This window comes from Micromonospora sp. Llam0 (assembly GCF_003751085.1).
GTDB lineage: Bacteria > Actinomycetota > Actinomycetes > Mycobacteriales > Micromonosporaceae > Micromonospora_E.
Genome location: NZ_RJJY01000001.1, coordinates 4,717,449 through 4,832,791 on the forward strand (window position 1 = coordinate 4,717,449; position 115,343 = coordinate 4,832,791).

Consider the following 115,343-nt stretch of genomic DNA (forward strand, 5'->3'; position numbering starts at 1 on the left):
GCGGTCACGAAGGTCACGTCGGCGTAGTAGTTGGTCGAACCCCACGAGTTGTTCGGGAAGCCGGGCTCGTCCTCCCGGTAGACACCGTTGCCCACGGTGCCTTCGGTGGCGGGCGCCAGCAGCGGTCCCGAGACGTGATCGGTCAGGAAGTAGCCGCCGTCGCTGGCGTAGCGCCCTTCCGGCGCGAAGTAGGAGACCACGTAGCTGGTGCCGGCGGAGACCGGGACCGGGGTCGGCAGGCTTACCTGCTGCCAGCCGGTCTCGGTCTCGTCGGTGAACACGGCCGTGGCCAGCACCGAACCGCCGTTGGTCCAGAGCGTGCCGCGGTGCTCGCCACCGTTGCCCTCGCCCTTGTAGAAGCGCAGGCCGGTGACCAGACCGTCGATCTGGGGGGTGAACCGCACGCCGACCTCGACCGCCGGCTGGGGGACCAGCGGCTCGCCGTCCGGTTTGCCGTTGTCGGTCTCGACGAACGCCGGGGTGTCCGGCACCGCCTGGCCGAACAGCGAGTACGGCCCGGAGACCGACAGGGCGACCGGGTCGGACGGGGCACCGAGGTTGCCGCTGTCGTCGACCGCCCGCGCCAGCACCACCTGGGTGGCAATGTCGGTGGGCAGGAACTCGTACGTCCAGGAATGCGTACCGGTGGTGGCCGGGTGCCAGGTGTCGCCGCCGTTGGTGGAGACCTCGACGCCGGCGACCAGCCCGCCACCGGCGTCGGACGCGGTGCCGGTGACCGTGACCGGCGCGCCGTGGGCCACCGCGCTGCCGTCGGCCGGTCCGGTGATCGTCGCGGTGGGCGCCAGGACGTCGGCGGACTCGCTGGTCACCACGATGCCGTCCATCGGGGTGGTCGGCGCCGCGCCCATGTCAGCGAAGAGGTTGACCGTGGCCTGCTGAATCGCGTCGTCGGCGGGCGCACCCGAGCCACCGTCGTGGTAGGCGTCGAGCCCCCACGACCACTGGATGGTGCCGGCGCCGAAGACCAGCGCACCGCTCGACGCCCGGTACATGGTCATGTGGTGGGTGGTCTCCCCCGGCTTGTTGTCCGGGCCATAGCCGACCAGGTACTCGGGGGTGTGGCCGGTGGTGGTGGAGAGCCGGAAGGTGCCGGACGGCCGGAAGCCGTTGTCGAGATCCTCGTTGGACTCGTAGCCGACGGTGTGCGGCGCCAGAGTGGCGGTCTGGCCCGCAGCCAGCTCGGCCACGCCGGTGTGCCGCCAGAACCGCAGCCTGCCCTGCTCGGCGGGGACCTGCATGGCCAGGTCGGTGTTGTTCGCCATGTAGAGGTTGCCGACCAGCGCGTTCTCCGGCTCGCGCACCTCGCCGGTCGGGAAGCGTGGGTCACGCCACACGCCGGTCCACTCGTCCGACGGGTCGATCCGCGCGTTGTCCCAGGTTTCCTTGTAGCAGACCAGGGTGCGGTACGGCGTACCGTTGCCGTCGACGCTGTCCTCCCAGCGGACCTTCCAGTAGACCTCGTTGCCGGTGAAGAACGCCAGGTGCACCCCGGCGTCGCGGGCCGCCTCGACGTTGGCCCGCTGCTGCGGGGACCAGTACTCGTCGTGCCCGACGGAGACGTACACCTCGTGGTTGAGCAGCGACTCACCACGGACGTCCGCGTCGAGTCCACTGATGTAGCTGACGTCGTATCCGTTGCGCTCCAGGAACCGGATCATCGGATACTCGTTGGAGAAGAGGAAGTCGCGCCCCTGCTGAGCACCCCGGGTGGCGAACGGCCGGTTGTAGCTCAGCTGGTAGGCGCGGTACGCCGGACCCTCGCCCCAGTAGAAGTCCGCGCCGCCGTAGCGGTTGTACGCCTGCCAGGTGGTGTCGGAGGTCTGGAACACCAGCTGCGAGGTGCTGGTGTCGTCCCGCACGATGAACGGGATGTGGCTGTCACCACCGGTGTCCGAGCGGATGAGCCGGGCGATGTAGACCCCGGAGACGGCGTCGACCGGTACGTCCCAGGTCGCGCCGACCTGCCAGGTGCCGCAGTCGAAGATCTGGGTGTCGGTGGCGTGCACACAGTCGGCGTCGGTGTTGGCCGCCAACGGCAGACTCGGGGTCAGGGTCGCCCACTCCCGTGCGCCGTCGCCGCCGTACCAGCCGAGCCGGTAGACCTTGATCGTGTACGCGGACGCCTCGGTCCGTACCTTGAAACCGACTTGTTCCCCGACGTTCACGCTTGTCGAGGTCGCAAAGCCCTGGATCGTGGGGTCGCCGACCCCGGAAATGTCCCACACCGAACTCGGCGTTCCCGACTTGCTGTTCTCACAGGCGATCGTGTTGACCGGAGCCACACACGGATCGGTGGACGCGGATGCCGCCGGCATCGCGATCATCAGGGTCGCCATCATGACGACGGCGGTCGCGACGGCGACGATGTGCCGACTACCGCGATCAACAAATCGAAATACGCCCGCTCTCACCGAATGTCCCTTCAGGAGCCAGCCCGACGCGATACCGCGTGCCTCCCCTGGCTACGCAGCGCCGACGCTACCAGCGTGAGTCAAGCTCACAACCGGGCATGCATCTGGCCCTCGGCGCGACCCGGACAGCCCACCCATCACCCATTCGGACAACCGGGCCCAGGCGACGCGTAATGATCTGCATTCACACGGTTAATTGATAGACAATCTTTGAGATGTCGGATCGACGACCGGCGGCGAATGGACCCACCCCACCGACACCGGCCTCTCGGTCACCGGCCCCTCGGTCACCGGCCCCTCGGTCACCGGTACCCACGGCGTCGTTACGAACCGAACCACCGGGGCGTCGACGTCCGCACCTTCAGCGCCGGGTGACTGAGCCGCCACACAGCGCCACACATACCCACCATGAGCGACATCGCCACGGCGTAGGTGCTGAAGCTCAGCGAGTCGAAGGTGAAGCCCGCCGCGATCGCGACCAGCTGCACCGCGATGAGGATCGAACAGAGGTGCCGGTCACGCTCCGATGTCGACCTGCGCCGGGCGAGCAGTGCGACGACGATCGCGGTGACGTGCAGTGCGGCAAGCACCGCGACCCCGACCACGCCGTTGGTCAGGGCGAAGGCGAGCCACTGGTTGTCGAGGTACTGGTACTGCGGGGACACCCAGGTCCCGGTCCCCCGGCCGAACCACGGTCGCTGGGTGAAGTAGTAGCCGACCATCTCGTACCGCTCGGTCCGCGAGGTGATGCTCGGGTCCGTGCTCGCCCCAAGGAACATGTTGGTGATCGTGGTGACGAGTGACGGCTTCACCACCGCCATCCCGGCGAACATGACAAGACCCAGCGCCATCATGTTGTAGCGCATCCGCCACGCCCAGGTGGGCATCAGGACGAGCAGCACGATCGCCAACGCCACGAATCCGGTCCGGGACATCGTCGCCGGGATCGCCGCAGCGATGAGCAACGCCAGGAATGCGAACATCTGCCGATGTCGGGAAGTGGCCGAAAAACGCGCAAAGTGGATCGCGAACGGCAGCGCCATCGCCATCAACAGACTGAACTCGATGTAGTGAAAGGTCGTGCTGGGCACCCGTACGCCTCCGCCGCGGACTTCCAGGCCGACGACCCACCCTTTCATCTGCAGACCGGGCACCCGCATGTACTGAGTCAGATCAAAGTACAAAAACGCCTGAATCAGCCCGACCACGGCGACAAAAGCACAGCAGTAGACAAACACCCGCAGTACGCCGTCGAGACGGTCCCAGTTGGGCATGCCGTCGGCGGTCAACAGGATCACGCCGGAGACCGCCGCAGCGGTCAGCATCCAGCGGTCCGCCGCGTTCGCCTCCATCACGGTCAGCCCACGGAGGAAGCCGATGGCGTACGACAGCAGCATCGACAGCAGGAAGGCCAGGATCGCCCAGCGCAGCGGTTGCGGGCCAGTGAGCACCAACCTGGAGTTGAGCCGGGCCGTCATCCACCAGAACCACATCAGGATCGCCACGATCAGCGCCGGACGCCCCAGATCGGTCATTCCGGGCAGGATGAGGTGCGACGGGATCAGCGTCAGCAGGCAGACCATGAGCGACAACATGACCGGCGCGTCGATCCTGGTCAGCCGGCGGCGAGTCACATAGGTGCGCTCGCTGATCCACGCCGGTTCGAGGTCTGCCGGGTGCACCCCGGATGACATCACCGGGCCCTGCCCTCGGTCATCGTGCCTGGCTGCCGTTCTTGGACGTCTCCGACGGCGTCCACTGCTCACGGCCGGCACCGGTCTTGGGCAGGATTATCGTCGCGTCGTCGCGGACCGCGCGGATCACCGCGGTGTCGTCGTTGGCCGACGGCGTGGCCGGCTGCTGGGGGGCCGACTGCTGCTGCGTGGGCTGCGGCGCGGCCGGCTGCGATCCGGGGGTCTCCCCGTCAGCGCTGTCGGCCCGGTCGTCGACCGCCCGGAAGGTCAGCGAGCCGTTGCCGACCAGCCCGCCGATCGGCACCGGACCGCCGACCATCCCGCTACCGGCCGCCGGTGCCTCACCCGGCGACGGCTCGGCACCCCGACGCTCATCCGGACCGCTCGCCGGACGACTTTCCTGGCGGCCCTGGGAGGCGTTGCCGGAGCTGTAGACGCCGCCGGATTTGCTCGCCGCCGCGCCGTCGCGGTCACTCGCCCGGGGGCGCGGGACCGGCTGCGGGTGCGACACCGACCGTGTCTGATCGGTCCGCCCGGCCATCGGCGGGATGGTGATCGTCTCGTCGGTGCCGGCGGTGACCGGCACGCCGGTCGCGGGTCGGGGCCTGCGGCGCCGCAGCAGGCCGTCGATCCCGATGGTGAGCGCCGCGCTGAGGAGCACGCCGACTCCGGCGACCGCGATCATCGCCCGGTTGACCTTGGAGTTGGCCTCCTGGATGTTGTCGCCCCGGTCGAGACGGCGAGCGGTGATGAAGCTCTCCTCGCTCGCGCCGTAGTCGGCCTGCAGCCCGACCACGCTCGCCTCCAACCGGCGCACGACCTCCTCGGTCGTCTCGGTGGCCTGCTCCTCGGACTCGCCGACCACCTCGATGGTCATGATCGGCTGCTGGTTGTCGAGGGTGATCGCGACGCTCTCACTGAGGCCGGCGGCGTCCAGTTGCTTGAGCACGGCCTGGTCCTGCACCGTGAGGGCGGCGGCCCGGCTCAGCGACCCCAGCCCCAGTTCCAACCAGGGGTTACGGGGAGTCGTCGGGGCGTCCTCGTCCGGGGTGGTGTTGGCCGCGGTGGGCGGGATCAGCTGAACGTATGATGTCGCGATATAGTCCGGTTCGACGCTCATTCGGGTCCAACCGGCAGCCGCGACCGAGATGAGCAGTAGCGGTACCGCGACGTACCACCGCCGGAACAGCAGTTTGGTGAGATCCCAAAAGTCCACTGCTGTCCTTCCATTGGGTGGCGAGGTCGGGGCGCTCGTCTTCCATCGTATGGCCAGCCGAGAAGCATGAAGGTACGGCGTGGGACGTCGAGGACCCCGCCGGGGTTCAGTGTCCGGCCGGGCGGGCACCTCCGCAAGCCTCCGGTCGCCGCCCCATCCCGGACATATGTCCCATTACGCCGCACCAAACGACCGAGCGGTACCGAGAGTCGCCAACGCGACAGCTCCGGCGCCGACCGTCAGGGGGACATACCAGTGGGCCGGGTAGACGCCCACAGCGTCCACCCGGCCCGTCGGATCGAACCTTACGGCGTGATCTTGTAGATGTGGTAGGTGTACTCCTCGGCGAAGGTGTCCCGGATCGCTCCACCGCTGATCGACACCGAGCGGTTCTCGAACAGCACCTCGGCGGTGTCACCGGTCACGCCGGGCGGCAGGGCCAGCGAGTGGTCACCGGTCGGGGTGTCCTTGCCGACCATCGCGAAGACGTAGAACGAGCCGTCGTGGGCCTTGAGCATCGTGTCCAGTCCGTTGTTGAACTCCCACTCGTAGGACTGGGTGTTCAGCACCGGAGCCAGGCTGGTGACGCGCTTGTTCACCTCGGCGACGGCCGGGCGGACCGCGTCACCACACCGCTCCCGCAGCACGTGCTGCGAGATACACGGCCCGCCGAAGTTGTGGTTGAAGTACTGGATGCCCCGAGCCTCGTTGATCACCGAGTTCATCACCGCACCGGTGATCTGCTCACCGGTGATGGTCGGCGCCCAGTCCTCGGTGAACGGGTGCCCCACCTCGACGAAGGCCCAGACCGGCTGCCGCTTGCCGTCCATCGCGTCGACCTCACGCATCCGCTGCATGGTGAGCCCGTAGTTGGCCGCGCGCCGGCAGTTGTCCTTGTTCACGCCGTACGTCGGGCCTTCCGCCGGGGCGGCGCAGACGTGCGGGTCGGTGTACCAGTAGATGTCGTTGGAGACCACCGAGCTGAAGCCGTTGACGAACTTGCTGGCGTCGGGGTCGGACTGCCAGAACATCACGCCCTTGCCGTAGTTGGCGTAGCGCAGCCCACGGTCACCGGACGGGACGGTGGCCGACTCCTTCTTCATCACGTCCAGTCCGCAGCCCTCCCGGCTGGAGGTGCAGATCGGGCCCTGGCCGGGGTAGTTTCCGGTCCAGGTGCCGTTGCCCGGCCCGCCCCACATGTCCGCTTCATCGCCGATCACCCAGCCGACGCTCTCGTTGCCCCGGTCGCTGAACGGTTGCGGGATGAAGGCGTACATGTCGTTGCGCCTGATCAGTGCGACATCCGACTGATCGGTCAGCATGACGTAGGTGTTCAGGCCGGCCGCCTTGTCCCGGTCGATGTCCTGCTGGGTGTACACACCCTCGTACCAGACGCCGATCGGGAAGAACGACGGGTCGGTCCAGCCGGACGCCCGCGCCTGCGGGAAGTTCGCGTAGTACGCGGGGCCACCCTCCCAGGGCACCCGGGGCAGGTCGAGCACGGCCGGCGTACCGCCGGTCGGCGAGGCCGACGGGCTGGCCGTCGGCGGAGCGGTCGGGCTGGCCGTCGGAGACGGCGTCGGCGACGGCTCGGCGGAGGCCGTCGGGGACGGCGTCGGTTCCGGCTGTTGCGACCCGGTCGGCTCGAAGGCGAGGTCGACCCAGTAGTTGCTGGCCTTCCAGGTCTGTCGGGGGAAACCACCCGATCCGTACGCGTAGACGCCGGCGGTGCCGTCGGCCCGCAGCGGACCGGCGGACACCGGCCGCTCGAAGTAGCGCTGGGTGGCCCGGTACCGACTGGTGTGGTACGAGGCGACGTACACCTCGCCCGCCTCAACCTCGACCGGTTCGGGCAGCGCGACATGCTGCCACCCGGAGCGGGATTCCCGCTTCGGTACGGCGGTCGCCAGTCGCTCGCCGTCCGCGTTCCACAGGTTGACCCGGTGTCGACCGCGGTCACCCTTGGCCTTGAGGAAACGCACCGCGGTGACCACCCCGTCGCGGTCGGCGGTGAACCGCACGCCGAGTTCCACCGGCCGGGTGTCCGGGTCGACCGGCACCCGCGACACGTCCGTCTCGGCGAACAGGGTGAAGCCGTCGACCTGCTCCCCGGCGACCGAGGCGGTGACCACCGTCGCGGTGGCGAGGAAGCTGACCACCACCGCGCCGATCATCACCAACCGACCGCGACGGCCGGTGGGGCGCCGCAGCATCCGCCGCCGGCCGCGACCCGACCCGGCCGTGCTCGCGTGCCGGCCGGTCGCGTCCGGTCCGGGTTCGGCGGTGGGACGCGGCGACGGGCGACCGGCCCGCCGGGCGCGTGGCGACCCGGGTAAACCGGGCGAACTGGCCGTGAACGATCCCGGGACCGACTCGTCCCGCCCCCCGTCCGGCTCGAAAGAATCCTTGCTCACCACGAGATGTACACCTCTCGGGACATGGTCCGTTGTCGGTATTACGTTCGGTGGATCTCCCCCAGGCACTCCCCGACCCGACGGTACGCAGCGAGCTACGCCGCCCGATCGGTGCCGAGGCTGACGTTAACCCAGGCCACGGACCTTCCCAAGGAACTTAATGCTCTCTTATGGCAAGCCGGCACGACCCTGAGCACACTCGCAGCCGACATGAATGGTGAAATTCACTCACCTCGAACATCGACAGATCGAGATCATTTACCTGCCGCTCGGGCCGGCTCCGGAGGCGTCGACCGCCGAATGTGGATCAGCGGCACCACCGGTCGGCGCACCGGCGGCGGTCCGCCCCCAACCGGAGCGCACGCTCCATCCAGGAGAACGCCGCCTTAACTCCGCAGCAACAGTGATCGCCACATAACAGAACGCTGCCGGAACAAGATGTGGCGCCGTGAGTACGACCCGCCGCAACCAGGACCACGGACGGGAACCGGGCACCGGATCGAGCGCCAACTCGGCGCCCTGCGGATCCGTTCGGACGAACTCCCAGAACTCGGCGTTACCGGCACGAGATCTGGCCACTCGCCGGACCAACTCACCCGTGCGCCGCGGTGCCACCACCCGTACGGGCAGGTCGACGTCCCGCTTTTCCTCGGCTCTGACCACCGCGTCGAGAAACATGTCGTCGGCGATAATGTCCGGAAAATTGGTGAATCGCGCCCGCGCGGCGGCGGAGATCGCGATCAGCCCACGACCGAAGAGTCGGCCGCTGAATATCGGCAACCGCGCGTTGATCGCGTAGTAGGCACGCACCGGCCAGGTACTCGCCGAGGTGTCGATCACCGGTCGCGGCGCCGCCGCCTCCACGCCGGGTTCGGCGATCGCGGCGGCCAGCGCGCGTAGAAGTTCCACCGATACCGCGATGTCCGCGTCCAGATAGATCCGGACGTCTCCCTCGGCGATCTCGTCGGCGGCGTTGAGCGCGGCGATTTTCGACGGCGTGGCGATCTCCAGCACCCGGGCGCCGCAGGACCGGGCGACCGCCGCCGTCCGGTCGGTGCAGCCGTTGGCGGCCACGATGATCTCGACGTCCGGTCCGAAGGACGGCGATTCGGTCATTGCACGCAAGACCGGGCCGATCCCTTCTTCCTCGTTGAAGGCCGGCATGATGACGGTAATCTGCACAACCACGATGCTTCCATTCACGGACGATGGGACAACCAGTCGAATGGGCAACCTCACTATCGCCTAGCTGACACCGATTGGACCATCCGGTGGACCACCACGCCGAGTACGGTGCAGCTTGTGCCTCGTGACCAGTACCCCGTTACCGCAAATAGGCATCGGATCACTCTGAGCAATGTCGCTTTTGATCCCGTTCGGGAAGAAGACGTCATCCGCCACGTCGTCGCCGCACTGAACGCCGGCACCGGCGGCCAGATCATCACCCCGAATGTGGACATTCTGCGCCGCGCCAATCGCGAAGAGGAGTGCCACAGACACATAGAGTCGTCAACTCTGGTGGTCGCGGACGGTGCGCCACTGATCTGGGCCAGCCGGATCAGCGGCGACCCGCTGCCGGCCCGGGTCCCCGGATCAGACCTGATCTGGAGCCTGTCCCGGGCGCTCGGCGAGCAGGGCCGGTCGGTCTACCTGCTCGGTGGCGAGCCGGGCACGGCGGTGCAGGCCGCCGCCGTACTCCGCCGCGAATTCCCCCAGCTCACCATCGCCGGCCAGCTCAGCCCGCCGTTCGGGTTCGACCGGTCCGAGGAGCAGCTCACCCGGATCTGCACCGAGGTGGCCGCCGCCCGACCGGACCTGATCTTCGTCGGACTCGGCTTCCCCAAACAGGAACGACTCATCGCCCGGCTTCGGCCGATGCTGCCGAACACCTGGTTCATGGGCTGCGGAGCGGCGATCGGTTTCGTCGCCGGGGTACACCGTCGGGCCCCCCGGTGGATGCAGCGCACCGGGTTGGAGTGGATGCACCGGCTGCTCCGCGAGCCACACCGGCTCACCCGCCGCTACCTGCTGCACGACGTACCGTTCGCGCTGCAGTTGCTCGGCGGCAGCGTCCGGACCCGGTTGCGGCGCGGCGACCAGGCGACGAACAACGGCGGCGTACCGGCGCTCCCGCCGACCCGGCACATCCCGGCCCCCCGTGACAACCGGGACAACCGGGACGACCGGGACGCCAACCGTCCCGACCCGGTCGGCTCCGGGAAGCGCCCGTGAGCCGCCCAGACGTCTCGGTCGTCATCGTCTCGTACAACACGAGTCAGCTGATCGTGCGCTGCCTGACCGAGCTGTACGCGAGTCTGACCCCGGACGTCACAGCAGAGGTGGTAGTGGTCGACAACGCCTCCACCGACGGCTCCGCCGACACCATCGCCGACCGGTTCCCGCAGGTCCGCCTGGTACGGCTGACGGACAACGTCGGGTTCGGCCGGGGCATCAACCGTGGGGCGGCGGTCAGCACCGGGCGCTACCTGCTCTGCCTGAACCCGGACACGGTTCCGGTCGGCCATCCGGTCACCGAGCTGGTCACCTTCGCCGACCGGCATCCCGGACACGGCCTGTACACCGGGCGCACCCTGCACCCCGACGGCACCGACGACAACTACTCCTGCTGGGGCATGCCCACGGTGTGGAGCATCTTCGGCTTCGCCAGCGGGCTGTCGACGGCATTCCGCGGCCGGGCCTGGGCGGATCCGGAGGCGCTGCCCGGCTACGACCGCAAATCGGTACGCGAGGTGCCGGCGCTGTCCGGCTGCATGCTGCTCGTCGAGCGGGACCTGTTCGGCCGGCTCGGCGGCTTCGACCCGCAGTACTTCCTCTACAGCGAGGACATCGACCTCAGCACCCGGGCCCGAGCGTTGGGCGCCCGCCCGGTGCTGACCCCGACCGCTCAGGTGGTGCACCTGGTCGGTGCCTCGTCCAGCTCCGAGGGGCAACGGATCCGGATCCTGCGCGGCAAGGCCACCTACGTCCGACGGCACTGGTCGCCGCTGCGGGCCTGGACCGGCGTCCGGCTGCTGGTCGCCGGGGTCGGTCTACGGGCGGTGGGCAAGACGCTGCTCGGCCGGGACCGGTCCCGGGGCGTCGACTGGATCGAGGTCTGGCGTTCCCGCCGCGACTGGGCGGCCGGCTACCCGCCGGTCGAGGAGGATCGGCCGACCACCGAACGACTCGAACCCGCCGGCTGACCGCCCCGGACATCGCATCCCACGGTCACGTCGTGGGTGGGCCACACCCGTGCGGTCACCCTTCGTCGGCCTGCCGCTGCGGCGGCCCGGCGACCGGGACGTCGGCGAACGCCGCCACCGTACGGTCGGCGTACGCGTTGGCGTCGCCGTACTCCATCGGGCCGTCCCAGCTGGTCGGCAGCGGCACCGTGACCTGCGGCGCGACCCGGCGGACCACCTCGTCGAGCACCCGCTCCACCTGGCCGACCCAGAGATGGCGGGCGCCTGCGACCCCGACCACCTCCGCCTGCCCGACCACGGCGAACCGCCGGGTCGCCTCGTCCGGCCGCAGGTAGTCGTCCAGCTCCGGGACCAGCGCGGTGAGTGGCTTGCCGGACGCCGACCAGGTGGCCAGGTCGGCGTCGGTGGCGAAGCGCAGCGGCGGCGACAGCAGGATCGCGCCCTCGACCGCCGGGTCGCAGCCGTAGCGCAGTGCCAGGTCGGTGCCGAACGACCAGCCGAGCAGCCAGATCCTGGGCAGCTCGGCGAACTCGGCGTACTCGATTGCCGCCGCGACGTCGAACCGCTCCCCCTCGGCCGAGTCGAAACTGCCGCCGCTGGTGCCACGCTCGCTGCTGGTACCCCGGGTGTTGAACCGGAGCACGGCCACGTCGGCCAACGCCGGCAGCCGCCAGGCGGCCTTGCGGAACACGTGGCTGTCCATCATTCCGCCGTGGGTGGGCAGCGGATGCAGGCAGACCAGCGTGGCAACCGGCGGACGATCGGCTGGTAACGCCAGCTCACCGACGAGGGTGAGCCCGTCGGCGGTGTGCAGCTCGATGTCGCGGCGCTCGGCGGGCAGGATCGACATGGACCGGATCGGCTCGCTCACCCGGCCAGTCTCGCACTGCCCTGACCAGCCGGCCCGTCGGGGATCAGCCGTACCCGTCGGGGATCAGCCGTAGCGGGGCGCGGAGCGGGACCGCTCGACCGCCGGCCGCCGCTGCTCGCGGGCCCGCCAGCAGCCGGAGTGCCAGTGCCGCCGGTCGGTCAGGTCGCCCCGGCCGTCCGCCGGCCAGGCGACCACGTGCGGTACGCCCGGCCGGATCTCCTGCACGCAGCCCGGACAACGGTAGGTCTTGGTCGCCGCCGGACCGGGCACCGACCGCACCATCCAGTCGCCGTCGCTGAACGACTGCACGGCGGCGACGCCCCGGCGCACCCGCTCCGGGTCGACCGGCTCGGGCTGCCCGGGGTCGCCGTGGCCGCCGCGACCGGCGGACCGGCGGGTCGGGCGGTTGCGGCGCGGACTCATGATCGCAAGGGTACGTCGCCGCTGCGGCGCCCTGCTCAGCCGGCGTGGTCGCGGAAACCGCCCCCGGTGCGCTGGCCGAGCCGACCGGCGGTCACCAGGTTGCGCAGCAGCGGGGCGGGTGCCAGCCCGGGCTCGGGCAGCTCCCGGTGGATGGCGGTCTGGACGGCCAGCGCCACGTCCAGGCCGACGGTGTCGAGCAGTTCGAACGGCCCGGCGGGGTAGCCACAGCCGAGTTTCATCGCCGCGTCGATGTCGTCCGCCGTCGAATAGCTGCTCTCCAGCATCCGGACCGCGTCGTTGAGGTACGGCAACAGCAACGCGTCGGCGATGAAGCCGGCGCGGTCGCCACAGGTCACCGCGGTCCTGCCGAGTGCCGCGCAGAGTTGGTGCGCGGCCCGCACCGCGGTCGGCGAGGTCCGGACGGTACGCACCACCTCGACCAGTCGGGCCTGCGCCGCCGTACCGCCCACGAAGTGCAGTCCGACCACGTCCGCCGGCCGGCCGGTGGCCATCGCCACGTCGATCACCGGTGCCGTCGACGGGCCGACCACCACCACCAGGTCAACGGCGGCCAGGTCACGCCCGGCCCGGTCGACGGGGTCGGCCGCCGGGACGGCACCGGGGCCGGCGACCGTGACGACGTCGACTCCGGCGGCGGTGAGGACCTCGGCGACGTCGGTCGCCACGCTGCCCGACCCGACCACCCCGACGGTACGCGGTGCCGGGTCACCGGCCTCGGCACCGGCCACCGGAGTGAGTTCGTCCGGGGCAAGCCGCGACGAGCCCGGTGCCTGGTAGGTGTAGAACCCCCGGCCGGACTTGCGGCCGAGCAGCCCGGCGGTGACCATCTGCCGCAGCAGCGGCGCGGCCGCGTGCCGGCGGTCGTGGCCGCCACGCTGGTACATCGTCTCCAGCACCTGGTACGCGGTGTCCAGGCCGATCAGGTCGAGCAGCGTCAACGGGCCCATCGGCAGGCCGTGGCCCTGCTGCATGGCCGCGTCGATGTCCTCCCGGCTGGCGTATCCGGCCTCGTACATGCCGATCGCCTGGTTGAGGTACCCGAACAGCAGCGCGTTGGCGATGAAGCCGGCGCGGTCGGTGACGCTCACCCCGACCTTGCCGAGCCGGGCGCAGAGCGCCTGGACGTCGCGGGCCACCTCCGGCGCGGTCACCACGGTGCTGATCACCTCGACCAGCCGCATCACCGGCGCCGGGTTGAAGAAATGCAGCCCGATCACCTGGCCGGGACGTTCGGTGGCGACAGCGATCTCGGTGACGCTCAACGACGAGGTGTTGGTCGCCAGGACGGCCCCCGGTGGGCACACCCGGTCGAGCTCGGCCAGCAGGCGTCGCTTGAGATCGAGCCGCTCCGGGACCGCCTCGACGGCCAGATCGACGTCGCGGAGTGCGTCGAGTCCGACCGCGAAGGTCACCCGGGCGTGCAGTGCGTCCCGGTCGGCCGGGTCGAGTTTGCCGCGGGCGACGGCCCGGTCGGTGGAGGCCGTCAGGTTGGCCCGCCCCTTGTCCAGCGCCGCCCCGTCCACCTCGGCGGCGACCACGTCGACGCCGTTGCGGGCGAAGACCTCGACGATCCCGGCACCCATCGTGCCGAGCCCGACCACTCCCACGGTCTTGAACTCGCGCGCCATCTGCCCTCCGTCCGTCACCCGCGCCGGCCCCGGTGCAGGGCGAGTCTGTCACGAATCGCCGCACCGTCGCTCAGCGGAGCACCACGGCCAGATTCGTCAGGAGAGCACCACGACCGCCGTCGCTCAGGAGAGCACCACGACCATCCAGGTCAACCAGCCGACCAGGAAGACCCCGGCCAGCCCGGCCATCAGCAGTGTGCTGGGCCGGCGGCGGGGACGCATCGGCTGGGTGGGCTCGCCGAGCACGGTATGCAGCGGGGAACCCGGTCCGGTGGTCGGCCGCACCGGTGCGCCGGGCAGCGCAGCCGTGGCCGGCCGGGGAATCCGGGTGCCGACCGGGTCGGTGAGCGCCGAAGCCGGATCGTAGAAGCGCAGTTCCACGCCGCCGATCCGGATCCGGTCGCCGTCGCGCAACTCGGTCGGCTGCCGGATCCGCAGGTCGTTGACCCAGGTCCCGTTCGTCGATTCCTGGTCGGTCAGCACGGTACGGCCGCCGCCGGCCGCTATCACCGCGTGGCACCGGCTGACCTTGATGTCGTCGATGGTGATGTCCAGGCCGGCATCCCGGCCGATCACCCGGTTGCCGGGCGACAGCCGGTAACTGGCCCCGGGAGTCGGGCCGGTGATCACCTGCAGGAGAGGTAGCAGCGACTGGTGTTCGGACATCAGCTGGTGAAGTGCCTTCCCCCCTCGACAGCGACGCACATCGCGCCACCCGTTGCAGCCTGCCAGCTCGCGCCGAACCAGGACATGGTCCCTTGTCCGGTGTTCGTCGCCGGCCGGGTCAGGTCCGCGCCACCGGTTCGACGGTGGTCCGCGACAACCGGACACCCGCCCTGACGCCAGGTGGCCAAGGCTGTCATTACATCGCCAAGAATCGAAGTCTCGCTACCCGCGAGTACCCTTCACGGCTAACCTCGGACAATACTGCGCAGCGGGCAGCCGGAGCGATCCGGGGCCGGCGCGCAGCCGCAGCTGGCGAAGGAGGCCATGGTGACAGCGGTACGGATCCCAGGCCGACCGGTGGTCGACGACGGGCATCTCCTCTCCTCCCACCCGGCGACCGGCGCCCAGGTGGGCCGGGTCCCGATCGCCGACCGCGATCAGGTCGCGGCGGCGGTGGCCGCGGCCCGGACCGCAGCCGGCTGGTGGGTCGGGATCGGCCACCCGCAACGCCGCCGCCGGCTGCTGCGCTGGCGGTCGCTGCTGGCCACCCGGATCACCGAGCTCGCCGACCTGATCAACCGGGAGTGCGGCAAGCCGGTGGCCGAGGCGGTCGTCGAGATCGCCGCCGCGATCGAACACATCGACTGGGCGGCCCAGCACGCCAAGCGGGTGCTCGGGGTCCGGCGGACCCACACCCGGCTGATCACCGCCGAGTTCAGCGGGCACCTGGAGTACCAGCCGCTCGGCGTGGTCGGGGTGATCGGCGCGTGGAACTACCCGGTGCTCATTCCGATCGGCCCGATCGCGTACGCGCTGGCCGCCGGCAACACGGTGGTCTTCAAGCCCAGCGAGTACACCCCGGTGACCGGACAGTGGCTGGTCGACACGCTCACCGAGGCGGTCGGCGCGGAGTCGGTCCTGACCGCCGTGCACGGGCTCGGCGACGTCGGCGACGCGTTGTGCCGGTCCGGCGTGGACAAGCTCTCGTTCACCGGCTCACCACGGACCGGCCGCCTGGTCATGGCGGCCTGCGCCGAGACGCTCACCCCGGTGGTGATCGAGGCCGGCGGCAAGGACGCGATGATCGTCGACGACGATGCCGACATCGACGCGGCGGCCGAGGCCTGCGTCTGGGGGGCGATGACCAACGCCGGGCAGAGCTGCATCGGCATCGAGCGGGTGTACGCGCTGGCCCCGGTGTACGACGCGTTCGTCACCGCGGTGGTGGACCGGGCCGGCCGGCTGACTGTCGGTAGCGGACCGGACGACCAGGTCGGACCGATCGCCATGCCCGGGCAGCTCGACGTCATCCGACGGCACATCGACGACGCGCTGGCCGCCGGTGGGCGGGCGGTGCTCGGCGGTGCCGCGGCGGTACAGCCGCCGTACGTGCATCCGACCGTCCTGGTCGACGTGCCGCCCGACTGCACCGCCGTCCGCGAGGAGACCTTCGGTCCGACCGTCACGATCCACCGGGTCGAGACCATCGACGAGGCGATCGCGGCGGCCAACGACACCCGCTACGGGTTGGGCGGCGCGGTCTTCGGCAAGCGGCGGGGGATCGCCGTCGCCCGCCGGATCCGCAGTGGAATGGTGTCGATCAACTCGGTACTCACCTTCGTCGGGTTCAGTGAGCTGCCGTTCGGCGGAGTCGGCGAATCGGGTTTCGGCCGGGTGCACGGTGAAGACGGGCTGCGGGAGTTCTCCCGGTCCAAGGCGATCACCCGCCGCCGGGCACCGTCGGTGCTGCCGACGATGACGTTCGAGCGGACCCCGACCGACGTGGCCCGCATCGTCAAGGTGATCAAGCTGCGGTACGGCCGCGACTGATCGCGGGTCAGCCGGCGATCGGCTGGTGGGCGCCGAGGCTGGCCTGGTCGGCGGCGGTGGTGCCGGCGATCCACCCGGCCCGGTTGTGGCCGGCGATCGACCGGCTGGTCACCGTCGGGAAGAGCCGCTCGGTGGCCCGGTCCACCTGCTCGTCGCGGGCCGCCAGCACCGGCACCAGCGCGGCGCCGGTCCGCGCGGCCGCCTCCCGGCCGACGTCGTCGGCGGCGGTACGCAACCGCTGCCCGATCCGCACCGCGTACGCCTCCAGGAAGGACTGGCGGAACGACCGGGTGGTCGACTGCCCGCCCCGGCCACGCTGCGGGCCGTTGCGCAGCATCGCCGCAGTGGCCTGCACCAGCAGCGAGGTGTGCAGCAACTCGACCGACTCGCAGTCGGCGACGAACCCGACGACGGTGGCGAAGCCGAGATTGTTGGACCACACCGACCGGCAGCCGTTCGCCTCGGCGACCTGCTGCAGCAGCAACGCCTTGGCCTGCTCGTACGGTGCTTCCAGACCGATCCGTACGGCCACCGGGTCGGCCTGCGGCCCGCCGGCACCGGTCTGCTGCGCGGCGAGCAGCGCATGGTCGATGCGGTGCCGGGTCATCAGCTCCTGGGCCTTGGCCGACAGCGCTTCGGCCTCCTCCGCGAACTCGGTCGACTCGGCCTTGGCCAGCAGCGCCCGGATCCGGCCGAGCTGGCGCTCGTCCACATCGTCCGTCCCGGCCGCCCCGGAGGGTGCGGCCGGGGTCGGCCGCCGACGCTGCTGCGTCCCGTCGTCACCGGGGCGGACCGTGCCGGGCAGCGGGGCCACCAGCTCCAGCCTCGGCAGGCCGATCAGCAGCCCGGCCACCCGCACCGCGAGCAGTACGGCGGCGGCCCGGTCCAGCTTGGACCCGGCCGCCCAGGCGGTGAGCCGGTGGTCGGGTGGGTCGGTGCCCCACACGTCGAGGTCGAGATCACGCAGTTGGCGGTGCCAGCGGTCGGCGACCGTCGCCGACGCGTACCCGCGCAGCTGCGCCGCGACGTACCCGGCGGTCAGGCTCACCGCCCGCTTGCCGAGCTCGCGGCCGGCCACCCGCAGCACGTCGGCCGGCATCCAGCCGTGGCCCCACAGCCCGGCGGCCACCTGCCGCAACGCCTCGTCCACCGCCTGGTCCACCAGCCGGTCGTCGGCTGCGACCAGCGCGGCCACGCACTCGTCGAGGTCGTCCGGTCGGTCGGCCGTCGCCATCCGGGCCGCCCGGCGCAGCAGCTCGTCGACCCGCTGCGCCTCGGTCGGTGGCGGGTAGAAACCGAACCCGTCGGGGTACGCAGCGTCGGCGGTCTGTGCCCGTTGGCGTTGCCGCTGTTCCCTGGCCTTCTTCTTGGCGGCTCGACGTTGCTGGTTACGCACACCCATTAGCGGACTCCAGAAACTCGGTGCCAGAGCTGGTCAAAGTTCGGTGCTGGTCAGAACAGGGTGAGTTCGTCCCGTTCGATGCCCCGTAGCTTGTCGTAGTCGACCACCACGCACCGGATGCCACGGTCCTCGGCCAGCACCCGGGCCTGCGGTTTGATTTCCTGTGCAGCGAAGATGCCGGTCACCGGCGCCAGCAGCGGGTCCCGGTTGAGCAGTTCGAGGTAGCGGGTCAGCTGCTCGACGCCGTCGATCTCGCCCCGACGCTTCACCTCGACCGCGACGCTCGCTCCGCCGTCACGACAGAGCAGGTCCACCGGGCCGATCGCGGTCATGTACTCCCGCCGTACCAAGGTGAAATCGTCACCGAAGGTAGTCGGGTTGGCGGCGAGCAGCTCCTGCAGATGCGCCTCCACCCCGTCCTTGCGTAGACCGGGGTCGACACCCAGGTCGTACGACATCTCCTGGAGGATCTCCTCCAGGGTGATCCGCAGCTCCTCGCCGGCCTTGTTGACCACCCGCCACATGCCCGGCGTCTCCTCCAGCCGGCACGGCGGGCTCATCCAGTTCAGCGGCTTGTACGCCCGGTCGTCGGCGTGAATCGAGACCGATCCGTCCGCTTTGACCATCAACAGCCGGGTCGCCGGCGGCAGATGTGCCGAGAGTCGACCGACGTAGTCCACCGAGCATCGAGCAATCACCAGCCGCACCCGAAGAGGGTAGCGCCAGCGGCGGCCGCGTACCGCGCAGGGCTGGCGCGGCGGTGCGATCCTGGTGACGTGTTCGAACTGCTGACCGGGACCGGGCTGGCCGCGTCCGCTGGGCTCAACGCCTACATCCCGCTGCTGACCGTCGGTGTGCTCGCCCGCTACACCAGCCTGATCACGCTGCCGGACGGCTGGCAGTGGATGTCCGACGAATGGGTGCTGGGCATCCTCGCCGTCCTGCTGGTCGTCGAGGTGGTCGCCGACAAGGTGCCGGTCGTCGATCACGTCAACGACGTGGTGCAGACGGTCGTCCGGCCGACCGCTGGCGGGCTGGCGTTCGGAGCGGGGTCGGCGTCGGAGACGGTGACGGTCAGCGACCCCGGGGAGTTCTTCGCGTCGGACCAGTGGATTCCGGTGCTGGTCGGCGTGCTGATCGCGCTTGGCATACATCTACTCAAAGCGACGGCCCGACCGGTGATCAACACCGCCACCGCCGGGATCGGCGCACCGGTGGCGAGCACCGCCGAGGACGCCACCAGCGTGGTGATGTCGGTCGTCGCGATCCTGCTGCCCATCCTGGTGCTGGTCTTCCTGGTGGCACTGCTGATCGGCGGGCCGCTGCTGGTCCGCCGGGCCTGGCAGCGCCGCCGGGAGCGACGGGCGGCCCGGGCCGCCGGATACCGGGTCTGACCGGACACCCCGCGCCGGTCTGATCGCGTCGACCTGGGGCCCGAACGGTCGGGATCCTGTGGGCGGCCCGACACCGGTCCGGGGCACCTGCGACGATCTGCGCCGTGCGTTCACGTTCGACCACTTCGGAATCGCGTCCGGTCGCCCTGGCGGTGGCGACCGCGCTCGCCCTGGTCGGGATCACCGTACCCGTCGTCACCGGCTGCGGCACGACCGCCGAACCGCCCGCCGTCAGCAGCACCGGCACCGCCAGCCCGGCGACGGCACCGACCGGTCCGGCCTCCGCCGGCGGCGACCGACCCACTGGACCGCCGCCGGCCGACCCGACCAGGCCGGCGGCAGACCCCGCCGGGCCGCCGCAGACCCCGCCCGGCGCGACCCGACCGGGCACCCGACCGCCGGTGGTCGGCCACGGACCGCGCGTCGGCAACCTGGTCGCGTTGACCTTCGACGCCGACATGACCGAGGCGATGCGGTACGAGCTGCGCAGCGGCGCGGTCCGCTCGTACGCCAACCTGGCCATCGTCGAGCTGCTGGAACGCGAGCAGGTCCCGGCGACGTTCTTCCTCACCGGCATGTGGGTCGAGGAGTATCCGGAGCTGACCCGCCGGCTCGCCGGGAATCCGCGGTTCGAGCTGGCCAACCACACGTACGACCATGCCGCGTTCACCGCCGACTGCTACGGCCTGCCCCGGCTGCCGGCGACCGCGATGACCGCCGACGTGGCGAGGACCTTCGACGTGATCGAGCCGTACGGTGGCCGTCAGACCCGCTACTTCCGGTTTCCGGGGCTGTGCCACGACGGGGCCGCGCTGGCCGCGCTGGCGCCGCTCGGGTTGACCGTGGTCGACGGCGACGTGATCAGCGGCGACCCGTTCGCCACCGCCTGGGAACCGATCGTCGACGCCGTCCTGTCCGGCGTCCGGCCCGGCTCGGTGGTGGTGCTGCACGTCACCGAGGCCAACGCCGCGCTGACCGACGAGGCGTTGCCACACATCCTGACCGGCCTGCGCGACCGTGGCCTGACCCCGGCGACGCTGTCCGAGGTGCTCGCCGAACGGTGAGCGCCGGTCCCGCCCACGGCCGCGCCCGTCCCGCCCCGCGCGGCGGTTCACCGCCAGCGGAACAAGCGGGCCGCCAGGGCACCGACCACCGTCAGGTAGCCGACCATCACCAGCAGGTGCAGCGGACGGACCGCGTCCCCGGCCCAGCTGGCCTGCATGGCCTGGCTCAGCGCGCCGAGCGGGGTGAGGTCGCTCAATCGGCGGATCGTCCCGGGCATCATCGGCCCGGGGGTCCACACCCCGGCGAAGAACAGCATCGGGAAGTAGACCAGCATGCCGATGGCGTTCGCCGCCCGTCCGGTCGACGCCAGCGCCGCGATCAGCAACCCGACCGCGAAGGTAGCCGCCGCGCCAAGCAGAAACACGCCCAGGAAGCGCACCGGGTGCTCGGGCAGCGGCACCCGGAACGCGACCGCCGCCGCAGCGACGGCCAGACCGACCGCAAGCGTCGTGGCGGCCACCGAGACCAGCAGCTGGGCACCGAGCAGCTTCGCCGGGCGTACCGGCGTGGTGGCCATCCGGCGCAGCACCCCGCGTTCCCGGTATCCGGCCACCGTCGTGGGCAGGGTGGTGATCGCGACGGTGGCGACCGCCATCGCGACCACCACTGGCAGGTAGATGTCGATCGGCCGCAGACCGGCGAGCTCCGCCACGGGGGTACGGAAACCCGGCATCACCCCGCCCAGCACGACGATCAGCAGCATCGGGAAGGCCAGCGCCATCACCAGCGCCGCCGGGTCCCGCAGGAACAGTTTGGCCTCCATCACGGTGAGCCGGCGCAGCGCGGTCATCGGTCGCCCCCGGTGAGGGCGAGGAACGCGTCGTCCAGAGTGGCCTGCTGCAGGCGCAGCTCACGTGGCGTGACACCGTGTCGGGACAGCGCCGCCGCGACGGCGAAGAACAGCTCCGCACCGCCGTCGACGACGACCTCTCGACCGTCGATGGTCGCGGAGGCGACCTGCGGCAACTCGGTCAGCAGGGCGAGGTCGAGCGGTCGGTCCGGGACGAACCGGATCCGCTGCCCGCTGTCGACGCTGGCGGCCAGCCCGGCCGGGGTGTCGACGGCGACCACCCGGCCGGCGTCGATCACCGCGACCCGGTCACAGAGCCGCTCCGCCTCCTCCATCAGGTGAGTGACCAGCACCAGGGTGACGCCCCGGTTGCGGACCGATTCGACAAGTCCCCAGGTGTCCCGGCGGGCCGCCGGGTCCAGCCCGGTGGTCAACTCGTCGAGGAACGCCACCTTCGGGTCACCGACCAGGGCCAGGGCCACGGACAGGCGCTGCTTCTGCCCGCCGGAAAGCTGGCCGAAGCGGGCGTCGTGCCGGGACGACAGGCCGAGCAGGTCAAGCAGCTCCCGCCAGTCGGCCGGCCGCCGGTAGAAGGAGCTGTAGAGCTCCAGCGCCTCCCACACCTTGATCCGCTCCGGCAGTTGGCTCTCCTGCAGCTGCGCCCCGAGTTGCTGGCGTAGCCGTGCTCCGTCGCGCTGCGGGTCCAGGCCGAGCACCCGTACGGTGCCCCGGTCCGGTCGGCGCAGCCCGAGCGCGCACTCCACAGTGGTGGTCTTGCCGGCACCGTTGCGGCCGAGAATTCCGAAGATCTCCCCCTCTGCGACGGTGAACGACACGTCGTCCACCGCGACCAGGTCGCCGTACCGTTTGTGCAGCTGCTCGATCTCGATGACGGACATGGCGTCGCTCCTCAGCCGGAGATCTTCTTCAGTGGCAGCCGACGAACCAGCAGCCAGGTGACGGCGCCGACGACCAGCAGGGTCAGCAGGGCGATCACCGTCCCGGTGCCAGGGTGTGCCTCGTCGTCAAGCCCGAGCATCCGGGCGAAGCCGAACCCGGTCCACTCGGTACGGAATGCGGTCTCGACCACGAACGCCGGCAGCAGCGCCAGCGGCAGCAGCGATGTCCCCCACCACGGATTGAGCAGGTGGTAGACGATCGCGGTCAGCACTCCGGCCGCCATGTAGCCGAGATTGACCAGGCTGTACTCCAGCCAGATGGCGGCGGCGTCGCCCGCCGAACCGACCAGGTACGGCTCGGTCAGCCCGTCGAGCAGGCCGAAGACGTCGAAGGCCAGGTATTCGATGCCGAATCCGACCGTCGTCAGGGTGGAGAACCCGAGGGCGTACGGCACGAGGAAGCCCCAGGAGCCGATCAGCGCGTCCCGCCGGGTGACGCCTTGAGCGACGAACATCGGCAGGTACGTGCCCATGGCGACGATGCCGAAGACGAAGGTGAACCAGCGTGGCGCCTGCAGCCCCATGTTCTGCCACATGCTCGCCTCGACCGTGCCGAACCGGGCGATCAGGCTGACGACCACGGCCCATACCAGGTAGATGATCGTCCAGTACCACCCGGCCAGCGGCAGGGACCGGCGCAGCAGCGTACGGGTGACTTTCCAGGTGGTGGCGTTCATCGCCGCATCTCCTTGTTGTCCGCCTTGTCGTCCGCGGATTCCGCCGTGAGGTGTACGAACAGGTCCTGCAGCCCGATCGGGCCGAGCTCCAGGCCGGCGGCGCGGGCGGCGGCCCGGTCGCCGTCGTCGATGGCCCCGAAAACGGTGGTGGACCGGGTGCCGCCGAGCTGCTGGCTGCCGAGTACGGTGCGGCCGGCGACGAACGTGTCGACGGCGGCGGCCGGGCCGGTCACCGCCGTCCCCCGGGCGCGCAGCGTCTCGGTCTCCTCGTGGGCGACCAGCCGCCCCCGGTGCAGCACCACCACCTCCTCGAACAGCGACCCGACCTCTTCGATCAGGTGGGTGGAGAGCACGATGGTGCGCGGGTGGGCGAGGTAGTCGTTCAACACTTCCTCGTAGAAGGCGTACCGGCTGGGCGCGTCGAGGCCGAGGTAGGCCTCGTCGAAGATGGTCAGCGGCGCCCGGGCGGCCAGCCCGAGGGTGACGCTGAGCGCCGACTTCATACCCCGGCTCAGCCCATTGAGCCGCTTGCGCATCGGCAGGTCGAACCGCTCGACCAGACGCGCGGCGTAGTCGGCGTCCCAGTTCGGACGCAGCGTCGCGGCAAGGTCCAGGATGCAGCTGACCCGGTCGGTGTCCTGGGCGTCGACCCGGTCCCGGACGAACGCGATCTGCGACATGATCGCCGCGTTCTCGAACGGGTCGGCGCCGCCGATGCGCACCGTGCCGCTGGTGGCGGCCCGGAAGGCGGACAGTACGGCGAGCAGGCTGGTCTTGCCGGAGCCGTTGCGGCCGAGCAGTCCGTAGATCTTGCCCGGGGCGAGGGTGAGGTCGAGCGAGTCGACGGCGAGCGTGTCGCCGTAGCGGACGGTGAGGTTGCGGGTCTCGATCCCCAGGCCGGTCACTGGTGTTCCCCTTCTGCTGCATGGTGAATGCGGGCGACGACCTCGGTCAACGGGATGCCGATGATCCGGGCCTCGGTGACCATCGGGTCGACGACCTCGGTGAAGAACCGGTCGCGGCGTTGGCCGCGCAGCGTCTCGCGGGCGTTGGGGCTGACGAACATCCCGATGCCCCGCTTCTTGAACAGCACGCCCTCGTCGATGAGCTGGTGGAAGCCCTTGGCGGCGGTGGCGGGGTTGATCCGGTAGTAGCTGGCGTACTGGTTGGTGGACATGACCTGCTCGCCCTCCTGCAGCGCCCCGCTCAGGATGTCGTTTTTGATCTTGTCGGCTATCTGCTGATAGATCGGACTTCGATCATCGAACACGGGAGCACCTCTGGTTCACTGGTTCGTTACTCGTGTAATGAACCGTAGCACCGATGAACCAGGCCGGTCCAGCCCGCCAGCGGTGTCCGTCACCACCACGACACCCCAGCGCGGACGCTCGCCCGGCAGGGGGATAGTTGAGGCCATGAGCGACGAGGCGGCGGACCAGCCGGCCATCGAGGTACGCGGGCTGCGCAAGGCGTACGCCGGGACACCGGCGGTGGACGGGGTCGACCTGACCGTGCGGCGCGGCGAGGTGTTCGCCCTGCTCGGCCCGAACGGTGCCGGCAAGACCACCACCGTGGAAATCATGGAGGGCTACCGGCGCCGCGACGCCGGCGAGGTGCGGGTGCTCGGCGTCGACCCCGACCCGGGTACGCCGCAGTGGCGCTCCCGGATCGGCATCGTGCTGCAGGGCACCGGCGAGTTCGACGAACTGACCGTCGGCGAAGTCGTCGCACACTTCGCCGCCTTCTACCCGGCACCGGACGACCCGGCGACGGTGATCGACCGGGTCGGCCTGTCCGCCAAGGCGAAGGCCCGCACCCACACCCTCTCCGGCGGGCAGAAACGCCGCCTCGACGTGGCACTGGGCATCGTCGGCCGCCCCGAGCTGCTCTTCCTCGACGAACCGACCACCGGCTTCGACCCGGAGGCCCGCCGCGAGTTCTGGGAACTGATCCGGTCACTCGCCGGTGCCGGCACCACCATCCTGCTGACCACCCACTACCTGGACGAGGCGGAGGCCCTCGCCGACCGGGTCGGCGTGATCGCCGCCGGCCGGCTCGTCGAGGTCGCCGCCCCGGCCGAACTGGGCGGCCGGCGCGACGCCCTGGCCACCGTCGCCTGGCGTACCGCCGACGGGACGGCGCACCGCGAGGAGAGCGCGACGCCGACCAAGCTGGTCGCCGAGCTGGCCACGCGCTTCGACGGTGAGGTGCCCGGCCTGACCGTCACCCGCCCCACCCTGGAAGACGTCTACCTGCGGATGATTGGACACAAGTGAACGCGACCACCGGCGGCACCGCCGGCACCGTGACCTCGCCGTCGGCGGGCGCTTCCAGCAGTTCGCCGGCCGTCACCCGGGTCGGCCCGGCGCGGCTGGGGCTGCGGCAGGGCAAGCTGGAGATCCGGCAGTTCATGCGCAGCCGCGAGTCGGTCGTCTTCACGATGGCCTTCCCGGTCATCATGATCCTGATCTTCGCGTCGATCTTCACCGGGGAGATCACCGACGGCGTACGGTTCACCCAGTACTTCATCACCGGCATGATCGCCACCGGGCTGATGACCGTCGGCTTCCAGAGCCTGGCCATCCAGATCCCGATCGAGCGCGACCGGGGCGTGCTCAAGCGGTTGCGCGGCACCCCGATGCCGAAATGGGTCTACTTCGCCGGCAAGGTCATCATGGTGGCGGTGATCGGGTTCGCCGAAACGGTGCTCCTGCTGGCCGTCGCGACCCTGCTGTTCGATCTGCAGCTACCGGATACGGCGGTCAAGTGGTTCACCCTGGGGTGGGTGTCGGTGCTCGGCATCACCGCCTGCACGCTGTGCGGCATCGCGTTCTCGTCGCTGGCCCGCAGCGGTCGCAGCGCCTCGGCGGTGGCCACCCCGGTGTCGCTGGTGCTGCAGTTCACTTCCGGCGTCTTCTTCGTCTTCACCGCGCTGCCCGGCTGGATGCAGCAGATCGCCGCGCTGTTCCCGCTCAAGTGGATGTGCCAGGGGCTGCGGTCGGTCTTCCTGCCGGAGTCCTTCGGCACCCAGGAGCCGGGTGGCTCGTTCGAGCTGGGCATGGTCGCGCTGGTGCTCGCCATCTGGTGCGTCATCGGCCTGGTGCTCTGCCTGACCACGTTCCGCTGGACCACCAAACGCGACGGCTGACTCCCGGGACCCCAAGCTGCCGCCGAAAGCTTGATGCCTCAGGTGCATCTTGATGCACCTGAGGCATCAAGCTCTCTTGATCTCGTAGGCGCCCCAGGCACCCGGATGGCACGGGCACGGTGAACATGACTCTCGTGGGTCCAGGTCAACCCCGGTGGCGCGGATCATCCTCCTCGCCTTGCCGAACCGCTATCGAGGTGAGGCCTACGCACGTTATTTTCGCGTTTTAACGTGCGTAGGCCTCACCTCGATGGGCCAGCGGAGTCGCTGACATAGACGCCGCGTCCCTGCTGGCCGTACACGAGGCGTTCCGCCTTGAGCTGGATCATCACAAAACGGATGACCGTCTCGCTCACGTCATAGTGCGCCATGAGTTGACGGGTGGTCGGCAACCTGTCGCCAGGCTTGAGGACTCCGCTGCGGATCTACTCGGCGATGTCGGTGGCGATCTGCTGGTACAGCGGCGTAGCCATCGGCGCTCCCTCGGTCGGCAGCCACAAGACACCACACGCCGGGGGAAAGATGCGTTACGGGGTAGCGTTACGTTACCCAGTAACGTAAGTTGTGGACGGAGCTGCTCGGTCGGCACTGAGCGGTTTCACCCGGTCGGGGCGTGTAGCGAGTCACGCCGTTGGGCGTCCCGGCCCCGAAGGTTCGCCCTGGTCGCCGTACTGCCAAGGAGGGCTGCGGCGATCGGGGTGGGGTGGCCCTGCCGGCATCGGCAAGCTGCAGGGCCACCCGTCCACCCATCAACAACACCCGGATGAGCGGAACCAGCAGCAACACCAGCGGAAGCAGCGAGCAATGGGGAGGAAGACGAGATGCGTGAACTGTGGCGCCGGTGGCAGGTCCGCAGCCACCGCTTCCCGACGGTCCCCCGGCGCGGCGGCGGTCGGGGCCTCGACCCCGGCGAGGTCAGTCCTCGCGCTGGCTTGGCCGGTTAGCGGTGATCCAGGCCGCCACCTCATCGCGGCTCCAGATGCGCATCCGGCCGTTGCCCACCACGTCGATCGGCTCGGGGAAGCCTGGCCGGCGAACGATCTCCACAGCCCTCGTCCTCGACACGCCGCCGAGCATCGTGGCGATGTCTGCCAGGGCGACGAGCTTCACGACCTGAACGTAGGTCGGCAAGGTGTTACTACTTCAGCACTTACCGACTTGACACTGTCGAAGTGATAAGTGAGGCTGTTTGGGCACACAGATGAGCCCGTGAGTGACAGCGGTTGGGGCGGGTAGCGGGTCACGCCGTTGGGCGTCCCGGCCCCGAAGGTTCGCCCTGGTCGCCGTACTGCCAAGGAGGGCTGCGGTGATTGGGGTGGGGGTGGCCCCGCCGGCATCGGCAAGCGGCAGGGCCACCCCGTCCACCCGTCGACGACACCCGAACAAGCAGCACCAGCAGCGAGCAATGGGGAGGAAGACGAGATGCGTGAACTGTGGCGCCGGTGGCAGGTCCGCTGGCAACGACGCGTCATGGCGACCACACCGCCGGCCAGCTGGCCCGCCGGCAGCGCCACCGGCGTCTACCGGGCACCCGGCAACCCCGCCGGCCACAATCAGCGCGGGTCGGCGTACCGGCCGATCCGGCCCTGGCAGGTCCGCAGCCACCGCTTCCCGACGGTCCCCCGGCGCGGTGGCGGCCGGGGCCTGGACCCCGGCGAGGTCGCCGCGTTCCTCGACCGCGTCGCCCACGATCTTGGCATCGTGTACGCCGAGCTCGAACGCACGTGGGAGCAGAACGACCGGATCAAGGACGCGTTGCGCCGCTGGCAGTCCGCCCAGGCGACGCCCAGTCGGCACGGCGTCTACCAGGCCGGTGCGCGCCGGTGACCGGGTCGACGTCAGTCGCCGGCAGCAATGGCGGTCCGGCGCTGACCGTACGGACCGCCACCGCCGCCGACGTCGAACCCCTGGCGGAGTTGTTGGCGCAGGCGTGTGTGCTGGACCCGGTGGTGTCCTGGCTGATCAATGACCACGCGTTGCGCTATCTGACGATGCACCGGTTCTTCACCGCCGAGCTGGAGTTCGCCGTACGGCACGGAATCGTCGACGTCGTCGGCCACTGCGACGGGATGGCGATCTGGTACCCGCACCCGGCAGACCGGCTCCTGGCGGCGGAACATCAGCGGCGCAGGCTGCGGGCCTGCGGTGACCGGCACGGCCCGTACGCGCACTACACGTTCACCGCCGGCCGCCTCGAACCGACCGGTCGGCACCACCACCTGGCGTTCCTGGCCGCCGCGCCCTGGCTGAGACGCCAGGGCATCGGGTCGGCGCTGCTCGCGGCGCATCATGCCCGGCTGGACCGGATCGGCATGCCGGCGGTGGTCGAGGCGAGCAGCAAGCGGCAGCGGGCGTTCCATGAACGCCACGGCTACCGCGTCGTACGGGTCGCGCACCTGCCGGCCGACGGACCACCGCTGTGGGCGATGCGCCGGGGCGGCGCACCACCCGACCAACCACCGACGGCCGCAGCACTCCGCGTCAGCTGAACCGATGCGATCGTTACGGGCGGTAGACATCCGCTCGGTGGTCGATGCGGGTGACATGAACCGTTCGGTTGTCCTCGTCGATTCGGTAGACCACCCGGTAGGTGCCGCGTCGTGCCGAGTGATAGCCGGTCAACTCGCGGGTCAACGGCTTGCCGACCACATGGGGCCTTTCCGGTAACGGGCCGGTAAGGAACTCACCGACGGCCGTCGCGACGGCCAGCGGCAAGCCGACAGGTCGTCCCTCTGTTAGGGCTCGCCGGGCAGCGGGCGCTACGGAGAGTCGGTACGCCTCGTCGCTCACTGCTGTTCGCGCTCCGCGCGGGCAGCAAGCTGGCGCAGCAGTTCGTCAGCACCGACGCCGTGGCCGGCGGCGATGTCAGCCTCAGCGTGCCGGATCTCGTCCAGCGCGCCGGGCGTGGACAACAGGTCGAGGGTCTCTTCGAGGGCTTCGAGGTCAGACACCGACATGATGACCGCTTCAGGTCGTCCGTTTCGGGTGATTACCACCCGCTCATGGGTATCACGGACCTCATCAAGAACAGCGGACAGCCTTGCCTTGGCGTCCGCGAGCGGAATAGTAGTCATGACTACTATTCTAGTCACGAGCCTCGGTCAGGTGGCCGTGTCAGTAGCTGGCGGCGAGGTCAGTAGCTGTAGAAGCCCTGGCCGGTCTTGCGGCCCAGGTCGCCGGCGGTGACCATGCGCTGCAGCAGCTCCGGCGGGAAGAACTTCTCGTCGGCGGTGTCGGCGTAGATGTTCTTCGCCGCGTGCAGCAACACGTCCGCGCCGGTCAGGTCGGTGGTGGCCAGCGGCCCCATCGCGTGACCGAAGCCCAGCTTGCAGGCGGTGTCGAGGTCCTCGGCGGAGACCACGCCGGACTCGACGAGCTTGACCGCCTCGACGACCAGCGCGGCGATCAGCCGGGTGGTGACGAAGCCTGCGATGTCCCGGTTGACCACTACGCAGGTCTTGCCGATCTCCTCGGCGAACGCCTTCGCGGTGGCCAGGGTCGCGTCCGAGGTCTTGTAGCCGCGGACCAGCTCGCACAGCTTCATCATCGGCACCGGGGAGAAGAAGTGCGTACCGACCACCGATTCGGGGCGTTCGGTGACCGCGGCGATCTGGGTCACCGGGATCGCCGACGTGTTGGTGGCCAGCACCGCGTCCGCCTTGCAGATCTTGTCCAGCGCCCGGAACACCTCGTGCTTGATCTCGATGCGCTCGAAGACGGCCTCGACGACGACGTCCGCGTCGGCCGCCGCCTCCAGCTCGGTGGTGGTGGTGATCCGGCCCATCGCCGACTCGACGTCGGCGACGCTGATCGCGCCCTTGCCGGCGAACTTCTCCAGCGACCGGCGAATGCCGGCGACACCCCGGGAGGTCGCCGCGTCGTCCAGGTCGCGCAGGATGACCTGCCAGCCCGCCTGGGCGGCAACCTGGGCGATGCCCGAGCCCATCAACCCCGCGCCGATCACTGCCAGCTGACCTGCCATCTCTGCATCTCCTCGTCCACGCGCCTCGACCGGATGTGCCAGCTGGCAGCTTATCCGGCGCACCTGAACGATCGCTAACCCGGGAGGGTGGTCGGACGGCGCACCCAGCGGTCAGCCGGCCGGTGCCCCGGACAGCCGCTGCACCTGGACGCCGAGCGAGCACAGGTCGGCCACGTAATTCGGGTAGCCGCGGTCGATGTGGTGCACGTCGGCGATCTCGGTGACCCCCTCGGCGCAGAGCCCGGCGATCACCAGCCCGGCTCCGGCCCGGATGTCGGTCGCCCGTACCCGGCCGCCGACCAGCCGTTCCCGGCCGCGTACCACCGCGTGGTGGCCGTCGGTCCTGATGTCCGCGCCCAGCCGCAGCAGTTCGTCGACGAACTGGAACCGGCCGTCGAAGATGTTCTCGGTGACCAGTGACGCCCCTTCGCTGACCGAGGCCAGGCCGATCGCCATCGGCAGCAGGTCGGTGGCGAAGCCGGGAAACGGCAGGGTGACCACGTCCACCGCCCTCGGCCGACGCTCCATGCGTACCCGGAAACCGTCGCCGACGGTGTCGACGGTGGCCCCGGAGGCCGCCACCTTGTCGAGGGCGACCGCCAGGAACGCCGGGTCGACGCCGCGTACGGTGACGTCGCCACGGGTCATCGCGGCGGCGAACGCCCAGGTGCCGGCGACGATCCGGTCGCCGATCGTGGAGTGGCGGACCGGCCGCAGCTCCGGCACGCCCTCGATCCGCAGGGTGGCGGTGCCGGCACCGTCGATCTGGGCGCCCATCTCGGTGAGCATCGCGCAGATGTCGACGATCTCCGGCTCGCGGGCCGCGTTGTCGATCTCGGTGATTCCGTCGGCCAGTACCGCCGCCATCACCAGGTTCTCGGTGGCGCCGACGCTCGGGAAGTCCAGCCAGATCGTCGCGCCGTGCAGGCCCCGGGCGGCCGAGGCGACGACCAGTCCGTCGGCGGCGGAGATCTCGGCGCCCATCCGGGCCAGGCCGGCCACGTGCATGTCGAGCCCGCGCGAACCGATCGCGTCCCCGCCCGGTTGGGCGACGGTGACGCGTCCACACCGGGCCAGCAGCGGGCCGAGTACGCAGATCGACGCCCGCAGCCGGCGGACCAGATCGACGTCGGGCTGACAGCTGGGTGCCGGCGGCACGTCGATGACCACGGTGTCGGCGCGCGGCGAGCCGGTAGCCGACCGCGAGCCGGCGGCCAACGACGGTCCGGCAACCGACAGCGGCTCGGCCTCGCCCATGGTGACCTCGCAGCCGAGTCCGCGCAGCACGTCGGCCATGATGGCGATGTCGGTGATCCGCGGCACGTTGCCGATCACCGTCCGGCCCGGTGCCAGCAACGCCGCCGCCATCAGTTTCAACGCCGAGTTCTTCGCACCCTCCACCGGGACCGTCCCGGCGAGCCGGCTGCCGCCGCCGACCCGGATGACGTCCCCGGACGCCGCCGGCAGCAGAGGAGGCTCGACGGTGGTGCTACCGGCGCGGCTGAGAATCCGTACCCTGTCGCTCATGGCCGTCCACCTCACCCGCATCTACACCAAGGCCGGGGACACCGGCACGACCAGGTTGAGCAACAACGAACAGGTCGCCAAGACCGACCCGCGCATCTGCGCGTACGCCGACGTCGACGAATGCAACGCCGCGCTCGGTGTCGCCCTCGCCCTCGGCGATCTCGACGAGACGCTGCGCGGGATGCTCGGGCAGATCCAGAACGACCTGTTCGACGTCGGCGCCGACCTGGCCACCCCGGTCGATCCGGAACCGGCGTACCCGCCGCTGCGGGTGACCGAGGCGTACGTCACCCGGCTGGAGGGGTGGTGCGACGAGCACAACTCACGGCTGGCCAAGCTCGACTCCTTCGTCCTGCCAGGCGGTACCCCCGGTGCCGCGCTGCTCCACGTGGCCCGCACCGTCGCCCGGCGGGCCGAGCGTTCGGCATGGGCGCTGATCACCCACGAACCGGAACGAACTAGTGCTCTTCCGGCAAAGTATCTCAATCGTCTCTCGGATCTGCTGTTCATCTTGTCCAGAACCGCAAACCCGGACGGCGACGTGCTGTGGAAACCGGGCGGCGGGCGCTGATCACGACAAGATCGCGAATCAGCAGATGGCCGGACTGCACCACGTGGAGCTGTGGGTACCCGATCTGTCCGGGGCTGAACCGGGCTGGTCCTGGCTGCTGGGTGAACTTGGCTGGCAGCCGTACCAGCGCTGGCCGGCCGGCCGCTCCTGGCGGTACGGCACGACGTACCTGGTGTTGGAGGAGTCCTCAGCGCTCACCACCCGGCGGCACGACCGGTGCGCGCCGGGGCTGAACCACGTGGCGTTCCACGCCGGGCCCAGGCAGCGGGTGGACCAGCTGGTCGCGGCGGCGCCGGCCCACGGGTGGTCACTGCTGTTCGCCGACCGGCATCCGTACGCGGGCGGGCCGGACACCTACGCCGGGTACCTGGCCGACCGGTACGGCTACGAGGTGGAACTCGTCGCCGACGGGTAACGCCGGATGCGCCTTGAGCGGTCAGGCGGCGAGGCTGCGCGAACTCCCGCCCGGCAGGCTCGCCTCGAGCCAGGAGCTGAAGCCGGTGACCGTCGACTCCGCCATGGCGATCTCGACCGGTGCGTGGTGGCTGGTGCACCGCAGGATCACCCAGTCGTGCGGCAACGCGAGCCGCTCCTGCCCGCGCGGGCTGCGCCGGCTCTCCACGGCCAGGCCGTGCCGGGACAGCACCCGTTTGGGCCGCAGCGCGAAACTGAACATCCGGTACCAGCGCAGCTCATCACCGGCGAACCGGCCGAATCCGGACGACCAGCCCCGGCCGTCAACCATGGTGGAGACCCGGAAACTCAACTTGATGGTGCCGCGTACCCGGACGACCAGCGCTCGCCGGACGAACAGCACCAGGATCGCGGCGAACAGGATCAGTACGCCGATCCCGAACCATTGGATGGTCGACATCGACGCAGCCCGCTCAGTGTCCGGATGCGGTGGCGGGGGCGGCCGGAGTGGCTTCCTCCGCGAGAATCGTCACTCCGTTGGTGGTCACCGAGAGGAACCCGCCGGCGACGTCATAGGCCAGCTGCTCCCGCCCCGGCAGCGTGATCCGTACCTGGCCGGGCTCGGCGAGCTGACCGAGCATCGGGGCGTGGCCGGGCAGTACGCCGAGCTCGCCCTCGGTGGTGCGGGCGATCACCATCTCGGCCTCACCGGACCAGACCATCTCCTCGACGGCGACGAGTTCGACGTGCAGTTGCTTGGCCAACGCGGACTCCTTTGATGGCGAGGACCACCCGAGTTTAATCGGGGCGATGCGCGGACTCCCAGCCGGGTGCCCGCCGGACCACCCGTTACTTTTCGCGATTGACCAGTTCAGGACGGGTCAACACGAACTGGTCAAGAGTGCCGGCCCGCAACGCGGCAAGGCATTCGTCGGCGTCCTCGGTGAACCGCTCCCCCTGATACCCGCCGCCCGGGTCGGTGACGGCCACACCCGGCAGGTCCAGCATGACGATGTCGTCGGCCCGCAGTTGGCGCAGCGCCAACGCGAAGTCGACCAGCGACCGGCCCCGGGTGCCCACCACCACCGCTTCACCGGCGGCCTCCAGCACTGCGGTCAACCGGCCCGGTTCGGTGATCAGGTCCCGGCTGATCACCTGCTCGGCCAACGCCCGGACGAGCTGCCGTTGGTGCCGCTGCCGGCCGTAGTCACCGTCCGGCAGGCTGTCCCGCTGCCGGACGTAGTCCAACGCCTGCCAGCCGTTGAGCCGCTGCTCCCCCTGCTTGTACTCGGCCTGCGGACCGACGTACCCGGTGCCGTCGGGATTGCCCGGGCGCGGCCGGCCGTCCGGTTGACGGTGCGCCGAACGCACATCGGCGTCGATGGTCATCCGGACCCCGCCGACCGCGTCGACCAGACGTTCCAGGCCGGCGAAGTTGACGATCACACCGGCGTCGAACCGGTCGATCCCGGTGCGGGCCGAGACCGTCGCCGCGAGCAACTGGAAGCCGGTCACCGGGTCCGGGTACTCGGCACCGGGCACCCGGCTGCCGTACGCCATCGCGGAGTTGATCCGGTCGACGCCGCCCGGGTGGCCGCTGACACCGAACGCCGGGACGTCCACCAGCAGGTCCCGGGGCAGGGAGATCAGGTACGCCCGGGACAGCCCGCTCGGCACGTGCATCAGCAGCACGGTGTCCGCTCGGGGCACCTTCTCCGGCTGGTCGGTCGGCCGGTCGATACCGGCCACCAGCAGATTGACCGGGCCGGTGAGCCGGTCGTCCGGACCGGTGTCCACACCGGTGCCGACGCCGACGTCGCCGAACAGGTCCGCGGTGGGTACGGCGGCCGCGTACCGGTCGGCAACGGTGCGGCTCAGCACCACCACGGCCCCACCGGCGAGAAGCAACCCGACGAGTACGGCGAGCAGCGCCAGCCGTTCCGGCCGACTCAGCCTCGCTGGGCGTGCCCGGGTCCGATCTGGCTGCGTCATGCTCCGACCCCCGTCCGCCGCAGAGCCGGTCGGGTACCCCGGCCGGTTGCCGGCAAACGCGGGCCGATGGTGAGCGTCGGGTGAAACGCCACGGGCGTCGGGTGAAACGCGACGAGCGCCCCGCCGCGATGGCGGGGCGCTCGTCAGGCGCAGAGCGGGTCAGGCGCAGAGCGGGTCAGCCCTTCATTAGCTCCTGGGCGTTGCGCTCCAGGTCGTCGAGCCCACCGCACATGAAGAAGGCCTGCTCGGGGAAGTGGTCGTACTCCCCTTCACTGATCTTGCGGAAGGCTTCGATGGTGTCCTTCACCGGCACGTATGAACCCTTGATGCCGGTGAAGACCTCGGCCGCGTAGGTGTTCTGCGACAGGAACCGCTCGATCCGGCGCGCCCGGGAGACGGTGATCTTGTCTTCCTCGGAGAGCTCCTCCATACCGAGGATGGCGATGATGTCCTGCAGGTCCTTGTACTTCTGCAGGATCCGCTTCACCTCGGAGGCCACCGCGTAGTGCTCCTGGCCGACGAACTCCGGGGCGAGAATCCGCGACGAGGACGCCAGCGGGTCCACCGCCGGGTAGATGCCCTTGTCGGAGATGGACCGCTCCAGGTTGGTGGTGGCGTCCAGGTGGGCGAAGGTGGTGGCCGGCGCCGGGTCGGTGTAGTCGTCGGCGGGCACGTAGATCGCCTGCATCGAGGTGATCGCCTGGCCCCGGACCGAGGTGATCCGCTCCTGCAGCTCGCCCATCTCGTCGGCCAGGGTGGGCTGGTAACCCACCGCGGACGGCATCCGGCCGAGCAGCGTGGAGACCTCGGAACCGGCCTGGGTGAACCGGAAGATGTTGTCGATGAACAGCAGCACTTCCTGCTTCTGCACGTCCCGGAAGTACTCGGCCATGGTCAGCGCGGCGAGCGCGACCCGCAACCGGGTGCCCGGCGGCTCGTCCATCTGGCCGTAGACCAGCGCGGTCTTGTCGATGACACCGGACTCGGTCATCTCGTGGATCAGGTCGTTACCCTCACGGGTCCGCTCCCCGACGCCGGCGAATACCGACGTACCACCGAAGTTGTTCGCGACCCGGATGATCATCTCCTGGATGAGCACCGTCTTGCCCACGCCGGCCCCGCCGAACAGGCCGATCTTGCCGCCCTTGACGTACGGGGCGAGCAGGTCGAGCACCTTGATGCCGGTCTCCAGCATCTCGGTCTTCGGCTCCAGGTCGGCGAACGCCGGCGCCTTCTGGTGGATCGACCGACGCTCGGTGACCTGCAGCGTCTCGCCCTCGGGAAGGTTGAGGCACTCGCCGATGGTGTTGAACACCCGGCCCTTGATGCCGTCACCGACCGGCACCATGATCGGTGACCCGGTGTCGCGGACCTCCGCGCCCCGGACCATGCCGTCGGTCGGCTGCATCGAGATGGCCCGGATCACGTTGTCGCCGAGGTGCTGGGCGACCTCGAGGGTCAGGGTCCGCTCACCGCCGGCGAGCGCGACGTCCACGTGCAGGGCGTTGAAGATCTCGGGCATCGCGTCGCGCGGGAACTCGGCGTCGACGACCGGGCCGATGACCCGGACCACGCGGCCGGTAGCCGATGCGGTCGCTCCGGTTGCCTGGGTTTCTACAGAGGCAGTCATCACACTTCACTTCCCGCCGCCGCGAGCGCGTTGGCGCCGCCGACGATCTCGCTGATCTCCTGAGTGATCCCGGCCTGACGCGCCGAGTTCATTAGCCGCGTGTACTTCTCGATCATTTCCTCGGCGTTGTCGGTGGCGCTCTTCATCGCCCGCCGCCGGGCCGCCGATTCGCTCGCCGCCGATTCGACCAGTGCCGCGTAGATCCGGGTGTTGATGTACTTCGGCAGCAACGCGTCGAGCAGCGCCTCGGCGTTCGGCTCGAACTCGTACGCCGGCAGGACTTCCGTACCCTCCCTCGGCTTGTCCTTGACCTCCATCGGGCCGAGGATCCGGGGCACCGGGGTCTGCGTCATCAGCGACTTGAACTCGGTGGAGACGATGTGCAGCTCGTCCACCCCGAGCACCTGGTCGGCCCCGCCGCCGTCGGTGTCGTCCGCGCCGCGCTGGAACGCCGCGATCAGCGTCTGGCCGACCTCGCGGGCGTCGGCGAAGCCGGGCTGCTCGGAGAAGCCGGTCCAGCTCGCTTCGATCGGCCGGTTACGGAACCGGTAGTACGAGACGCCCTTGCGGCCGATCACGTACAGCACCGGTTCCTTGCCGTCGGCCTTGAGCCGCGCGATCAGCGACTCGGCGGTCTTGATCGCGTTGGTGCTGTATCCGCCGGCCAGGCCCCGGTCACTGGTGATCACCAGCACGCCGGCCCGGCGCACCGTCGGGCGCGCGGTCAGCAGCGGGTGGTCGACCGAGGCATTGGAGGCCAGCGCGGTGAGCACACCGGTGATCGCGTTGGCGTACGGCAGCGAGGCCGCCACCCGCGCCTGGGCCTTGGCGACCCGACTCGTCGCGACGAGCTCCATCGCCTTGGTGATCTTCTTCATCGACTTCGCCGAGCGGATCCGCTGGCGGAGTACCCGAACCTGCGCTGGCATCCGGAACCGCCCTATTCCTTCTCGGCGTCAGCGTCGGCGACGTACCGGGTGACGCTCTCGCGTTCCTGCTCGCCCTCCAGGGCCTCGGCCGGCGCCTCGTTGACCACCCGCGCCGGGTCCTTGGACAGGAACATCTGCTTGAACTTCTCGATCGCGTCGGACAGCGTCGCGATGATCTCGTCGTCCCAGTTGTGCGCGGCGATCGAGTCCAGCGTGCCGGAGTGGGAGTGCCGCAGGTACTCCAGGAACTCCGACTCGAACCGCCGGACGTCACCGACCGGGATGTCGTCGAGCTTGCCCTCGGTGCCGGACCAGACCGAGACGACCTGCTCCTGCACCGGGAACGGCGAGTAGTTCGGCTGCTTGAGCAGCTCGACCAGGCGGCCACCGCGCTCCAGCTGGTTGCGCGACGCCTTGTCCAGGTCGGAGGCGAGCGCGGAGAACGCCTCCAGCTCCCGGTACTGGGCCAGGTCCAGCCGCAGCCGGCCGGCGACCTTCTTCATCGGCTTGACCTGCGCGGCGCCACCGACCCGGGAGACCGACGTACCGACGTTGATCGCCGGCCGCTGGCCCTGGTTGAACAGGTCGGTCTCCAGGAAGATCTGCCCGTCGGTGATCGAGATGACGTTGGTCGGGATGAAGGCCGAGATGTCGTTGGCCTTGGTCTCGATGATCGGCAGACCGGTCAGCGAGCCGCCGCCCAACTCGTCGGAGAGCTTCGCGCACCGCTCGAGCAGCCGGGAGTGCAGGTAGAAGACGTCACCCGGGTACGCCTCACGGCCCGGCGGACGGCGCAGCAGCAGCGACACGGCGCGGTACGCCTCGGCCTGCTTGCTCAGGTCGTCGAAGACGATCAGCACGTGCTTGCCGGCGTACATCCAGTGCTGGCCGATCGACGACCCGGTGTACGGGGCGATGTACTTGAAGCCGGCCGGGTCGGAGGCGGGCGAGGCGACGATGGTGGTGTACTCCATCGCGCCGTGCTCCTCCAGCACGCCCTTGATCGAGGCGATGGTGGAGGCCTTCTGCCCGATCGCCACGTAGATGCAGCGAACCTGCTTGGCCGGGTCGCCGGACTCCCAGTTGGCCCGCTGGTTGAGGATCGTGTCCAGCGCGACGGTGGTCTTACCGGTCTTGCGGTCGCCGATGATCAGCTGCCGCTGGCCGCGACCGATCGGGGTCATCGCGTCGATCGCCTTGATACCGGTCTGCAGCGGCTCGGACACCGACTGGCGGGCCATCACGTTCGGCGCCTGCAGCTCCAGCTCACGGAAGCCGTCGTTGGCGATGTCCCCGAGGCCGTCGATCGGCTCACCGAGCGCGCTGACCACCCGGCCCAGGAAGGCGTCGCCGACCGGGACGGAGAGCACCCGGCCGGTGCGCTTGACGCGCTGGCCCTCCTCGATGCCGGCGTAGTCACCCAGGACGACCACACCGATGTCACGTACGTCGAGGTTCAACGCCACGCCCAGCGTGCCGTCCTCGAATTCCAGCAGTTCGTTTGCCATCGCCGAGGGCAGGCCCTCGACGTGTGCGATGCCGTCCCCGGCGTCCGACACGGTGCCGACCTCTTCACGAGACAGCTCCGGCGTGTAGGAGGAGACGTAGCGTTCTAGGGCACCACGGATCTCGTCCGACGAGATGGTCAGCTCGGCCATCCTCTGCTTCCTCTATGTCTAGTGGCCCGGATGAACCCGGAACGGCATGGACTGAATCAGCGCCCGGCGAGCGCCTTGCGAGTGTCGATGAGGCGGCGCCGAACGGTGCCGTCGTACAGGTCGGAACCGATCCGTACGCTCATCCCGCCGAGTACGGCGGGGTCGACCGTCAACTTGACGGACACCTCCCGACCGTACATTCCGGCCAACGTGGCGCCCAGCCGCTGCTCCTCGGGCTGGGTCAGTGGTGCGGCGACCGTGACGTACGCGACCTGCCGGTCCCGCCGGGCGGCGGCCAGCTCGACCAGCCGGCCCAGCCCGGCGCCGACGGATCGCCCGCCGAAGCCCCGGACCGCCTGCTCGGCGAGGCGCACCGTGGCCGGCAGCGCCTTTCCGGTGAGCAGCGTGCGGACCAGTTCGACCCGCCGGTCGGCCGGCACGGTGACGTCACCGACCACGGCACCCAACTGCGGGTCGCCGTCGATGATCTTGCCGAACCGGAACAGCTCGTCCTCCACCTCGGCCAGCTCGCCGGCCGACTCGGCACCGGCCAGTGCCGCGTCGACGCCGAGTCGCTCGACGGCGTCGAGCAGCTCCGACGGCGCCGACCAGCGCGCCGCGACGACCGCGCCGAGCAGGTCGAGGCTGTCCGCGCCGATCTTCCCTTCGAGCAGGCCGCGCAGCAGCCCGGTCCGGTCGTCGGCGGGCCGGGCCGGGTCGGCCAGCGCCCGCCGCAGCCGGGGCTGACGGCGCAGCAGGTCGGCCGCCGAGAGGATCTCGTCGGCCGTGGTCGCGACCGCCGTCGGAGCGGCACCGGCGACGTAGCCGACCAGTCGCTCGGTCACCGCGGCGTAGGACTCCCGGCTGGTGGCGGACTGCATCAGCGGGCCCCCGCGTTCTCCAGGTCGGCCATGAACCGCTCGACGGTGCCCTTGCGGCGGGCCTCGTCGGCGAGCGCGTCCCCGACGATCCGGCCGGCCAGGTCGACCGCGAGCGTGCCGACCTCGGCACGCAGCTCCCGGATGATGGTCTGCCGCTCGGCGGCGAGCTGCTCCTTGCCGGCCGCGATGATCCGGTCGGACTCCTCCCGCGCCTTGGCGAGGATGTCCTGCCGGATCCCTTCGGCGTCGGCCCGGGCGTCGTCGCGGATGCGGGCCGCGTCGGTGCGCGCCTCGGCCAGCTGGGCCTTGTACTGCTCCAGCAGCTGGTTCGCCTCGGCCTGGGCGGCCTCGGCCCGCTTGATGCCGCCCTCGATCGCCTCGACCCGCGCCTGGTACATCGCTTCCATCCGTGGGAACACGAACTTCAGCAGGACGGCGACGAGCAGACCGAAGGCGATCAGGCCGACGATGATCTCGGACAGCGGCGGGAGCAGGATGTTCCCGCCCTCTTCCGCAGCTATGTACGTGGAATCTTCGTACATGGACACTTCCCTTCGCCCGGACCGGCGCTCGCGCTGCCGGTCACCGAGTCAGACGCGGTGAGCCCGTCGGCTCACCGGATGCCGGCCGGGTCAGTTGAGCGCGAACGCGAGCACCAGACCGAGCAGGGCGAGCGCCTCGATCACGGCGAAGCCCATGAACATGTAGACCCGGGTCAGGCCGGCGCTCTCCGGCTGGCGGGCGGTCGCCTGAATGTAGGCGGCGAACACCAGACCAACGCCGATACCGGGGCCGAGGGCGGCGATGCCGTAGCCGATGGCGTTCAGGCTGCCGGTGATCTCCATGGTTGTTTTCCTCCTGCGTTGAACGCGTGTCCGTCACGCGCACGTTTAGGTGAATGTTCAGTTGTCGTCCACGCAACTGACCCGCGGACGTGTATCGGTCAAACGAGGGCTTGATCAGTGCGACTCGGCCAGCGAGTGCTGCAGATAGGTCGCGCTGAGCAGGGTGAAGACGTACGCCTGCAGAATCATGATGCCGAACTCGAAGAAGGTCATCACGATCGCCATGCCCCAGCTCAGGACCGCGATGGGCTTGATGAACAGGCTGTCGGCCTGGAACAGCGCCACGCCACCGAGGATGAACACCAGCAGGATCATGTGGCCGGCGAACATGTTCGCGAAGAGTCGGACGGACAGCGTGACGGGCCGCAGGATCAGGTTCGAGACGAACTCGATCGGCACCAGGATCGGCTGGACCCACAGCGGCGCGCCGGACACCCAGCAGACGTGCTTGACGTAGCCGAGGAAGCCCCACTTGGCGATGCCGTGGCCGATGTAGAGCAGCCAGCTGACCACCGCCAGCACCATCGGGAAGGCGATGTGCGACATCGGCGAGATCTGGGCGAACGGAACGATGCCCCAGAGGTTGTTCAGCAGGATGAAGCAGAACAGCACCGTCAGGTAGGGCGCGAACCGCACCCCGTCCCGGCCGATCACGTCCCGGGCGATGTTGTCGCGCACCATGCCGTACACCGACTCGGCCAGCCACTGGCCCTTGGTCGGCACCAGCTTCGGGCTGCGGTAGGTGACCAGGAAGAAGATCATCACCAGCGCGGCGGCGATCCAGAGCAGCAGCGTGATCTTGGTGAAGGCGGCCGCCCAGGCGGTGCCGTCCAGCCCGGGGATCAGACTGCGGAAGTCGAAGGCATCCACGCCGGGAGGGAACTCCGCGGCGAGAACGGTCGGCTGCTCAATCAACGCGCATCCTCCGTTGGTCGGGCCTGGTTCACGCGCCCAGCTTCTTAACGGTCAGGTAGACCCCGGCCGCCGTCCCGCCGATCAGCCCGATCAGCAGCCCGACGTTGGGCAGGTCCAGCCAACGGTCGACGAGCCACCCCGCGCCGCCCCACACGGCCATCCCGCCGAGCAGGTAGCCGATCGCGGCGAACCCGGTGTCGGCCCCCGAGGGACCTGCGGGTTCGGAAGGTGGTTCACCGGCCATGACGCCGGAAACATATCAGGGCAACGATGGAGGCTGTGCGTCACCCCCCGCACAACCCTCGTTGTGTGGGCGACCCGGTGGCACGTCAGATGGGTGCACACGCTACTCCTCTTCCGCCCCGGTCGGTATCCACTCCCCACACCACCGGCGATCCCGGCCTCAGCGTAGGTCAAATCCGACAAATCTTCGCGAAAATCGATGCTTCTCGCCGCCGGCCCACCGGCCGGCACACACCCTGGGTCACCGGAGGGTCAGCGCGGGTCGATCTCCACGTACGGGATCCGGGCCCGGAAGGTCCACCACACCTGGGCCGTGATCCATCCCACTGTGGCCACGACGATCGCCACCGCCAGCATCCGCTGCCCCGGCCAGTCCGACGCGGCCACCGCGAACACCGCCACCCCGAGCAGCGCGAACTTCAAGCTGTAGGTGAGCAGGCCCACACTGAGCACCATCCGCGGATGCACCGAGTCCGCCCAGGCCAGCGCCAGGCTGGAGGCCACATAGCCGGCCGCCACCAGGGCGACACCGACGGCGGCGCCGACCGCCCCCGGGACTCCGTCCAGCCAGCCGCCCACCCCGGCGAGCACCACCAGCAGCACCGCCGACACCATCGACGGCACCGGCAGGTGCCGCAGCCGACTGCGCATCATCGGACGACCTCCGCCTGCATCCTCTGCCCGCCCCGCCGATCTCAGGGCAGCAGCGCCACGCCGAGCGCCCCCACCGTCTCCTCGATCTCGTCGGCCACCCGGGCGAAGGTGTGGTCGCCGCGCCCCCACGGATCGTCCAGATCGTCCCCCGGCTGGGGACCGGCGCCGGCCCGGACCGCGGCGACCGCAGCGACCAGCGCCGCGCCCCGGGCGTGCACCGCCTCCGGGGTCACCGCCGCGTCCGGACCCGACCGGACACCAGGCAGCCCGTCCGGGTCCACCGCCGGCAGCAACCGGCCGAACTCGCCGAGCACGAAGGTGCGTTCGGCGGCGTCCGGGCGCAACGCGAGCACGTACTCGAGCTGGTCGGCGGTGGCGGTGAGCACCAGATCGGCGGCGTCGATCTGATCGGACCGCAGCTTACGGGCGGCGAAGCCGTCGACCTGCCCGCCCCGGGCGAGCACCTGGCGGGCCGCCGGTGGGTTCATCTCCTCGCCGGCGTGCCAGCCGCCGGTGCCGGCGCTGTGGCTGTGCAACAGCTCCTCGACCGGCGGCGCGACGGCCGGACCGAGCCGGTCCAGCCGCTGCTCGAGCGCCAGCACCAACAGCCGCTCGGCCATCGGCGAACGGCAGATGTTGCCCATGCAGACATGAAGGACGGTGAACGGCGGCACTAGGACTCCGTACCGATGATGTCCGGGACCACGTCGCGCAGCTTCTCGATCGGGATCGCGCCGTCACGGACCACCCGGGGCACATCGCCGGTCAGGTCGACGATGGTGCTGGGCACCGGGTCCGGACACGGGCCGGCCTCCAGGTACGCGCGCACCGAGTAGCCGAGCTGGTCCCGGGCCTCGGCAGCGGTCACCGCCGGCGGCCGGCCGGTCTTGTTCGCCGACGAGACCGCCATCGGGCCGGTCTCCCGCAGCACCTCCAACGCCACCGGATGCAGCGGCATCCGGACCGCGACGGTGCCGTCGGTGTCCCCCAGATCCCAGTTCAGGCTGGGCGCGTGCTCGACGATCATGGTGAGCGCCCCCGGCCAGAAGGCGTCGGCCAGGTCGCGGGCGGGCTGCGGCAGGATCAGCACCAGCCCGTCGAGGGTGTGCCGGGAACCGACCAGCACCGGCGGCGGCATCTGCCGGTCCCGACCCTTGGCGTTGAGCAACGCGGTGACCGCGTACGAGGTGAAGGCGTCGGCACCCACGCCGTACACGGTGTCGGTCGGCAGCACGACCAGCTCACCGTTCTTGACCGCCTCGATCGCCGCGGCGATGCCTTTGTCACGGTCGGCGGCGGACCGGCAGTCATAGAGCATCACGGTGTGCCAGTCTGCCACGTGCCCGCCCGCTGATCCGCACCGATCACCTCCAGCTGCCGTCAGCCCGTCCGGCGGGCGGTCACGAAACGCGGCCGGCCGGCCAGGTCGCGATGGCTGGTGACCGCGTCGAACCGGCCGGCGGCGGCGACCAACGCGACGACGGCGGCGGCATGGCCGTCGTCGTGCTCCACGCCGAACAGCCCGCCGGGGCGCAGCAGGGTCACCGCGCGGTGCACCACCGGTCGGATGACCGCCAGGCCGTCCGGCCCGCCGAAGACCGCCTCGGCCGGGTCGTGCCCGGCGACCTCCGGCGGCACCGGGGTGCCGTCCGGCACGTACGGCGGGTTGCACAGCAGCACGTCCACCCGGCCGGTGAGCTCGCCGAGCAGGCCCGGATCCCGGACGTCGCCGGCCCGCACCTCGATCGGCCGGTCCCCGGCGGCGGCCTGTCGCCGGGCGTTGCGGCGCAGCCAGCGCAGGCTGTCCGTCGAGCGTTCGACCGCGACCACCCGCGCCGTCGGAACCTCGTGCGCGACCGCCAGCGCCACCGCGCCACTGCCGCTGCACAGGTCGACGACGACCGCCTCGCCGGGCTGGTCACGCAGCGCGTCGACGCCCGCCCCGGCGAGCAGTTCGGTCTCCGGCCGGGGCACGAAGACCCCCGGCCCCACCGCGAGCTCCAGATAACGAAACGGTGCCGATCCGGTGAGGTGCTGCACCGGTTCCCCGGCCGCCCGGCGGGTCACCAGACTGTGGAACCTGCCGATGTCGGCCTCGTCGAAGTCGCCACTCAATGCCAGCCGGCCACGCGGAATGTCCAGCACCGAGGCGGCAATCAGCTCCGCGTCGACCCGGGCGGCGGCGACACCGGCGGCCGCCAGCCGGGCGGCCGCGGCGGCCACCGCGGCTCGGACCGGCGTCCGATCCGGCAATCCGGAGGTGTTCTCTGGCAAGCGGTTCACGACATAATCATGGTGCGTCCACCCGGGCGTCCGTGGAACAGGTCGCGGATCGGGTCGGGTGTGTGCTCCGCCAGATTCCAGCGGGCTCCAGGGGAGGTTGCGCGTGGGTTGGCTCGACCGGCTCACCGACCAGGCCGAGGCGCTGATGCAGGCCCGGTCGCTGATGGAGAGCAGCCGCTCGGCTGAAGCCTGCGTCGCCTTCGAGCAGGTGATCCGGAACACCAGCAACCGGTACGTACGGGCCGACGCGCTGGTGCAGCGGCTCTCCGCGCTGCTCAACCTCGGCCGGTCCGCCGAGTACACGGTGGCCGTCGACCGGGCGTTCGAGGCCGCCCGCGACGTCAGCGAACCGTACCTGCACGGCCACCTGCACGCGCTGGCCGCGCTCGCCGCCCACCAGCAGGGCGCGTTCGACCGGTGCGTCACCCATCTGGTGCACAGCGCCCGGGCGCTCGGCGCCGCCACCGACGTGGACCGGGAAACCGCCTGGGGCTGGCACGACCTGGCGATGGCCTACTCCTACCTCAGTTTCCACGGGTACGCGTTGAGCGCCATCGAGCACGCCCGGCAGCTCGCCAACGCCACCGGCATTCCAGAGGAGACCTTCGCCGCGCCCGGCATCCGGCTGCGCAACGCTGTCGCGTTGGACCATCATGGAGACACCGACGGCTGCCTGCGGGTGCTCCGCGACATCGGCAGCGACCTGGCGAAGTTCGTGCACGCCGACCGGGCCGGGCTACTGCGCCCGAGCAGCCGGGTGGCCTACGGGTACGCCCTGGCCCGGCTGGCCGCACTCGGTGAGCCGGCCCGGCTGCCCGCTGGCGCCCCGGAGGCGACCCGGCTGATGATCGACGGCGGCGACAGCGCCCGCGCCCGCGACCTACGCCAGCTCGGGGTGGTCTGCCTGACCATCGCGGCGGACCGGCCGGCGGAGGCGTTGACCCGCCTGTCCACGGCGGTGGTCTCCGCCGAGACGCTCGGTGCCGCCGAGACGGCCCGGCTGCGTAGCGTCGCGCACACCCGGGCCGGCGACCACGCCGCCGCGCACGACGCCGACCGGTACGCGTTCCGGCTGGCCACCCGGCGCAACGACCGGCTGCGTGACATGTACGTCGACGGCATCGCCGCCCGGCTGGACCAGGAGGAGATGCGTCGCTCCGCCGCGCAGTACACCCAGGAGGCGTTGACCGACCCGCTGACCGGGCTGGCCAGCCGCCGGCACCTCGACCTCTACGTCACCGACATGGCCGGCCGGGGCGACCGGGCCGTGGTGATGGTCTGTGACCTGGACGGTTTCAAGTCGGTCAACACCGTGCACGGCCACCACTCCGGTGACCTGGTGCTGCAACGGGTCGCCGGGGTGATCAACCGGGTGATGCGCCGGGGTGACTTCGTGGCCCGGTACGGCGGCGACGAGTTCGTGGTGGTGCTGCCGGGCGCCGGCCCGGCCGAGGCGGCCGACGTGGCCCGCCGGATCACCGCTGCGGTGGCCGGTGAGGAGTGGGAGTCGCTGGTGCCCGGCACTCCGGTCGGGGTCAGCGTCGGCTACGCCGAGATCAGCGGTTCCGGTCCGGGGTTGCGCGAAGCGCTCAGCCGAGCCTTCGAGGTGGCCGCCCGGCAGATGCGTGAGGCCCGGCAACGGCCCCATCCGGTGCGCTGACCCACCGGGCCGGCACCGACGGAAAGCCGGTCAGCGGCGGGTCATCTCGGCGTCACCGGCGGGTCAGCTCAGTGTCACCGGCGAGCCGGGCGGCCCGGTCCGCCTCGGCGAGCGCGTCGAGGACGCCGTCGAGCTCCCCGCCGATCGCCAGGTCCAGATTGTACGCCGTGTAGCCGATCCGGTGGTCGGTGATCCGGTTCTGCGGGTAGTTGTAGGTGCGGACCCGCTCGGACCGGTCGACCGTGCGCACCTGGGAACGGCGGGCGTCGGAGGCCGCCGCGTCGGCCTGTTCCTGGGCGGCGGCGAGCAACCGGGCCCGCAGGATCCGCATCGCCTGCTCCCGGTTCTGCAGCTGGCTCTTCTCGTTCTGGCAGGAGACGACGATGCCGGTCGGCAGGTGGGTGATCCGTACCGCCGAGTCGGTGGTGTTGACCGACTGCCCACCGGGGCCGGAGGAGCGGAAGACGTCGATACGCAGCTCGTTCGGGTCGATGTTGACCTCGACGTCCTCGGCTTCCGGCAGCACCAGCACCCCGGCGGCACTGGTGTGGATCCGGCCCTGTGACTCGGTGACCGGCACCCGCTGCACCCGGTGCACGCCGCCCTCCCACTTGAGCCGGGACCAGACGCCGTTGCCGCCCTCGGGCATCCCTCGCGACTTGACTGCGAGCGACACGTCCTTGACGCCGCCGAGGTCGGAATCCTGCGAGTCGAGCACCTCCACCTGCCAGCCGCGCCGTTCGGCGTACCGCAGGTACATCCGCAGCAGGTCGCCGGCGAACAGCGCCGACTCCTCGCCGCCCTCACCCGCCTTGATCTCGACGATGACGTCCTTGGCGTCGTGCGGGTCCCGGGGGATGAGCAGTTCCGCGAGGCGGGCCTCCAGGTCGGGCAGGCTGGCGGCGATCGCCTCCGCCTCGACGGTGAACGCCGGATCCTCGCCGGCCAACTCACGGGCGGCAGCCAGGTCGGCCCGGGCCTGGGCGAGCTCGCCGGCGGCCTTGTGCAGCGGGGCCAGCTCGGCGAACCGGCGGCCGACCCGGCGGGCGGTGGCCTGATCGGCGTGGATCGCCGGATCGGCCAGCTGCTTCTCCAGCTCGGCGTACTCGTCGAGGAGCCCGGCCAAGCGCTCGCTGCTCATCAGATGCCTTCCGTGGATACTCCGGCCTTCCGGCCAGGGAGGAAACGGTCCGCCGGGTTGAAGAGACCAGGACAGTCCAGACACTGCGGCGCCCGCCCCCGACATCGGTCGGAGGCGGGCGCCGCGCGCACAGCTACTTGGCCTTGTTGGCCTTCGCCTTGGCGTACTTCTGCTGGAACTTGGCCACCCGGCCGGCGGTGTCGAGGACGCGCTGCTTGCCGGTGTAGAACGGGTGGCAGGCGCTGCAGGTCTCAGCGTGGATCTTGCCGCCGGGTGCGGTGCTGCGGGTGGTGAACGATGCGCCGCAGGAGCAGGTGACCTCGGTGGTCACGTACTCCGGGTGGATGTCCTTCTTCACGGGTGGTCCTCTCTTCGTCGGTCGCCGGGTCGCCGTCGACGTCGGCCGCGCCGTTGCGCGGGCCGACTCGGGCGTGAACCGGAACCTGGCCTGTTGTCAGTCTGCCACGGGCCGTGGCAGCGGGTCGCGGTGGGCGGAGCGAACCGCCCACCGCGACCGTCACGAACACCGCCGGACGCAACGCCCGGCGAGCCCGACGGATTCCCGACCGCGCGGGGCCCGGTGCCGGGGTCACTCCCCCGGCGTCGACTTCGCGATCTGCATCAGGAACTCGATGTTGGTCCGGCTCTGCTTGAGCCGGTCCAGCAGCAGGTCCAGTGCCGCCTGGGAGTCCAGCGAGTGAAGCACCTTGCGCAGCTTGTGGGTGATCGCCAGCTCCTCCGGCGCGAGCAGGATCTCCTCCTTACGGGTGCCGGACGGGTGGATGTCGATCGACGGGAACACCCGCTTGTCGGCGATCTTGCGGTCCAGCTTGAGCTCGGCGTTGCCGGTCCCCTTGAACTCCTCGAAGATCACCGTGTCCATCATGGATCCGGTCTCCACCAGTGCGGTGGCGAGGATGGTCAACGAACCGCCGTTCTCGATGTTGCGGGCCGCGCCGAGGAACCGCTTCGGCGGGTACAGCGCCGTCGAGTCGATACCGCCGGACATGATCCGCCCGCTGGCCGGCGCGGCCAGGTTGTACGAGCGGCCCAGCCGGGTCACCGAGTCGAGCAGCACGACGACGTCGTGGCCCAGCTCGACCAGCCGCTTGGCCCGTTCGATGGCCAGCTCGGCGACCGTGGTGTGGTCCTGCGGCGGCCGGTCGAACGTGGCCGCGACGACCTCGCCCTTCACCGACCGCTGCATGTCGGTGACCTCTTCCGGACGCTCGTCGACCAGCACCACCATCAGGTGGCACTCGGGGTTGTTGTGCGTGATGGCGTTGGCGATCGCCTGCAGCACCATCGTCTTGCCCGCCTTGGGCGGGGAGACGATCAGCGCCCGCTGGCCTTTGCCGATCGGCATCACCAGGTCGATGACCCGGGTGGTGAGGATGTGCGGCTCGGTCTCCAGCCGCAGCCGGTCCTGCGGGTACAGCGGGGTGAGCTTGTAGAACTCGGGCCGCCGCCGGGCCTCCTCCGGCTCCATGCCGTTGATGGTGTCCAGCCGGACCAGCGGGTTGTACTTGTCACGGCGCTGCTCGCCCTCGCGGGTGGCCCGCACCGCACCGGTGACCGCGTCACCACGCCGCAGACCGTGCTTCTTGACCTGCGACATGGAGACGTAGACGTCGTTGGGCCCGGAGAGGTAGCCGGTGGTACGCACGAACGCGTAGTTGTCCAGCACGTCGAGGATGCCGGCGACCGGGACGAGTACGTCGTCCTCGGTCACCTGCGGCTCCCGGCCGCCGCCACCGTCGCCGTCACCGCGGTCCCCCCGCCGCCGACGGTCGCGGAACCGGCTGCGTCGGCTGCGCCGACCGCCGCCATCGTTGTCGTCGTCGTCGTTGTTGTCCCGCTGGTTCCGCTCGCCACGGTCACCCCGGTCGTTACGGTCACCCCGGTCGTTACGGTCGCGACCACCACGGCCGTCACCGCCCCGCTCGGCCCGCTCGCCACGGTTGTCCCGCTCGCCACGGCCATCCCGGCCGTCACGGTTGTCCCGCTCGCCACGGTTGTCCCGGCCGTCACCGCCCCGCTCGACCCGCTCGCCCGACTCGGTCGGCGCGGTCGCGGTCTCGTCGGTACGCGACTCGGCTGCCGATCGACGGCCCCGGCGGGTGCTGCGCTCGCGAGCCGGCTCGTCGACGATGGCGAGCTGCTCGCCGTCGCCGCCGTCGCGCCGCTCGGACCCGCCGTCGCCGCGCCGCTCGGCCTCAGGACGGACCTCGGCGCGGACCTCCTCCCGAGGGGGTGCGGTCGCCGCCGCGACCTCGGCGCGCGGCCGTGGGGCACCCCCGCCGGCCTGGCGCTCGGTGATCGCGGTGATCAGCTCACTCTTGCGCATCCGGGCGGTGCCGGAGATGCCGAGCGACGCGGCGAGGCTCTGCAACTCCGGCAGCAGCATCGCGGACAGCCCGGTGCCGGACCGCCGACGGCGGGCAGGAGCAGCGGTGGTGTCGTCAGCGACGTTGGAGACATCCGACGTCACGTCGGTGGTGTCGCTCAATGGATTCCTTCCCTCGATAGGCCGGGCAACCCGGGTCAAGACGCTAGGTGGCCGGGTGGCCTCGGTGCACCCGCCTCGCATGACACGTCGCGGGAGTCTTCGCGCAGCTCTGCCGAACCCGCTTCACCAGCCTCGGTGGGCAGCTCTCGACATCTGCAGCGATCCGTGGAGACTGCGGTTTGGCGGTGGCCTAGGCAGGGGTGAGACGGGCTTACCGCCGATAGCTTCGGGGGTGCGCCGCCCCGCAGGAGATCGCGTGCTTCGCGGCTGTGCTTGGCCTAGAGCGTAGTCAACTCTTCCGACCTGCGGCAACAGGGTCCCGCTCGGCGTGTCCTACTATAGCGCCTTCGATCCGCGCTCCGGCAACGTCTACCGGAAACAAGTGAGTCTGCCAGTCCATTCCCGGACAGAAGTCCGCCGGGACTTTGGTCAACGCCAGGACGCTCGGCCCTGCCCCACTGATCACCGCAGCCACACCGGTCGCCCGCAGTCGGCGGACCAGTTCCGCACTGGCCGGCATCGATGGACCCCGGTAGTCCTGGTGCAACCGGTCCTCGGTCGCGGCCAGCAACAGCGCCGGATCGGCGGTGATCGCGTGGCTCAACAGTGCGGCCCGGCCGGCGGTGAACGCGGCGTCCGCGTGCGGGACCTGGGCGGGCAGCGCCGCCCGCGCCGCTTCGGTCAGACCCCGGTTACTGGGTACGTAGACGGTCGGCGACACCGCCGGATGCGCTGGCACCGACACCGCGCGCGACCCGGACGCCTCGGTCCAGGCGATGGTGAACCCGCCGAGCAGGCAGGGTGCCACGTTGTCCGGGTGGCCCTCCAGCCGGGCGGCGACCCGCAGCGCGGCGGCGGTGTCCAGCAGCTGCGTCCCGCCGACGGTGAGCCCTCGGGCCAGTTGCACGCCAGCCACGATCGCCGCCGACGACGAACCCAGGCCGCGTGCCTGGGGGATGCGGTTCACGCAGCTCAGCGCCAGGCCAGCCGGCCGGCCGCCGAGCTCGTCGAAGGTGGCGTGCATGGCGCGGACGACGAGATGGCCGTCGTCGAGCGGCAACTCACCGGCGCCTTCGCCGGAGATCTCGACCTGGCAACCGACGGGCACCACCCGGGCGGTCACCTCATCGTGGTGACCGAGCGCCAACCCGAGCGCGTCGAACCCGGGGCCGAGGTTGGCGCTGGTGGCCGGGACCCGCACGGTCACCGGCCCGGGAACGAAGCTGATACCCATCGCCCCATGCTAGATCCTGGCCGGTTGCCCGGTGTCAGGGCGCCGACGGCCGGTCCGGGCCGTCGGCCGTCGGGCCCGATCCAGGTGCCCGATCGGACTCAGGTGCCCGATCGGATCCAGCTGGCCGATTCGATCCGGGTGTGCGGCCGGCGGCGCGCAGCGCGAACCGCAGCGCGTACTCGATCTGGGCGTTGACGCTGCGCAGGTCGTCGGCGGCCCACTTGGCAATCGCCTCATGGACCGCCGGATCGAGCCGCAACAGCAGCTTCTTGCGTTCGGCCATCAGCCGTGGACCGCCTCAGCTGTAGAGAGAACCGGTGTTCACCACCGGCTGCACCGCCCGGTCGCCGCAGAGCACCACCAGCAGGTTGGCGACCATCTGGGCCTTGCGTTCCTCATCGAGGTCGACCACGTGCTCGTCGGCCAACCGTTCCAACGCGTTGGAGACCATACCGACGGCGCCCTCGACGATCCGGAACCGGGCCGCGACGACGGCGGCGGCCTGCTGCCGGGCGAGCATCGCGTGGGCGATCTCGGGAGCGTACGCAAGGTGGGTGACCCGGGACTCCAGCACCTCGACGCCGGCCAGCTCGACCCGCTCCCGCAACTCCTCGGTCAGCTCGGCGGCGACCACCGTACTGTCCCGCAGGCTGGCCCGCTCAGCGTCGTGCGCCTCGTACGGGTAGCTGGTGGCCAGGTGCCGGACGGCGGCTTCGGCCTGGACGGCCACGTACTCGACGTGGTCGTCGACGGCGAAGACGGCGCTCGCCGAGTCGACCACCCGCCACACCACGACGGCGGCGATCTCGACCGGGTTGCCGTCGGCGTCGGCGACCTTGAGCCGGTCGGTCTCGAAGTTGCGCACCCGCAGGGTGACCTTGCGCCGGGCGGTCAGCGGCCAGGTCCAGTGCAGGCCGGCGACCCGGATCGAGCCGAGGTAGCGGCCAAAGAACTGCACCACCTGCGCCTCGTTGGGGTCGACCACGGTGAACCCGGTGGCGGCCAGCGCGACGACCGCGGCGTAGACCGCGGCAGCGACGGCCATCCACACGTCCACGTCGGCCACCGAATTGATGCCGGGCGCCACCACCGCCAGGCCGAGCAGACCTGGCACCGCCAGGCCGCTGACCGCTACGAATCCGGACATCCGGAACACGGCTCGTTCCATGCTCTGCTCCCTTGCCAACCAGCTCGCTATCAAAGTGATATCACGATGCTAGCGGCTGGCCGCAACCACCGATCCCAGCCGGCGGGTCGCCAACCGCCAGCCGATCGCATAGGTGACGGTCACCAGCCCGCACGTCGCCAGGATGATCCGGGTGTCCAGAGTGTCGATCACACTGGCCACGATCAACTGACTCACCGAGATCGACAAGGTGGCGAGCATCAGATCGGTGGCGAAGACCCGGCCGCGCAGCCGGTCCGGCACCACCGCCTGCAGGGCGTAGTTGGACAGCACCCAGTTGCTGCCACCGCCCAGGTGAGCCAGGAAGACCAGGGCGAGCACCAGCGGGAACCAGGTGACCAGCGAGATGCTGGCGTAGGACAGCCCGTACACCGACATCGACGCGGCCAACCCGGTCAGCAGCCAGGACCGTCGGTTCAGCACCGGGCGGGTCAGCAACGGCCCGATCACCGCCCCGGCGCCCCGCACGGCGAACAGCAGGCCGGTGCCGATCGCGCCGACCCCGTACACCCCGGCCAGCAGCGGAAACAGCGTGAGTACGCCGTTGCCGAGGCCGACCGCGCTCTTCGCCGTCACCAGGGCGAGCACCTGCGGACGGCCACCGATGTAGGCCAGCGCCTCGCGGATCGCGGTCAACGTCCGGGGTGCCGGCAGCGTGACGTCGCGCGGGGCCTGCATCGGCCGGCGGATCGACATGGTGACCACCGCCGCGAGCAGCAGCGCCGCGGCGGCGATCCAGAAGCACGCGTACGGGCCCAGGGCCGCGCTGAGCAGCCCGCCGAGCGACGCGCCGACGATCGCCATCGTGCCCCACGCGGAGCCGGCGAACACGTTGGCGGCGGGCAACTCCGCCGCTGAGACCACGTTCGGCAGCGCGGCCTGCGCGGCCGGCGAATAGCAGGACTTGGCCACCGCGAGCGACGCGATGGCGAACAACGCCAGCCAGGCGGTGCCCGGGGTGCGTACGGCCAGCAGCAACAGCACCGCGACGACGGCGGCCAGGTTCGCGGCGATCAGGATCCGACGGCGGTCGAAGCGGTCGGCGAGCGTACCGGTGAACGGCAGCATCAGGGCGTGGATGCCGGTGTCCACGGCGAGCACCAGAGCGCCCCAGACGCCGCTGCCGGTCAACTCCGGCAGCAGCACCACCAGCGGCACCATGACGAACCAGTCCGCCCCGAAGACGACCAACTCGGCGAGGAGCAGCCGGCGGAAATCCCGGTTGCCGGTAAGGACCGCTAACGGTGAGGACACGTACCGACACCTTACCGACCGGAAACCGGACAGTGGACGAAGTGTGATCTGTGCGACGGGTCGTCGCGGGGGTCCCCGGGGCCGGCGCCCCGGGGACCCGCACGGTCACTTCTCCGTCGGCGGATCCGTCGGCGGCAGCGGCGAGGTGCGGCTCTTCGGCAGTTTCAGCACCTCGAACTGGTCGGTGCCGTCGACCAGCGCCGCCGACGGGCGGGCCGGCGGCGCGGCCACCGGCGACGTACGGCCGGCGGAGTCGGAGCCGTTGCGGCCATCCGCCGCGTCGCCGCCGGCGCCTCGTGCGACATCGGTGCCGGTGCCGGTGCCCGACGGCCCGTCCGGTGCCGCGGCGCCGTCACCTGCGGCGCCGGCCGACCGGCGGGCGGCCCGGCGCTGCCGCAGCCGCTCCTTGGTGCCCTCGACCATGGTGTAGAGCGTCGGCACCAGGACCAGGGTGAGCAGCGTCGAGCTGAACAGGCCACCGATCACCACGATCGCCAACGGCTGACCGATGAAGCCGGCCACCCCGGTCAGGCCGAGCGCCATCGGCGTCAGCGCGCAGATGGTGGCGATCGCGGTCATCAGGATCGGCCGCAGCCGGCGCCGGCCACCCTCCACCACCGCCTGGGACACGCTCATCCCCTGCTCGCGGTACTGGTTGATCAGATCCATCAGCACGATCGCGTTGGTCACCACGATGCCGACCAGCATCAACGCGCCGATCAGCGCCGGCACACCCATCGGCGTACCGGTGACGACCAGCAGACCGATCGCGCCGGTCGCCGCGAACGGCACCGACACCAGCAGGATCAGCGGTTGGATCAGGCTGCGGAACGTCGCCACCATGATCACGAAGACGATGGCGATCGCGGCGAGCAGGGCCAGCCCGAGGTCGGCGAACGCCTCCGCCTGATCGGCGCTGACACCGCCGATGGTGTACGTCGCACCGGCCGGCAGGCGCAGGTCGTCCAGTCGCTGTGACAGCTCGGCGCTGGTCTGCCCGACGTTCGAGCCGGTCGCGGTGCCGGTCACGGTGGCGCTGCGCTCACCGTCCACCCGGTTGATCTGCACCGGCCCGCTGACCTCGACGATCTCACCGATCTCGGCCAGCGTCACCGACCCGACCGGCAACGCCTGCAGTTCCTCGACGGAGGTCGGCCGGGCGGTCGGGCTGAGCTGCACGTTCATCCGCTCACCGTCGATGGTGAGCTGGCCCAGCGGGCTGCCCCGGAAGGCCTGCGCGACGAGCCGGCCGACGGCGGCCTCGGTGAGCCCGTATTCGGCGGCGGCCTCACGGTCGACGCGCACCTCGATCCGGGTGGCGTCGGCCGCCAGCGTGGTGGTCACGTCGGCGACGTCCGGGGTCTGCTCCATCGCCGAACGCACCCGCTCGGTCGCCGTCGCCAGGTCATCCGGGTCGTTGGCCTGGACCACGACCTGCAGCTGGTTGGTGCTGGCACCGCCCGGGCCGCCACCGGCGGCCCCGACGGTGATCTCGCCGAGGGAGTCGCGGCCGTCGAACGCGTCGCGCAACCGCTGCTGTACGGCGAGGTTGTCGGTCCCCTCCGCCAAGGTGATCGAGTAGCTCGCGCTGGTAGCGCCACCGCCACCGCCCGCGAACGGGTTGGCGCTGCTGCCGATCGACACCTGGTAGGACTCGATCCCGTCGGTCCGGGCCAGCTCCCGCTCGACCTGGCGGACGGCCCGGTCGACCGCCGCCAGGCTGGTGCCCACCGGCAGCTCCTGCTGCATGCTCAGGGTGTCCTGGCCGGCGTCGTCGATGAAGTTGGTCTCCAGCCGGGTGCTCAGCGCGAACGTGCCGAGCAGCACCGCCAGCCCGATGCCGACGGTGGCCCACCGCCGGGTGGTGGCGAACCGGATCACCGGCAGGTAGCCGCGCTGCAACGGGCTGCGCAGCTCCTTGGCTTCGGCCTCCTGCCGTACCTGTTCCACGTCGGTGCCGGCGGCGGCCGGCTTGAGGAACCAGTAGGCGAGCACCGGGATGATGGTCAGCGAGACCAGCAGGGAGGCGAGCAGCGCGACGGTCACCGTGATGGCGAACGGCGCGAACAGCTGGCCGACGAAACCACCGACGATGGCGATCGGGGCGAAGACGGCGACGGTCGCCAGGGTCGACGAGGTGACCGCGCCGGCCACCTCCCGGACCCCGGTGAGGATCGCGGTACGCCGGTCCTCGCCGTACTCCAGATGTCGTTTGATGTTCTCCAGCACCACGATCGAGTCGTCCACCACCCGGCCGACCGAGATGGTCAGCGCGCCGAGGGTGAGCAGGTTGAGCGAGTAGTCGCCGACCCACAGGGCGATCAGCGCGATCAGCACCGACAGCGGGATGGAGACCGCGGTGACCACGGTGGATCGGATCGACAGCAGGAAGACCAGGATGACCAGGACCGCCATCACCAGGCCGAGCAGACCTTCGGTGGTCAGCGCCTCGATCGAGCGCTCCACGAACGGTGCCTGGTCGAAGACCACGACCAGCTCGGTGTCGGCCGCCTCGCCGAGCTCGGCCAGCCGGTCACGGATCTCGTGCGAGATGCCGACCGCGTCGCCGTCCGGGCCGGCGGTGACCGCGATGCCCAGGCTGTCGGACCCGTTGGTACGGGTGATCGACGTCGCCGGGGTGGTCTGTTCGCTGATCTCGGCAACCTCGTCGAGCCGTACCGGCGTCCGGCCGGCGGCGGTCAGGTAGATCGCGCCGAGTTCGTCGATGGACTCGATCCGGCTGCCGACCTGGACGGTCAGCGTCTGACCGACGTCGGTGATCGCACCGGCCGGGATGGTGACCCCGTTGGCCTGCAGCGCGCTGGCGATCGCGGACGGGTCGTAGCCGGCGGCGGTGAGCGCCGGGTAGTCCGGGGTGATGCTCACCACCTGCTCGCTGCCGCCGGTGACGTCCACCGCACGGACCCCGTCCATCCCCTCCAGTTCGGGCACCACGGTTTCGCTGAGCCGCTGGGCGAGCGCCTGCTGCCCGCCGGAGCCGGAGGTGGCGGCGAGCACCACCGCCGGAAGGTCGTCGGTGCTGCCGGCGAAGACGGCCGGGTCGACGTCGTCGGGCAGTTGCCCGCTGATCCGGTTGAGGGATGTCTCCAGGTCGTTGACGGCACTGTCGAGGTCGGTGCCGAACGCGAACTCGACCTGGATGGTGGCGAACCCTTCGCTGGAAGTGGAGGAGATGCTCTCCACGTCCGCCACCGCCGAGATCGCGTTCTCGATCGGCTCGGTGACCTGCGCTTCGACGATCTCCGGTGCGGCACCGGGGAAGCCGGCGCTGACGAACGCGGCCGGGAACTCCAACGAAGGCAGAAGCTGCTGTTTGAGCGTCGGGATGGTGACGGCGCCGAAGATCGTGATCACGACCGCGACGAGCGCCACGAGCCCCCGGTTGGCGAGGCTGAGTCTGGCGAGCAACGACATGTGCGGGCTCACTCCTGGAAGAGTCCGGCGGCGGGACGACGGGATTACTGACGACGGGAATTACTTTGGCCAAGGCTAACAGTTAGCGTCACGCGGAGTTGTTGGGATAACGTCTGCGCACGGCGGGCAGCCGGCCCGCCGCCGTTCCGAACCAGCCGGACCAGAGGGAGCACAGGTGGCCCAGCGGGACGAACTGATCGACCAGATCATGGCGACCCATCGCCGGCTGCAGCTCCTGTTCGCCTCCGACCGCTCCGACCCGCTGTTCGACTCGCAGCTCACCGTGCCGCAGCTGAAGATACTGCTCCTGCTCTACCTGCACGGCAGCGCCTCCGGGCAGGAGCTGAGCCAGGTGCTCGGGGTACGGATGGCCACCGTCACCGGGATCGTGGACCGGCTCGCGGCCCACCGGCTGGTCGGCCGCCGGGAAGATCCCCGGGACCGGCGGGTCCGCCGGATCGAGTTGACCGACGACGGGCGGCAGCTGATGGACCGGATCGTCACCGCCGGCACCGACCGGCAGGCCCGGCTGCTGGCCCGGCTGGACACCGACGAGTTGCGTACCGTCGCCGTCGCGGCCCGGCTACTGGTCGACGCCGCGGAAGCCGACCTGACGGAAGCCGGCACAGCTCAGACCGGCACGGCTCAGACCGGGCCGGGCGGCACCCGACCGACGCCGTCGTCAGGCCAGGTCGAGGGCGCGGGCCGCGAGTAGCGGATCGTTGCCGATGGTCGTCGGCGCCGGAGCGGTGGAGATCGCCCACTCCGGGTCCTTCAGACCGTGCCCGGTGACCGTGCAGACCACGGTGGCACCGGCCGGCACCTTGCCGGCGGCGGCGGCCTGCAGCAGCCCGGCGACGCTGGCCGCGCTGGCCAGCTCGACGAAGACCCCGACCTCCCGGGCCAGCAGCCGGTACGCCGCCAGGATGTCCCGGTCGGTGACCGCGTCGATCAGGCCTCCCGAGGCGTCCCGGGCGTCGAGGGCCTTGGTCCAGCTCGCCGGGTTACCGATCCGGATCGCAGTGGCGATGGTCGACGGCTGGCGGACCACCTCACCGGCGACGATCGGGGCGGCACCCGACGCCTGGAAGCCGTACATCTTCGGGGCACGGGTCGCGTTGCCGGCCTCGACGTCCTCCAGGTAGCCCATCCAGTAGGCGCTGATGTTGCCGGCGTTGCCGACCGGCAGGCAGTGGATGTCCGGGGCGTCGCCGAGCCCGGCGACGATCTCGAACGCGGCGGTCTTCTGCCCGTGCAGCCGGAAGATGTTCACCGAGTTGACCAGCGCCACCGGGTAGTCCTGGGCCAGCTTGGCCGCCATCGACAGACAGTCGTCGAAGTTGCCGTCGACCTGCAGCAGCCGGGCCCCGTGCACCAGCGCCTGGGCCAGCTTGCCGAGCGCGATCTTGCCCTGCGGCACGAGCACCGCGCAGGTCAGGCCGGCGCGGGCGGCGTACGCGGCAGCCGACGCGCTGGTATTGCCGGTGGAGGCGCAGATGATCGCCTTGTTGCCCTCCTCGACCGCCTTGGAGACCGCCATCGTCATGCCCCGGTCCTTGAACGACCCGGTCGGGTTGGCCCCCTCGACCTTCAGGTAGACGTCGGCACCGACCCGGGCGGAGAGCACCGGCGCCGGCAGCAACGGCGTGTTGCCCTCGTAGAGGGTGATCACCGGCGTGGCGTCGGTGACCGGCAACCGGTCCCGGTACGCCTCGATCAGGCCCCGCCACATGACAACCTCCTCGGTTCGCGCCGGCACAGCGTACCGGCGGCTACTGGCCGCCCTCGACCCGCAGCACGCTGGCGATGGACCGGACGACGTCCAGGCCGCGCAGCTCCTCGACGGTGGCAGCGAGGGCGGCGTCCGGCGCCCGGTGGGTGACGATCACCAGGCTGGCGTCGGCGTGCCGGCCGGACTGGCGCACGGTGGCGATCGACACGTCGTGCCGGGCGAACACCCCGGCGACGGCGGCCAGCACCCCGGCCCGGTCGGCCACGTCGAGGCTGATGTGGTAGCGGGTGACCGCCTCCCCCATCGGCCGGATCGGCAGGTCGGCGTAGGCGGACTCGCTGGCCGTGTGCACCCCGGCGAGCCGGTTGCGGGCCACCGCGACGATGTCGCCGAGCACCGCGCTGGCGGTCGGCGCCCCACCGGCGCCCCGGCCGTAGAACATCAACTGCCCGGCCGCCACCGCCTCGACGAAGACCGCGTTGAACGCGTCGCCGACGCTGGCCAGCGGATGGCTGCGCGGGATCATCGCCGGGTGCACCCGGACGCTGACCGACTCGGCGCCGTCGGCACCCGGGCCCCGCTCGGCGATGCAGAGCAGCTTGATGGTGCAGCCCATCGCCTTGGCGCTGGCCATGTCGGCGGCGCTGACCTCGGTGATCCCCTCGCGGTGCACGTCGTCGGCGCCGACCCGGGTGTGGAAGGCCAGCGAGGCCAGGATGGCGGCCTTGGCGGCGGCGTCGAACCCCTCCACGTCGGCGGTCGGGTCGGCCTCGGCGTACCCGAGCGCGGTCGCCTCCTCCAGTGCCTCGGTGAACCCGGCCCCGGTGGCGTCCATCGCGGAGAGAATGAAATTGGTGGTGCCGTTGACGATGCCGGTGACCCGGGTGATCGAGTCGCCGTGCAGCGAGTCGCGCAGCGGGCGCAGCAGCGGGATGGCGCCGGCCACCGACGCCTCGTAGAACAGGTCGGCACCGCCCTCGGCGGCGGCGTCGTGCAGGGTGCCGCCGTCCTCGGCGAGCAGCGCCTTGTTGGCGGTGACCGCGCTCTTGCCGCTGCGCAGCGCCTCGACCAGCCAGGTCCGGGCCGGTTCGATGCCGCCGACCACCTCGACCACCACGTCGACGTCGTCCCGTTTGACCAGGCCCAGCGCGTCGGTGGTGAACAACGCCGGGTCGACCGGCAGCTCACCACGGGCCCGGTTGGGCCGGCGGACGGCGATCCCGGCGATCTCGATCGGTGCCCCGACCCGGGCGGCGAGGTCGGCGGCCTGCTCGTGCAGCAGCCGCACCACCTCGGAGCCCACCGTGCCGCAGCCCAGCAACGCCAGCCGTACCGGCTTACCCATGCTCACCCCATACCTCGCGACCGCGCAGCAAGCGCGCTACCCACGTCGTCCCGGCGCCTACGGCGCTATCCCACGTCCAGTGCCAGCAGATCGGCCTCGGTCTCCCGACGGACGATCACCCGGGCCGCTCCGTCGCGGACCGCGATAACCGGCGGCCGGGGCACATGGTTGTAGTTGCTCGCCATGCTCCGGCAGTACGCCCCCGTGCCCGGCACCGCGAGAAGATCTCCCGGCTGCACGTCGGCGGGCAGAAATTCATCCTTCACCACGATGTCCCCGGACTCACAATGCTTTCCCACGACGCGGGCGAGGATCGGCGCCGCGGTCGACGCCCGGGAGGCGACCGTCGCCGAGTAGGAGGCGTCGTAGAGGGCGGTCCGGATGTTGTCGCTCATCCCGCCGTCGACGCTGACGTAGCTGCGGATGCCGTCGACGTCCTTGACCGTGCCGACCTGGTAGAGGGTGAACACCGCCGGGCCGACGATCGCCCGGCCCGGCTCGACCGACAGGTGCGGCACGGCCAGCCGCAACGCCTCACACTCGCTGTCCACGATCTTGTTCATCCGCTTGGCCAGGTCGTGGGCCGGCGCCGGATCGTCCTGCGTGGTGTAGGCGATGCCGAACCCGCCGCCGAGGTCCAGCTCGGGCAGCTCGACGCCGCGCGCGTCGCGGATCTGCGCCTGCAGCGCCAGCACCCGCCGGGCGGACACCTCGAACCCACTGGTGTCGAAGATCTGCGAGCCGATGTGCGAGTGCAGCCCGCGCAGCTCCAGCACGCCCTCGTCGAGGATCCGCGCGGCCGCCTCGAACGCCGCCCCGCCGGCCAGGGAGAAGCCGAACTTCTGGTCCTCGTGGGCGGTGGCGATGAACTCGTGGGTGTGCGCCTCGACCCCGACGGTGACCCGGACCAGCACCTTGGGCCGGACGCCCCGGTCCCGGGCCAGCGCGGTCAGCCGGTCGATCTCGTCGAACGAGTCGACGATGATCCGACCCACCCCGGCGTCCAACGCCCGGGTCAGCTCGGCGACGCTCTTGTTGTTGCCGTGCAGGCCGATCCGCTCCGGCGGCATCCCGGCCGACAGCGCCACGGCCAGCTCACCGCCGGTGCAGACATCCAGGTGCAGGCCTTCCTCGGCGACGATCCGCACCACCGCCCGGCACAGGAACGCCTTACCGGCGTAGTAGACGTCCTGACCGGCGAAGGCGGCCCGGAAGTCGCGGCAGCGGGCCCGCAGGTCGTCCTCGTCGAGCAGGTACGCCGGGGTGCCGTACTCGGCGGCCAGGTCCCGCACGTCCCGGCCGCCGACGGTGATCGACCCGGCGTCCGCCCGGGTCACCGTCCGCGGCCACAGCTGCGGCAGCAGGATGTTGACGTCATCCGGGGTACGCAGCCAGCCCGGCCCCCGGCTACCGAGGTCACCGTGCAGGGCCCCGGCCTCGTGTGCGCGCACGGCTCTACCGTCCTTCGTCGTTCATGGGTCGTGTCGGCCGATTCACATCCGCTCGGGCGCCGAGACGCCGAGCAGGTCCAGGCCGTTGGCGATCACCGTACGGGTGGCGTCGTTGAGCCACAGCCGGGCCCGGTGCCGGTCGGTGATCTTCTCGTCGCCGAGCGGCATGATCCGGCACTTGTCGTAGAACCGGTGGTACGCCCCGGCCAGCTCCTCAAGGTAGCGGGCGATCCGGTGCGGCTCGCGCAGCTCTGCGGCGGAGGCGACCACTCCCGGGAACTCGCCGATCGCCTTGAGTAGCTCGTTCTCCTTCTCATGATCGAGCAGCTCGGGCCGGAATTCGTCCGCTTCGCCCCGGGTCAGTCCCACCTCAGCGGCGTTGCGGGCCACGCTGGCGGTCCGGGCGGCGACGTACTGCACGTAGAAGACCGGGTTGTCGTTCTTGGCCCGGGTCCACCGCTCCACGTCGATGTCGATCGGTGAGTCGGACGAGTAGCGGGCCAAGGCGTACCGGGCGGCGTCGACGCCGATCGCCTCGACCAGGTCCTCCAGGGTGACCACGGTGCCGGCCCGCTTGGACATCCGCACCGGCTTGCCCTCTCGCACCAAATTCACCATCTGCCCGATCAGGATCTCCAGGGTCTGATCAGGGTCGTCACCGAAGCAGGCAGCCATCGCCCGCAACCGGCCGATGTAGCCGTGGTGGTCGGCACCGAGCATGATCACGACCTGGTCGAAGCCGCGCTCCCGCTTGTCCAGGTAGTAGGCGCAGTCGGCGGCGAAATAGGTCCACTCGCCGTTGGACTTGCGCAGCACCCGGTCCTTGTCGTCGCCGAAGTCGGTACTGCGCAGCCAGGTCGCACCGTCGCGCTGGTAGGTGCGACCCTGCTCGCCCAGCCGGGTCAACGCCAGCTCCAGCTCGCCCCGGGCGTGCAGGTCCTTCTCGTTGAAGTACGTGTCGAAGTGCACCCCGAACCCGGCCAGCGACGCCTTGATCTCGTCGAACATCAACGCCACGCCCTCGACCCGGAACAGCTCCCGGGCGGCGTCGTCGTCGAGGTCACGGACCTGCGGGTGTTTGGCGGCCACGGCACCGGCGATGTCGGCGATGTACGCCCCGCCGTAGCCGTCCTCGGGCGCCGCCTCGCCCCGCGCGGCGGCCAGCAGCGAGTTGGCGAACCGGTCGATCTGCGAGCCGGCGTCGTTGAAGTAGTACTCGGTGCCGACGTCGGCCCCGGTGGCCTGCAGGATCCGGGCGAGCGCGTCCCCGACGGCAGCCCAGCGGGTGCCACCGAGGTGCACCGGGCCGGTCGGGTTGGCCGAGACGAACTCCAGGTTGAGCCGACGGCCGGCGAGGTGGGTGCTGTGGCCGTACTCGCGACCGGCGAGGACCACGGTGCGGGCCAGCGCCCCGGCGGCGGCCGAGTCGAGTCGGATGTTCAGGAAGCCCGGCCCGGCGATCTCCACTGAGGCGATCCCGTCGACCTCGCTGAGCGCTGCGGCCAGCGCGGCGGCCAGCTCACGGGGGGCGGTGCCGACTCGCTTCGCCAGTTGCAACGCCAGGTTCGAGGCGTAGTCGCCGTGGTCGGGGTTGCGCGGGCGCTCGACGGTGACCACGTCGGGAAGTAAAGATAGATCGAGGTCACGGTCGATGAAGACCGACCGGGCCGTGGCGCGGACGAGCTCAGCGAGATTGGCGGGAGTCACCAAAGCATGTTACCGGGGGTAGACTCGTGGCCTTGGCGGCGACCCTCACCTGCTGTGTCCCCGCTGAATGCCCCTTGACCGACCGACCTGACGAGGCACCACACCATGAGCATCAGCACCCAGGGTGGCGACAACCGCAACCCCTCCGTGGTCAGCACCGGCAAGCCGGCGGCCGGCGGCAAGCCCCGAACCGACGATAAGGCCGCAGGCAAGCCGGCGAAGGGCAAACCGGCGAGCGGCCGGGCCGGTGGTGCCACGGCCGCCCGGACGGCCGGCGGCAAGACCAGCGGCAAGCCCGGCGGCAAGGCCGGCAAGGGCGGCAAGGGCGGCCGCAAGCCGGTCAAACCGGTCAAGGTCACCCAGGAGCGCAACTGGGGTCCGATTGCGCTGATGGTCGGCGTCGGGGTGCTGGCGACCGCGATCATCGGGTACGGGGCCTACGCGGTCTCCCAGGAGGCCCGGTCGTGGCAGGACCGCGCCTCGGACATCACCGACCTGGTCAACTACCGGGAGGCCAACCCGGCGGCGCTGGACCCGATGGCCGGCAAGCAGTCGCACGAGTGGGGCCCGCTGGAGTACGAGATCCAGCCGCCGGTCGGCAGCAGCCACAACCCGAACTGGCAGAACTGCATGGGTGACGTCTACGACGCGCCGATCGCCAGTGAGCACGCCGTGCACAGCATGGAGCACGGCGCGGTCTGGCTCACGTACCAGGAGGGTCTGCCCGCCGACCAGATCGAGACGCTGGCCAGCAAGATCCAGGGCAACGAGTACACCCTGATGAGCCCGTTCGAGGGCCTGGAGTCGACGGTCTCGCTGCAGGCGTGGGGCTACCAGCTCGCCATCGACGACGTCGACGACCCGCGGATCGACGAGTTCATCCGGGCGCTGCGACAGAACGCCACCGTCGAGCCGGGTGCCACCTGCTCGGGTGGGATCACCGCCACCGGCACCACCCCGCGTGACATCGGCGCCCAGGAGCAGCAGATGGACGGCGCCGGGTCGTGACCACCAGGACGGAGACGGACGCGATGGCCGACACCGAGCGGGGCCCCGTCGACGGGCCGGCCGCGCAGGACCGGCCGGCGGACCCGGCCGGCGGGGAGCCGACCGATCCGCCGACGCCCGGTGCGGCCGAGACCGGCCGGGGCGGCCGGTTCGGCACCGCGTGGCTGGCCGCGGCCGTCGTGGTCGGTCTTCTGCTCGGGTACGCCGCCGGCCTGCTCACCCCCGGGCTGCTGCGCCCCGGCGACGCCTCGCCGGAGGCCGGGTTCGCCCGGGACATGTCGACCCATCACGCGCAGGCCGTGGAGATGTCGATGATCGTGCTGGAGCGCAGCGAGAACCCGGCGGTACGGACCCTCGCCAGCGACATCGCGCTGACCCAGCAGAGCCAGATCGGCATGATGCAGACCTGGCTACGTGAGTGGGGCCTGGAGCCGACCGGCACCCAGCCCCGGATGGACTGGATGGAGACCACCGGCGAGTGGGCGGTGGTCGACGGTCTGATGCCGGGGATGGCCACCGACGCGCAGCGCGCCGAGCTGCGGGCAGCGACCGGCGTGGAAGTGGACCGGCTGTACCTGTCGCTGATGCTCACCCACCATCTGGGCGGCATCCACATGGCAGACGGGGTGCTGGAGCTCTCCGACGACGAGGATGTCCGCTGGCTGGCCGAATCGATGGTGAGCGGCCAGCAGAAGGAGATCGAGCTGATCCGTACCCTGCAGTCCCAGGTCGGCGGCTGACGCCACACCGTCCGACGGCGGCCCTAATGGTTGCCAGCACCGCTCCGCCCGCCCCGGTCTCCGCCGGGGCGGGCGCGTCGTACCCCCCATCTCCCGAGGTACCCCGCCACCTTCAGCGTTGTCCGTTCCATGCCGCTATACCATGACTTCGCATACTTTGCCGGACTCTACCGTCTCAGACGTTTTCTAGGCACATATCGCTACCGTCCTGATACAGCCTCGTTGGTCCTGACGTGGGGGCACTTCTTAGCGATACTCGGAGATCGATCACGAGCTGGTGCCGACGGCACACGCTCGGCGGTGACGGCGCGGTGGCGGCCCGCCGTCGCGGATCACCCACCGGTGACGCTGGCGGGCTGACACCGGAGCAGGAACTCGACCTGATCGACCTGTTGCGGGGCCGATGGCCGGAGGACCACGCACTGGACGACGAGCTGTGGAGCCGGCGTACCGTCGCGACGCTGATCGAGCGACGGTTCGGGCTGACCCTGAGCCCGACCGACGTCGGCCACTACCTCGACGCATGGGGGCTGGCGCCCCGGCGGCCGGAGGAACGCGCGTGCGGGCTCTGCGTCGACGCGGTCAACGAGTGGGTGGAGCGGGTCTACCCGACGGTGCTGCGGGCGGCCCGGGAGCACCGGACCGACCTGTGGTGGCTCGGTCGGACCCGGTTGCACGGCACCACCCCGGCCGCCGACGTGCTGTCGGCCGCGTCGGTACGCGGCCAGACCCGGTTCATGGTCCTGACCCCGTCGGTCGACCCGCCGCTGCCGCGCGAGTTCCTGCTGCGGCTGTGCGGACCGGACCGGCGCGGGGTGCATCTCGTGGTGGACGGCTCCTGGGCCAGCTCCGAGCTGCCCCGCCGACTGCCTCGGACCATCGTCACGCACCTGCTGCCCAGCTGCGCCCGCCCGGCCCGGTCGGCCTGAGCAACTCCGCGTCCCGGCCGGCGACCGGACCACCGCGCCGGCCGGGACCGGACACGGCGGATACCGATTCGGCGACCCGGTGCTCGGTTTGCTAATCTTCCTGGGTCGCTGAGCCCCCGTAGCTCAGGGGATAGAGCACCGCCCTCCGGAGGCGGGAGCGCAGGTTCGAATCCTGCCGGGGGCACATCACAAAGCTGCGCGGTGCCGGTCAGTAGCTGTATCGATACCGGGCCTTGATGATCTTCACTTCCTTGTCGTCGGCCCGGTACACCAGGCGGGGTTCGTCATCGATCCGCCGCGACCAGTAGCCGGACAGGATCGACGTTGGCCTCCCTCACTCTTCGACCTCGGCCAACTCCCGTAACTCATCCGTGTTTCTTAATGATCGAGGGGCCGCCCGCTCGGTCCCGGGCGACGGCTTCCATGAGCCGCCTCGCGTTCGCGGGAGACCGAAGCAGGTGCACGGTTTCTTACCAGGCGTCGTAGTCCTCCGCCGACATGAGCACCACGTCCCCGCTGCGCGAGCTGATGCGTATCGGGTCGTGGTCGACGTTGACCCGCTCGATGAGGGAAAACAGGCGCTGCCGCGCTTCGCGTGCACTGATGGACATGGTTGCGCTCCTTCCAGCAGGTACAGACCCGACTCGCCTGGGCCCGGGCGCCGGACGGCCGCCCAACCCGCAGCCGGAACTCCCTTGGGCGGCGTCGCCTGCCCTACGGCGGCGGATAGAACATGCCCTGGGCGGTCACCGACGGACTGGCCGCCGACTCGTTGCCGGCGGCGTCGACGGCGACCACCGTGTACGTGTGCCACGTCGCCCCGCCCACCGCCAGCGTCAGCTGGGTCCCGTCGGTCGCGCCGACGACGGTCGCACCCTCGTACACCCGGTAACTCACGGCAGGCTCGCCTCCGGTGGAGGCAGACCACGCCAGGGTGAGCCGAGCGTCGGTGGGCCAGTTGCCGGGGGCGTTGCCAATCACCTCGAGCGACGCCGGTGCCGCCGGCCGGGCGGCGGGACCGGGTGCGGTGGTGACCCGCGCTCGGGCGGAGCGGGGGGTCTCGCCGCAGGACTGAGGGAGGGTCGCGCTGACCCGGTAGACATGCCGGGACGCGGACGGCAGACCGGAGACGACCGTCTCCGGGTAGCGGGAGGTGGCGACGGCCGTGTCACCGTCCCAGACGGTGTACGAGACGGCGGTGGCGTCGAAGGTCCAGCCCAGCCGCACCGACGACGGGGAGAGCGCGATCGCCGTCAGCTCGACCGGCTTGGGCGGGCTGCTCAGGCAGGTCTCGGTCCCGGCCGACACCGCTGGGCTGTGCGTCGACTCGTTGCCGGCGGAATCGAGCGCGGCGATGGTGAAGCGGTGCCAGGTGGCGTGGAAGAGCCGCTGGACGGTGACTGCGGTGCCGACGCTGACGGCGACCCGGGTGCCGCCCTCGTAGACCGCGTACCGGTCCGGCGGCGTTCCGGCCGGCGCGGTCCAGGCCAGGCCGATTGTGGTGTCGGTGCGCCCGGTGACGGTGAGGCCGGTAGGCGCGGCGGGCCGCGCGGGATCGCCGGCGGCGGTCGTGGCGCTGGTTGAGCCGACCAGTTCGTCGGATCCGGGACCGCACCGGTTGAGCCGGTAGAGCCGGATCTGGTGATCGGTGGCGGGCGCCAGACCGCCGACCCGGGCGCTGGTCAACGACGTCCAGCCCAGGCTGACGCCGTCCACCCGCAGTTCCAGCTCGCCGCCGAGCGGGTGCCGGGGCCAGGAGAGCGAGACCGCCGACGCGGTGGCGGCGGTGACGGTGATCGGCAGGGTCGGGGTCGGCAGACACTCCGGGTTGACCCCGGAGAGCCAGGAGCGGCCGGTTACCGGGTCGGTCGGCGCCGACTCCCGCCCGTGCCGGTCGACGGCGGTGACGGTGTACACGTGCGACGAGCCGAAGGGCACGTTCATCGTCGTCGACGTGGTGCTGGTGCGGGCGACCACTTCTCCGCCCTCGTACACCCGGAAGGAGTGGACCCGTGGCCCGGTGGGCGGCTGCTGCCAGGTCAGGCTGATCGAGGTGCCGTTGGTGCTGGCCCAGAGCGCGGTCGGGGTCGTCGGGCCGGCCGGTCCGCCGTACCGCGCGGCGGCGGGGGATGCGCCGAGCAGGACGACGGCGATGAGTGCGGCGCTGGTCAGCGCGGCGGCACCGCCGCGCCAGTGGGATGGGGTACGCACAGCTGTCCCTCCAATGACACCGACCAGTTATCGACCTCAATCGATAACACCTAGGAAACTGGTGTGTCGACGCCATGTCAAGCGCGGGTGGACCACACTGGCAGACATTGGACAGAGGGTCCGGTCCACCAAAAAGACCCTTATGTCATGATAAAAAAGAACCAGTTCTTGCTCGAGTTGCAGGTTTGGGATATTCAGATGGTGCTAGACAGCTACCGATCTTGACGTCTATTTGGATTACTGACTGAGGACCGGTAATACAGAGCGAAAGATGATCTGGCACCACTCAGACATGAACCGGTTCTCACGGAAGACGTTCACGCATGACCGACGCCCGACGGACCGCAGCAAGATTCAGGTCTGCACCAAGGGACCGCACCCTTCGTCGATCAAGGCACATTTTCGGTAAAGACCAGGCCACCCTGCAAGGCTAGCTGTTTCATTCGCCGGAAAGTGCGCCTCCACCGCACTCCCTGTGTCCAACGCGATTGGCCGCCCACTCGGCGGTGACCAGCGGAAAGACCTGCGATGGAGAGAACGTGAACATTTCCCACGAGTACGACAGCACCCTGTCCCCGCCTGCGCCAGAGCCCCGCTCCATCGCCATGGCGCGCGCCGCCGCACGGATCGTAACGTATCCGATCCTGGTCGTCGCCATGATCGTAGTCAGCGTGATCGCGCTGCGGCACGGGTGGAACCTAGGTGCCGTCAACTTCGTCTTTCTGATCGGCACGCTCGCCTATCTCGCGATCCTTGAGCGTCTGATCCCGTACGAACCGACCTGGCACCCGAGCTTGCGTGAGTGGCGCTGGTACGGGATCTACTTCCTGCTGACCTTGCTCGGCGGCGGGCTGGCACAGCTGCCGATCATGGCTGTCGTCGGGGCGGTCGCCGCGCCCCAGGGGTGGCTGCCGCTGTGGGTGGAGATGCCGTTCGCGCTGCTGCTCGGTTCGCTGGCCAGCTATGTGATGCACCGGCTCGGGCACACCAACGCCTGGCTGTGGCGGCTTCACGGGGTGCACCACGTGCCAGACAAGGTCAATGTCGGCAACAACGGCGTCAACCACATCTTCGACATCGTCCTCGCCCAGGGCGCGGTGCAGTTGACGCTCGCCTTCGCCGGCTTCTCCGAGCCGGCCGTCTTCGTCATCGGCCTGCTCGTCATCGTGCAGGGCTACTTCATCCACGCCAACATCGACGTGCGTATCGGTTGGCTGAACTATGTTTTCACCAGTCCGGAGCAGCACCGTCTGCATCACAGCACGGACCTCGCCGAGGCGGGGAATTTCGGCTCCGATCTGTCGATCTGGGATCAGCTCTTCGGCACCTTCACATGGCGTTCGGGTCGCCGCCCATTAGCGGTCGGGCTGCACAATCCGACATCGTTCCCACCGACCGGGGACGTCGTCGCCAGCCTGTTGCACCCGTGGCGCGCCCGCGCCGGTGCCCGAGGTCCGCGTCGCTGACAACCACGTGCGCGTCTTCCGCTCGTCCGTACCGCGACCCAGAAGGACTTGACAATGACGTACTCCCGCGCGGCCGGGGCGCAAGAGCAGAACCCGGCGAATGCCGGCGGCTCGGAAAAGATCGCAATCATCGGCATCGGCTGTCGTATGCCCGGTGGTGCCTCGGACTACCGGACGTTCTGGCAGAACGTCGTCAACGGTCAGGATTGCATTACCGAAACACCCTCGGACCGCTACGACGTCGCCACCCTCGGCAGCCGGGACAGGACCAAACCGGGGCGGTTGGTCGGTGGCCGGGGCGGCTACATCGACGGAGTGGCCGAATTCGACCCGGCCTTCTTCGGCATCAGCCCCCGAGAGGCCGAACACATGGATCCGCAGCAGCGCAAGCTGCTGGAGGTCAGCTGGGATGCGCTGGAGGACGGTGGGCAGAAGCCGACGGAGCTGGCTGGACGGGACGTCGGGGTGTTCATCGGCGCGTTCACCTTGGACTACAAGATCCTGCAGTTCGCGGACCTGAGCTTCGAGACCCTGGCGGCGCACACGGCGACCGGAACCATGATGACGATGGTGTCGAACCGCATCTCGTACTGCTTCGACTTCCGCGGCCCCAGCGTGTCGATCGACACCGCGTGTAGTTCCTCCCTGGTAGCCGTACACCTGGCCCGGCAGAGCCTGTTGCGCGGGGAGATCGACCTTGCGCTCGCCGGCGGGACACTGCTGCACCTGACCCCGCAGTACACCATCGCCGAGACGAAGGGTGGCTTCCTGTCCGCGGATGGCCGCTCGCGGCCCTTCGACGCGTCGGCCAACGGGTACGTCCGTGCCGAGGGCGTCGGGGCGGTCGCGCTGAAACGGCTGTCGGACGCGCTGGCGGACGGTGATCCGATCCACGCGGTGATCATCGGCAGCGGCGTCAACCAGGACGGCCGGACCAATGGCATCACCGTGCCGAACGCCGACGCCCAGGCCACCCTCATCGAGCGGGTGTGCGCCGAGGCCGGGATCGCCCCTGGCAGCCTGCAGTACGTGGAGGCGCACGGTACCTCCACCCCGGTCGGTGACCCTATCGAGGCCAAGGCGTTGGGCCGGGTGCTGGCGATCGGCCGCCGGCCCGGGGAGACCTGCTACATCGGGTCGGTGAAGACGAACATCGGGCACACCGAGTCCGCCGCCGGCGTCGCCGGTCTGATCAAGACCGCGATGTCCGTGAAGCACCGCATCATCGCCCCGCAGATCAACTTCGATCAGGTCAACCCCGAGATCGATCTGACGTCCCTGCCGTTCGAGATCCCTACCGCGCCCACGCCGTGGCCGCAGCACCAGGGGCCGGCCCGTGCCGGGGTCAACTCCTTCGGCTTCGGCGGCACCAATGCGCATGTGCTGCTCGAAGAGCCACCGCAACGGCCGGACGTGATCGCGCCCACAGCCGGCCCACCGGCGTACACGATCCTTCCCCTGACTGCCCGCGACCCCGATGCGCTGCCGGCTCTCGCCGAGGGCATCCGCAGGGAGTTGGCTGGGGCCGACGGACACGACGCCGTCGCGCTGGCCGACCTCGGCTACACGCTGGCCCGCCGCCGCCAGCACCACGAACACCGCTTGTCCATCGTGTATCCGAGTCGGGCGCAGGTGCGCTCGGACCGGGCCTCGCTGGACACGGCACTGGCCGCCTATCTGCGCGGCGATCCGCATTCACATGTGTTCGTCGACCAGCGACGCGACGCGCACGAGTGTGCGCTGGTGTGGGTGTTCACCGGCATGGGCCCGCAGTGGTGGGCGATGGGCCGCCAACTGTACGCCGACGAGCCGGTGTACCGGGACGCGATCGGCCGCTGCGACCGGGCGATCCGGCGGATCGCCGGCTGGTCGTTGATCAACGAGTTGAACGCCGACGAGGTCGACTCGCGGATGGCCGAGACCTGGCTCGCGCAGCCGGCCAACTTCGCGGTCCAGGTCGGCCTGGCAGCCCTGTGGCGCAGCTACGGTGTACGGCCCGACGCGATCGTGGGACACAGCACCGGTGAGGTGGCGGCCTTCTACGAGGCCGGCGTCTACTCCCTCGAAGAGGCGGTCAGGATCGTCGTACACCGCAGTCGGCTGCAGCAGAAGCTCGTCGGGACCGGCACCATGCTCGCGGTCGGGCTCACCGAAGCCGAGGCTGAGCACCGGATCCGGCGCTATGGCGAACGGGTCTCCGTGGCCGCGGTCAACAGCCCCGGCGCGGTGACCCTCGCCGGTGACGAAGGCACCCTCGCGGGCCTCGCCGCCGAGCTCACCGCAGAGCAGACCTTCGCCAAGCTCGTCGCCGTACGCGTGCCGTACCACAGCGCCGCCATGGACATGATCAAGGACGAGCTGCTCGCCTCACTGCACGGCCTCGCCCCGCGCCCGGCCCAGGTGCCCGTCTACCTCACCGGACAGGACGGCGTGGCGCAGGGCCCCGAACTCGACGCCGACTACTGGTGGCGCAACGTCCGCGACAGCGTACGGTTCCGTGGCGCGGTCGATCGGCTCGTCGACGACGGATACCGCCTCTTTCTCGAGATCGGCCCGCATCCGGTGCTCGGCCACTCCGTTCAGGAATGCCTCGCCAGCAGGGATGTGCAGGGTCGTACCCTGCCGTCGATCCGGCGGGGGGAAGACGAACCGCAGCGCATGGTCATGTCCCTCGCCGCCCTGCACAGCCTCGGTGTTGAGATCGCCTGGGACGTCCTGCACCCGGTCGGGACACCGGTGCCGCTCCCCCGTTACCCGTTCCGGCGCGACCGCTACTGGGTGGAGCCGCGATCGGTCGCGCAGGTCCGGCTCGGACAGCGGGACCACCCGTTGCTCGGCCGGCGGTTGTCCAACGCCGAGCCCACCTGGGAGGTGAGGCTCGACACCGAGGACATGCCGTACCTCGACGACCACCGGATCCAGGGAAACACCGTGTTCCCGGCCGCCGGCTACCTCGAAATGGCGGCGCAGGCGGTCATCGCGCTCACCGACGGCGGCGCGGCGAGGTTGGCCGACGTCGAACTACGCAGGGCTCTGTTCCTGTCCGCCGGTGAGTCCCGGACCGTGCAGCTGTCAGTGACCGCCGAATCCGGCGAGTTCACCGTCGCCTCGATCGCCGGCGACGCCGCCGACCACGCCGTGCACGCCAGCGGGATCCTGCTGACCGGCCAACCCGGCCGGCGCGTTGCCCGGCTGGCCGCCGCCGCGGTACGGCAGCGCCTGGCACACCACCTCGACGGCGCACGGTGCTACGCGGACCTCGCCGCCCTCGGCTACCACTACGGCCCGACCTTCCAGGGCATCGAGCAGGTGTGGATCGGCCCAGACGAGGCGCTGGCGCGGATCCGGCTCCCGGCCGCACTCGACGGCTCCGCCGGCGGCTACCACGTCCACCCGGTGCTGCTCGACGCCTGCTTCCAGACCCTACTGACCCCGCAGCTGCTCGACGCCGCAGGTCCGGACGAGGAACGCACCGGCATCCGGCTGCCGTTGTCGATCGCGGAGGTACGCCTCGACCCGGTCGGCGACCAGGCGCTGTGGGCACACACGACGATCGTGCGGCATGACGCCGACGGGTTGATCGGCGACATCGCGGTCTACGCCGACGACGGCACCCCGGTAGGCCACATCGGCGGCTTCCGCGCCGCAGACGTGGAAAAGGCCACCGCCGCTGTCGGTGTCGGTGTCGGCACGATCGACAGCTGGCTCGCCGAACTCCAGTGGGTCCAGCGGGAAGCCCTGACCGACCCGGAGGCACAACCCACGGCCGCCGATCGGGCCGGTGACCGGTGGCTGGTCTTCGCCGACCGGAACGGCCTGGCCGAAGAACTGGCGGATCTGGTGACGGCCCGCGGCGGTCACTGCCACCTCGTCCGGCCCGGACCTGGCTTCCACCTCGACCGCGATGGTGCGGGCTCGACGGTGCGACCGGGCCGCGCCGACGAACTGCACCGCCTCCTCACCGAATTGCGCGCGGCCGGCTTCGGACCATTCCACAACGTGGTGCACCTGTGGGGCCTGGACCTGCCGCCGCTTGACCGCACCGCCATCGGCGAGTTCGCCGAGCACACCAGCCTCGGCGTCTACTCCCTGGTCGCGCTCGCCCAGGCACTGCTCGCCCAGGGGACCGACGGTCGGCTGCACGTCGTCGCCAGAGGCACCCAGGCGGTGCAGGCAGCGGATCCGGTGGCGCCGATGGGCGCGCCCGTCTGGGGCGTCTGCCGAGTGCTGCGCCACCAGGAGTTGCTCAATCACCCGGGCAAGCTGATCGACCTCGGCCCGGCCGGCGGCCGGGACCGGACCGCCCGGCGGGCGGAGGCAGCGGCCCTGCTACGGGAGCTGGCCGTCGACGACGAGGACGAGATCGCCCTGCGCGGCGACCACCGGTACACCAGCCGGCTGCGGCCGGCCGACGAGCTGACCCGCCCGCTGCCGCTACGCCTGCGCGCCGACGGCGCCTACCTGGTGACCGGCGCGTTCGGCGCGCTGGGCCGGCTGCTGTGCCGCACCCTCGTACGCCGGGGTGCCCGCCGGCTCATCCTCCTCGGGCGCAGCCCGGTCCCGCCCCGGCGGCGGTGGGGCGAGCCTGGCTGGGACGGCGCGGTCCGCGACCGGATCGACTTCCTCATGGAGCTGGAGAAGCTCGGCTGTCAACCGATCCTGGCCCGGCTCGACGTCACCGACGAAGCCGCGCTGACCGGCTGGCTGGCCGATCACCGCGCCAGCCAGGCACCGCCGATCCGCGGCGTGTTCCACCTCGCCGGCCAGGTCCGCGACACGCTGCTCCCCGAGATGGACCGGGCGGCGTTCGACACCGCGTACGCGCCCAAGGTGCTCGGCGCGTACCTGCTGCACCGTCACCTGAACGACGAACCGCTGGAGCACTTCGTGCTGTTCGCCTCGATCGCCTCGCTGCTCACCACCGCCGGGCAGAGCAACTATGCGGCCGGCAACGCCTTCCTGGACGCGCTGGCGCAGCATCGCCGCGCCACCGGACTGCCGGCGCTGAGCCTGGACTGGGGGCCGTGGGCGACCGGAATGATCGAGGAGCTCGGCCTGGTCCACCACTACCGGCACAGCCGCGGCATGAGCTCGCTGTCGCCGGCTGCTGGCATGGCGGTGCTCGAACGGGTGATCGGGCAGGACCGGGCGCAGCTGCTGGTGGCCACCATCGTGGACTGGCCAACCTTCCTTTCCTGGTACACCTCCGAACCGCCGCTGGTGGCCGACCTCGCGGCGACGGCGGCGCAGCCGCCGGACGCGGGCGGCGAAAGCTTCCTGGACGTGTTCCGCGACGCGGACGGTGACCGGCGGCGCCAACTGCTCGGCGAGCGGTTCACCGCAGTGGTGGCGGCCGTGCTCAGGGTGCCCCCGGAACGGGTGGACCCGGCATCGAGCGTCGCCGCCCTGGGACTGGACTCGCTGCTCGCCATGGAGCTGCGCGCCCGCATCGCGGCCGAGATCCACGTCGCCCTGCCGGTGGTGGCGCTGCTCAGCGGCGCAGCGGTCGCCGACCTGATCGAGCAGGCGCACGATGAGCTCGTCGACCTGCTCACCACGGACACCGCCACCAGCGGTGCCGACGTCGAGGTGTACAGCGACGAGCAGTGCTATCCGTTGACCCAGAACCAGAAGGCACTGTGGTTCCTCAAGCAGCTCAACCCCGACGGTTACGCCTACAACATCGGCGGTGCGGTCGAGGTGCGGGTCGAACTGGACGCGGGGCTGATGTTCGAGGCCGTCCGAGCCCTCATCGCGCGCCATCCCAGCCTGCGGGCGAACTTCCTGCTCGAACAGGGCCAGTCGGACCTGGGCCGGCGTGCCGGCCACCGCCAGCCGGTGCAACGGATCCACCCGCAGATCAGGGCGGACGTCGCCCTGTTCGACGTGCGTGACCGGGCGTGGACCGACGTCTACCAGATGATCATCCAGGAGTACCGCCGCCCGTACGACCTCGAGCGCGACCCGCTGGTGCGCTTCCGGCTGTTCCGGCTCGGCCCACAGCGGTGGGTCATCATGAAGGCCGTCCACCACATCATCTCGGACGCCATCTCCACCTTCACCTTCATCGAGGAACTGCTCGCCGTCTACGAAGGGCTGCGCCGGGGCGAACCCGCGCAGCTACCGCCGGTGTCCGCCCACTACCTGGACTTCCTCAACTGGCAGAACAGATTTCTCGGCAGCCCGCAGGCGAGCAGGTCGCTGGACTACTGGCGTTCGCACCTGCCAGCCGAGGTGCCGATCCTCAACCTGCCGACCGACAAACCACGTCCGGCGGTGCAGACCAACAACGGAGCCTCGGAGTTCTTCACGCTGGATCCGGACCTCACCACACGGGTGCACGCGACGGCCCGCGACCACAACGCGACCGTGTTCATGGTGCTGCTGTGCGCCTACTTTGTCCTGCTGCACCGCTACTCCGGGCAGGACGACGTCATCGTGGGCAGCCCGGTGACCGGGCGGACCGAGGAGGAGTTCGCCTCGACCTACGGGTACTTCGTCAACCCGCTACCGCTGCGCGCTGACCTGTCCGGCGATCCTTCGATCGCCGACCTGCTGAACCAGGTACGCACAACCGTGCTCAACGGGCTGGACAACCAGGACTACCCGTTCGTGCTGTTGGTGGAGCAGTTGGGCCTGCACCACGATCCCAGCCGGTCGGCGGTCTTCCAGACGATGTTCATCCTGCTCACCCACAAGGTGGCGACGGAGAAGTACGGCTACCGGCTGGAGTACATCGAACTTCCGGAGGAGGAAGGGCAGTTCGACCTGACCCTGTCGGTCTACGAGGACGAGGCCGACCACCAGTTCCACTGCGTCCTCAAGTACAACACCGACCTGTTCCTGCCCGAGACCGTACGACGGATCGCACGGCACTACGTCCAGCTGCTCGACACGATGAGCCGGTCGGCGCCCGAGCAGCCGGTCCGCCAGCTGGAGCTGCTCGGCGCGGACGAGCGCGAACGTCTCCTCGACGATTGGAGCGGCGCACGGCAGCAGGTCCCACACGACGTCCCGGTCCACGAGCTGATGGCCAGGGTCGCCGCGCAGCGGCCGGACGCCGTCGCCGTCGTGGCGCCGGCAGGTCCCAGCGGCGCGGCTTTCGGATCCGCCGACACTCGCCGGCTGGACTACGCCACCCTGGAACGGCGGTCGCGGCAACTCGCGCACCGGCTGCGCCGCCTCGGCGTACGTGACGGCGCGGTGGTCGCGCTCTGCCTGGACAAGTCACCGGAGCTGATCACCGCAGTGCTCGCGGTGCTCCGGGCCGGCGGTGCCTATCTGCCACTCGACGCCGACTATCCGGCTGAACGGCTGGCGTACATGCTGCGCAACGCCGGGGCCACCCTGGTGCTCGCCGACGGCGCGGCCCGCGGCGGCATCAGCGGCATGGTCGGAGTATCCGGCCGGGTGCTGGACCTGCACTCGCTGCTGCGGGCGGCCGGAAACGAGCCCGACGCCGCCCTCGACGTGCGCGTCGGCCTGGACGACCCGGCCTACGTCGTTTACACCTCCGGTTCGACCGGTCTGCCGAAGGCCGTCCAGGTCACCCACCGCAACCTGGCCGCGGTGTACAGCGGCTGGCGACAGGAGTACCGCCTCGACGAGGTGCGGGTACACCTGCAGATGGCCAGCTTCGCGTTCGACGTGTTCGCCGGCGACCTCGTCCGCGCGCTCTGCTCCGGCGGCACCCTGGTCCTGGTCGACCGCGATCTGTTGTTCAACACCGACCGGCTGTACCGCACGATGGTCAGCGAACGCGTCGACTGCGGCGAGTTCGTCCCCGCCGTCGCCCGCGGGCTGCTCGCCTACTGTGCACGTGAGAGACGCCGGCTGGAGTTCATGCGCCTGCTGATCGTCGGCTCCGACATCTGGACCGTCGAGGAGTACCAGCGTCTGCGCGCGCTCGGCGGCCCGCACACCCGGGTGGTCAACTCGTACGGCCTGAGCGAAGCGACCATCGACAGCACCTACTTCGACGGCCCGCCGGACACCCTCGATCCCGGCCACGTCGTGCCGATCGGGCGGCCGTTCCCGAACAGCGCCGTCTACCTGCTCGACGAGCAGGGCGGGCTGGTGCCGCCCGGCGTACCCGGCGAGTTGTGGGTCGGTGGCCATGGCGTGGCGACCGGCTATGCCGGCGACGCCGAGCAGACCGCGCAGCGCTTCGTCACCCGGACGTTGAGCCGTCGGCCGGGTGCCCTGCCGGTGCGGCTCTACCGCACCGGGGACCTCGCCCGCTGGGCAGCCGACGGCGTCCTGCACCTGTTGGGCCGGGCGGACACACAGGTCAAGGTACGCGGACATCGAGTCGAGACCGGTGAGGTCGAGTCCCTGCTGAAGGCGCTGCCCGCCGTGGCGGAGGCGGTGGTCGTGGTCCGCCCGGACGCCGGTGGCGAAGCCGTCCTCTGCGCGTACTACGTGCTAGCCGACGGTGCGGTGCTGGACCGGCGGGAACTGCGCAGCCACCTCGCCGACCACCTGCCCACGTTCATGATCCCGGCGCACCTCGACCAACTGTCGGCGCTGCCGCTGACCCCCAACGGCAAGGTCGACGTGGCGGCGCTCCCACCGCCCGGTCCTGACCCCGAGCAGAGGCGGGACGACCCGCCGGTGACGCTGTACGAGACCCGGATGGCCGAGCACTGGCGGGCGCTGCTCAACCTCGACGAGATCGGGCTGCGGCAGGACTTCTTCGAGGCGGGGGGAAGCTCGATCAAGCTCGTCGAGCTGATCTACGGTTTGCAGACCGAGTTCAACATCGAGATCCCGGTCAGCCGCCTCTTCCAGATCTCCACCCTGCACGGCATGGCGAAAACGGTGGAGCACATCGTCACCGGGCGGCTCACCGGGGGGCAGCCGTATCTGACGTTCAACCCGGCGGACCGTCCGGCGCTGTTCTGCTTCCCACCTGCCGGCGGGCACGGGCTGATCTACCGGCAGTTCGTCATGCATCTGCCCGAGTACCACGCTGTGGGGTTCAACCACATTCCCGGCGACGACAAGGTCGCCCGGTATGCGGACCTGGTCGACGAGCTACAGCCGGACGGCGGCTGCCGGCTGCTCGGTTATTCGCTCGGCGGCAACCTCGCCTTTGAGGTGGCGAAGGAGCTCGAGCGCCGGGGCCGGACAGTGCGACACGTGGTCATCGTCGATTCGTACCGTATCGGTGCGGAGTTCGAGTTCGGCCCGGAGCAGTTCGCGGCGTTCGAGCGGGAACTCGCTGAGCACCTGCGCCGGCACACCGGTTCGGAGATCGTCGCCCAGGAGACCCGGGAACAGGCCCGCGAATACATCGAGTTCTGCGCCCGTACCCCGAACCTGGGGGTCGTCGCGGCGCCGGTGACGGTGATCAGCGACCAGGACCGGATGGGGTTCTACGCGGCGGGTGAGCACGGCAGCTGGGCTGGCGCGTCACGCAGCCACGACGGCCTGCTCGCCGGGTTCGGCACGCACGCCGAGATGTTCGACCGGGAATACGCCTCCCGCAACGCCGGCCTGGTCCGTGACGTCCTGGCGGGCTCCGGTGCCGAACCCGGCACCGGCACCGGTTCCGGAGAACGTCCCGCGCCCGCTGCGAACCGCGACCCGTCGCTCGCCCCAGTGGACTGACCATCGAGGAGGCACCGACCATGCCAGAGTCGAAACCCGCCCGGGAAACGATGATCATCATCGGTGGTGGCCTAGGTGGTCTCGCCACCGGCTGCTATGCGCAGATGAACGGCTACCGCACCCACACTTTCGAGATGCACGAGTTGCCGGGCGGCTGCTGCACCGCCTGGGACCAGGGTGAGTTCACCTTCGACTGGTGCGTGAGCTGGCTGCTCGGCAGCGGGCCCGGCAACGACATGCACCAGATCTGGCTCGAACTCGGCGCGCTGCAGGGCAAGGAGATGCGCGACTTCGAGACGTTCAACATCGTCCGTGGCCGGGACGGGCGGACCGTCTACTTCTACTCCGACCCTGACCGGTTGCAGGAGCACCTGCTGTGGCACTCGCCCGCCGACGCGCGGCTCATCCGCGACTTCTGCGCCGGGATACGCACCTTCAAGAAGCTGCTCAACGCCTATCCGTTCCTCAAGCCGGTCGGCCTGATGCGGCCGTGGGAACGGTGGCGGATGCTCGCCACCTTCCTGCCGCACTTCAACACCATCCGCAGGTCGATCACGACGCTGATGACCGACTACTCCGCCAAATTCAAAGATCCGCTGCTGCGGGAGGCGTTCAACTTCATCCTGTACGAGCGACATGCGAGCTTTCCGGTGCTGCCCTTCTACTTCCAACTCGCGGCGCACGCCGGGCGCACCGCCGGCGTGCCGGAGGGGGGTTCGCTCGGGCTGGCCCGCTCGATCGAGCAGCGCTACCTGCGGCTCGGCGGCAAGATCACGTACAACGCGAAGGTCGACGAGGTGCTGGTCGAGAACGACCGGGCGGTCGGGGTCCGACTCAGCGACGGACGTGAGCACCGCGCCGACATCGTCGTCGCCACCTGCGACGGGCACACGACGGTCACCAAGCTCCTGAACGGCCGCTACCTCAACGAGACCTACCGTCGCCTGTACACCGAGACCATCGACGAGCCCGGCCAGGTCTACCCCGGGTACGTCAGCGCGTTCTTCGGCCTCGACCAGCCGTATCCGGACGCAGACCCGTGCACCACTCATCTGCTGTCGCCCGAGGAGGCAACGGACCTGGTCGGCATCAGCGAACACCCCAGCATCAACGTACAGTTCCGCAGCCGGCACTACCCCGAGCTCTCCCCGGCGGAAACCTCGGTCGTGTTCGTCACCTTCTTCTCCGATACCGACGCCTGGCGGCAACTGGTGGCGGGACCGGAGCAGGCAAGCCGGGTCCGCAAGGGCGAATTGCTGCACACCCTGCGGGTGCGGCGGGGCCGCACCTACTACGCCGCGAAGCGACAGGTGCGCACCGCCCTGCTCGGCCTGCTCGACCAGCGTTACCCCGGGCTCGCAGACACGGTCGTGGCGCACGATATCGCGACACCGCTGACCCAGATCCGCTACACCGCCAACCACGACGGCTCGATCGCCGGCTGGCAACCGTTCGTCGACGGCGGCGAGACGATGGAAAAGGAGCTGGAAAAGCACGGCCCGGTGCTACCCGGGCTGGCTGACTTCTATTTGGCCGGCGTCTGGACCACGATCGGCGGGCTCATCCGGGCCGCTGCCAGCGGCCGGCATGTCGTGCAGTTCATCTGCCGCGACGACGGCCGGCCCTTCACCGCCGACATCGACGACACGGCACCGCCGCCCACGCAGGTGACGGTGCCCGTGCCGGCCAAGCCCTCGCTGGCCTTCCCGGCCGAGGGACACCCGTCCATTCTCACCCGGCAAGGAGCCTGAGTTGAAGATCGCGAAGTGGGTCGTGCGCGAGCATGTCGACGGCGTCCCCGAAGTCGGCCGGATCTACGAGAAGGTGACAGAGGACGCACCGGTCGCGCTCGGCGACGACGAGATGCTGTTTCAGACGCGGTACGTCTCGGTCGATCCGTACCTGCACGGGCTCGCCTTGGAGACGCCGGTCGGGCAGCACATGATCGCCGACTCGATCATGGAGGTGATCGAGGCCGGACCGGACGCCCGTTTCCAGGTGGGAGACCTGGTCCAGGGCTACGGCGGTTGGCGCAGTCACGTCGTCGGCACCGGCGGCGAGGTGCTGTGGCAGGGGGAGACGTTCCCGATGGTCTTCCCCGCCTACCGCAAGCTGAATCCGCAGCACTACGACGACGTGCTGCCGGTGACGACGGCGCTGGGGATCATGGGAGGGCCAGGCATCACCGCGTGGGGCACGCTGACGCATTTTCTGACGGTCCGCCCGGGTGACACGCTGGTGATCAGCGGCGCCTCGGGAGCCATCGGAACGCTGGTCGGGCAGCTCGCCAAGCGGGCCGGAGCGCGGCTGGTGGGCACCACCGCGTCCGCAGAGAAGGTCCCGTTCCTCACCGAACTCGGCTTCGACGCCGTGGTCGAGTATCGGCACGGTGACGAGCCAGGCCGGGTACGGGAGGCGCTGGTCAAAGCCGCCCCGGACGGCGTCGACAGCTACTTCGACAACCTTGGTGGCACGATCACCGACATGGTCTTCACGATGCTGAACGTGCACAGCCGGGTCGCGGTCTGCTGGCAGTGGGCCACCCAGGTGGGCCGCGAACAGACCGGGCTACGTCTCCTGCCGATGATCATGTACCCCCGTACGACCATCCGGGGCATTTTCGCACACGAGTGGTTCACCGAGGAGAACCTGTCGAGGATGCGCGACGAACTCGGCGGCATGGTCCGTCGGGGGGAACTGACCTACCAGCAGACCGTCCACCACGGATTCGACGAGATTCCGAACGCATACCACAGCCTCTACCAAGACCGGGGAGGTAACCGGGGCAAGATCCTGGTCGCCATTTAGCCGGGGTGGAGCCGCCAGGTCCGGTGCCAGATGCCGTACCGGCGGCCCCTGCGGTGAAGATGTTCCGCGACGCGGCAAGTCCGAGCACGGTCGCGACGACCGCTCTGCCCGGATTTCCGGCTGATTTCCGCCATCTGACAACGAACCGAGCCCGGCGGAAGTATTTTTGAGCGTCGATCCCTCTCGGTAGGAGTGTCCATCCCGCGACCGTCGGCACCACGGCGGTCGCCACACTCCTACCCCTTCGGGAGGAAACCTTGTCCACGCGTCTGACGCAACGCGTACGCAGATCCACACTCGCACTGATCGGCACGGCCACGCTGGCGCTGCTGCTCCCGGTCACCTCGGCCACAGCGGCGGCGCTGGACCGCTCGACCGACCGCACCGCCACCGCCGCGCCCGTCGACGTCTTCATGAAGGACCATCCGTCGGACGTCGGAATTCAACCGCACGGGCTGAGCCCGATCTGGGCAAGCCCCGACATCAAGGTCTGCCCCACCGCCGTCGAGTGCGCGACCAGCCAGAACCCGATCGTCGGGCAGACCAACTACATCTTCATCAAGCTGCGCAACCCCGGGCCGTACGGTGCCGGCGGCATGGAGCAGGGTGAGATCCACGTCTACCGGACCACGCCGGGCGGCGGCGCGACCTGGCCCACCCACTGGACCGAGATCGGCTGGATGTCGGTGCCGGTCTACGCCGGTGTCACCACCGTCACCATCCCCTGGAACGGCGTCCCCGGGCCGGGACACTTCTGTCTGCTCGCCCGCTGGGTCTCCCCCAACGACCCGATGACCTTCGAGGGTCCGAGCAACAGTGTGAACACCCGGGAGAACAACAACATCGCCTGGCGCAACGTCGACTCGGTGGCGCTGTCGACCAGCGGGCAGACCGAGGTCCGGCCGTTCGCGATCGGCAACGTCCTGCGGGAGCCGACCCGCAACAGCGTGGTCTTCAGCGAGGACGGCGCACCGCTGCGCACCGCCGGTGGACGGCTCGTGGTGGATCTCGGCCCGACGTTGTTCGCGCGCTGGGTCGAGGGCGGTATGGCCGGCAAGGGCATCCGGGAAGCGGGCCGTAACCGGGTCGAGATCGTCGACCCGGGCCAGGCCAGCCTGGACAACCTGATGCTGCGGGGCAACGAACGACTGACCATGCGGCTGCTGTTCACCGCCACCAACCCGGTCGAGAAGCCGATCGCCGTAATGGTGACGCAGTTCGGCCCGGACGCCGACGGCAAGGACTGGGCCGACCTGGGTGGTGTCCGCTACGACGTGACCGTCAGCAAGCAGGACCGTTAGCCACCTCGCAGGGCAGGGACGGAGGTGGCGTCCGGGACCCGTGACCTCCGTCCCGGCGAGGTCCGGATCTGCTGGCTCAGCGCAGGCTGACCCAGCAGGTCCGGACCTTGTATGTCGCGGTGCTGGCCCGCAGCTGCACCGGGCCGGTCGGCGGTACGCCCATCGAGAAGAACCCGGCCTCGTCCACCGGCACGTCCTCGTACTGCCCGGCGGCGGACCGGGCACTGAGCCGGCCCGGCGCGGCCGGGGAGAGCTGCCCCACCACCCCGCTCGCGGTGACTTCGACGGCGAGGACCACCGGACCGGACCGGAAGGTCAGGGTCCGGTCGGTGCCGCCGGACCGGGTCGACCCGACTGGCTCCAGGTCACAGGCCGAGTCGAAGGTCAACTCGGCGACCGCCAGCTCGGCGTCGACGGTCCGCCAGCTGAACGCGGCCAGTGCCGCGGCCAGGAAGTGCTCCGGCACCGGTCCGGAGTCGCGCAGGGCGGCACCCAGCTCGATCAGCAGCGCGTCGTCACTGTGTGGTGGCCACTGCCGCATCACGTTCACCTCCGTTCCCCTGCTGCTGCCCGGGCGGGCCGATCCTGACGTACGGGGCGAGGGCTGGGCAGTTGCGCAGCTTCGCCAGGCATCGGACCTGGGTCGGGCCGACGCTTCCAGTGGGCATGCCGAGTTGCTCGCCAATCTCACGGTAGCTGGCCGGCGGGTCGGCGACGAGTAGCGTGAGTAGTTCCCGGCAGCGCGGCGGCAACTCGGCGAACGCGTCACGCAGCGCCTGGCGCCGCTCCTCCCGGAGCAGATCCTCGTCGGGAGTCGCCGGGTCGACCAGCCGGAAGACGCCGACATGCGCGTCGGTCGATTCGTCGTACGGGTCGAACGGCTGGGTACGCCGGCCGAGCCGCAGCATCCGGTGACACTCCCGCCGGGTGGTGGTCACCAGCCAGGCAGGCAGTGCGTGCGACTCGCGCAGCCGGCCGAGGTGCTCGACCAGCCGCAGCCAGACGGTCTGGTTGACGTCGGCGGCGTCGGCGTGGCCGAGCCCGTAGCTGCGGATCACCGCCGCCACCAGCGGGCTGTACCGGTGGACCAGCGCGGACCAGGCGGTCTCGTCGCCGGTGGCCGCAGCGGAAACCAGCTCGGGGACGGTAGCCGGCGCCGGATCGGGATCAGGCGCCGGTTCGGGGACGGCGTCGGGGCCACTCATCCGACCAGCACGCCGTAGTCGGGGTGCCAGGCCGGGCCGGCGGTCAGCACCGCCGCGGCGGCCGCCGCGTCCAGCCCGGCGCTGGTCATCAGGGCGGCGAGCCGGCCGGAGACGTGGCCGGTGGCGAAGGAGGTGCCGGCCCAGGCGGCGAAGCCGTCGAAGTGCAGCACCGGCTGGCCGGGCAGGACCATCTCCCCGTCGACGTACGTGCTGGTGCGGTCGCCGTACGCGCTGGCGTCCACCCAGGAGCCGTAGCTGCTGTAGTCGGCCGGCACCGGGACGCCGTCGGTCGCGTCGAGGGCAGCGACGGCCAGCACACCGGGCAGCGCCGCTGGCCAGGATGGGCGGCTGGTGCCGGCGTTGCCGGCGGCGGCGACCACCGCCGTCGTCTTCGGCAGCGCGGCGAGGGCGTTGGCCAGCGGCAACGGCGGCTGGTCGTGTTGCGTGAAGTAACCGAGGGAGAGGTTGATGACCGACACCTTCGGGCCGAGCCGGCCGATCGCGGCGATCAGGCCCTCCTCGTCGCCGATGCCGTTGGCGTCCAGTGCCGACTCCGGGTCGACCCGTACGCCCGGGGCGGCCTGCCGTACGACACCGGCGACGAAGGTGCCGTGCCCGCCCTGCAGGGCCAGTTGGGTGCCGCCGAGGTACAGCGGGTCCTCGTCGTCGGGCTCCGGCAGGTAGCTGCCGCCGAGCCAGTCCGGGTGCACGTCGCCGGCCAGCCGCCAGATGCCGGTGTCGCAGACGCCGACCGTGACGTCGGCCCCTTCACCGAGCCGGGCCGGGTCCGGCGGTGGCAGCGCGGCCGCGACCCGTGGTGGCCCGCCGGGGTTGCCCATGATGTTGCCGAAGCCGAGCAGTACGTGGTGTGGCTGCACCTGTGGGGCCCGCCCGCCGGGCCACTGGCGCGGGTCGCGGAGCTGGTCGACCACAGCCGGGACGTCGGTTTCCCGGTCGAAGCGCAGCCGGCCGACCTGGGCGAAACCGTCGTCCTCGGTGACCTGGTGGCCGTCGGCGCGCAGCCGGGCCGCCACCCGGTCCACGTCGGCCGGGGCGACCAGTAGTTGCCGGGGGCGGTAGAGGAACTCCTTGCCGGCTGTCGCGGTGTACCGCCGTACCGCCGGGTGAGCGGCCAGGATCTCCAGGAACGCCCGTTGATAGCTCTGGTCGAGGGACCGGTCGGCGGGTCCTGGCGCGCCGGCCTGGCCGGTCAGGTGCGACCAGCTGGTCGCCGGGTCGAGGGGCAGCAGCGCGGCGGCCAACGCGGACCACCCCAGCAGCCGCCGGCGGGAGACTTGCCCGGGGAGACCCGGCACGGGGTGACGGTGGTCGGACGACACCTGACCCTCCAAGCGGGTGGGAGACGGGGCCGGCACCACGAGGGCGACCACAGAAGGTTACGGGACCGACACGATTATTTCAAAGGATAGTTAGGTGTCAATTAAGTGACTGGCGCCCGGGTGCCGGCGTTGACCCGGGGTGCACGGGTGGGGAATTCTCTGTCTTGTGACCGAACGCGCCGATTCCGGTGTCGACCTGGCACAGCGGGCCCTGGACACGGTCCAGCGCTACCCACACGAGGCCATCTCGATCGCCCACCGGGTGCTTGCCGACGCACCCGACGCCCACACCCGGTCCACTGCGGAACGCGCCATCGGCCTGGCGTTACGCGAGCTCAACGACCTGACCGGCGCGGCACTCCACCTGCGTCGGGCGGTACGGGCCGGGGACGACGCCCGGCTGCGGGCACTGGCCCGGATGAGCCTCGGCTACGTACTGGCCAGTGCCGGCCGGACCACCGCCGCGCTGCGGGTCGTCACCCTGGCCCTGCCGCAGCTGACCGGCGCCGACGCCGGTCGGGCCCGGATGCAGCGCGGCGTGGTGCTGCACTACCGGGGCCGGTTCGACGAAGCGGTCCGCGACTACGACCAGGCGGTGGAGATCGCCCGCCGCGAGGGCGACCTGCTGCTGGAGGCGCGCGCCCGCAACAACCGGGGGCTGCTCAACGCCCACCTCAACGCCCACCTCGACGCCGACACCGACGACGACCTGAACCGCGCCGCGGCCATCTTCAGTCAGCTCGGGCTGGACCTGGCCGCCGCCGACGCCCGGTGGAACAGCGGCATCGCCACCGGACAACGCGGCGACGTGGCCGGCGCGCTGCACTGTTTCGCCGAGGTCGACAACGAGTACCGCCGGCTCGCGGTGCCCCGCCCCGCGCTGCTGCTGGACCGCTTCGAGCTGCTGCTGTCCGTACCGCTGATCGACGAGGCGGTCACGGTGGCCGAGACCGCCGTGACCGAGCTGCGCCGGCTCGGGATGGCCTCGGACCTGGCCGAGGCGCTGCTCGCCCAGGCGCGGGCCGCGCTGCTCGCCGGCGACCTGGCCACCGCGGCCGACACCGCCGGGGCGGCGCGTAGCCGGTTCCGACGGCAGGGCCGGCGAGCCTGGGCCACCCTCGCCCGGCACGTCGAGCTACGGGCCGGGTACGCCCGGGGCACCCGGTCCCCCGCGCTGCTCGCCGCGATGATCCGTACCGCCGATCAGCTCGACGCCACCGGCTGGCCCGGACCGGCGCTGACCAGCAGGATCGAGGCCGCCCGGCTGGCCACCACGCTGGGCCGGCACAGCCGGGCGGTCGAACTGCTGGAGGTCGCGGCGGACGCCCGGCGTCGGGGCACCGCACCGCGGCGGGCCCAGGGGTGGTACGCCCTGGCGTTGCGCCACCGGCTGGCCGGCGACGAGTCCGGGGCGACCCGCGCGCTGCGCCACGGTCTGGCCGTACTCGACGGGCACCGCGCCTCGCTCGGCGCGACCGAGCTGCGGGCCAACAGCGGGACGTACGGCAAGGAGCTGGCCGCCGAAGGTCTGGACATCGCGATCCGGCGGGGCGCACCGGCGCAGGTGCTGACCTGGGCGGAACGGTGGCGGGCCAACGCGCTGCGGATGCGGCGGGTCTCACCGCCACCGGATCCGGACCTGGCCACCGCGCTGACCGAGCTGCGGATGGTCAGCGCCGCACTGGAGGACGCGCTGCTGGCTGGCAACCCGGTGCAGACGCTGCGCGGCAGTCAGGCCCGGCTGGAGCAGCGGATCCGGGAGCTGACCCGAGGGGTCAACGGTGGCGGCGAACTGCTCGCGCCGCCCGGGGTCACCGACCTCGCCACGGCGCTCGGTGCCGCCGTACTGCTGGAGCTGGTGGCGCACGGCGAACGGCTGCTCGCGGTGCTGGTCCACGACGGCCGGCCGACGCTGCACGATCTCGGGTCGCTGACCGACGCGGTGCGGGTGGCCCGGCTGCACCGGTTCGGGTTGCGCCGGCTGGTCACCACCGGCGACAGCGCCGACGCCGAGGCCGGGGTGCGGCATACCGCCGGCGCGTTGGACCGGCAACTGTTCGATCCGGTACGCGACCTGATCGCCGACCGGCCGTTGGTGATCGTGCCGATCGGCGAGCTGCACGCCGTACCGTGGTCGGGTCTGCCGACCTGTGCGGGCCGGGCGGTGACCGTGGCACCGTCGGCGACGGCGTGGCTGCGGGCCACCGGCCGGCGCACCGGCGGGGCAGACCCGCAGCCTGCCGGCGGACCGGCGGTGCTGGTGGCCGGGCCGCGGCTGCCGGCCGCCGAGACCGAGGTACGGCAGCTCAGTGCGGTGCTGCCCGGCTCCCGCACGCTCACCGGGGCCGCCGCCACCGCCGACGCGGTGACCGGGGCGCTCAACGGCGCGCGGCTGGCGCACATCGCCGCGCACGGGCGGTTCCGGGCGGACAACCCGCTATTCTCCACACTGGAGCTAGCTGACGGACCGTTGACCGCGTACGAACTGGAGCGGATCACCAGCCCGCCCGGTTGCGTGGTGTTGTCGGCCTGTGATTCCGGGCTGGCCGGGGTCCGCCCCGGCGACGAGGTGATGGGCTTCACCGCAGTGCTGCTGGCGCTGGGCGCCCGCTGCCTGATCGCGACGGTGCTGCCGGTGCCGGGCGAGCTGACCACCGCGCTGATGCTGGAGCTGCACGGCGAGATGCTGGCCGGGCATGCTCCGGCGGTGGCGCTGGCGCGGGCGCAGCAGGCGTTCGCCGCCGGGCCGGACGGTGGGGCCGGGCCGGACGGTGGGGCCGCAGCCCGGCACGCGACGGCGGCCGCTTTTGTCTGCTTCGGCGCCGGCTAGCCACCAACCCATTGACACGTTTCGCTTAATTGTTCGAAACTTGTCGCAGTGACATCAGTGATCTTCGATTGATGTCACTGCCATCACCTAGCCGGAAGGGAGAGCCCTGGTGACCATAAACTCGGGCCGCTCGAAGCTCCGTTCGGCGGTCGTCGTGTTGTCCACAGCAGCCCTCGCGGTCGCTGGAGCCATGACAGCACTGGCGGGAACCCACACCGCCGACGCCGCCGTTGGCAGCCTCGCCTTCGCCTCGGACGTCGAGGACGAGGGCGCCGACTGCCCCGTACCCAATCCAGGTTCCTTCAGCCCCAATTCCCGGCTTCCGGATCCGTTCCGGAAGATCGACGGTTCACGGATCACCACAAAGGCCGAGTGGGTCTGCCGGCGGGCCGAGATCCGGGAGCAGGCCGAACGGTACGTCTACGGTGACAAGCCGGCCAAGCCGGCCACCGTCACCGGCACCGTGACCAGCTCCACCATCACGGTGAACGTCTCGCACAACGGCCGCAGCTCCAGCTTCTCGGCCAGCGTGCAACTGCCCAGCGGCGCCGGACCCCACCCGGCCGTCATCGTCTACGGCGGATTCGGCGCGGACACCGCCACCATCCGGTCCGCCGGTGCCGCCGTGATCAGCTTCGACCCGTTCTCCGTCGGCCAGGAGGGCACCGGACGCAGCAACAAGCAGGGTGCCTTCTACAGCATCTACGGCTCGTCCAGCAGCACCGGACTGCTGATGGCCTGGGCGTGGGGCGTCAGCCGGATCATCGACGTCATCGAGCAGTCCGGCGGCAACATCCTGCGGACCGACATCGGGGTCACCGGCTGCTCCCGCTTCGGCAAGGGGGCCTTCGTAGCCGGCGTCTTCGACCAACGGGTCGCGCTGACCATGCCGATCGAATCGGGCAGCGGTGGTGCGCCGGCCTTTCGCGCGATCGCTCAGGAAGCCGGGGCGCAGCCGCTGAGCAGCGCGTACGGCGAGCAGCCATGGCTCGGCGACGCGTTCGGCTCGTACACCGGCAACCCGGCCGGCCTGCCGGTGGACACCCACCAGATGGTCGGCATGGTCGCCCCGCGTGGCCTGTTCATCATGGAGAACCCGCACATCGACTGGCTGGCAGCCCAGTCTGGCAGCGTCGCCGCGCTCGGCGGCGCCGAGGTCTACCGCGCGCTCGGGGCGTACGAGAACATCACCTACTGGTCCGCCGTCTCCGACGGCACCCACTGCGCCAGCCGGTCGGAGTGGCGCACCCCGCTGCAGCAGCACATCCAGAAGTACCTGCTGAACACCGGCAGCGCGGCCGGCACCTTCCGGATCGCCAGCAACAAGTCCGGCAACCTGGCCCAGTGGCGGGACTGGACGACGCCGACCCTCGCCGACGGCCCAACCACCCCGCCGCCGACCACGGCTCCACCGACGACTCCACCACCGACCACCGCACCGCCGACGACTCCACCACCGACCACCGCACCGCCGACGACTCCACCACCCACCACCCCACCGCCGACGACTCCACCACCGGCTGGCGGCTGCACGGCGACGGTGTCGGTCAACCAGTGGCCGGGCGGCTTCGTCGCCACCGTACGGGTGACCGCCGGCTCCTCGCCGGTCAACGGCTGGTCGGTCACCATGGCCCTGCCGTCGGGCGCCAACGTGACCAACGCCTGGAACGCCAGCCGGAGCGGTAACAGCGGCACCGTCCAGTTCAGCAACGTCAGCTACAACGGCAACATCGGTGCCGGCCAGTCGACCGAGTTCGGCTTCCAGGGCACCGGTACCGGCACCGGCATGACCCCCACCTGCTCAGCCGGGTAGTCCGCTTGCGGAACCATGAGGACCCCGTCGGGGGGTGGTCGACGACAAGCCGGCCACCCCCACGGCGAGGTCCTCACTTTGGTACCTGGATCGAGGCGCCTGGATCAACTCACGAGATCACGGGTGACCTCCGGCGAGTTGATCAGAGCCCGCACCCCCACCGCTCCTGCATCTTGATCAGGATCGGCATGCTCTGGGTCACCACACCGTCCGTCAGCGTCATCTCGGCCCGGTACTCGCCGAAGTCCAGCGGCGGCAGGGTCATCGCCACCCAGGCGATGCCGACATACCGGTCGCCGTTCGACCCCGGCGCGATCGGATGCGGCAGGCCGTAGTCCGTACCCTCGGGCAGACCGTGCATGTCGACGTGCAGGGGCGCCGACCACGAGCCGGCGACGAATCCAACGAAGTACGTGAAGTTGGACTGGTTGGCCGGGAGACAGACTCGCTGCTCGGAGTCGGCCAGATCCCAGGTCGCCTGCGAGGTGCCGGCGGCGGGGGCCGGAGCCGCCGAACCTGCGCCACCGGCCGCCGACGCGGTCGATGGACTGATCGCCAAGGTCAGTGCCAGGCCGGTTGCCACGGCGAGCGCCACCTTGACCGAACGGGACGACAATCTCACGATGAGCCTCCTTCGGTGATCCTTCCTCGGACGACCTCCAACCCCAGAACCCGGTCCGCACCCGGTTCGCCGCCCCTTGTGCACGGAGTATCACGCGGGCGTTCCTCGAACACCACGCACCTCTTGGGTATCCCCTACATCCACACCAGCATCGATGTTGCTGAATTGGGTTCGCTCGTGCTGAAATGACTCACATCGCCGCAGCGCGGGGGCAACCGCGCTGGGAACGGCCAGCCGGGAGCATCGCAGCGTCGACAGCGCGGCACCTGGCAGACACCCGCGCCGCACCGCCCGACGGGCTACCCGTCGGCAACATCCACTCTGGTCTGCCAAGGCATCGGATTCGGCGACGAGGTGAGAAGTAGCCATGGTTTCCCCGGAGAGATCCGCCAGGTGGTACCGAAACCGCTTCGCCTGGGTAGCGGTGATCCTGCTCGCGACGTCGGTCAGCGTGGTCGTGCTGGTCAACTCGGCCGACCCGGAACTGACACCGGCCGATCTGCGCGGACAGATCATGACCCGGATGCGCGCCACGCTCGAACAGGCAGACCCAGAGCAGCACAACCACGCCGGACACATCGTGCAGGCGGCCAACGGGGACGAGCCGTCACCGGCGGTGATCTGCGGGGTCCACGTCTACGGCCACGAGCCGACCGACGTCGACACGCTCGCCGACGTACGGACCGTCTACGGCTTCCACCTCTGCGGGGTCGCCGGACCCGACCGCCCCTGGGACGTCGCACCGAAGCTCGCCGGGCCGGTGATCATGGACCTGTCCACCGAGCCACCCGGCATCCAGGTGGTCGAGGCCACCGCCGAGATCATGTTCGTCGACCGGCTGCGGCAGATGTTCCCACCGAAGTACGCCGAGCTGGCGATGAAGGAGGCCCTGGCCGAACCGGAGATGGCCGATCTGCGCCGCCGGTACGACGCTGCCGCCGGGCTCTGACCCGGGAGCCGGTGGGTCGGCCGGACACCAGCCGGGGCGTACGCCGCCGCCCGGTTCCGCCGGGAGCAGGTACGGGGGCCGACTCGAAATCGGGGCCTGCGGACATACGCCCGCCGAAGGACACAGGGACTTACTTTGCTTTTACCCCGGTCACCAATCGGGGGTCATCGCCGATCCCGTCGATGACATCGAGGCGCAAAATTCGTCAACACAGAGGCCTATTCAGCAGGCCTCCGACCCGCTACAGTAGACCCCCAATAAAAAGGACGATCCGCTCTTCCGTAGGATGGAGTTACCACACCACATCACAGAGAAAAGCGGACCGCCGAACATGTATCATACCACTGGCTTCACCACGGACCAGATCCGCGACCTCTGCGTGCTGGTCCGTGCGGAATGCGGCTCTTCGAGGAGCCCGGAATGCCAGGATCTGGATGTGGAGCCATGGCCCCCGGTCCTTGGTCTCTACCGCGCTGTCGTCGTCGCGTTGACCTACCTGCGTCGCAACCGCGTCCAAGCGGAGATCGCCGAAGCACACGGCGTCTCCCAGCCGACGATCTCCCGAGCGGTCACCGGCATCACCCCGGTCCTCGACCGCGTGCTGACGGAGTTCGTACCGACAGCCGACGACCTCAGCCCGACCGCCCAGTACATCGTCGACGGCGCGCTCGCCTGGATCTCCGATCCCGTCACCGGCAACCACCACGACTCGTACGCGATCAACGACACCGAGGTCCTCGTCACCCTGAATCCCGGAGACTGGATCGGTGACAAGGGCTACGTCGGCAACGGAATGATCACCCCGTACAAGAAGCCCAAAGGTGGCGAGCTCGCGGAATGGCAGAAGGAATACAACCGGCAGGTCAACAAGATCCGCTGGGTTGTGGAACAGGTCATCGCGAACCTGAAGACATGGCGAATCCTGCACACCGACTACCGCAGACCGCTTGCGACCTTCACAGAAACGATCTCCTGTGTCATCGGGTTGCACTTCTACAGGATCGCCTGTGAATAGGCCTCATAGTCACCAACTCGGAGCTTCACATTCTTCATCACCAGAGGATACGGAAATCCATGACAATCGTCATGTCGTGTTCCTGACCGGCCTAACAGCTCAGCTCGGGACCCGTGGATCCGGCTGGGTCAGCGGACCGGCGGCATGCGGCAGGGCCCAGCCAGGCCCTCGACCTCGGCCTTCGACTGGCAGGTGGCCCTGTGGTGGTCGGGACCAAGGTCCCGACCACCACGGGTGTTCCGCCTCAGGCGGCGGGACCCGTCAACGCGGGAAGCTGATCTCGTCACAGCGAGATACGAGTCGCGGAGGCGACGATGACCACCACCCAGCACACCAGCCACCGGTCGATCGAACGGCCCCTCGAGCGCGCCGAACTCCCCGGCGCGATGCTGACCACCACCGCCGCCCGGGCCATGGCCGTGCTGCGGATCTCCACCGGGTTCGTCTTCCTCTGGGCGTTCCTCGACAAGACCTTCGGCTTCGGCTTCGCCACCCCGGCCGAGCGGGCCTGGGTCAACGGCGGCTCGCCGACCAAGGGCTTCCTCTCCTCGGTCGAGGTCGGCCCGCTGCAGTCGTTCTTCCACTCGATCGCCGGCACCTGGTGGGCCGACACCCTGTTCATGGCCGGTCTCGGCGCGATCGGCATCGCCCTGATCGCCGGCATCGGGCTGCGCGTCGCCGCCGCGTCCGGCGCCCTCATGATGGTGTTCATGTGGCTCGCCGAGTTCCCGCTCGACCGCGTCACCGCCAGCGGCGAACCCGCCCACGCCACCAACCCGCTGATCGACTACCACATCGTCTACGCGGTCGTCCTGGTCGTCCTCGCCGCCGCGTACGCCGGCCACACCTGGGGTCTCGGCCGGCTCTGGGCGAAGCTGCCCTTCGTACAGCGCAACCGCTGGATGATCTGACCTTCCCTCCCCCCACCGCTGTGCCGGACCGCTCCCCCGCGGTCCGGCACAGCGGCGTCTGACGTACCGCCGGCAGGTCATGCCAGCAGGCTCTCGCCGATCCAGCCACCGGGCCCGCAGCCGGGCGGGATCGCGAACACCGCCGACCCGATCGGGGTCACCCACTCGTTGAGCAGGTCGTGGTCGGCCAGCCGCTGCTGGATCGGCAGGAACTGGGCGGTGACGTCCGCCTGGTACGCGGCGAAGATCAACCCACTGTCCGGCGTACCGTCGGGACCCGGCACCCCGTCGTAGTTGTACGGCCGCCGCAGGATCTTGTACCGGTCGTCAGTGATGTGCGCCCGGGTGACGTGCGAGAAGTCCGGCATGATCGGCAGCCCGACCTCGTTGACCGCGGTGAAGTCCGGTTCGTCGGTCTCCTTCTCACCGGTCAGCGGTGCCCCGCTGTCCAGCCGCCGCCCGATCACCAGCTCCTTGTCGACCCGGCCCAGCTTGTCCCAGGTTTCCATCTCGGTGCGAATCCGGCGCACCACACAGGTGGTGCTGTCGCGCAGCCAGTCCGGACCGTCAGCGACCCAGACCGCCGTGTCGAACGCCTCGGTGTCGGGCGTCGGGTTCGCCGTACCGTCGATCTGGCCCATGATGTTGCGCTGGGTGTGTGCCTCGTGTTCGACGCCCCGGCCCCGGCGGAACCCCTGCTGCACCCAGCGCACCCGGGCGAACGGCCGGGCGTCCTTGATCAGCATCCGTTGCGCGTGGGCCACCGTCAGCGGATCATCGGCGCAGATCTGCAGCAGCAGGTCGCCACCGGACCACCCAGGTTCCAGCCGGTCGATCGCGAACGCCGGCAGGTCGGCCACCGAGTCCGGCCGGCGGTCCGGCACCCCGGCCGCCGCGTACAGCCCGGCGCCGAACCCGAACGTCACCGTCAACCGGGCCGGCAGCACCGCCAGCTCCGGCTCGGTGTCGGCCAACGGCGCCACGCCCTCGGTCAGCCGGGCCGCGTCGTCGGTGAGCAGCCGCAACAGCCGGCCCAGCGCCGGTCGGTCCGTTCCCGTGTGCAAGGTGAACGCGACGAACGAGGCGTACGCCTGCGGCGCGGTCGCCACCCCGGCCTGCCGCGCCCCGTGGAACGGCACCGTCTCCGTGCCGAAGTCGACCGGCGGCGGCTCGGCGGCGGCCGGACCGGGATCGGCCGGTTGCCGGCCACCGGACACCGCCGCGGCGACCGCCGCACCGCTGGCCAACGCTCCGCCGAGCGCGGCGGCACCGCCGGTGAACAGCAGACGGCGGTTCACCGCCGGCCGGGCAACGTGTTCCTCAGCAGGCATGCGCTCAGCCGTTGTCCATGTCCATGCCCGAGTCCGGGTCGTAGCTCTCCTCGGCCCCGGCGAAGGGCTTCGCCACCGCGCTGAACTCGTACGTCCCGCCGTCGGCGAACGTCATCGTGAAGGTGATCTCGTCACCGGGCTGCACCGCTTCGGCGATGTCCATCAGCATGATGTGGTCGCCGCCGGGTTCGAGGGTGTGGCTGCCGCCGGCCGGTACGGTGATCCCACCGCCCTTCTCCCGCATCACCATCGCGCCGTCCTGCATCGCCATCTCGTGCAGCTCGATCGGGGAGATCGCGGTCTCGACTGCGGTGACGGTGATGTCGGCGTCGGTGTCGTTGACCAGCACCCCGAACGCGGCCGTCATGCCCTCGTCGGCGGCTTTCACCCACGGATCCTCGATGACGAGCCCGGCGGTCTGCGTCACCGCCGGGCTGTCCGACGGCGTAGGCTCGGCGGTCGTCGACGGCCCGTCGCCACCGCAGCCGGCGAGGGCGAGCACGACACCGGCGAAGCCGGACAGCGCCGCGAGCCGCCGTGCCCGCTTCCGTACCGAACCAGCCTGGACCGCTGTTGACATGCGCGTTCTCCTCACGAGTGGTATCCGAGTAGTCGCGCCGTGATCCACACCAGTTCCGGAAGTGACCTAGGTCACCCGTCGGCGACGCGCGGCGAAGACCGCCGCCACGGTCGCCCCGACGATCACGAGCACCACCCCGCCGACCAGGTACGGCCACCATCCGAGGCCACCCGACGGCTCCTCCGTCTGCGCCTGCCCGGGCTCCGCTGCCGCGCTCCCGGTCGCGGCGGCACTCGCCGTCGCCGCACCGGACGCGGCGGTCAGCGGCGCGTTCACCGCGAACCGGAACGACCCCTGCACCGGGTGGCCGTCCGCCGACACCACCCGGTACGCCACCGTGTAGACGCCGTCCGGCAACGGCTGCACCGGCCGCACCACACTCCGCTGCTGGTCCACCACCGGGCCCTCGACCGGCACCTGCGCACCAGCGGCGTCACTGACCACGATCGTGGTGAACTCACCGTTGAGCCGCTCGGTGAACACCAACTCGATCTCTTCCGGCGCCTGCACCACCCGGGTGTTCTGCCCCGGCTGCGAACTCACCAGCGCGTTGTGCGCCGCCGCTGGCGACGCAGGCAGCAGCAGGACGGCAGCCACGACGGCGATCACCACAGCGGGGACGGACGCGGCCACGCCCAGGCCCCGCATGGCGAGGGCGACGCCACGACGACCATGTACGGACATCTCGGCTGCTGCCGGCATGGACGACCTCCTCGGTCAGGGCTCCTGGTGTTGGCCCGAAATCGATTGAAACACCACCGTGTCGCGACGCTCGCCGCTGGTCGGACAGCTTGCCAGCCCGGACAATGATCTGATGCGCCTGGTGTCGTTGCTGCCGTCTGCGACGGAGATCGTCTATGCGCTCGGGCTGGACGACGATCTCGTCGGGGTGACCTTCGAGTGCGACGAGCCGCCGGCCACCCGCGTCGCCTGATCGGGGATCCAGTGTCGGGCCCGGCTACCGCGCACGCAGGGCTGGGATTGTCGTTGGCTGGGTATGAGTGCCAGTAGCGCAGATTTCAGCCGACCCGAGGAGAACCCGTGACCGACCAGCGACAACGCCCACCGACCACCACCGACGCTGGCGTACCGGTCGCCAGCGACGAACACTCGCTCACCGTCGGCCCGAACGGCCCGCTGCTGCTGCAGGACCACTACCTGATCGAGCAGATGGCGAACTTCAACCGGGAGCGGATCCCGGAGCGGCAGCCGCACGCCAAGGGTGGCGGCGCGTTCGGCGCGTTCCAGGTGACCAGCGACGTCAGCGCGTACACCCGGGCAGCGGTGTTCCAGCCCGGCACCGAGACCGAGGCGATCGTCCGGTTCTCCACCGTCGCCGGGGAACGGGGCAGCCCGGACACCTGGCGCGACCCACGCGGCTTCGCCGTCAAGCTGTACACCAGCGCCGGCAACCTGGACATCGTCGGCAACAACACGCCGATCTTCTTCATCAAGGATCCGATGAAGTTCCAGCATTTCATCCGGTCGCAGAAGCGCCGGGCCGACAACAACCTGCGCGACCACGACATGCAGTGGGACTTCTGGACCCTGTCGCCGGAATCCGCACACCAGGTCACCTGGCTGATGGGCGACCGGGGCATTCCGCGTACCTGGCGGCACATGAACGGGTACGGCAGCCACACCTACATGTGGATCAACGCGCGGGGCGAGAAGTTCTGGATCAAGTACCACTTCAAGACCGACCAGGGCATCGAGTTCTTCACCCAGGACGAGGCGGACCAGATGGCGTCGGCCGACACCGACTACCACCAGCGGGACCTGTTCGAGCACATCGCCGCCGGACAGTTTCCGTCCTGGACGCTGTACGTGCAGGTGATGCCGTTCGAGCAGGCCCGGACGTACCGGTTCAACCCGTTCGACCTGACCAAGGTGTGGCCGCACGGCGACTACCCGCTGCACGAGGTCGGTCGGCTGACCCTGAACCGCAACGTCACCGACTACCACACCGAGATGGAGCAGGCGGCCTTCGAGCCGAACAACGTGGTACCCGGCACCGGGCTGTCCCCGGACAAGATGCTGCTGGCCCGCGGGTTCAGCTACGCCGACGCGCACCGCGCCCGGCTCGGCGTCAACTACCGGCAGATCCCGGTCAACTCGCCGAAGGTGCCGGTGCACAGCTACTCCAAGGATGGCGCCATGCGCGTGCGCAACGTCACCGACCCGGTGTACGCGCCGAACTCGTACGGCGGACCGCAGGCGCAGCCGAATCTCACCGACGACGGCGGCACCTGGTACGCCGACGGCGAGATGGTCCGGGCGGCGTACTCGTCGCACGCCGAGGACGACGACTGGGGGCAGGCCGGCACCATGGTCCGCCAGGTGCTGGACGACGCGGCCCGCGACCGGCTGGTCGACAACATCGTCGGGCACCTGCTCAACGGGGTGAGCGAGCCGGTGCTGCAGCGTGCCTTCGAGTACTGGCGCAACGTCGACAAGCACCTCGGCGACCGGGTGGCGGCCGGAGTGCGCGCCAAGCAGTGACTCACCGGGCTGCCGGAAGATCGGATGCGGTCGACCTGACACGTCCTCGGCGTGTCAGGTCGAGCAGGCGCTGTGGATCATCGACGGTTCCGCGACCGGACGCGGTACCGGCGGACGGCGAGCCACAGCCCGCTGACGACGAACATCGCCGCGCTGACCAGCAGCCAACGGGTCAGGTACGGCTGCTGGGTCAGGCCGGTCGCGGCGGTGAACGTGCCGCCACCGAGCTGCAGAATGCCGGGCAGGTAGACGACGAACAGCAGCGCCGACCCGAGCGCCGGCACCCGGACGTGGTTCACCACGGACAGCCGCGCCGGGCGGCTACCGTTGCCGACATCTGCCCGGGTAGCGGTGAGCAGCGCCCGGTCGGCGGCCGCGTAGATCGGGAACATGACCAGGTCGTGGATGATCACCGCGGCCACGAACCAGATCAGCATCCGTACGGCGGTCGCCTCACCGGCCAGCCGCAGCACCACCCAGCCGGCGACCGTGAAACACCCCACCAGCAACAGCAGGTGCCACAGCGGTGCCCCGTAGCCGGCCCGGAACCGGCCGGCCATCAGCTGCGTGCTCCGGTCACCCATCGCCGTCACCGTCCCCGCTGAACTCGATGGTCGCCACCCATTTGGTGCAGTGCACGCCGGGCAGCGCCGGCACGATGATCCGGGCCGGGAAGCCGTGGTCGAGGGAGAGGTCGACCCCGTTGACCCGCAACGCCAGCAGCGAGTCCGGGTCCAGCACCTGGTTGGCCTGCAGGGTCGCCCTGTTGAACAGGCCGCTGCGCTGGATCGAGGTGACCCGGGCCGACGCCGGCTCGGGCACCCCGGCCTCGGCGGCCAGGTCGCGTAGCCGTACCCCGGTCCAGGTCTGCAGCGTCGACCAGCCCTCCACACAGGCAATCGGTAGCCGCGCGGTGTGCGACGGCATGCCGAGCAGCTGTTCCCGGCTCAGGCTCACCACCCGGCCGTCGCCGCCGCGCAACTCCAGCCGCCAGCCGTCGCCGTGGTCGGCCGGCCGGATCCCGGCCGCTGCGGCGGTGCGGTTGACCGGAAAGCCGTTCGGCCCGTCACCTGCCGGCCGACCACGGGGCAGCAGCAGGGCCAGCCGCCGCCACGGACCGTCCAGGCTCTGCCCGACGGTGAGCACCGCCAGCAGCAGCGACCCGCCGCCGACCAGGGCGAGCGCTCCCCGGCGGCTGATCGTCGCCGGGGCGGGGCGCGGGGCGACCAGGCCGTCCGGGTCGGGCGGCTCGGGCTGCGTGTCGGCCCGCGAGGTGCGCAGCGACCGGGACCGCAGCGCGGTGACCATCCGGGGCAGCTTGAGTACGACGTGGACGACGAGCGCGGCGGTGAACACCCACGCCCCGAAGTAGTGCGCGGTGTAGAAGTCGAACCCGAACAGGTACGCGTACTGCACGTTGAGCACACCGGTGACGGTCTGGAACAGGATCCCGCCGACCAGCAGCAGCAGGGAGATCCGCTCCAGTGCCTGCGCCGCCGACCGCACCGGCGGCCAGGCGAACAGTTTCGGAATCACCGACCACAGTTTGGCCAGGATCACCGGGATCAGCGCGATCCCCAACGCCACGTGCAGGCCCTGGCTGACCCGGAACAGCCAGGATGGGCGGGTCGGCCAGTCGAAGTACGGCAGCCGCAGCCAGCCGACGTCGCGCGGGAACGCCTGCCCGAACTGCGGCCCGTAGGCGATGTAGTCGAGCAGCCCGGTGATCATCACCACCGGCAGGCCGATCAGCAGGACGAGGCCGAGGACCGAGGTCAGCCAGGGGCCGCGCAGCGGGCTGCGCCAGCGGCGGGCAACGTCGAACGGGCCGGCGGAGGTGGGACCGGCAGCGGTAGGACCGGCAGAGGCGGGACCGGCGGAGGCGGGGCCGGCGGAGGCGGGGCCGGAGCCGGGGTCCGGAACCGGATCGGTGGTGGCGGCCATGTACCGGGACGCTAGTTCGCGACGACCCGGTCAGGGCCCGGTTCGACGATTACGGAATTCTGACGGCTGGCCGGAACCGGACCGGCGACCCACCGACCGGCCATACCGTGAGCGGATGCGGATACTGCTCACCGGCGCGGCCGGGTTCATCGGATCGCACGTCGCCGACCTGCTGGTCGACGAGGGACACGAGGTGGTCGCGCTGGACGCGCTGCTGCCGCAGGCGCACGGCGACGAGCCACCCGACTGGGTCCGCCGGCACGACCTGGTACGCGGCGACGTCCGCGACGGCGAACTGTTGGACCGGCTGCTGCCCGGCGTCGACGTGGTCTGTCACCAGGCGGCGATGGTCGGCCACGGCCTCGACCCGTCGGACGCGCCGGCCTACGCCGGCCACAACGACTACGGCACCGCGGTGCTGCTGGCCGCGATGCACCGGGCCGGCGTGACCCGGCTGGTGCTGGCCAGTTCGATGGTGGTGTACGGCGAGGGCCGTTACACCTGCGCCGGGCACGGCGTCGTCCGGCCGGCGCCGCGCCGCCCCGACGACCTGGCCGCCGGCAGGTACGACCCGCGATGCCCACGGTGCGCCGGTGAACTGCGCTGGACACGGGTGCCGGAGGACGCGCCGCTGGAGCCGCGCAGCACGTACGCGGCGAGCAAGCTCGCCCAGGAGCATCTGGCGGCGGCGTGGGCGCGGCAGACCGGCGGCGGTGGCTGGGCGCTGCGCTACCACAACGTCTACGGCCCCCGGATGCCGCGCGACACCCCGTACGCGGGAGTGGCGTCGCTGTTCCGGTCGGCGTTGGCCGCCGGGCGGGCACCGCAGGTGCTCGAGGACGGCCGGCAGCAGCGGGACTTCGTCCACGTCACCGACGTCGCCTGGGCGAACCTGCTGGCCATGGTCGCCGACCAGCCGGCCGGCATGGTGCCGGTGAACGTCTGCTCGGGTGAACCGCACCCGGTCGGTGAGCTGGCCCGGCAGTTGGCGGCGGCGATGGGCGGGCCGGAGCCGGTGATCGTCGGCGGTGCCCGGCCGGCGGACGTACGGCACGTGGTCGCCGACCCGGGCCGGGCGGCGCAACTGCTCGGCTTCACCGCCCGGGTCGGCTTCGCCGACGGGGTTACCGCGTTCGCCACCGACCCGCTGCGGGAGCCGGCCGTCCTGCGGCGTGAGCCGGCCGCGCTGCCGGTGCCGGCCTGAACCCAGGCCGGCCACGCCGCTGGCGCCGGCCCGGGACCCGGTCAGGAGAAGGTCAGCAGCAGGTGGTTGACGGCCAGCGCGGTCGCCGCCTGCCCGGCCAGCCACCAGCGGCGTGCGCTGGCCGGCAGGTGGGCGGTGGCGACCAGCAGCCACACCACGAACGGCAGCCAGATCCGCTCCACCTCGGCCTTGCTCAGCCCGGACAGGTCGGCCGCGACGATCGCGGCGGCCGCCGTCAGCGGTAGCACCACCGTCGGCCGTGCGGCGGCCCGCAACCCGGCGAGCAGCCGTCGCCCGCGCGGCGCGCCGGCCGGCTCGGTCGGGGCGGCCGGTACCGTCGACGCGGCCTGCCGTACCGCCTGCCGGGCCGCCCCGACCGTGCGCCGCAGTGCCGGCCCGACGACCAGGCCGGCGGAGAGCAGCATCGCCGCCAGGTTGGCCCACACCCAGTAGCTGTACGGACGTTCGGCGGCCCAGCCCTGGTAGTACCGCTCGACGACCAGCTGATAGCCCTCCCACCACCAGAAACCGGCGGCGGTGAAGACGACCACGACGGCGGCCACCCCGGTGCCGGCGATCAGCAACGCCGGCAGGAACCGGCCGGGCCGCATCGCCAGCACCGCCAACGCCAACGCCCCGACCAGCACGAACCCGTACGACAGGTAGAGCGCGAAGCCGAGCAGCAGACCGCCGGTGAGCAGCGCCGCCGGGTGGCGGGCGGCCAGCAGGGCCAGCCCGGCGGCGACCACCCCGGTGAACACCCCGTCGCCGGACGAGCCGATCCACACCGCGCCGGGCAGCAGCACCAGGAACGGCAGTACGGTGCGGGCGGCGTCCTCGGCGCCGAGCCGGCGCAGCGTCGCCGGCACGCTGACCACCATCGTCGCGCCGATCAGGATGCAGGCCAGGCCGGCCGCGGTGCCACCGCCGAGGCCGATCCGGTCCAGCCAGACGAAGACCAGCAGCGCCCCCGGCGGGTGGCCGGCGGTGTGCGTGGACCAGGAGCCGGGCTGGAAGTCGATGATCCGGTCGCTGAACCCGGCCAGCATCACCGGGATGCTGGTGATCCGGTGCACCTCGTGCAGGTACTCGGCCTGGTTGGTGAGGCGTTCGGTGACCCCGGCGGTCCAGCCGTCGATCAGGGCCAGCGACAGAATCCAGGCCACCGCGACGAGGTACCCGACGCCGAGCAGCCGGCCCCAGCTGGCGCTGCGCGCCCACCGTACCCCCCAACCGACGACCACGACGGCGACCACGACGGCGAGCGGCGTGCCCCAGCCGACGTGCGGACGCCAGAACGCGTACAGCGGCGCGGTATCGGCGTAGAGTCCGACGCCACGCCGGTTGAGCACCACGCCGACGACGACGGCGGCGGCGATCAGCGCCAACTCGACCCCGAGCACGATCAGGTCGGCGCGGCCGGACCGCCGGGTTACGGGTTCTGGTGGTGTCATGGCCACTGGACGGTACGGCCTGCGCCGGCGCCCGGGCCGGGCAACGGCCGGACCGTAACCCTCCGGTAAGAATTGCCGCCTGTAAGACTTCCGTAAGCGCGGAACGCCACCCGGTCAGGGACGGTTCGTCCTAGCGTCGGCGGTATGCCGACACCGATCGACGTGGTGCTGCCCTGCCTCGACGAGGCAGCCGCCCTACCGGGCGTACTCGCCGCGCTGCCGCCCGGCTACCGGGCGGTGGTGGTGGACAACGGGTCCCGGGACGGGTCCCCGCAGGTGGCCGCCGCGCACGGCGCCCGGGTGGTGCACGAGCCCCGGCGCGGGTACGGGGCCGCCGTGCACACCGGCCTGCTGGCCGCCGAGACCGAGCTGGTCTGCGTGCTCGACGCGGACGGGTCGTTCGACCCGGCGGAGCTGCCGGCGCTGGTGCGGCCGGTGGCCGACGGGCACGCCGAGCTGACCGTGGGACGCCGCCGGCCGGTGTCGGCGCGGGTCTGGCCGTGGCATGCCCGGGCCGGTACGGCGCTGGTCGCGGCGCTGCTGCGACAGCGTGGCGTACCGCTGCGGGATTTGAGCCCGATCCGGGTGGCCCGCCGCGAGGCGCTGCTGTCGCTCGGCGTCACCGACCGGGCCTTCGGCTACCCGTTGGAGCTGATGATCCGGGCCGCCGGTGCCGGGTGGCGCATCGTCGAGCTGGACGTGACGTACGCGCCCCGGGCGGCCGGCACCCGGTCGAAGGTGTCCGGCTCGGTACGCGGCACGCTGCGGGCGACCCGCGACTTCGGCCGGGTGCTGCGCACCGTGGACGGTGCCCGGTGACCGTCCTGCTGGTGATGGCGAAGGCACCGGTGGCCGGGCGGGTGAAGACCCGGCTCTGCCCGCCGGCCACCCCCGGCCAGGCCGCCCGGATCGCCACCGCCGCGCTGCTGGACACGATGGACGCGGTCCGGACGACCGGAGCGGTGACGCCGGTGCTGGCGCTGGCCGGCCGGTTGTCCGACGCCGACGCGTACCCGGGGGCCGCCGAGGAACTGATCGTGGCGACCGCCGGCTGGCGGGTACTGCCGCAGCGCGGGGACGGGTTCGCCGACCGGCTGGCCAACGCGCACGCCGACGTGGCGGCGGCGTACCCGGGCCGGCCGGTGCTGCAGATCGGGATGGACACCCCGCAGCTGACCGGCGCGGCGTTGACCGCCGCCGTCGAGACGCTGACCGGTGCCGGTGGGGCGCCGGCCCAGGCGGGTGGGGTGCGGGCCGGCACCGGCGCGGTGCTCGGTTGGGCGGCCGACGGCGGCTGGTGGGCGCTGGGCCTGACCGACCCCCGGCACGCCGAGGTGCTGCGGCGGGTGCCGATGTCGACCCCGCACACCGGCCGCGACACCTGGTCGGCGCTGCGCGCGCGAGGGTTGCGGGTCGCACCGCTGCCGGTGCTACGCGACGTCGACGAGTGGCCGGACGCGCTGACGGTGGCCGACGCCGTTCCCGGCAGCCGGTTCGCCGACCAGGTGGCGGCGGTGGGCGTACCGGCCCTGGCCCGGACACCGGTGACGGTGGCGACGCCTGCGGCTGGGGCACGGCGGTGACCGCCAGCGTGCCCGGCCGGTACGCGGCCGACCACGGCTTCGCCGCCGCGCTGCTGGCTCCGGCTTCCGGCGGGCACTGGCTGGTGCAGGGTGACGGGGTCCGCTGGCAGCTGCCGGTGGAGCGCTGGCACGGTCCGGTGGAGCCGACGGCCGACGCGGTGGTGGCCCGGTGCTGCGGTCCGACCCTGGACCTGGGGTGCGGGCCGGGCCGGGTCACGGTGGCGTTGACCCGGGCCGGGGTGACGGCGGTCGGGGTGGACGTGTCGGCCCGGGCGGTGGCGCTGACCCGGGCCCGGGGCGGGGTGGCGATCCACCGTGACCTGTTCGACCGGTTGCCCGCCGAAGGGCGGTGGCGGCACGCCGTGCTGCTGGACGGCAACATCGGCATCGGCGGTGATCCGGTGGCGTTGCTGCGCCGGTGCCGGTCGTTGCTGCATCCGCAGGGCACCCTGCTGGTGGAGCTGGATCCGCCCGGGGTCGGGCTGTGGCGCGGGTACGCGCACGTGGTCAGCACCGCCGCCCGGGGCCGGCCCCGGCTGGGGCCGGCGTTCCGGTGGGCGCGGCTGGACACCGACGCGGTACGGGCCGCCGCGACCGCCGGTGGGCTGACCGTCCGGGAGGTGTTCCGCGACGCCGGCCGGTGGTTCGGTGAGCTGACGGTGTCGCGGTGAGCGGCTACCGGCCGCCGTCCGACACCGGAGCGTCCGGCAGCGGGTAGCGCAGCACCAGTGGGTCGGTCGGCAGACCGTGCCGGGTGAGGAACTCGCGTACCTGTGGTTCGACGGCCGGGCCGGTCAGCGCGGCGAACCGTTGGACCATCGACGCGACCGCGCAGACCACGGCGAGCTCGACCAGCTCGTCTGCGTCGTAGTGGTCGATGGTCGGCTGCACCTGCCGCCGGGGGGTCACCAGCGGCACCTGGGCGGAGAGCCAGGCCAGCCGCAGCGCCGCGCGTTCCCGTTCGTCGAAGACACCGCCGTCGTCGGCACGGCCGGTGGCGGCGGCCACGCAGCGGTCGATCCGGGCCACCGCGTCCGGCCGGTCCGGGGCGGCGGTGAAGGCGAGGTAGCCTTCGGCCGCGGCCAGGTAGGCGTGGTCCCGGGCGACGGCCGACACCCGGGCCATCAGGTGCTTGAGGTCGGCGGGGATCCGGGAGTGTGGCCGGTCACGCATCAGTTCGACGTACAGGTGACAGTGCCGGCGGCGCTGCGCGGCCGGCCAGGCCCGCACCCAGGCCGGGACGAAACCCAGCTCGCGTTCGGCGTAGGCGTCCGGGTCGCCGACCAGTTCGTCGTAGCCGGCCATCAGCTGCGGCAGGGTCGGTCCGCCGGACGGCAGCTCGTGGTCGAGGTTGCGCGGGTTGGTGTCGCCGACCGCGTGCCGGCCGGCGGTCACGCCCCGGGCACTGGCCGTCGCCGCCCAGTCGCCCTCGATTTCCAGGCCGACCAGGTCGTTGAACACGTTGAGGAAGCCGAACGACGCCACCACCATGGTGAGCGCGTCCATCCTGACCTGGGCGTCCCCGTCGCCGTGGCGGGCCTGGTCGACGGTGTCCCGGACCTTCGCCAACGCCTGCGGGGTGACGGCGTTGCGGGTGGCCCGGGCCGCCAGGTCGGTCAGGGCGGCCTCGTGCGGCCCGACCGCGCTGTCCGGGTCCGCCGGGCCGGTCGCGCTGTCCGGGTCCGCCGGGCCGGTCGCGCCGGGCACGGCGACGGCGTGGGTCATGCAGTACGAGCAGCCGTGCGCGCGGGACGTGGCGTAGGCGACCTCGGACATCACCGCCCGGCCGAGCCGCTGTCCGCCGGCCTGCACAGCTGCCGCGTTCTGGCAGTAGACGAACAGCTTGTACGCTGCCGGCCAGCGATGCAGGTAGGCGAAGGTGTTGGGCCAGAAGCCGAAGAACCTGCGGTACATGTGCAGGATCGGCCAGGTCTGCGGGTCGGGGTCGTGGGTGCCGTCGCTGGTGGGGATGACAGTGGACAGTGCGAGGTCGGCCGCGCCGTGGGCCAGCTCGTCGTCGGTGTGCCCGTCGAGGTCCAGGTCGCCGCGGTGTGGTGCGGTGGTCAGGGCGGCCAGCCGGCCGGTCGTGGCCAGCCGGTCCAGGTCGTCGGCGCTGCCGACGTGGTAGTCGCCGAGAAAGATCTGCGGGACGGTGTACGCACCGGAGAAGTAGGCGCTGGCGTTCGCGGTGCGGGCGTCGGCCGTGACGTCGTACGGCTGGAAGTCGATGCCTTCGCCGGTGAGCGTCCGCTTGGCGCGGGCGCAGAAGACACAGCCGGGCTTGGTGAACGCGTGCACGGTCGGTCGGGTGGGCAGGTACGGGTGCACGATAGAGCCTCCTTTGGCTGCGGTTACCGGGCCCCGGGGCGCTTCGTTGAGCATACACTCATTGAGTTTTTACTCAACGAGTGTGGGTCGAGGATGTGGAGGACCATGGCAACCAGTCGGCAACAGGCCGCCGAGCAACGGCGACGGCAGCTGCGTGAGGTCGCGGTACGCGTCTTCGCCCGGCAGGGCTTCGCGGCCACCACCACCAAGCAGCTCGCCAAGGAGGCCGGCGTCGCCGAGGGCCTGCTGTTCCACTACTTCCCCACCAAACTCGACCTGCTCAAGGACGTGGTCTCCGAGTACGGCGGCTACCGGCTCGCGATCGGCGACGTCCTCGACCCGCTCGACCCGAACGACCCCCGGACCGCACTGGCGGCGTACTGCCGGTCGCTCCTCGCCCACCTGCGCGAACACGCCGACCTGATCGCCGTCCTGGCCGGGGAGAGCCAACTCGACAGCGACCTGTCGAGCGTGTTCTGGGACGTGGTTGGCGACATGCGGGCCGGTCTGGCCGGGTGGCTCGACCGAGCGGTGCGGGCCGGCTCGGTACGCCCGGACGCCTCGACCACCGTCGCGGCGCACCTGGTCACCTCGACGCTGTCGATGTTCTTCCTGGAACACCGGCGGCTGCCGGAGCGGCAGTGGCGTACCCGGGCGGCAAAGCACGTCGCCGCCGTGGTGGACAGCACACTCGCCGGCATCGGCGCGGCACCGGCACCCGGCATCGGCGCTGCTGCGGCACCCGGCACCGCCGCCCGGGTGGCCCGCCCACCGGCACCACCGAGTTGATCTTCGGTTGGTCGCAGACCGTCGTTCAGCCGGCTGACGCCCGGCGCTCACCACCGGGCGCGACGTTGCTCGGGTGACTGACGATCCCCTGCGTACCCACCAGCCGCGACACCCCGAGAACCCGCAGCGCGGCGCAGCGCCGGGCCGCCTGCAGCGGCGTTCCCTGCTGCAGGCGGCGCTCGTCGCGCCGGCCGCCGGCGCCGCCGCCACGCTGATCGACGCCCCCGCCGCCGCCGGCGGCGGCGGGCCGTTCGACCCGGCGAGCCCGAGGTTCGCGCTCGCGGTGCTGCCCGACACGCAGTACCTGTTTGACGCCGACAGCTCCGACCCGGAACCGCTGAAGGCCACCTTCCGCTACCTCAACCAGGAGCGGCGGGACGCGAACATCGCCTTCATGACCCACCTCGGTGACATCACCGAGCACGGCAGCGAACACGAGATCGACCTCGCCAGCGACGCCTTCCGGACCATCGACGGCCGGCTGCCGTACAGCGTGCTGGCCGGCAACCACGACATCCGTGGCGGCGACGACCAGCGCGGCGACAGCGTCTACCTGCGAGCCTTCGGACCGCACCGGTTCACCGACACGCCGACCTTCGGCGGTGCCTCACCGGACGGCTACAACAGCTACCACGTCCTGCGCGCCGGCGGCCGGGACTGGCTGATCCTGGCGCTCGACTGGCGGGCCTCCGACACCGGCCTCGCCTGGGCGCAGGGCGTCATCGACGCACACCGTACGCTGCCGGTGATCCTCACCACCCACGACCTGGCCTGGGCCGACGATGCCGGTGCGGCCCAGCTGTCCGGCCACGGGCAGCGGCTGTGGGACCGGCTGATCCGCGACAACGACCAGGTCTTCCTCACCCTCAACGGCCACTACTGGCCGCCCGGGCGGACCACGCTCACCAACGCGGCCGGCCGCGACGTGCACGTGCACATCGCGAACTACCAGGACCGCTACTACGGCGGGGCCGGCATGATCCGGCTCTACCAGTTCGATCTGGTCCGCAACGTGATCGACGTGGAGACCTTCGCGCCCTGGTTCCTCACCCGGGATCCGGCCAAGCGGACGCCGCTGCAGGCCGAGACGGTCGAGCTGACCGGCCCGGTCGACCGGTTCAGCGTCGAGGTCGACTTCGCGGCCCGGTTCGACGGGTTCGCACCGGTGCCGCCGGCCGCGCCCCGGCCGCCGGTCGCGGTGCTGCGCCACACCACCGTCGGCTACTGGCGGTTCGACTCGGCCGGCTTCGGCGCCGGCACCGGCAGCCCGGTCACCGGCAACCCGGTGCTCGACGGCACCGTGGTGCGCGACCTCAGCGGCAACGGCAACGACCTGACCGTGGGCCGGATCGGCGCCGGCACCGCCGAGACGTTGACCTTCTCCGACGAGCACCACAGTGGCCAGCCCGCACACGCCAGCCTGCGCTTCGACGGCGGCAAGGGACCGGACCGGGGTGCCATCCTGCGGGCCGGCCCGGACGCGCCGATCAACAGCATGAAGTTCCGCGACGGCTACACCATCGAGGCGTTCGTCAAGCTGCCCGACCCGTACCAGGGCGACCACGCCTGGATGGGCATCCTGAGCTGGGAGGGGCGCAGCGGCGACGCCGGCAAGACCACCGGATGGTCCCCGCTGGAGTGCACCTGCAGCCTGAACATCTCCCCCGAGCGGTTCCTGCAGTACGTCGTCTACGCCGACGTGCAGGACGCCGACCCGACGTCGTGGAGCCACGCCCTGCCGCCCGGCCGGTGGATGCACCTGGCCGTGGTCAACGGCTCCGAGCAGACCGTCGTCTACGTCGACGGGTCGAAGATCGCCCGCAACCCCACCCAGCCCTCGACCGGGATCGCCACCCTCGGCCTGCCGTTCGTGATCGGCGCGACCTCGTTCGACCTGAGCTACGGGCAGGGCTTCTACGGCTGGATCGGTGACGTGCGGATCACCGCGAAGGCGCTGCGCCCGCACCAGTTCCTGCACCCGTACGGCTGACCGGACGCCGCCGGCGGCTGGCGAGGTTCAGCCGCCGGCGATCGGGTCCGGCTCAGTGGTCGGTGGTCGACGTGATGGCGCTGCCGTTGAGAACCCCCAGCGGCGGCGCGCGCGGGCGGTCGCCAAGGCCGCCTTCCTGGCCTCGCTGGAGCCGTTCCTGCTGGCCACCGACGACAACCCGACCGGCGTGCCGCAGGAGGTCTTCGCCGGATCGACGTGCCAGCACTGATCCAGCACGGCACCGCCGAGGTCAACACGGCACTGCTCGCCTTCCTGAACAGCTGAACCGACCCTGTCGGGTCCCCGGCGCCGTGCCGCGGCCAACGCCTCACGGCACCGGGTACGCGACCACATCGGCCAGCGCCAGGGCCCCCGGCACCCGGGTGTCCTGGCGCTGGAACTGCACCACCAACGGAGTCGACGAGGTGAGCACGCAGCCGAACGGTCGGCCGAGTCTGATCGGCTCCGGGTCGACCAGGTCGTTGAATCGGATGTGCCGGATCCGCCGAGCCCACACCCGCAGCTGGTACGGCCCCACCGGCTCCTGGTCGGCGTAGTAGACGGTCAGTTCCACCTCAGCGACGGAATCGTCGGTGTTCAGCAGGCAGAGCTGGTCGAAGCTGGTGAACTCCGGCTCGTCGCCGGAGCTGTCGACCGGAATCCGGCCACCGGCCACCACCCAGGTACGGGCACCGATGCCAGCCATCACGCCTCCTCGCCGGCCACTGCCGCCACAGTCGCGACCCACCAGCGCCTGCTGCCTACCCGACGACCGGCTCGGCTAACCCGGCCACGACCACACCGGGCAGGGCGGAGCGGCTGCGCACGCTAGCCGGCGGTGGCGTCGCCCTGCTCCGGGCGCTTCTTCCGGGCGTACTTGGCGCGGAACTTCTCCACTCGACCAGCACTGTCCAGCAGCCGCTGGCGCCCGGTCCAGAACGGGTGACTGGCCGCGGAGATCTCGACGTCGACCACCGGGTACGTCTGGCCGTCGGTCCACTCGATGGTCTTCTGGCTGGTCGCGGTCGACCGGGTCAAGAACGCAAAATCCGCACTCCGATCCCGGAAAACCACATAATTGTACTTGGGGTGGATATCAGGCTTCATTCGCAAAAACCAACCTTCCCCGAATTAGCGATAATGATTGTCATGTTAGCAAGCCCGCCGCACTCCCGGGCCCGGAACCCGCCCTGCACGTCGGAACCCGCCCTGCACGCCGGGCCCGGATAACGTATGCGCGTATCGCGATGTAAATATGTATTGGGGAGTATCCATGTCTCACCCGGTGCACACCGAACACCCGCAGAGCCACTCCGCGACCTGCGGGCACGCTGCGGTGACCCACGACGGGCACACGGACTACCTGCACGACGGACATGTCCACCACGAGCACGCCGGGCACTGGGACGAGTGCGGCACGGACCAGCACGTGACAGCCGAGTCGCATGCTGACCACGCGCATGGTCCCGACTGTGGCCACGAAACGGTGCCCCACGGCGACCACCAGGACTTCGTCCATGCCGGGCACCGACACGCCCTACACGGCGACCACTACGACGAACACTGAGCGGAGCGTCGCCGGCGCGCCGCGAACAACACCAGCGCGCCAGCGATCACCAGGGTGGCTCCGGTGGCCGGCAGGTGCCACGACGATCCGGTCCGGGGCAGTCTCCCGTCACCGGAGCCGCCACCGCCCGGGTTGTCGCCGCTTCCGGGGCCGAAGCCGGTGTCCGGGTCCGTCGCGTCACCGACCGCCACGGTGAGCGACCGGGAGTCGGTGACCGTCGACCCCGACGACGTGGTGGCCGACATCTCAAAGGCCAGCCGGTAGATACCCGGCTCGCTGAACGCCCAGTTGCCATGGGCGTGCGTGTTGATCGGGATGTCGAGCCGCTGCGGCAGCCGGGCCGACGAATCGAACAGCACCTCGGACTCGCCGAACGACCCGGTCAGGAACAACGCGAACCGGCCAGGGCCGTCGACACCGGCGAAGGTCCAGGTGACCGGGCCACGTACCCCGGCCACGACCGACGGATGCTGTGTGTTCCAGCCCGGCCAGACGATCCCGGAACGCTGCCCCTGCGGCAACAGCCACACCTCGTCACCCGGCGCACCGGGGAAATCAGCGTTGTCCGGAACGGTGATCTTCGCGTTGTCCTTGACGTGCAGCACCACGTCGGCGAGCTCGCGCCACACCGCAGGCGAGACGGTGTCGTCCTTGAGGCGGATCGTCCAGTCCGCACCGGTGAGCTCCGGGCCCATGTCGACATGACCGTCGTCGATCACCACCCGTGACCCGTCCTGCTGAGCCGCCGCGGCGAGCGGCGACGCGGTGCCGGCCGCCGCCGGAGCGGCACCCGCCGCCAGCGCCCGCGCGGGGGTGCCGGCCGACGGCGAATCGGCACCGAGCGGTACACCGTCGCCCGGGGCGGCACCGGACGCCCTCGCCAGGTCCGCCGCCGGAGCGGGAGCCGGGGCCGGCACCGGCCGGGTGTCTGCGGGGACGGGCCGCGCCTCGTCGAGCTGCGGCACCACCACCCGATAGTCGGCGTCGGCCGTCACCTCGGTGCCGTTGGCCAGCGTCGCCGCCGCCGACAGCGTCAGCCGGTACTCGCCTGCGGCGTCGAAGAGCCAGACCAGTCCGCCGGTCCTGGTCGCTGCCGGCAGCCGGGCGGTACGCGGCATGGCGTCGAGGGTGCCGAACAGCGGAGTCGGCTGGCCGAGCCCGCCGAGAGTGTACGCGGCGAATCCCCCCGGGCCGGCGACCTGACCCAGCGACAGCTCGATCGTGTCGCCGCGTACCGCCCCGCTTGGCACCGCCCGGGTGTCCAGGTGCGGAAAGTCGGTGTCGCCACCGGTCAGTGCCCACATTGGCCGACCGGCCGCGCCGAGGAACCGGAACGCCGGATGGTCCGGGGTCCGCACCGCCACGCCGCCCGCCGGTCCGAAGACCACCGTCGCCGGCTGCCGGTCGACGCCGGGAGTTCCTCGACCGGTCGCCGACTCCGTACGGGCCGGCCCGGCCGCCGCCCGGGTGACCACCGACAGCGTCTCGCCGTCGATCGCGACCGCCACCAGGTCGGCACCGGCGGCGCTCACCGACGGAGACGTCGGCGGCACGGTCGGCGGCGGAGACGTCGGCGGCACGGCGGTCGCGGGTGCGGCGGTCACCGGGGCCGGCGCGATCAGAGCCGCGGTCAGTGCACCGACCGCCAGCACGACGGCGCACCGGCGACGGGTCGCCGCACCGGCGGCGTAGTGGATCGTCATCATCGTCAGGTCCCCTGGGTCGTCTCGTCGTCAGTGGCATCGGTGACCGCGCGGTCGCCTACGGCCTCGGCACGGCCCTGTTCGCGGGCGGCGGCAACGGCCTGTTCGAGCTGGGCGGCCCGTCGTCGCCGGGCCCGGCGACGACGGGCGACGGCCAGCCAGCCGGCCAGCCCGATCACCAGCAGGATCACCAGGTGCGGCCACGGCACGGCCCACAGGCCGACCTCCCGGGTCACGGTCGCCGGGGCCGGGTCGAGCACCTCGTCGGTGACGGCGGTCGGTGCGACGGTGAGCCGCCCACCGAGCCGGAACATCGGCGGTACGCCGGCGACCCGGATCGTGGTGCGGAAACTGTCGCCGGGCAGGATCTCCGGCAGCGGATCGCCGGTGACCTCGCGCCCGGCCAGCCCGAACGGTCCGGCGACGGTCAGCTGCGGCTGCCCGGTGAGCCGTACGTTGCCGGTGTTGCGCACGGTGAAGCTGGCCGTGACGGTGCCACCGCCGACCGGGTTCCAGGTGCCGTTGTACGTCGTCGCCAGGTCCCCGACGTCCAGACCCGGCCGCAGCTCCCCAGTGACCCGCAGATAGATCCGGGAGCCGACCCGGTGGTCGACCGCCACCTGGTTGCCCTCGGCGTCGGTGCCGGTGGCGGCGAGTGAGGCGACGATGCCGCCGGGGTGGTCGCCGGGGGTAGCGTTGTCCGGCACCGCGATGGTGAACGGCACGTCCAGCCGCGACGTCGACGGCACGGTGAAGGTGCCGGAATCGAACGTCACCCAGGAACCGACGTCGACCGGTTCCCCGGTCGCCGGCAGCAGGTCGAAGCCGCCCTGTTCGGTGGTGAACGCGTCGCTGGCGTACACGTCGAGGGTGATCGGCTGGTCGGAGTGGTTCGTGATCGCCACGTAGTCGGTGAGGGTGGCACCGGGGTCCAGTTTGTACTCGAACGCCGGCCGGCCGTTCGGCCCGTCGGGGCTGGACGGGGCGACGCCCCAGGTGAGCGACTGCGCCGCGACGGGCGTGTAGCTCGGCGGTCCGACCGTCGCCGGGCCGGTGACCGGGCCCGTCGACACGACGGCGGCGGCGAGGAGTCCGGCGAGCAGGGCTGCTGGCGTACGCATGCGGGGTGGTCCGTTTCGCGGAGGGTGTGGGACGGGCCGGGCGACGACGCGGCTTGGTGTCGTCGCCCGGCCCGTTCCCTGGTGCGATCCTCAGATCGCGGTGAGGGTGAGGGTCGCGGTGTAGGTGCCGGGCACGGTCTCGGTCGGCAGGCGCAGCTGCAGGCCGGCCGACAGGGTCGCGGTGCCCCGGCCCACGCCGGTCGGCGCCGAGCCGAGCACGGCGCTGCTGCCGAGTCCGCCACCGACGCCGACGGCGTACGGCTCGACGACCGGACCCGCGACGACGCCCTGACCGGCGGACTGGTCGACCACCTGCGGGGTCCAGCCGAGGTAGCCGGAGCTGAAGGTGGCGCCGTCGGGTCCGGTGAAGTTCTCCGGCAGCTGACCGGAGGCGCTCCAGCCGGGGGTGCCGGCCCGGGTGTCGGTGACGGTGACCGGGCGGAGGCTTCCGGTGCTCTCCCAGCTGTCACCACCGCTGGTCAGCTGCGCCGGCGGCAGGACGACGCTGCGGTCGTCCGGGTCGACGCTGATCACCAGTGCGCCCTGGGTGGGGTCGATCGACGCGGTGATGGTCTGCGAGGCCTCCGGGTCGGTCGGGGTGAAGGCCACCCAGAGCCAGACCTCCGCGCTGGTCGCGACGACGTTGTGGTTGTCGTCGTAGAGCTTCACCTGGTATTCGCAGGCGTTGAGCTCGCGGGTGGCGGTGAAGCTGTAGGAGGCGCCGGCCTCGCCGGGGATGATGGCGAAGTCGTCGCTGCCAGGGCAGCGGCTGAACCAGTGGTAGTGGTCCAGCTCGGTCTGCGGGGTCTGCACCGCCTGCAGGGTGACGGTGTCGCCGGGCTGGTACTCGTCGGCCATGCCGGCGATGCTCAGCACGGTGTCCGGACCGGTGCCGCCGAGTTCGCCGACGACGAACGAGTAGTCGACCGGGCCGGTGCTGACGGTCGTGCCGTCGGTCAGCGTCGCGTCGGCCTGGAAGGTCAGCGTGTAGTCGCCCTCGGCGCTGAACGCCCAGTTGGCGTGCGCGTGGGTGCGGACCGGTACGTCGATGGCGTCCGGCAGTCCGTCGTCGCTGCGGAACTTCATGATCGGGCCGCCGAAACTGTCCTGGGTGAACACCCAGACGTTGCCGGGCCCGGTGACCTCGACGAGGCTCAACCGGACCTGGTCGTCGGCGAAGACTCCGGAGCCGAGGGTGGTGGTGTTCCAGCCGGGCCAGAGCAGGTCGGGGTTCTGGGTCAGCGGCAGCAGCCAGATCTGCGATCCGGCCGGCCCGAGGAAGGCGAACCGGGGGTCGTCCGGCACCGCCATGGCCGCCTCGGGCAGCACCTGGAAGGTCACGTCGGCCGGGTCGCGGTTGACCGACGGGCTGACCGTGTCGTCGTGGACCTCCAGGGACAGTTCGCCGTCGTGGTAGTGGACGTCGACCGCGTCGGTGTGCCCCTTGGCGAGCACCACCCGCTCGGCGGCGGCCGC

The 115,343-nt window shown here is 70.8% G+C and carries 102 protein-coding genes, 1 tRNA gene and 2 pseudogenes (2 of these 105 cut by a window edge); 37 read left to right on the forward strand and 68 right to left on the reverse strand.

The window, feature by feature from the left end; all coding sequences use genetic code 11:
- From EDC02_RS20510 to EDC02_RS20530, 5 genes are all read right to left on the reverse strand, one after another.
- A protein-coding gene (locus EDC02_RS20510) for a DUF4082 domain-containing protein (protein ID WP_123603360.1) crosses the window boundary here: on the reverse strand, nt 1-2,360 show its 5' portion. 2,287 nt of this gene lie to the left of the window's left edge; only the first 2,360 of its 4,647 coding nucleotides appear in the window; it begins with the start codon at nt 2,358-2,360; its stop codon lies beyond the left edge, outside the window.
- A 395-nt stretch (nt 2,361-2,755) separates the two neighbouring features.
- Nucleotides 2,756-4,126 carry an O-antigen ligase gene (locus tag EDC02_RS20515; protein WP_123603361.1) on the reverse strand — a complete coding sequence of 457 codons (1,371 nt, stop codon included), beginning with the start codon at nt 4,124-4,126 and terminating at the stop codon, nt 2,756-2,758.
- A 19-nt stretch (nt 4,127-4,145) separates the two neighbouring features.
- Nucleotides 4,146-5,342, reverse strand: coding sequence for a hypothetical protein (locus EDC02_RS20520; RefSeq protein ID WP_123603362.1), 1,197 nt, complete (start codon nt 5,340-5,342; stop codon nt 4,146-4,148).
- A gap of 305 nt (nt 5,343-5,647) precedes the next feature.
- The gene (locus EDC02_RS20525; RefSeq protein ID WP_148083532.1) at nt 5,648-7,756 is read right to left on the reverse strand and encodes a DUF4082 domain-containing protein; all 2,109 of its coding nucleotides are present in this window, start codon (nt 7,754-7,756) and stop codon (nt 5,648-5,650) included.
- A gap of 258 nt (nt 7,757-8,014) precedes the next feature.
- Entirely contained in the window at nt 8,015-8,944 is a 930-nt protein-coding gene (locus EDC02_RS20530) for a glycosyltransferase (RefSeq protein ID WP_148083533.1), read from the reverse strand.
- A 114-nt stretch (nt 8,945-9,058) separates the two neighbouring features.
- Here EDC02_RS20530 and EDC02_RS20535 point away from each other — a divergent pair, with 114 nt between their 5' ends.
- Together EDC02_RS20535 and EDC02_RS20540 are read left to right on the forward strand one after the other, a co-directional pair.
- Nucleotides 9,059-9,988, forward strand: coding sequence for a WecB/TagA/CpsF family glycosyltransferase (locus EDC02_RS20535; RefSeq protein WP_233606088.1), 930 nt, complete (start codon nt 9,059-9,061; stop codon nt 9,986-9,988).
- On the forward strand, nt 9,985-10,959 hold the full coding sequence (locus EDC02_RS20540) for a glycosyltransferase family 2 protein (protein ID WP_123603365.1): 975 nt from the start codon (nt 9,985-9,987) through the stop codon (nt 10,957-10,959). The genes EDC02_RS20535 and EDC02_RS20540 overlap by 4 nt, the downstream gene beginning before the upstream one ends.
- A 55-nt stretch (nt 10,960-11,014) precedes the next feature.
- On the opposite strand, the gene EDC02_RS20545 is transcribed toward EDC02_RS20540, so the two are convergent.
- The 4 genes from EDC02_RS20545 to EDC02_RS20560 form a co-directional block, all read right to left on the reverse strand.
- Complete coding sequence (locus tag EDC02_RS20545; protein WP_123603366.1) at nt 11,015-11,830, reverse strand: alpha/beta hydrolase; 816 nt, start codon at nt 11,828-11,830, stop codon at nt 11,015-11,017.
- Between the two features lie 63 nt (nt 11,831-11,893).
- Complete coding sequence (locus tag EDC02_RS20550; protein WP_123603367.1) at nt 11,894-12,253, reverse strand: hypothetical protein; 360 nt, start codon at nt 12,251-12,253, stop codon at nt 11,894-11,896.
- 35 nt (nt 12,254-12,288) lie between these two features.
- Nucleotides 12,289-13,902, reverse strand: a complete 1,614-nt coding sequence (locus EDC02_RS20555) for a 3-hydroxyacyl-CoA dehydrogenase family protein (protein ID WP_123603368.1) — start codon at nt 13,900-13,902, stop codon at nt 12,289-12,291.
- A 123-nt stretch (nt 13,903-14,025) separates the two neighbouring features.
- On the reverse strand, nt 14,026-14,568 hold the full coding sequence (locus EDC02_RS20560; RefSeq protein ID WP_123603369.1) for an FHA domain-containing protein: 543 nt from the start codon (nt 14,566-14,568) through the stop codon (nt 14,026-14,028).
- A gap of 327 nt (nt 14,569-14,895) precedes the next feature.
- On the opposite strand from EDC02_RS20560, the gene EDC02_RS20565 reads away from it, so the two are divergent.
- Complete coding sequence (locus EDC02_RS20565) at nt 14,896-16,398, forward strand: aldehyde dehydrogenase family protein (protein ID WP_123604985.1); 1,503 nt, start codon at nt 14,896-14,898, stop codon at nt 16,396-16,398.
- A gap of 7 nt (nt 16,399-16,405) precedes the next feature.
- Here the strand turns inward: EDC02_RS20565 and EDC02_RS20570 are convergent, their stop codons facing one another.
- Entirely contained in the window at nt 16,406-17,800 is a 1,395-nt protein-coding gene (locus tag EDC02_RS20570) for a DUF2786 domain-containing protein (RefSeq protein ID WP_123603370.1), read from the reverse strand.
- A gap of 50 nt (nt 17,801-17,850) precedes the next feature.
- Nucleotides 17,851-18,507 carry an endonuclease NucS gene (nucS, locus tag EDC02_RS20575; protein ID WP_123603371.1) on the reverse strand — a complete coding sequence of 219 codons (657 nt, stop codon included), beginning with the start codon at nt 18,505-18,507 and terminating at the stop codon, nt 17,851-17,853.
- A gap of 69 nt (nt 18,508-18,576) precedes the next feature.
- On the opposite strand from nucS, the gene EDC02_RS20580 reads away from it, so the two are divergent.
- On the forward strand, nt 18,577-19,194 hold the full coding sequence (locus EDC02_RS20580; RefSeq protein ID WP_123603372.1) for a DUF4126 domain-containing protein: 618 nt from the start codon (nt 18,577-18,579) through the stop codon (nt 19,192-19,194).
- A 104-nt stretch (nt 19,195-19,298) separates the two neighbouring features.
- Nucleotides 19,299-20,258, forward strand: coding sequence for a polysaccharide deacetylase family protein (locus EDC02_RS20585; RefSeq protein WP_233606090.1), 960 nt, complete (start codon nt 19,299-19,301; stop codon nt 20,256-20,258).
- 47 nt (nt 20,259-20,305) lie between these two features.
- On the opposite strand, the gene EDC02_RS20590 is transcribed toward EDC02_RS20585, so the two are convergent.
- The 5 genes from EDC02_RS20590 to EDC02_RS20610 are packed head-to-tail and all read right to left on the reverse strand — an operon-like array spanning nt 20,306 to nt 23,955.
- On the reverse strand, nt 20,306-21,049 hold the full coding sequence (locus EDC02_RS20590) for an ABC transporter permease (protein ID WP_123603373.1): 744 nt from the start codon (nt 21,047-21,049) through the stop codon (nt 20,306-20,308).
- Nucleotides 21,046-21,948 carry an ABC transporter ATP-binding protein gene (locus EDC02_RS20595; protein ID WP_123603374.1) on the reverse strand — a complete coding sequence of 301 codons (903 nt, stop codon included), beginning with the start codon at nt 21,946-21,948 and terminating at the stop codon, nt 21,046-21,048. Before EDC02_RS20595 ends, EDC02_RS20590 begins: the two co-directional genes overlap by 4 nt.
- A gap of 11 nt (nt 21,949-21,959) precedes the next feature.
- The gene (locus EDC02_RS20600; protein ID WP_123603375.1) at nt 21,960-22,685 is read right to left on the reverse strand and encodes a hypothetical protein; all 726 of its coding nucleotides are present in this window, start codon (nt 22,683-22,685) and stop codon (nt 21,960-21,962) included.
- Nucleotides 22,682-23,590, reverse strand: a complete 909-nt coding sequence (locus EDC02_RS20605; RefSeq protein WP_233606092.1) for an ATP-binding cassette domain-containing protein — start codon at nt 23,588-23,590, stop codon at nt 22,682-22,684. Before EDC02_RS20605 ends, EDC02_RS20600 begins: the two co-directional genes overlap by 4 nt.
- Nucleotides 23,587-23,955: a GntR family transcriptional regulator gene (locus EDC02_RS20610; protein ID WP_123603376.1), complete on the reverse strand. Its 369-nt coding sequence runs from the start codon at nt 23,953-23,955 to the stop codon at nt 23,587-23,589. Before EDC02_RS20610 ends, EDC02_RS20605 begins: the two co-directional genes overlap by 4 nt.
- Nucleotides 23,956-24,100: 145 nt before the next feature.
- Here EDC02_RS20610 and EDC02_RS20615 point away from each other — a divergent pair, with 145 nt between their 5' ends.
- Together EDC02_RS20615 and EDC02_RS20620 are read left to right on the forward strand one after the other, a co-directional pair.
- The gene (locus tag EDC02_RS20615; protein WP_123603377.1) at nt 24,101-24,961 is read left to right on the forward strand and encodes an ABC transporter ATP-binding protein; all 861 of its coding nucleotides are present in this window, start codon (nt 24,101-24,103) and stop codon (nt 24,959-24,961) included.
- A gap of 29 nt (nt 24,962-24,990) precedes the next feature.
- The gene (locus tag EDC02_RS20620) at nt 24,991-25,833 is read left to right on the forward strand and encodes an ABC transporter permease (RefSeq protein ID WP_123604988.1); all 843 of its coding nucleotides are present in this window, start codon (nt 24,991-24,993) and stop codon (nt 25,831-25,833) included.
- 242 nt (nt 25,834-26,075) lie between these two features.
- On the opposite strand, the gene EDC02_RS41730 is transcribed toward EDC02_RS20620, so the two are convergent.
- Nucleotides 26,076-26,258 (reverse strand): winged helix-turn-helix domain-containing protein, encoded by a 183-nt coding sequence (locus EDC02_RS41730; protein ID WP_255500589.1) that lies wholly within the window; start codon nt 26,256-26,258, stop codon nt 26,076-26,078.
- A 490-nt stretch (nt 26,259-26,748) separates the two neighbouring features.
- Entirely contained in the window at nt 26,749-26,943 is a 195-nt protein-coding gene (locus tag EDC02_RS20630; protein ID WP_123604989.1) for a hypothetical protein, read from the reverse strand.
- A gap of 312 nt (nt 26,944-27,255) precedes the next feature.
- On the opposite strand from EDC02_RS20630, the gene EDC02_RS20635 reads away from it, so the two are divergent.
- Together EDC02_RS20635 and EDC02_RS20640 are read left to right on the forward strand one after the other, a co-directional pair.
- Nucleotides 27,256-27,660 carry a DivIVA domain-containing protein gene (locus EDC02_RS20635; RefSeq protein ID WP_233606096.1) on the forward strand — a complete coding sequence of 135 codons (405 nt, stop codon included), beginning with the start codon at nt 27,256-27,258 and terminating at the stop codon, nt 27,658-27,660.
- Nucleotides 27,657-28,322: a GNAT family N-acetyltransferase gene (locus EDC02_RS20640; RefSeq protein ID WP_123603379.1), complete on the forward strand. Its 666-nt coding sequence runs from the start codon at nt 27,657-27,659 to the stop codon at nt 28,320-28,322. The genes EDC02_RS20635 and EDC02_RS20640 overlap by 4 nt, the downstream gene beginning before the upstream one ends.
- A 13-nt stretch (nt 28,323-28,335) precedes the next feature.
- Here EDC02_RS20640 and EDC02_RS20645 read toward each other — a convergent pair whose 3' ends face one another.
- The 4 genes from EDC02_RS20645 to murA form a co-directional block, all read right to left on the reverse strand.
- Entirely contained in the window at nt 28,336-28,548 is a 213-nt protein-coding gene (locus EDC02_RS20645) for a type II toxin-antitoxin system RelE/ParE family toxin (protein WP_233606098.1), read from the reverse strand.
- A 71-nt stretch (nt 28,549-28,619) separates the two neighbouring features.
- Entirely contained in the window at nt 28,620-28,907 is a 288-nt protein-coding gene (locus tag EDC02_RS20650) for a type II toxin-antitoxin system Phd/YefM family antitoxin (protein WP_123603381.1), read from the reverse strand.
- Nucleotides 28,908-28,966: 59 nt separating this feature from the next.
- Nucleotides 28,967-29,815: a 3-hydroxyacyl-CoA dehydrogenase family protein gene (locus EDC02_RS20655; protein WP_123603382.1), complete on the reverse strand. Its 849-nt coding sequence runs from the start codon at nt 29,813-29,815 to the stop codon at nt 28,967-28,969.
- Nucleotides 29,816-29,926: 111 nt separating this feature from the next.
- A complete protein-coding gene (gene murA, locus EDC02_RS20660) occupies nt 29,927-31,342 on the reverse strand; it encodes a UDP-N-acetylglucosamine 1-carboxyvinyltransferase (RefSeq protein ID WP_123603383.1) in 1,416 nt (471 codons plus the stop codon).
- Between murA and EDC02_RS20665 the strand changes: the two genes are divergently transcribed.
- Together EDC02_RS20665 and EDC02_RS20670 are read left to right on the forward strand one after the other, a co-directional pair.
- On the forward strand, nt 31,341-31,913 hold the full coding sequence (locus EDC02_RS20665; protein ID WP_123603384.1) for a cob(I)yrinic acid a,c-diamide adenosyltransferase: 573 nt from the start codon (nt 31,341-31,343) through the stop codon (nt 31,911-31,913). The two genes, murA and EDC02_RS20665, sit on opposite strands and share 2 nt — an antisense overlap.
- A gap of 25 nt (nt 31,914-31,938) precedes the next feature.
- Nucleotides 31,939-32,328: a VOC family protein gene (locus EDC02_RS20670; RefSeq protein WP_123603385.1), complete on the forward strand. Its 390-nt coding sequence runs from the start codon at nt 31,939-31,941 to the stop codon at nt 32,326-32,328.
- A gap of 21 nt (nt 32,329-32,349) precedes the next feature.
- On the opposite strand, the gene EDC02_RS20675 is transcribed toward EDC02_RS20670, so the two are convergent.
- The 15 genes from EDC02_RS20675 to prmC form a co-directional block, all read right to left on the reverse strand.
- Nucleotides 32,350-32,787, reverse strand: coding sequence for a DUF2550 domain-containing protein (locus EDC02_RS20675; protein ID WP_123603386.1), 438 nt, complete (start codon nt 32,785-32,787; stop codon nt 32,350-32,352).
- Nucleotides 32,788-32,800: 13 nt separating this feature from the next.
- On the reverse strand, nt 32,801-33,091 hold the full coding sequence (locus EDC02_RS20680; protein WP_123603387.1) for a F0F1 ATP synthase subunit epsilon: 291 nt from the start codon (nt 33,089-33,091) through the stop codon (nt 32,801-32,803).
- A gap of 85 nt (nt 33,092-33,176) precedes the next feature.
- Nucleotides 33,177-34,319 carry an LCP family protein gene (locus EDC02_RS20685; protein WP_123603388.1) on the reverse strand — a complete coding sequence of 381 codons (1,143 nt, stop codon included), beginning with the start codon at nt 34,317-34,319 and terminating at the stop codon, nt 33,177-33,179.
- A gap of 175 nt (nt 34,320-34,494) precedes the next feature.
- Nucleotides 34,495-35,949, reverse strand: coding sequence for a F0F1 ATP synthase subunit beta (gene atpD, locus EDC02_RS20690; RefSeq protein WP_123603389.1), 1,455 nt, complete (start codon nt 35,947-35,949; stop codon nt 34,495-34,497).
- Nucleotides 35,949-36,878 (reverse strand): F0F1 ATP synthase subunit gamma, encoded by a 930-nt coding sequence (locus EDC02_RS20695; protein ID WP_123603390.1) that lies wholly within the window; start codon nt 36,876-36,878, stop codon nt 35,949-35,951. Before EDC02_RS20695 ends, atpD begins: the two co-directional genes overlap by 1 nt.
- A gap of 11 nt (nt 36,879-36,889) precedes the next feature.
- On the reverse strand, nt 36,890-38,536 hold the full coding sequence (gene atpA / locus EDC02_RS20700) for a F0F1 ATP synthase subunit alpha (RefSeq protein ID WP_123603391.1): 1,647 nt from the start codon (nt 38,534-38,536) through the stop codon (nt 36,890-36,892).
- A gap of 56 nt (nt 38,537-38,592) precedes the next feature.
- Nucleotides 38,593-39,417 (reverse strand): F0F1 ATP synthase subunit delta, encoded by an 825-nt coding sequence (locus EDC02_RS20705; protein WP_123603392.1) that lies wholly within the window; start codon nt 39,415-39,417, stop codon nt 38,593-38,595.
- Nucleotides 39,417-39,959, reverse strand: a complete 543-nt coding sequence (locus EDC02_RS20710; RefSeq protein ID WP_123603393.1) for a F0F1 ATP synthase subunit B — start codon at nt 39,957-39,959, stop codon at nt 39,417-39,419. The genes EDC02_RS20705 and EDC02_RS20710 overlap by 1 nt, the downstream gene beginning before the upstream one ends.
- A gap of 90 nt (nt 39,960-40,049) precedes the next feature.
- Nucleotides 40,050-40,262 (reverse strand): ATP synthase F0 subunit C, encoded by a 213-nt coding sequence (gene atpE / locus EDC02_RS20715; RefSeq protein WP_123603394.1) that lies wholly within the window; start codon nt 40,260-40,262, stop codon nt 40,050-40,052.
- Nucleotides 40,263-40,376: 114 nt separating this feature from the next.
- A complete protein-coding gene (atpB, locus tag EDC02_RS20720; protein WP_123603395.1) occupies nt 40,377-41,177 on the reverse strand; it encodes a F0F1 ATP synthase subunit A in 801 nt (266 codons plus the stop codon).
- A 28-nt stretch (nt 41,178-41,205) separates the two neighbouring features.
- Nucleotides 41,206-41,421: a hypothetical protein gene (locus tag EDC02_RS20725; protein ID WP_123603396.1), complete on the reverse strand. Its 216-nt coding sequence runs from the start codon at nt 41,419-41,421 to the stop codon at nt 41,206-41,208.
- A 251-nt stretch (nt 41,422-41,672) separates the two neighbouring features.
- Complete coding sequence (locus tag EDC02_RS20730) at nt 41,673-42,074, reverse strand: hypothetical protein (RefSeq protein ID WP_123603397.1); 402 nt, start codon at nt 42,072-42,074, stop codon at nt 41,673-41,675.
- 41 nt (nt 42,075-42,115) lie between these two features.
- A complete protein-coding gene (locus tag EDC02_RS20735; RefSeq protein WP_123603398.1) occupies nt 42,116-42,748 on the reverse strand; it encodes a phosphotyrosine protein phosphatase in 633 nt (210 codons plus the stop codon).
- Complete coding sequence (locus EDC02_RS20740) at nt 42,748-43,392, reverse strand: L-threonylcarbamoyladenylate synthase (RefSeq protein ID WP_123604990.1); 645 nt, start codon at nt 43,390-43,392, stop codon at nt 42,748-42,750. The genes EDC02_RS20735 and EDC02_RS20740 overlap by 1 nt, the downstream gene beginning before the upstream one ends.
- A gap of 62 nt (nt 43,393-43,454) precedes the next feature.
- Entirely contained in the window at nt 43,455-44,357 is a 903-nt protein-coding gene (gene prmC / locus EDC02_RS20745) for a peptide chain release factor N(5)-glutamine methyltransferase (protein WP_233606100.1), read from the reverse strand.
- 103 nt (nt 44,358-44,460) lie between these two features.
- On the opposite strand from prmC, the gene EDC02_RS20750 reads away from it, so the two are divergent.
- Complete coding sequence (locus tag EDC02_RS20750; protein WP_123603400.1) at nt 44,461-46,017, forward strand: GGDEF domain-containing protein; 1,557 nt, start codon at nt 44,461-44,463, stop codon at nt 46,015-46,017.
- A gap of 52 nt (nt 46,018-46,069) precedes the next feature.
- Here EDC02_RS20750 and prfA read toward each other — a convergent pair whose 3' ends face one another.
- The 8 genes from prfA to EDC02_RS20790 form a co-directional block, all read right to left on the reverse strand.
- Entirely contained in the window at nt 46,070-47,158 is a 1,089-nt protein-coding gene (gene prfA, locus EDC02_RS20755) for a peptide chain release factor 1 (RefSeq protein ID WP_123603401.1), read from the reverse strand.
- A gap of 133 nt (nt 47,159-47,291) precedes the next feature.
- The gene (gene rpmE / locus EDC02_RS20760) at nt 47,292-47,516 is read right to left on the reverse strand and encodes a 50S ribosomal protein L31 (protein ID WP_123603402.1); all 225 of its coding nucleotides are present in this window, start codon (nt 47,514-47,516) and stop codon (nt 47,292-47,294) included.
- A 231-nt stretch (nt 47,517-47,747) separates the two neighbouring features.
- Complete coding sequence (gene rho / locus EDC02_RS20765) at nt 47,748-49,667, reverse strand: transcription termination factor Rho (RefSeq protein ID WP_199757709.1); 1,920 nt, start codon at nt 49,665-49,667, stop codon at nt 47,748-47,750.
- Between the two features lie 289 nt (nt 49,668-49,956).
- Complete coding sequence (thrB, locus tag EDC02_RS20770) at nt 49,957-50,901, reverse strand: homoserine kinase (RefSeq protein ID WP_123603404.1); 945 nt, start codon at nt 50,899-50,901, stop codon at nt 49,957-49,959.
- A gap of 34 nt (nt 50,902-50,935) precedes the next feature.
- Entirely contained in the window at nt 50,936-51,184 is a 249-nt protein-coding gene (locus tag EDC02_RS41735; RefSeq protein ID WP_123603405.1) for a hypothetical protein, read from the reverse strand.
- Between the two features lie 15 nt (nt 51,185-51,199).
- A complete protein-coding gene (locus EDC02_RS20780; RefSeq protein ID WP_123603406.1) occupies nt 51,200-52,069 on the reverse strand; it encodes an SPFH domain-containing protein in 870 nt (289 codons plus the stop codon).
- Between the two features lie 48 nt (nt 52,070-52,117).
- Entirely contained in the window at nt 52,118-53,341 is a 1,224-nt protein-coding gene (locus tag EDC02_RS20785) for an MFS transporter (RefSeq protein ID WP_123603407.1), read from the reverse strand.
- A gap of 105 nt (nt 53,342-53,446) precedes the next feature.
- Nucleotides 53,447-56,776, reverse strand: a complete 3,330-nt coding sequence (locus tag EDC02_RS20790; protein ID WP_123603408.1) for an efflux RND transporter permease subunit — start codon at nt 56,774-56,776, stop codon at nt 53,447-53,449.
- A 175-nt stretch (nt 56,777-56,951) separates the two neighbouring features.
- Between EDC02_RS20790 and EDC02_RS20795 the strand changes: the two genes are divergently transcribed.
- Nucleotides 56,952-57,491, forward strand: coding sequence for a MarR family winged helix-turn-helix transcriptional regulator (locus EDC02_RS20795; RefSeq protein ID WP_233606102.1), 540 nt, complete (start codon nt 56,952-56,954; stop codon nt 57,489-57,491).
- Here the strand turns inward: EDC02_RS20795 and thrC are convergent.
- The 4 genes from thrC to argS all read right to left on the reverse strand — a co-directional run bounded on the left by thrC (nt 57,459) and on the right by argS (nt 63,011).
- Nucleotides 57,459-58,508: a threonine synthase gene (gene thrC / locus EDC02_RS20800; RefSeq protein ID WP_123603409.1), complete on the reverse strand. Its 1,050-nt coding sequence runs from the start codon at nt 58,506-58,508 to the stop codon at nt 57,459-57,461. The genes EDC02_RS20795 and thrC overlap by 33 nt on opposite strands.
- Before the next feature lie 40 nt (nt 58,509-58,548).
- Nucleotides 58,549-59,853: a homoserine dehydrogenase gene (locus EDC02_RS20805; protein WP_123603410.1), complete on the reverse strand. Its 1,305-nt coding sequence runs from the start codon at nt 59,851-59,853 to the stop codon at nt 58,549-58,551.
- A 65-nt stretch (nt 59,854-59,918) separates the two neighbouring features.
- A complete protein-coding gene (lysA, locus tag EDC02_RS20810) occupies nt 59,919-61,304 on the reverse strand; it encodes a diaminopimelate decarboxylase (RefSeq protein WP_123603411.1) in 1,386 nt (461 codons plus the stop codon).
- A 42-nt stretch (nt 61,305-61,346) separates the two neighbouring features.
- Nucleotides 61,347-63,011, reverse strand: coding sequence for an arginine--tRNA ligase (argS, locus tag EDC02_RS20815; protein WP_123603412.1), 1,665 nt, complete (start codon nt 63,009-63,011; stop codon nt 61,347-61,349).
- A gap of 105 nt (nt 63,012-63,116) precedes the next feature.
- Here argS and EDC02_RS20820 point away from each other — a divergent pair, with 105 nt between their 5' ends.
- The 4 genes from EDC02_RS20820 (at nt 63,117) to EDC02_RS20835 (ending at nt 65,872) form a co-directional block, all read left to right on the forward strand.
- Complete coding sequence (locus EDC02_RS20820; RefSeq protein ID WP_123603413.1) at nt 63,117-64,019, forward strand: DUF3105 domain-containing protein; 903 nt, start codon at nt 63,117-63,119, stop codon at nt 64,017-64,019.
- Nucleotides 64,016-64,759: a DUF305 domain-containing protein gene (locus EDC02_RS20825; protein ID WP_233606103.1), complete on the forward strand. Its 744-nt coding sequence runs from the start codon at nt 64,016-64,018 to the stop codon at nt 64,757-64,759. Before EDC02_RS20820 ends, EDC02_RS20825 begins: the two co-directional genes overlap by 4 nt.
- A gap of 233 nt (nt 64,760-64,992) precedes the next feature.
- A complete protein-coding gene (locus EDC02_RS20830) occupies nt 64,993-65,688 on the forward strand; it encodes a winged helix-turn-helix domain-containing protein (protein ID WP_123603414.1) in 696 nt (231 codons plus the stop codon).
- A 112-nt stretch (nt 65,689-65,800) separates the two neighbouring features.
- A tRNA-Arg gene (locus EDC02_RS20835) sits at nt 65,801-65,872 on the forward strand.
- 24 nt (nt 65,873-65,896) lie between these two features.
- On the opposite strand, the gene EDC02_RS42830 is transcribed toward EDC02_RS20835, so the two are convergent.
- The 3 genes from EDC02_RS42830 to EDC02_RS20850 all read right to left on the reverse strand — a co-directional run bounded on the left by EDC02_RS42830 (nt 65,897) and on the right by EDC02_RS20850 (nt 67,899).
- A complete protein-coding gene (locus EDC02_RS42830) occupies nt 65,897-66,007 on the reverse strand; it encodes a type II toxin-antitoxin system YoeB family toxin (protein WP_199757890.1) in 111 nt (36 codons plus the stop codon).
- A gap of 151 nt (nt 66,008-66,158) precedes the next feature.
- Entirely contained in the window at nt 66,159-66,299 is a 141-nt protein-coding gene (locus EDC02_RS42545; RefSeq protein ID WP_305036215.1) for a type II toxin-antitoxin system Phd/YefM family antitoxin, read from the reverse strand.
- A gap of 103 nt (nt 66,300-66,402) precedes the next feature.
- Nucleotides 66,403-67,899 (reverse strand): fibronectin type III domain-containing protein, encoded by a 1,497-nt coding sequence (locus EDC02_RS20850; RefSeq protein WP_123603415.1) that lies wholly within the window; start codon nt 67,897-67,899, stop codon nt 66,403-66,405.
- A 506-nt stretch (nt 67,900-68,405) separates the two neighbouring features.
- Between EDC02_RS20850 and EDC02_RS20855 the strand changes: the two genes are divergently transcribed.
- The 5 genes from EDC02_RS20855 (at nt 68,406) to EDC02_RS20875 (ending at nt 83,086) form a co-directional block, all read left to right on the forward strand.
- On the forward strand, nt 68,406-69,365 hold the full coding sequence (locus EDC02_RS20855) for a sterol desaturase family protein (RefSeq protein ID WP_199757710.1): 960 nt from the start codon (nt 68,406-68,408) through the stop codon (nt 69,363-69,365).
- A 54-nt stretch (nt 69,366-69,419) separates the two neighbouring features.
- Nucleotides 69,420-78,977: a non-ribosomal peptide synthetase/type I polyketide synthase gene (locus EDC02_RS20860; RefSeq protein WP_123603417.1), complete on the forward strand. Its 9,558-nt coding sequence runs from the start codon at nt 69,420-69,422 to the stop codon at nt 78,975-78,977.
- A gap of 20 nt (nt 78,978-78,997) precedes the next feature.
- Complete coding sequence (locus EDC02_RS20865) at nt 78,998-80,728, forward strand: NAD(P)/FAD-dependent oxidoreductase (protein WP_233606113.1); 1,731 nt, start codon at nt 78,998-79,000, stop codon at nt 80,726-80,728.
- Nucleotide 80,729: 1 nt separating this feature from the next.
- Nucleotides 80,730-81,785, forward strand: coding sequence for an NADP-dependent oxidoreductase (locus tag EDC02_RS20870; RefSeq protein ID WP_123603419.1), 1,056 nt, complete (start codon nt 80,730-80,732; stop codon nt 81,783-81,785).
- Between the two features lie 257 nt (nt 81,786-82,042).
- Nucleotides 82,043-83,086 carry a hypothetical protein gene (locus EDC02_RS20875; protein ID WP_123603420.1) on the forward strand — a complete coding sequence of 348 codons (1,044 nt, stop codon included), beginning with the start codon at nt 82,043-82,045 and terminating at the stop codon, nt 83,084-83,086.
- A gap of 76 nt (nt 83,087-83,162) precedes the next feature.
- Here EDC02_RS20875 and EDC02_RS20880 read toward each other — a convergent pair whose 3' ends face one another.
- From EDC02_RS20880 to EDC02_RS20890, 3 genes are read right to left on the reverse strand one after another with little or no spacing between them, the layout of a single operon-like run.
- The gene (locus tag EDC02_RS20880) at nt 83,163-83,627 is read right to left on the reverse strand and encodes a hypothetical protein (protein ID WP_123604993.1); all 465 of its coding nucleotides are present in this window, start codon (nt 83,625-83,627) and stop codon (nt 83,163-83,165) included.
- The gene (locus tag EDC02_RS20885; protein WP_123603421.1) at nt 83,602-84,291 is read right to left on the reverse strand and encodes an RNA polymerase sigma factor; all 690 of its coding nucleotides are present in this window, start codon (nt 84,289-84,291) and stop codon (nt 83,602-83,604) included. The genes EDC02_RS20880 and EDC02_RS20885 overlap by 26 nt, the downstream gene beginning before the upstream one ends.
- On the reverse strand, nt 84,288-85,607 hold the full coding sequence (locus EDC02_RS20890) for a S8 family serine peptidase (RefSeq protein WP_123604994.1): 1,320 nt from the start codon (nt 85,605-85,607) through the stop codon (nt 84,288-84,290). Before EDC02_RS20890 ends, EDC02_RS20885 begins: the two co-directional genes overlap by 4 nt.
- A gap of 190 nt (nt 85,608-85,797) precedes the next feature.
- On the opposite strand from EDC02_RS20890, the gene EDC02_RS20895 reads away from it, so the two are divergent.
- Together EDC02_RS20895 and EDC02_RS20900 are read left to right on the forward strand one after the other, a co-directional pair.
- Nucleotides 85,798-88,461 (forward strand): CHAT domain-containing protein, encoded by a 2,664-nt coding sequence (locus EDC02_RS20895; protein ID WP_199757711.1) that lies wholly within the window; start codon nt 85,798-85,800, stop codon nt 88,459-88,461.
- A gap of 109 nt (nt 88,462-88,570) precedes the next feature.
- The gene (locus EDC02_RS20900) at nt 88,571-90,274 is read left to right on the forward strand and encodes a cellulose binding domain-containing protein (protein ID WP_233606122.1); all 1,704 of its coding nucleotides are present in this window, start codon (nt 88,571-88,573) and stop codon (nt 90,272-90,274) included.
- 142 nt (nt 90,275-90,416) lie between these two features.
- On the opposite strand, the gene EDC02_RS20905 is transcribed toward EDC02_RS20900, so the two are convergent.
- Nucleotides 90,417-90,896, reverse strand: a complete 480-nt coding sequence (locus EDC02_RS20905; RefSeq protein ID WP_148083534.1) for a DUF5980 family protein — start codon at nt 90,894-90,896, stop codon at nt 90,417-90,419.
- Nucleotides 90,897-91,263: 367 nt separating this feature from the next.
- Here EDC02_RS20905 and EDC02_RS20910 point away from each other — a divergent pair, with 367 nt between their 5' ends.
- The 3 genes from EDC02_RS20910 (at nt 91,264) to EDC02_RS20920 (ending at nt 93,771) form a co-directional block, all read left to right on the forward strand.
- A complete protein-coding gene (locus EDC02_RS20910) occupies nt 91,264-91,845 on the forward strand; it encodes a hypothetical protein (protein WP_123603424.1) in 582 nt (193 codons plus the stop codon).
- A gap of 286 nt (nt 91,846-92,131) precedes the next feature.
- Nucleotides 92,132-92,860 carry a transposase family protein gene (locus tag EDC02_RS20915; protein ID WP_199757712.1) on the forward strand — a complete coding sequence of 243 codons (729 nt, stop codon included), beginning with the start codon at nt 92,132-92,134 and terminating at the stop codon, nt 92,858-92,860.
- 314 nt (nt 92,861-93,174) lie between these two features.
- On the forward strand, nt 93,175-93,771 hold the full coding sequence (locus tag EDC02_RS20920) for a DoxX family membrane protein (RefSeq protein ID WP_123603426.1): 597 nt from the start codon (nt 93,175-93,177) through the stop codon (nt 93,769-93,771).
- Between the two features lie 77 nt (nt 93,772-93,848).
- On the opposite strand, the gene EDC02_RS20925 is transcribed toward EDC02_RS20920, so the two are convergent.
- From EDC02_RS20925 to EDC02_RS20935, 3 genes are all read right to left on the reverse strand, one after another.
- Nucleotides 93,849-95,102, reverse strand: coding sequence for a Dyp-type peroxidase (locus EDC02_RS20925; protein ID WP_123603427.1), 1,254 nt, complete (start codon nt 95,100-95,102; stop codon nt 93,849-93,851).
- 4 nt (nt 95,103-95,106) lie between these two features.
- Complete coding sequence (locus tag EDC02_RS20930; protein ID WP_123603428.1) at nt 95,107-95,682, reverse strand: copper chaperone PCu(A)C; 576 nt, start codon at nt 95,680-95,682, stop codon at nt 95,107-95,109.
- A gap of 66 nt (nt 95,683-95,748) precedes the next feature.
- Nucleotides 95,749-96,384, reverse strand: coding sequence for a copper resistance CopC family protein (locus tag EDC02_RS20935; RefSeq protein ID WP_233606133.1), 636 nt, complete (start codon nt 96,382-96,384; stop codon nt 95,749-95,751).
- A gap of 112 nt (nt 96,385-96,496) precedes the next feature.
- Here EDC02_RS20935 and EDC02_RS42550 point away from each other — a divergent pair.
- Together EDC02_RS42550 and EDC02_RS20945 are read left to right on the forward strand one after the other, a co-directional pair.
- A pseudogene (locus tag EDC02_RS42550) lies at nt 96,497-96,607 on the forward strand (cobalamin-binding protein); the annotation flags it as partial.
- A 116-nt stretch (nt 96,608-96,723) separates the two neighbouring features.
- Entirely contained in the window at nt 96,724-98,184 is a 1,461-nt protein-coding gene (locus EDC02_RS20945; RefSeq protein WP_123603430.1) for a catalase, read from the forward strand.
- Between the two features lie 77 nt (nt 98,185-98,261).
- Here EDC02_RS20945 and EDC02_RS20950 read toward each other — a convergent pair whose 3' ends face one another.
- Both EDC02_RS20950 and EDC02_RS20955 read right to left on the reverse strand, forming a co-directional pair.
- Nucleotides 98,262-98,768, reverse strand: a complete 507-nt coding sequence (locus EDC02_RS20950; RefSeq protein ID WP_233606137.1) for a hypothetical protein — start codon at nt 98,766-98,768, stop codon at nt 98,262-98,264.
- On the reverse strand, nt 98,761-100,128 hold the full coding sequence (locus EDC02_RS20955; protein ID WP_123603431.1) for a molybdopterin-dependent oxidoreductase: 1,368 nt from the start codon (nt 100,126-100,128) through the stop codon (nt 98,761-98,763). Before EDC02_RS20955 ends, EDC02_RS20950 begins: the two co-directional genes overlap by 8 nt.
- A 115-nt stretch (nt 100,129-100,243) precedes the next feature.
- Here EDC02_RS20955 and EDC02_RS20960 point away from each other — a divergent pair, with 115 nt between their 5' ends.
- Complete coding sequence (locus tag EDC02_RS20960) at nt 100,244-101,332, forward strand: NAD-dependent epimerase/dehydratase family protein (RefSeq protein ID WP_123603432.1); 1,089 nt, start codon at nt 100,244-100,246, stop codon at nt 101,330-101,332.
- A gap of 41 nt (nt 101,333-101,373) precedes the next feature.
- Here the strand turns inward: EDC02_RS20960 and EDC02_RS20965 are convergent, their stop codons facing one another.
- Complete coding sequence (locus EDC02_RS20965; protein ID WP_123604997.1) at nt 101,374-102,786, reverse strand: hypothetical protein; 1,413 nt, start codon at nt 102,784-102,786, stop codon at nt 101,374-101,376.
- Between the two features lie 144 nt (nt 102,787-102,930).
- Here EDC02_RS20965 and EDC02_RS20970 point away from each other — a divergent pair, with 144 nt between their 5' ends.
- Genes EDC02_RS20970 through EDC02_RS20980 form a run of 3 tightly spaced genes read left to right on the forward strand, consistent with a single transcriptional unit; the run spans nt 102,931 to nt 105,040 of the window.
- Nucleotides 102,931-103,605 carry a glycosyltransferase family 2 protein gene (locus EDC02_RS20970; RefSeq protein WP_123603433.1) on the forward strand — a complete coding sequence of 225 codons (675 nt, stop codon included), beginning with the start codon at nt 102,931-102,933 and terminating at the stop codon, nt 103,603-103,605.
- Complete coding sequence (locus EDC02_RS20975) at nt 103,602-104,369, forward strand: DUF2064 domain-containing protein (protein WP_123603434.1); 768 nt, start codon at nt 103,602-103,604, stop codon at nt 104,367-104,369. The genes EDC02_RS20970 and EDC02_RS20975 overlap by 4 nt, the downstream gene beginning before the upstream one ends.
- Nucleotides 104,366-105,040 carry a bifunctional 2-polyprenyl-6-hydroxyphenol methylase/3-demethylubiquinol 3-O-methyltransferase UbiG gene (locus EDC02_RS20980; protein ID WP_123603435.1) on the forward strand — a complete coding sequence of 225 codons (675 nt, stop codon included), beginning with the start codon at nt 104,366-104,368 and terminating at the stop codon, nt 105,038-105,040. The genes EDC02_RS20975 and EDC02_RS20980 overlap by 4 nt, the downstream gene beginning before the upstream one ends.
- 4 nt (nt 105,041-105,044) lie before the next feature.
- Here the strand turns inward: EDC02_RS20980 and EDC02_RS20985 are convergent, their stop codons facing one another.
- Nucleotides 105,045-106,697 (reverse strand): glutaredoxin domain-containing protein, encoded by a 1,653-nt coding sequence (locus EDC02_RS20985; RefSeq protein ID WP_199757713.1) that lies wholly within the window; start codon nt 106,695-106,697, stop codon nt 105,045-105,047.
- A gap of 105 nt (nt 106,698-106,802) precedes the next feature.
- Here EDC02_RS20985 and EDC02_RS20990 point away from each other — a divergent pair, with 105 nt between their 5' ends.
- The 3 genes and pseudogenes from EDC02_RS20990 to EDC02_RS21000 form a co-directional block, all read left to right on the forward strand.
- The gene (locus EDC02_RS20990) at nt 106,803-107,486 is read left to right on the forward strand and encodes a TetR/AcrR family transcriptional regulator (protein ID WP_158632255.1); all 684 of its coding nucleotides are present in this window, start codon (nt 106,803-106,805) and stop codon (nt 107,484-107,486) included.
- A gap of 73 nt (nt 107,487-107,559) precedes the next feature.
- Entirely contained in the window at nt 107,560-109,476 is a 1,917-nt protein-coding gene (locus EDC02_RS20995; protein ID WP_233606138.1) for a LamG-like jellyroll fold domain-containing protein, read from the forward strand.
- Between the two features lie 118 nt (nt 109,477-109,594).
- Nucleotides 109,595-109,687: pseudogene (locus EDC02_RS21000) on the forward strand (alpha/beta hydrolase); the annotation flags it as partial.
- Between the two features lie 117 nt (nt 109,688-109,804).
- On the opposite strand, the gene EDC02_RS21005 reads toward EDC02_RS21000, so the two are convergent.
- Nucleotides 109,805-110,182 carry a sensory rhodopsin transducer gene (locus EDC02_RS21005; protein WP_199757714.1) on the reverse strand — a complete coding sequence of 126 codons (378 nt, stop codon included), beginning with the start codon at nt 110,180-110,182 and terminating at the stop codon, nt 109,805-109,807.
- Between the two features lie 122 nt (nt 110,183-110,304).
- Entirely contained in the window at nt 110,305-110,583 is a 279-nt protein-coding gene (locus EDC02_RS21010; protein ID WP_123603439.1) for a type B 50S ribosomal protein L31, read from the reverse strand.
- Between the two features lie 166 nt (nt 110,584-110,749).
- On the opposite strand from EDC02_RS21010, the gene EDC02_RS21015 reads away from it, so the two are divergent.
- On the forward strand, nt 110,750-111,043 hold the full coding sequence (locus EDC02_RS21015) for a hypothetical protein (RefSeq protein WP_123603440.1): 294 nt from the start codon (nt 110,750-110,752) through the stop codon (nt 111,041-111,043).
- Here the strand turns inward: EDC02_RS21015 and EDC02_RS21020 are convergent.
- From EDC02_RS21020 to EDC02_RS21030, 3 genes are all read right to left on the reverse strand, one after another.
- Nucleotides 111,028-112,749, reverse strand: coding sequence for a TIGR03773 family transporter-associated surface protein (locus EDC02_RS21020; protein WP_233606139.1), 1,722 nt, complete (start codon nt 112,747-112,749; stop codon nt 111,028-111,030). The two genes, EDC02_RS21015 and EDC02_RS21020, sit on opposite strands and share 16 nt — an antisense overlap.
- A gap of 2 nt (nt 112,750-112,751) precedes the next feature.
- Complete coding sequence (locus EDC02_RS21025; protein WP_123603441.1) at nt 112,752-113,867, reverse strand: WxL protein peptidoglycan domain-containing protein; 1,116 nt, start codon at nt 113,865-113,867, stop codon at nt 112,752-112,754.
- A 90-nt stretch (nt 113,868-113,957) separates the two neighbouring features.
- Nucleotides 113,958-115,343: the 3' portion of a choice-of-anchor M domain-containing protein gene (locus EDC02_RS21030; protein ID WP_123603442.1), read on the reverse strand. It continues 84 nt past the right edge of the window; 1,386 of the gene's 1,470 nt are visible here — the last part of the coding sequence; the start codon falls outside the window, past its right edge; it ends in the stop codon at nt 113,958-113,960.

Excerpts from the sequence above, each read along its gene's own strand:
- EDC02_RS20515 (WP_123603361.1), bottom strand. The coding sequence starts at position 4,126 with ATGTCATCCGGGGTGCACCCGGCAGACCTCGAACCGGCGTGGATCAGC.
- EDC02_RS20550 (WP_123603367.1), bottom strand. The coding sequence starts at position 12,253 with ATGAGTCCGCGCCGCAACCGCCCGACCCGCCGGTCCGCCGGTCGCGGC.
- EDC02_RS20555 (WP_123603368.1), bottom strand. The coding sequence starts at position 13,902 with ATGGCGCGCGAGTTCAAGACCGTGGGAGTGGTCGGGCTCGGCACGATG.
- EDC02_RS20560 (WP_123603369.1), bottom strand. The coding sequence starts at position 14,568 with ATGTCCGAACACCAGTCGCTGCTACCTCTCCTGCAGGTGATCACCGGC.
- EDC02_RS20570 (WP_123603370.1), bottom strand. The coding sequence starts at position 17,800 with ATGGGTGTGCGTAACCAGCAACGTCGAGCCGCCAAGAAGAAGGCCAGG.
- EDC02_RS20590 (WP_123603373.1), bottom strand. The coding sequence starts at position 21,049 with ATGACCGCGCTGCGCCGGCTCACCGTGATGGAGGCCAAACTGTTCCTG.
- EDC02_RS20595 (WP_123603374.1), bottom strand. The coding sequence starts at position 21,948 with ATGTCCGTCATCGAGATCGAGCAGCTGCACAAACGGTACGGCGACCTG.
- EDC02_RS20600 (WP_123603375.1), bottom strand. The coding sequence starts at position 22,685 with ATGAACGCCACCACCTGGAAAGTCACCCGTACGCTGCTGCGCCGGTCC.
- EDC02_RS20615 (WP_123603377.1), top strand. The coding sequence starts at position 24,101 with ATGAGCGACGAGGCGGCGGACCAGCCGGCCATCGAGGTACGCGGGCTG.
- EDC02_RS20635 (WP_233606096.1), top strand. The coding sequence starts at position 27,256 with ATGCGTGAACTGTGGCGCCGGTGGCAGGTCCGCTGGCAACGACGCGTC.
- EDC02_RS20650 (WP_123603381.1), bottom strand. The coding sequence starts at position 28,907 with ATGACTACTATTCCGCTCGCGGACGCCAAGGCAAGGCTGTCCGCTGTT.
- EDC02_RS20655 (WP_123603382.1), bottom strand. The coding sequence starts at position 29,815 with ATGGCAGGTCAGCTGGCAGTGATCGGCGCGGGGTTGATGGGCTCGGGC.
- EDC02_RS20665 (WP_123603384.1), top strand. The coding sequence starts at position 31,341 with ATGGCCGTCCACCTCACCCGCATCTACACCAAGGCCGGGGACACCGGC.
- murA (WP_123603383.1), bottom strand. The coding sequence starts at position 31,342 with ATGAGCGACAGGGTACGGATTCTCAGCCGCGCCGGTAGCACCACCGTC.
- EDC02_RS20670 (WP_123603385.1), top strand. The coding sequence starts at position 31,939 with ATGGCCGGACTGCACCACGTGGAGCTGTGGGTACCCGATCTGTCCGGG.
- EDC02_RS20675 (WP_123603386.1), bottom strand. The coding sequence starts at position 32,787 with ATGTCGACCATCCAATGGTTCGGGATCGGCGTACTGATCCTGTTCGCC.
- EDC02_RS20685 (WP_123603388.1), bottom strand. The coding sequence starts at position 34,319 with ATGACGCAGCCAGATCGGACCCGGGCACGCCCAGCGAGGCTGAGTCGG.
- atpD (WP_123603389.1), bottom strand. The coding sequence starts at position 35,949 with ATGACTGCCTCTGTAGAAACCCAGGCAACCGGAGCGACCGCATCGGCT.
- EDC02_RS20695 (WP_123603390.1), bottom strand. The coding sequence starts at position 36,878 with ATGCCAGCGCAGGTTCGGGTACTCCGCCAGCGGATCCGCTCGGCGAAG.
- atpA (WP_123603391.1), bottom strand. The coding sequence starts at position 38,536 with ATGGCCGAGCTGACCATCTCGTCGGACGAGATCCGTGGTGCCCTAGAA.
- EDC02_RS20705 (WP_123603392.1), bottom strand. The coding sequence starts at position 39,417 with ATGCAGTCCGCCACCAGCCGGGAGTCCTACGCCGCGGTGACCGAGCGA.
- EDC02_RS20710 (WP_123603393.1), bottom strand. The coding sequence starts at position 39,959 with ATGTACGAAGATTCCACGTACATAGCTGCGGAAGAGGGCGGGAACATC.
- atpE (WP_123603394.1), bottom strand. The coding sequence starts at position 40,262 with ATGGAGATCACCGGCAGCCTGAACGCCATCGGCTACGGCATCGCCGCC.
- EDC02_RS20725 (WP_123603396.1), bottom strand. The coding sequence starts at position 41,421 with ATGGCCGGTGAACCACCTTCCGAACCCGCAGGTCCCTCGGGGGCCGAC.
- EDC02_RS20730 (WP_123603397.1), bottom strand. The coding sequence starts at position 42,074 with ATGATGCGCAGTCGGCTGCGGCACCTGCCGGTGCCGTCGATGGTGTCG.
- EDC02_RS20740 (WP_123604990.1), bottom strand. The coding sequence starts at position 43,392 with ATGCTCTATGACTGCCGGTCCGCCGCCGACCGTGACAAAGGCATCGCC.
- prfA (WP_123603401.1), bottom strand. The coding sequence starts at position 47,158 with ATGAGCAGCGAGCGCTTGGCCGGGCTCCTCGACGAGTACGCCGAGCTG.
- thrB (WP_123603404.1), bottom strand. The coding sequence starts at position 50,901 with ATGGGTATCAGCTTCGTTCCCGGGCCGGTGACCGTGCGGGTCCCGGCC.
- EDC02_RS41735 (WP_123603405.1), bottom strand. The coding sequence starts at position 51,184 with ATGGCCGAACGCAAGAAGCTGCTGTTGCGGCTCGATCCGGCGGTCCAT.
- EDC02_RS20780 (WP_123603406.1), bottom strand. The coding sequence starts at position 52,069 with ATGGAACGAGCCGTGTTCCGGATGTCCGGATTCGTAGCGGTCAGCGGC.
- EDC02_RS20790 (WP_123603408.1), bottom strand. The coding sequence starts at position 56,776 with ATGTCGTTGCTCGCCAGACTCAGCCTCGCCAACCGGGGGCTCGTGGCG.
- thrC (WP_123603409.1), bottom strand. The coding sequence starts at position 58,508 with ATGTGGCGGGGCCTGATCGAGGCGTACCGGGACCGGTTGCCGGTCACC.
- EDC02_RS20805 (WP_123603410.1), bottom strand. The coding sequence starts at position 59,853 with ATGGGTAAGCCGGTACGGCTGGCGTTGCTGGGCTGCGGCACGGTGGGC.
- EDC02_RS20820 (WP_123603413.1), top strand. The coding sequence starts at position 63,117 with ATGAGCATCAGCACCCAGGGTGGCGACAACCGCAACCCCTCCGTGGTC.
- EDC02_RS42545 (WP_305036215.1), bottom strand. The coding sequence starts at position 66,299 with ATGTCCATCAGTGCACGCGAAGCGCGGCAGCGCCTGTTTTCCCTCATC.
- EDC02_RS20860 (WP_123603417.1), top strand. The coding sequence starts at position 69,420 with ATGACGTACTCCCGCGCGGCCGGGGCGCAAGAGCAGAACCCGGCGAAT.
- EDC02_RS20865 (WP_233606113.1), top strand. The coding sequence starts at position 78,998 with ATGCCAGAGTCGAAACCCGCCCGGGAAACGATGATCATCATCGGTGGT.
- EDC02_RS20880 (WP_123604993.1), bottom strand. The coding sequence starts at position 83,627 with ATGCGGCAGTGGCCACCACACAGTGACGACGCGCTGCTGATCGAGCTG.
- EDC02_RS20885 (WP_123603421.1), bottom strand. The coding sequence starts at position 84,291 with ATGAGTGGCCCCGACGCCGTCCCCGAACCGGCGCCTGATCCCGATCCG.
- EDC02_RS20910 (WP_123603424.1), top strand. The coding sequence starts at position 91,264 with ATGGTTTCCCCGGAGAGATCCGCCAGGTGGTACCGAAACCGCTTCGCC.
- EDC02_RS20915 (WP_199757712.1), top strand. The coding sequence starts at position 92,132 with ATGGAGTTACCACACCACATCACAGAGAAAAGCGGACCGCCGAACATG.
- EDC02_RS20920 (WP_123603426.1), top strand. The coding sequence starts at position 93,175 with ATGACCACCACCCAGCACACCAGCCACCGGTCGATCGAACGGCCCCTC.
- EDC02_RS20925 (WP_123603427.1), bottom strand. The coding sequence starts at position 95,102 with ATGCCTGCTGAGGAACACGTTGCCCGGCCGGCGGTGAACCGCCGTCTG.
- EDC02_RS20930 (WP_123603428.1), bottom strand. The coding sequence starts at position 95,682 with ATGTCAACAGCGGTCCAGGCTGGTTCGGTACGGAAGCGGGCACGGCGG.
- EDC02_RS20935 (WP_233606133.1), bottom strand. The coding sequence starts at position 96,384 with ATGCCGGCAGCAGCCGAGATGTCCGTACATGGTCGTCGTGGCGTCGCC.
- EDC02_RS20950 (WP_233606137.1), bottom strand. The coding sequence starts at position 98,768 with ATGGGTGACCGGAGCACGCAGCTGATGGCCGGCCGGTTCCGGGCCGGC.
- EDC02_RS20955 (WP_123603431.1), bottom strand. The coding sequence starts at position 100,128 with ATGGCCGCCACCACCGATCCGGTTCCGGACCCCGGCTCCGGCCCCGCC.
- EDC02_RS20960 (WP_123603432.1), top strand. The coding sequence starts at position 100,244 with ATGCGGATACTGCTCACCGGCGCGGCCGGGTTCATCGGATCGCACGTC.
- EDC02_RS20965 (WP_123604997.1), bottom strand. The coding sequence starts at position 102,786 with ATGACACCACCAGAACCCGTAACCCGGCGGTCCGGCCGCGCCGACCTG.
- EDC02_RS20970 (WP_123603433.1), top strand. The coding sequence starts at position 102,931 with ATGCCGACACCGATCGACGTGGTGCTGCCCTGCCTCGACGAGGCAGCC.
- EDC02_RS20990 (WP_158632255.1), top strand. The coding sequence starts at position 106,803 with ATGGCAACCAGTCGGCAACAGGCCGCCGAGCAACGGCGACGGCAGCTG.
- EDC02_RS21005 (WP_199757714.1), bottom strand. The coding sequence starts at position 110,182 with ATGGCTGGCATCGGTGCCCGTACCTGGGTGGTGGCCGGTGGCCGGATT.
- EDC02_RS21010 (WP_123603439.1), bottom strand. The coding sequence starts at position 110,583 with ATGAAGCCTGATATCCACCCCAAGTACAATTATGTGGTTTTCCGGGAT.
- EDC02_RS21015 (WP_123603440.1), top strand. The coding sequence starts at position 110,750 with ATGTCTCACCCGGTGCACACCGAACACCCGCAGAGCCACTCCGCGACC.
- EDC02_RS21020 (WP_233606139.1), bottom strand. The coding sequence starts at position 112,749 with ATGATGACGATCCACTACGCCGCCGGTGCGGCGACCCGTCGCCGGTGC.
- EDC02_RS21025 (WP_123603441.1), bottom strand. The coding sequence starts at position 113,867 with ATGCGTACGCCAGCAGCCCTGCTCGCCGGACTCCTCGCCGCCGCCGTC.